Source organism: Bacillus sp. CPT56D-587-MTF (genome assembly GCF_058792335.1).
The window spans coordinates 1-99,643 of sequence record NZ_JBYTEF010000003.1 but is presented as its reverse complement, the minus strand read 5'-3'; the positions used below and the strand labels follow the sequence as shown (position 1 = coordinate 99,643).

Here is a 99,643-nt window from a genome sequence, read left to right as displayed (position 1 = left end):
CAAATTGAATGCCATTTTCTTTTACATCAAATCGATATAAGAAAATTATATACACATAGTACACCCTTTTCATATGATGTGGGAAGATATAAGAGAGAATAAGAACCGTATACTGTTGTATCATCCGCTCATTCCCTCAACTGAATAAAAGAATGGTCTATATTCATTATATATCAGGAGAAGTCACTATTCAATTTGTTATTTCATTTTAGCTGGATATTTCCAATCTGGCTTATCTTTTTTATCAGATTTTATGTTTGTTTTTTGTTTTGGTTTCTTTTGCTCTACTTTGTTCTTCACTTGATTTTGTTGTTCGAATATATCTAATTTTGTTTGCATTTGTCCCACTTGTTCTTTTACTTCCTTAAGTTCCAACTTAATTTCTGATAGCAATCTTAAAATGGCATCGCCTTTATTCATAACAACCACCTTACTTCAGAAGATGCGTATTTTCTCAATGTATAATAGAATGAATTTTCTGTTTAATTTGGTATAATAAAGAAGAATAATTGCCATTATTCCCTTTTCAAAGGATGGACTATACCAATAGTCTGTTCTTTTTTTGATGCTTGTATCCTTTTAACATATGTTTAGAAAATCGATTCGGATATAATGCATTCAACATATCATACGGACTGCTTCCCCAAAACTTATCACAAGGATACTTCAATCCTTGCTGTTTGATCCATTTTCCCGTATATATTTGTAACAATGTTTCCTCCGTTAATTTTACCTTTTCTTCAATCGTCCATCGTAAAGCTTCTAACGCATTCTTTTCTGTCCAAAAATTATAAGGAGATACCGAGAATTCCCATCTTTTAAAACGACCTGGATACAAAGAATTTAACATAATAAATGGGTTACTACTCCAAAATTTATGTACTGGCACAGATAATTTCTGATTTTTAATCCATCTACCACTATATATTCGTTTCAACTCCTCATCCGACAATTGCTCCTTCTCTTCAATTGTCCACTTTAATGCTTCTAATGCTTTTTCTTCGGTCCAAAATCCATTCGGAGTTACCGGTAATTCCCATTCTTTAAACCGATTGGGATATAAATCATTTAAAAATTGATACGGACTATCTTTAAAAAATTGGTTTACTGGTGTGCGTAAACCATGTTGAATTAACCACTTCATGCTATACTTGCATTTTAGCTCTTTGTCTGATAATTTTTCTTTTTCCTCAATTGTCCATTTTAGTGCTTCTAATGCTTTTTCTTTTGTCCAAAACCCTTTTGGCGTTACTAGTAATTCCCACTCTTTAAATCGATTCGGATATAAATCATTTAAAAATGCATAGGGACTACCCTTCCAGAAAATGAAGCAAGGTGAATATAAATTTTGCTCTTTTATCCAACGCAGACTATATGTTTGCAAGAGTTCTCCCGCATTTAATTGCTCTTTTTTTTCAATGGTCCATAGTAGTGCTTCGATTGCTATTTTTTTTGTCCAAAAATATTTAGGAACACATTGAAATTGCCACTCTTTAAACCTTCCAGGATATAATGAATTAATCATCATATAAGGACTGTCTTTAAAAAAAATTCGACAAGGAGTCGTAAGTTTATGCTTTGCAAGCCATTTTGTACTATATACTTTCAAAATTTCTTTTTCATCTAATTGCTCCTTCTCTTCGATAGTCCATTTCAAAGCGTTCAATCCATTTTCCTTCGTCCAAAAATGTAGAGGGGCCATTTTTAATTCCCATTCTTTTACGTGTCCTGGGTACGCATCATTTAACATCCCATAAGGACTGTTATTATATTTTGCAAGCACTGTTGTTAATTTCATTTTTTGAATTAACTTTTGATTCCAGCCTTCACGAAGATTTTGTATATTCCATATTAACACTTGTTCAATTAAATATTTTGTAACACGCCTAGCTATATAAGTCCACTATAAAATATCATCATGTATAAACCACTTCGAGATACCCGATAATGTTTGTAAAAAACATAAGGGGAGAAAATACGCTATGTCATATAAAATACAAAAATCACAACCTTTCACAATATCAGATTTACGAAAATTAGAGAAAAAAGAAAAACAAGCTTCTCGTCAACGACGTATTACAGCTGTCCGAATGGTAATGGAAGGATATACAATGGTAGACGTAGCGGCCATACTTGGTATGCATCGTCAAAGCGTTGCTAGTTATGTAAAAAAGTTCAAAGAACATGAACTGGAAGGATTACTTACTCGTAAACAAATCCCAGGTAAAAAGCCGTATTTAACTAAGCAACAACAGGAAGAATTGAAGCAACTCATTTTAAATACAACTCCAGTGGAGTTGCAATTCGGTCAAGAATCTTTCTGGAATACACGCAATATCCAATACATCATCAAAGAGAAATTTACGATTTGTATGTCACGTGAAGGCATCCGTAAAATGTTACATCGGATGAATTTTTCCTATACAAATGCTACTTATGTATTAAAAAAAGCGAATAAAGAAAAACAAATACAGTTTCAAAAACAATTAGATATGATAAAAAAAACTTAATTGATGAAAATACTGTACTCTTGTATCAAGATGAATGTCACTTTAGAGATAGTCAAACCGTTCATGCTACATGGTTTGCAAAGGGGAAGCAAAAGAAAATTGCAGTATTAGGAAAGCGTATTTCAACATCTTTATTCGGTACAATTGATGCAATCACTGGTAAATTTCTCTGTACAACAGCAGAACGCTGTAATGCTGAAACGTTTCAGCACTTTTTAACATATGTGTTAAAAGAATATAAAAATAAGCACGTCGTGCTTGTATTAGATAATGCAAGGTATCATCATGCTAAATTACTGAAATCCTTTTTACGAGAAAATAACCGCCGTCTAACTTTGCTGTTTTTACCTCCATATTCCCCGAACTTAGAATCTGGTGCAAAAAAATTAGGTTAATTGCAAGTAATCTTCTAATTTTGGACATACTGATACGATTACTCTGCAAAAGGGATGTGATCAGTATGAAAAAGGACAATTTGTTTAAATGGAAGCATTACCAACCAGATATAATTTTATTAACTGTACGTTGGTACCTACGGTACAATCTAAGTTTTCGAGATTTGGTGGAAATGATGGAAGAAAGAGGATTATCCTTAGCACATACAACGATTATGCGCTGGGTCCATCAATACGGACCGGAACTGGATAAACGGATCCGATGTCATCTTAAACAAACAAATGATTCATGGCGAGTGGATGAAACGTATATAAAAGTAAAAGGGCAATGGATGTATTTATACCGTGCGGTTGATTCTGAGGGAAATACGATTGACTTCAATCTTAGTAAAACTAGAAATCATAAGGCTGCAAAGCGATTCTTTAAGAAAGCTTTGCAATCTTTTCATGCCTCAAAACCTCGTACAATTACAATTGATAAAAATCCTGCTTATCCAGTTGCTATCACCAAATTAAAGAACGAGAAAAAAGTGCCGTTAGGCACTCAAATTCGGCAGATAAAATATCTAAATAACGTAGTGGAGCAAGACCATCGATTCATTAAAAAACGTGTACGCTCTATGTTAGGATTTAAATCTTTTGGCACCGCTACATGTATACTTGCAGGAGTAGAAGCCATGCATATGATAAAAAAAGAACAGGTTGATTTACGGGATCAGTCTGTTCAAAATCAAAAAGAATTTATTCATCAATTATTTGGATTAACAGCGTAAAGAATAATTCCAATAGGAATCCTCATTATTTCTTGGGAACGTATCCTTTCTTTGCACCAGAACCGTTAATTTTATAATAATAACTAGCATAGTATTTTTCAACCTGTTCATAAAGGTGTACTTTTTCAGATACATAGAAACATAGGGAAAGACACGTCCATAAAAGTTAGTTTTTTATTTTACAGACATCTTTAATTTTTATATACCTTTACAGATATAAATGAGCTATAATTATGGTTGAGGTGAAAATGTTGCAAGATAAAAAGTTTGGATATGTCAGAGTTTCCAGTAAAGACCAAAATGAAGAACGTCAGATTGAAAATATGAAATATCTTGGAATAGAAGATCGGGATATTTTTATTGATAAGCAATCTGGTAAAAATATGAAGAGAGAAAATTATCAAATGTTAAAACGATTAGCTCGTTCAGGCGATACAATTGTTTTTGATTCTTTGACAAGGTTAGGTCGTAGTATGAATGATGTGTTAGAAGAATTTCGTTATTTTGAACAACAGCGTATTAATTTGCAATTTATTAAAGAGCCCTTTATTAATGTGAATTATAATGGCGAAAGTACAAACGATGTGATTCAGCAAGCTGTACAAAAAGCAACCCTGACCATTTTATCCGCTTTTGCAGAAAAGGAAAGAAATGATATTAAACAACGACAAGCGGAAGGGATTGCATTAGCAAAGAAAAAAGGAAAACATTTAGGAAGACCACCGGTACAAATTACAGATCAATTTATTGAGGCATACCGGGAATGGCAGTCTGGAGAGATTACAGCAGTCGGGGCAATGAGAAAATATAATATAAAGCGTTCTTCTTTTTATAAATTAGTCAAAGAATATGAGGGGCGAGCAACGAGGATATATATGGATAAAAATGATTGACACTTTGAAAGAAAAAATCAAGTTTCTTCCTAATTATATAAGGAGTGTGTAACTGTCCCCTTAGTAGATATTTATTATACTTAATCATATCTTGCAAAATTTGGCGAAGACGTGATACACGTGAAGAGAATCCCCTTGATAGGTTTTGATTGCTGTTGCACGCATAAATTGTATAAGTAAAACTATTGCTTTTAAACAAATGTTTGATTCGTCATGATTCATACAAATTCCGAGGAGATTCGCTATTTATATCGAATCCCTCTAAAAGAACATGGTGTTGCCGTTCAGCCCACAACATAGCGCCGTGTTCAGGAAAAAAGGGATTCGTCCTAAACATCGATCTTCATTCTCCGTTGGTTTATGTTTTTAAACTTTGTACCAAAATTGCATATTTTTATAAAAAAGAGGATACAACGAAAATAAAAATAATTTTTGATTTTTCATAAGAAGAGAGATTTATAAATTAGGAGGGGAACGAATACCATGCATATTTCTAATTTTGAGGACTACATAGACGATATGATTCTGCAACGAGGTTATACATACTTTCAACAAGGGAAGATTGGTACCACCCAAAATACTGCGCAATCGGCTTATAGAATGACAGTAGTTGGTTCGAAACGTTATCAGGTTGCAGTGGATTTAGACTCAGATAATTTCATTACACATACAACTTGTAATTGTCCTTATACGCATGGAATATATTGTAAGCATCAAGTTGCTGTACTTTATGCTATAAGAGACTATAAAACAAATAAGGATTCCCGCATACAACCATATGATATCCGGCATGCCCTGTTACAGAAGAGCAACGAAGAATTGGTAACGATTATTTGTGATATGGTGAATCAATATCCTGAAATGGAAACGAAACTCTTGTTTCAACACGCCCCTGCTCATGACGATGTAAACAGTTGCTCACAAATTATAAATGAATATATTCATGCTGTACAAGATAGGGGGTTTATAGAGTACAGGGATGTGAGCTATGCAGTACAAGGTGCCGAATTAGTCTTAGAGAAAGTCGACCAAACAGCAACAGATGGAGACACAGTGAAAGCTGTTCATATGTGTATCATCGTACTATCCATGATGATCGACATGTTGCAAGGATGTGATGATTCAGATGGTATAGTTGGTGGTATCATTGACGAAAGTATAGCAAGCATAGACCATATCGTAAGTACCTATATGGATACAATGAGTGAATCAACACAACAGCAGATTTTCCAGATACTTTTACAAGAGGCATCCCATGAGCGTCATGCCGACTGGAATGAATGGGAATTTGCTCTGTTGAACATATGTATTTATTTTTGTACGAATCCAGAATGGCGGAGGCAATTGGATAATACATTAGAACAAATGATATCCTCCAATTCAAAAGAAGGGTGGAGTGGTACCTATCGTACTTCTCAATGTAAAAAAATACAGTTACAGTTAATTCAATTATATGATGGAAGTAGCAAAGAAGAAGCATTTATACAAACCAATCTGCAATATAGTGAATTTCGAGAAAAGGCGATTCAACATGCTTTTCACCTATGTGAGTATGAAAAAGTTATAAAACTGTGCTTAGACGGGGAACAGCAGGATAAAAATGCTCTAGGGCTTTTGAAGAAATGGAAAACATATCGGTATAAAGCCTATGAAAATCTGGGAGATATAGAAAACCAACGTCAATTAGGGTTAGCATTTGTTCTTAAAGATGACTTTACATATTATGAAAAACTGAAAATACTGTATGACCCATCATCTTGGTTAGAAATACGGGAACACATTCTTTCTACATTCGAATCAACAGCATACCGATCGCATATGTATGAATCCATTCTAATATTGGAACGCTTACCAAACAAATTATTAGCCTATTGTCACAAACATCCTGCGACCATTCTACATCTATATGAATCTTTGTTGCCGGATTACCCATCTGAAACACATCAGATTTTTATCACACATATGCAAGATTTGGCTCAAGTGGCTCGGGACAGAAAGATGTATAAAAATATTTGTCAGATCATACAAACCTATCAACGTGTAGGAGATGAAAAATTAGTACGAGAATTCATTGAGAAATTAAAACAAACGTATCACAATCGACCAGCCTTTTTAGATGAATTAGGGAAAATTAACAACTAATGCAATCGTATTTGGGTGTTTTTTGCCCCTCCCCTCGAAAAGAGGGAATAAGAAAAGCATAGCGTGAAAAATCCGGATAACTAAAGGTTTTGAGTTACTTTTAGGCTTAATCACAGGGTTCTTGTTGTAGAACGCAAAATAGCAAAAATTCAAGGATTATTATAGGCAATTAGACAAACATCATATGCTCCTATTTTTGGATTATCTTTAGCTCATACAACGATTATGCGCTGGGTCCATCAATAAACGTATCCGATGTCATCTTAAACAAACAAATGATTCATGGCGAGTGGATGAAACGTATATAAAAGTAAAAGGGCAATGGATGTATTTATACCGTGCGGTTGATTCTGAGGGAAATACGATTGACTTCAATCTTAGTAAAACTAGAAATCATAAGGCTGCAAAGCGATTCTTTAAGAAAGCTTTGCAATCTTTTCATGCCTCAAAACCTCGTACAATTACAATTGATAAAAATCCTGCTTATCCAGTTGCTATCACCAAATTAAAGAACGAGAAAAAAGTGCCGTTAGGCACTCAAATTCGGCAGATAAAATATCTAAATAACGTAGTGGAGCAAGACCACCGGTTCATTAAAAAACGTGTACACTCTATGTTAGGATTTAAATCTTTTGGCACAGCTACATGTATGCTTGCAGGAGTAGAAGCCATGCACATGATAAAAAAAGAACAGGTGGATTTACAGAATCAGTCTGTTCGCAATCAAAAAGAATTTATTCATCAATTATTTGGATTAACAGCGTAAAGAATGATTCCAGTAGGAATCCTCATTATTTTTTGGGAATGTATCCTTTATTTGCACCAGAACCCGAATACGTATATAGCTGAAGTCATAAAAATTTCAAACGGTAAGGCTGAAAAGGTTCCTATTATGCAATATGAACAAGAAAAGAGGGAATCTAATAATAAACAAAAATTAGCAGCACTACAAAATAACAATACAGGCTTTATTGCAGCAATGGCGAATAGAAAAGAATATAAGGCAGAGAGAGAGTATAATTTTTATATGCCCTCTCAAAGAGCGAGTGCAACAATGAACTGTCCGACTAATGGAAATGGTTGCTCTATAGCGAAGACATATGCCATTACACAAACAGAGACCTGGGATGCTGGAGGCGGATTAGATATAAAATTTGTAAAACTAAATGGAGGATATCATTGGGCTGAGGCTTTAACCAACTCTAGTACGTATAGTTTTAATTTAAAACCAGGACAAAGGGGGGTCATTGGTTTTGAAGCTAAAAGATTCTATACTACTGGAGTGGTAAATACATATAGTGACGTCTGGGGGAACCTTATTTCTTCAAATCGGATTTCAGCTAGTACGCCGGTAGCAGTACCTGGTACTTCAGAATTAGATGGTGTAATCACACTAAGATTAGAAAGATAAAAAAGGTTAGCGAACTAAAACATTTAGTATAACAATATTATTTATCTAGTGAAAATGAGATATTAGAAGAGAAATCCATATTTCCCCTCATCTCATTACGTTTATGTAATAAATAGTATAATTGGGAGAGAGCATAACCTTCAAGAATACCCCTTTTTACTATTATTAGAAAAAGACCTACGGACTAGAGCAGCTACCCTGTCACTACAAAATAAAATAACAAATTGAACAGTGCCTTCCCACGATATATAATGATTATATACCATTCTTTTATTTGGTTATGGGGATGAGGGAATGATACAACTGTATATGACTCTTATTCCCCTCCTATAATTTCCACACAGGATATGTAAAAGGAGGCTTGTGTATATGATTTTCTTATATCGATTTGATGTACAGAAGAATCGCGTTCATTTTGTTTTAAATGAACAAATCGTTGCGGATATGCTCCCGCCATATGATGTCTTGTTGAGACCATTAGTAACATCTTTGGCTGAAACATTACAATTGTATTGCTCTTTAAGTAAGCAACCTACTTTGCTAACAAGTAACATACAAGACAGCGGTGAAATAGAAGTGATGTTAAATCAAGAATTGGGACAATGTATAGATGGATATACAAAAGACCGCATGATTTTGAAAAACGGCAAACGAATTGCGGATATTTTACTGGAAATTAGGAATGCTCATACTGTATATCACTAAGTCTATAGGACTAGTAAGATATATACTCCTTTTCAATCGAAGGATCCCATTTGAAAATAGATAATTGACGTTTTTCAAACCTCCGTAGGGGAAATGGACAGATGTCTGTTTCTCCTACTCCGTCAAAATGACATAGAAATATGAGTATGTTAAGCGTAAATGCTGAAGACAGGGGATGGATGAGAGTGGACAAATCATGGCCTAGTGATTCTACGCAGGTATTACAAGAAATAGATCAAAAGATGAGCCTCATCGAGTCTATCCTTCAACAAATTTTTGGGGATTGGCAGACAGAAGAAGTAGATGAGATCCATCAAATGATGATAGAAGTATCCCAATTGTTGCTCATCTTACAACAAGACCCCAAGGTGACATCCCTCGCAAAAGGATTAAGCCTACAACTCCAAAGTATACAGGAACAGTACAATCAATTGTTTAGTAGGAGAGAAATACAATTAAAAATTTCTAAATAATCAGACAATAACAAGTGGACATCCCTACACGAGATGCCTCTCTGTTATTGTCCCAAAATATGGCGTATATCCGACAGTTCCATATTCGTAAACTTCGCAATATCTTCGATATCCATGCCATTTTTATGCATGCTACGGATCAGTTGGATTTTTCCTTCTTGAATGCCTACTTCTTTTCCTTTTTCAATACCTTCTTCTATACCGACCTCACGAGCATGTGCTAATTTCGCTTGCTCGTCAAATAACACTTTTTCCCTTGCTTCATATGCGAGACGGAACGAACTGCTCTGACTCATATTTTCCCATTTGTGGATTGCCTTCTGTAACATTGGATCTTGCTTCATGGCGATATCCTCCAGCGTGTGGGTCAAATGTTCATCTTCATGCGCTGGTAGTAAAAGTAACCAACGAGCAAATTTATTTTCCCACGGATTAATTTTTTCTTCTCTCCATTGTCTTACTAGCTTTGGAATCTCAATGAAATGTATTTCTAGGTCCTCAAGTAACACTTCCTTATGTTGCCTGCTCCAAAATTGTCCGACGGTATGCATATCATCATAATGAGGAAAGAGCTGAAAGTCTAATAGATTGATGGCAATCGTTTTTCGCAAAGAGCGATAAGGCATCCCTTGTTCTAATTGAGATGTATATAATTTACTCCAATAATATAAGGAACGTTTCACAATTTCTTGTGTATTTCGTAACTGAATTTCAATATTGACTTTTGTCTCATCTTGAAGTGTCGCTAATATATCTAGTATGGATAATTTATCTTCTTCATATTCTTTATGGAGGTGTGGGTCTTCAATTTTTAAGGATACAATCGGTGTAGATAATGACTCCTGCAAGATTGCATTTAAGAAAGAAATCAGTAATTCCTCTTGTCCTTGTACACCAAATAATTGCTTAAAAGCAAAATCGACTCGTAAATTGACTAAAGGTTGATTCATAGCGTGAGTCACCTTTCTTCTTCTGTATGTCTTTTGTTATTCCCCTTTTTCGGGGAGATGGGCAAAGAATGTATATATCCATTGTAGCGGAGAAAAGGGGAAAGAAGCAACCCTTGTGAGTTTTTTATTGGTTTTTATTTTTAAAAACACTATGATACGTGAAATTTTAAACCATTCCCTAAAATTTTCACTATCCTTTATACGCCCCCTCGCGTTGTATATGTCGTTTTTTTCTTCGGGTATGTAAAATGTATTAACTCCTTCCTTCTGTGTTGTTAAAAAAGAATCTGAGTGTCCGTTTTTTTACCCTCCGTTAAAAACTGGATATTATGTCCATTTTTTAAACAAGAAGAACAATCAGATGAAATATATGGTGTACCACCTTTTTCAAAATTATATTATGTACAAAACTTATAAAAGTAGAGCCATATTTATATACGTATAAATAGTAGCCCTACTTTTCACACACACAGGTGCAACGGGAGGAACAGGAACCTCCCATATTATTATATATATGTTTCATAATGAAATGTAAGACTAAAATTTTCTTATTTTATATATTTTTCCTTATTTTTGTTCTCTTTCTCAAAAGCGCTAATGTTTCGTCTTCTTAACGTATAAAGAATTGGTTATTTTTGTTCAAATCGTGTCTAAACGTACAATTTTCCCAAAATGGTATGGTGAGATCTTATAGATAAACAATAGAATCACCCCATTTTTATTGCATGAACTTTGTTTGATACTAGTCATATTTTTTCTTTTTTACATAATTATGATTCAAACAACACACGCTACTATACATACCAATTCTTAACATAAGGAGTAGATATGAACGCTATTCTGAAACTCATTTTTATTGGGTCTCTTTTTTGTCTATTGTGTGCTTGTGCGGAACGAAGAGAAATCGAAGAATTAGGATTTGTTGTTGGCGCTGCCTATGATCAAGTACCGCAGTCAGCCATTAAAGGAACCTATCAAATGGTATTACCCAACACACTTAATAGCTCAGAGCGTGGAACAGCTACACAAAAAAATTTCATAAATTTAAGTTCTACAGGTGAAAGTATTTTTGCACATTTCCGCATGATTGCCAAAAGAATTAGTCGTCCTTTATTTTTTCCACATATACAAGTGATTATCTTTTCTGAAAAGGTATTACGAACACCCTATATGCTGCAAAATATTTTAGATGTATATACACGTGATGAGGCGATGCGAAGAAACATTCGGTTATTTGTATCAAAGGGGCGTGCAGAACCAATTTTAGCACAAAACGCAGGCCCTGAATATTTACCTGCTAAGTACGTTTGGATGTTATCGGAACATACGAAAAAAAACGCACAAATGGTGGAGAAAAAGCGAATTGGCGATATTCACAGTAAAATCATTGCAAAGAAAAGCTTTTTCCTTCCGGTTGTATTTCGAACAAAACAAGGAGTAGAATTAAGTGGTTCTGCCCTATTTAGGGGCAAGGATAATCGTTTAGTTTCCATGTTAAATGAAACGGATACAGCGGCTTTACAATATATAACTGACCCAAAAGTAAGGGGAATAATTTCCATTTGTTACTGTTCCTATGAACAAACAACGCATCACCTATGAATTTCACCGTGTACACCAGCGTACGGAACTCAATATTTCAAATCCCAGGTACCCTAAGTTCGATATATATGTAACAGTAGATGGAAAGGTTGCAGAGCTTCATCCATCCCTAAATCACCACTTTTCCATGGAACAGCTCAATCAGGTATTGGCAAAAAGCATGAAAAAACAACTACAAACTACGACGAAGCGTCTACAAAAACAATATAAATTAGATGTCATGGGAATTGGAGATAAGTATCAACGACAACACTTCAAAAAATGGAAAGAGATAGAGGATGATTGGGAGAATGGCAAACAATATTTCTCTACTTGTCAAATTCGTATTCACGTACAACCCCAGATTACACGATCTGAATCGACATTGCCCAAATAGCGCCGCCTCTATATAACACATCTATCAGGAAAGCATTTGTCGTTTATTTTTTATTTGGATAATATACCATATAGCGGGAGTTAAAAACAATGAAGATTAATCAGGCATATCAAGTATCTCCAATTTATATCTTCTTTTTGATACATAGTGCGCAATTTGGAGCTGGTGTACCGGGGTATTCTAGAATTATCGCAAAAAAAGCAGGATATGATGGCTGGATTGGAGTCGTACTGGCAGGGGTTTTTTTACATATTTTAATGTGGATGATGTATCGTATGCTCTCTTGGGTTAAAGGAAGCATTTTAAAACTTCAAACGTATATGTTTGGCGGATTTATCGGAACGTGTTTAAATTTCCTATTTCTCGTTTATTTCTTTATTGTAAGTACCTCTATCTTACGAACTTATATTGAAATCGTACAAGTATGGATGTTTCCTACTGCTTCTACTCTTATACTTGCGATTATTTTGTCTATTTTAGTATATTACATTATTTCATCAGGATTTCGGGTAATGACTGCAATCTGTATTGCCTCTATATTTGTATCCATATTTTATGCCGCTCTCTGTGTGTACTGTTTAGGATTATATGGGCATTGGGCGGATTTTACACCTATTTTGAATCATTCTTATTTGGATATTGCGGATGCGATGCACAAATCCGTTTATACGATGGCAGGTTCCGAAATCATTCTTATGATTTTTCCTTTTCTTCACACTCCTAAAGAATCTCATAAATTCGCACAATATGGTTTGCTGTTTTCGAATCTGTTATATGTCTTAACTTTTGTTTCTGCATTGGCATGTTTTAATGAAAAACAACTTTCGCATCTCATTTGGTCCCAACTGTCACTTTCTCAAGTGATTACATTTCCTTTCCTACAAAGGTTTGAAACCCTTATGGTATCAACATACGCTTGGCAGATGGTGACAAGTATCATTTTACCCCTTTGGGCTTGTACACGGGGTATGCGAGAAATAGCGGGGATTCGTCAAAGATATACGTTACTGATCTTGTTGGGTTTGAATATTATCATCGCCTGTTTGCTCCAAGATCGGCATAGTATTAATACATTTATTACACAAACTTTACATTTTACTTAATTTATATCTATATTCCTATACTCTTTTTGTTGTTTTGTTTGAAGACACAATATCAAAAGAAAGAGAATACACTATAAGGATTCAATCTATATAGGGTGTTCTCAAGGAGTGGCTATGTACACTTCCCCACATTCAAATGGAAATTATTACATACTATCAAAATCTTTGTGCAAATATGAACGCAAGTGTGATGCACAAAACAACGAATGTTTCCTTTTTAACGTTTCTTCTTTTAATGGGAGACAAAAGGAGAACACAGTGTATGTACCGTATCTGCAAAAAAGCTTTATGGTCTATAAAAAAGAGAAAATAAACAATGGTACATTCCTTTAAACATCTATTCGGCCATCTCTTGTTTGAATACGTCCATTATTAACTCCACCTGAATGACATTCCTTTTCTCTTACTGTTGTTTTAGCATTTCTAATTCCAATAATTTTTCTTCATACATAAATGTTCAAGTCCACCATTAGATATCAAAAAATAACTCGGAACTTTTGTGCCGAGTTATTTTTTGATTGTATTTTAGGTATAAAAACTATTAGGGACTTTTTATTGTAATATATCGAACAAAATCATACGGCTATTTCTTATATGGACTGGATAAATAAACGGCTTTATTTGTCATCTTATAGGGGAACTGTATATTGGTGATACGCAGTTCCTTGATACTGTCTAAATTGATTATAAAAATCTAATTTTCTTTCTTGTACCCATCTTCCTGGCAAAACTTCCTTTTGCTTCATATAGGTTTGAATTACCCATCCTTGCAAAGAATCTGGGCGTATCAGATACTTCTCTCCAATATGAGGCGGTAATGCAACTGGGGCTGGTGCATCCATTGCACCTGGTGGTGCTAATCGATAATATACGTTTCCATTTTGTTGAAACATGTCTTGTAACTGTAAAAAGGTCGTTCCCATATATAGATATTCATCTTGTGTGCTATAGGTATGTTGTACATGTCGCTCATCAGCTTGTGCAGACATACCTGGTATAGAATGTATGGCTAACAGGATGAATAAACTACTACACCATTTTTTTCTTTTACTCATAAGAACCCTCCTATATTTTTCATTATGTAACAATTCAGAATAGAATGTAGTACATATAGTTTATTAGCTTACCTGTTTTACTTTCTGCAAAATAGGTAAGTGAACGAATAATGGGGTAATTCCAAGGTTTCCACAACAAAACTCTATGTGAATCATATAAAACGAGTAAAAAAGATGCAATCCTTTGAAGTTGAGAAATAAATTTATAAAAAAGAGGAGAAAACTAAAAAACAGTATGGATATACACTCCATACTGTACAAGAATAGCGATTCAAACCTTTTCTATTCTATTGTAACAAGCCCCTGATACCCACCTGATTGATTATCATAACTATATACATACAAATAATATTTCCCCGGTTGTGCCGTATACGTTTCAAATAATCGTTGTCCTTGAAACTTGGCATACGCTACTGGATTTTTTAAATCCTTTTCATGATATAGAATCCAATTCATTTGAATCTGATTTTGATTGGTAACCTCAATAGCCAATTTGGCTGGTGATTGCACATCTAATTGATAAATATCTAAGGAATTATTTGCATCAAAGTGACCTCTAAAATTTGTTCGAAAAGGTAGTGGCGTTGCCTCTTGAATGGATTCATTTGGTTCTTTGGATTCTACTATATTATTTGCAATGCCTTGAAAAACAATCTCACATTCTATTTGATTATTGGTATTGACTCGGTAGTTTGTAAAATAGGCTGTCACTGTTTTGTAGCCATTCCAAGATTTCGTAGATAACTGTTCCAGTATGGTATCTAATACCGTATTTAGATTTCTCCAATCGGACTCAACACCTGCTGTTTTCTTTCCTGTGTACGTACCTCGTAAGGTAAACGTATGAAAGAAGTCAGATTGTTGCTCTGTCATATTGGTGCTTTGAAGTGGTATGATTTGGGTGATTTCCTTTTGCACTTCCGTCAAAGACTTTGCTGTTGGTTGTTGTAAATACTCATCTGAAACAGTTGGAGCGGTATATTCATTTTGATGATCAATTAGCATCTGTATATAGTTTTGATACGCTGTATTGAGTGTCAGATTCTTACTTACTGTTTCACGATATTGATCATATTGTATCACTTGATTATTTTTTATGATATGGTGCAATTGAGAAAATAAATCCCACCGATTTTGATACAGATAGGACTGCAAGGCAAATGCATAATTATAGAACTCCCAACTTCCATATGTGGCGTATAACGTCTGCTGTAAAGTGTATCGATTCCAAGGATTCACCGCTAACTGTTGAACGATTGTTTTTCTTGGTACAACTTGATGGGTACGGGTAGATCCAGCAAAAAATTCTGCACCACCTTCTTCGAACCAAGTTAAACGCTCATTTTCATAGAGCTTCCCTTCACCAAATAACCCTGGAACGAGATAACGTCCTTGAAGATAGTGTGTATACTCATGACGAAATAACTCTTCTAAACTAAAGATACTATCCTGTGGCGTTCGCTCATACGTAAAGAAGGTTCCATCTTGTTCAATATACATCCCACCATTATTCGTGTCATACCCATATAATAAACGATTCAACCGATATTCTTCTGGATTATTATAAATCACCATCGTCAAAATATCATCGCGATGTCCTTGCTCTAATGGCGTATCTGCCCCCACCACACGATAAAATTGTGCTTGTACTTCTTTAGACGCCCAATAGAGTATTTTCACTTTCTCTTCCTTTACTTGTTGCCCAGTTTTGATAATCATGGATCCATTATCAAATGTGTAGGTTTTCGGTATATATTTTTTCTTACCTTCTTCTTGTATTTGTTTGTACTGAATGGGGATTCCCTTGAAGTCCTTTCCATTATATCTTTCATTGATTTGTTGAGCGGCAGTTAGATACGCTTCGCTTAAATAGGGATATACCTGTAATGCATTCGTAATCATTTGTAACCCCTTTTGTTGCGTAGTATGAAAGACACCGACTCTACTTGTGTAATAAATCCCATTATTAATCATCCATGCTGTATCGGCATTGACTTGACCATATAATGCTATCTTTCCAATTTCATCGATAAAAGCGTTTATTTCCCCATACCAAGGCGATTGGTTAGGTGATGTACCAGTTTGATACAAATACGTTTGAAGATCATGATCAATCCCACTTAAGAGACTGTATATGGCTGTTCCTTTTGAATATTCTTTCGCATACGCCTGTAAATTTTGATTAAATTGATTTAAAATCGGAACCGCTAACGACACGATTTCTGGATTACTTGAAGCGTTTCCAATTAAATTCCCATAAGCTGCCACGACTCGATCCTGTTCCATTGTTCCAAGTCGAAAAGCTGGATTACTTGCGATGGCTTTTAAAGCCGGTAAGCACGTATCATGAAACTTACGCTCATTGAGATAGGCAAGTTCTTTATAGTAATAACCTAAATAAAATCCTGAACGCAATACTTCTACTAACGTCTCTATCCCATTTGAATTTGTTGCAGTATACGTATTTCCTCTTTTTTCTAATACTTGAATTAAGAATTGGACACGATTTTGATCTTGATAGAATGCCAGAGAGTCTGTATTAAATTGAAATAAATCCGTAATGTCACTCCATCGGATTGTTGACAGTACTTGTTCAAGATTTGCATAGCTAAGTGCTTGTAATTGTGCCATCGTATATGTTTGTTGAGTGGCTGATGTAGCAGTGAGCGTTGCAAAGTTTAGTTTCTCATCAGGTGGTTGAATCGATTGGTCGATTTGAAATGGTGTAGGGAACAAATTTGAAGTATATAGATATGGCTTGTGAAAAGGTTTTTGGGACATATATTGTCGTTTTATTTTCGATGAATGTAAATGTAAATCATATGGGCTCGGATTAGATGGTGGTACCCATGCATTCCCAAGCATACCTTGCGCTACGCTACTAACCGGCCTAGATACAATTAATTTGCTAGAAACTTGTATAGAACTTGCCTGTACAACATGTACGGAACCTAACATCGTACAACACAACAACATGATCATAATCTTACCTATACGTTTCATCCAATTCCTCCATTTCAAAAATCAAAAATTCTAGTTGACTGTCACATGATGGTTTAGATTTTCTCATAGAGTATGGAAACCAAATGGTTTGACTATGGCAAGGATTCATGAAAAACACAAATAGTTTTCATAACTATTCCTCCATTCTTCTTTTTTGTCTTGTTGGGATTGTACCAATATAAAGGTATCTAACTTGTATGAGCTTTTGGCCTATCGTTTATTGGTTTAAAATCATCCCAACAGTACTTATATATATGGCAAATCATTTTTTTAACCTTTGCCAGTGTATTGAGAAATATATTCTATTTAAATGGCTAGATACTGTGTGTAATGAAAACATTCCTCTTATCATTTTCTCAACAAAAACACGAAACATCTATGATAGAATGGATATAGGATGGGCTAAGTCCGTATGTACATCTACAAAATCATATGTTATTAAAATTGAAGTGGTTATCAAGTCAAGGGGAAACACTCGTAAGAGTGTTTTTTCTTTGACCATTTTTGATTGTCATATATATTCGAATACGATAAAATACGTATAAATTCTTCTTCAGTTATGGAATACCAGGCATCTTTATAAAAAGATGCCTACGAAATAACCATAGTGGGCTACAATTTTTTCAAGTGTAGGATTTTAGGTTTTGCTGCAAAGTGTGAAAAAACATAAACTCATTTGCAAAATATGGTTAACGTTTAAGGGAGTCTGAATAATTACTGTGCATGCAATTAAAAAAAATTCTTACGAAATGCTATTTGTAATAGTTTAGCTTATACAATTTTAGGGGATTAATATCATTTTGTGCCATTATTATTAACCTAATTTCCAAGAAATAGAGGTGAATGTAGGATGACTAAACCTTTTAAAAAAAGTAGTCGTTATATGGCTGGGTTGGACAGTCTAAGGGGCCTAGCTATACTAGGTGTTATGTTGTATCATATTAATTTTAATTGGATGCCTGGAGGATTTTTAGGAGTTACTGTATTTTTTGTGCTTTCAGGTTATTTAATTACAGATATTCTAGCGATGGAGTGGAAAAGAAATAAGAGAATTGATTTTAAAAAATTCTGGCTTAGTAGGGCAAGGAGATTACTTCCAGGAATGCTTGTTATGCTCGTTATAACGTTGGCATGGATTACGATTTTTCATAGCTCTTTACTTGAAAAAATGCGCGGAGATTCATTAGCGGCATTATTTTATGTAAGTAACTGGTGGTATATTTATCATAAAGTATCGTACTTTGATAATTTTAACCAGCTTTATCCCTTGAATCATTTTTGGTCGTTAGCAGTTGAGGAACAATTCTATGTTGTTTGGCCGTTTATCATTAGTTTAGGGCTTTACTACACAAAAAAACAATCCCGTATGATTTTATTAATTTGTCTAGGAGCCCTTGCTTCAGCTGTAGCGATGGCAACTTTGTATGAACCTGGAACTGATCCGAGCAGAATATATTATGGGACAGATACGAGGGCCTTTTCCTTACTTATCGGAGCGGTACTTGCCCTAGTTTGGCCAAGCAAGAGGCTTGCAAATAAAATTATTCCAAAGGCACGTTTTATTCTTGACGTCGTGGGAGGAATTGCACTTATTATTATTTTGGTTATGTTTTGGAAGACCAATCAATATGATCCATTTCTATACAAGGGAGGAATGGTCCTCTTATCCATTGCAACAGCATTGTTAGTGGCAAATCTAGCTCATCCAGCTAGCCGTATTGCTCAATTTTTACGATTTAGACCTTTACGTTGGATCGGGATAAGATCGTATGGCATATACCTCTGGCATTATCCAATTCTTACATTAACGACTCCAAAGGCAAATGCCGGGGATTTTTCACTAATACGAGCACTCCTTCAATTTCTTCTCATTATATTGATTGCGCAAATTTCATGGAAGTTTATTGAAAAACCAATCCGACAAGGTGCGCTCCAGAATATTCAGTTTAGGAACTTAAGATTTCAACATTTCACTTTAGGTGTTAAGTTAGCTTTAATTTGTACATTATCCGTTTCGTCGATAGCCGTCGTAGGGTTATCCAAAGCTAGTAAGGCTAAGGAACATTCTCAACACGATAAGGGGGCGGCAGCACAAACACAATCGGCGCCACATCCAGTTGCAGTTTGGGAAAATCCAAATCAAGAGACGTCTCAAAAACAAGGGGAATCCAGAGAAGTACATTCTGCGCAATCTAAAAATTCACTCACGGTTACTGCGATAGGCGATTCCGTTATGATTGATATTACTCCGTATTTAAAAAATACTTTTCCTGATATTAGGATTGATGCGCAAATTGGTCGCCAGCTGTCAAAAGCGATTCCGGTAGTTGAACAGTTAAAATATGAAGGGAATTTAGGAAACTATGTCATTATTGGATTAGGTACAAATGGAGCCTTTACTACTGAGCAACTTGTCTCATTAATAAAAGTAATTGGAAACGAACGTAAAATCATATTTATTAATACGAGAGTACCACGTCCATGGGAATCAATCGTGAATGAGAGACTGAAAGTTACGGCATCTGAATACCCGAATGTAACTCTAGTTGATTGGTATGCAGCAAGTGCTGGAAAGAAAGACTACTTTGCACCTGACGGTGTGCATTTAACCAAAATAGGTGCAGAAGCATACGCAGCACTTGTAGCCAAAGCAGTGAAGTAATAATGAAATATGTTTTAATAATTTTTGGTTCCACCACATCGCTATTAAGCTAACAAGTTCTGTTGCAAAGTTCGAAAAAGTATACGATAATTCACAAAATCTGGTTAGATTTTAAGTAACTACTCAGCTTCTTCAAATAAAAAAACAGGCCAAATACATGTTTCCGATTCGAAAACATGAAAAGAAAATACTCCAATCAGAGAAAGAATCTATGCCAAATAGAGAAATTCTCTTATGAAGTCGTGTTATTCCAAGGAACCGTTCTAGTTTCTATGACTTGGTTTATCGCTTGTAAGACCGATTGTTTTTGTTTTTTCATGGTACTCATAAAGCTTCGTATCTGACAAAAAGATTCTGCGCCTTTCTTACTTCGGAAAGTCCCAGACACTTTCTGTTTTACTTTCGTCATCCGAATATCCCGTTCTGCTTGATTGTTATCAAATGGAATGGCTGGATGTTCTAAAAACGCTAGAATTCTGTCAGAATACTTGACGAAGCGATTCCATAAATTTTGAGAAGGCGTCTGCTTTCCTTTCTTCTTTTGTTTCGTGGAAAGAATCTGTTGTTCTTTCAATATGGATTGATACATAATAAACAGATTCTTTTGCGTCGCTTTTGGCATGGTACCTTCGGATTGCTTTTTCATCGTCAACGCTTGCGTTAGAAATTTCTGCATCTGTTGTGCCCATTGTTCTCCAGTACTATCTATAATTCCTTGTAAATCTCGTAAGAGATGGGCATTACATAAAACGTGACGACAATCTGTATACGCATCATACGATTTCCAACCATCATGCATCGCAATTCCAGAAAAAGATGGCAAGATTTCTCCAGCATCCATTGCTTCTTTTCCACGTTTTTGATGAATATGTTGCAATGTCACCTCCGGTGTACTGGCAGTATGTAACCATTGTGTTTTGTTTTCTACACGCATACCAGTTTCATCAAAATGGACAACAGGAGACTGCAGAATCTTTTCCTTTACTTCTTTTATGAATGGCTGCAATTGAGAAGCGAAAGCCTGTGTATGATTTACCAGGGTTCCTTCGCTTATAGAATGTCCAAAACAATCCTGAAAGAATTCTTTTGTTCGCTTCAAAGAAATGCATTGATAATGCGTTAAATAGGGAATCAGTCTTTTTATATTTGGACCATATTGAACAGGACGAGATACTGTCGAAGGAAATTGGGCTTCTTGGATAGAATGGCAATGTGGGCATTCTTTCTGTTCTACTTTATGTTCTGTCACTTCGATCTGAATAGGTGGTAAGTCATACACTTGGCGAATGCGATACCCTTTTACAGGCTCGTGGTTCAAGGAAGTATGACAACAAGTACAATATGTAGGAGAATGTGTAATCGTATGATCTGGAGTCGCTGTCAAACCAAGAGTATGTCCCTTGTGGCCCAACTGGCCACCCGTTTGACGATGAGACGGTTTGCGCAAACTTTTTGTAACGGGCTTACCCAAACCATCTGTAGAAGGTGGCTTATGACTATTTTTGGAGTTTTTTTTTGAAGCATTTTCTAGTTCTTGTATACGTTTTTCTAACTTAGAAAATGTTTCTTCAAATAAAGAAATAACAGCTTCAGGTCCTTTTTTATATGTATCTAAAATAATTTTTCGATCGACCATAAGATTCACCTCCCCTGTTTGATATACTCAGTATTTACAAATGGGAGGCATATGAAACTAGTAAAATTTAAAAAAGACACCGAAAGGTGGCTGAGTAGTTACGATTTTAAGTACCCTGAATAACTCCTGTAATTCCTTGCACGCCACAAAAGAGAAATCAAGAATGTGACTTCTCTTTTGCTTATATAGCATGAATCGTTTCGATTCCTTTCAATGTACGTGAAGCATGGCGAAGATTTTGAAAGGAATCAAAATCCACTTATTGATTACCCTGAATGGGTTCCGCAAATTTGGAACTCATACTAAAATATTTACATAATCGCTAGTACGTTAAACCCCTTTGAAAAACGATTTCAGTTTTTCAAAGGGGTTTAACGTACTAGGGTTTCTTTGCCCATCCCCCGAAAATTTAGGGAATCGATTAGGAACCCTGATTTTCCTAGTTTAGAGCACTCCCTATTTATCCTCCCTAAATTTAAGTAACACGAGAAACAGAGGACTGTAACAAAATCATCGTTATATCATGAAATCGAAAAACGTGAGCTACTGAGGAAAGTTTAACTTTTCTGTATTTATCTTTGTAAATAGCAATACTCAAATATCCCCGAATTGAGTAAGATAGACGGATTCAGAGACATTCCTCTGTATAGAATTAATCATTAATGTACCCTTTGGGGGATGGGCAAAGATCCCCAAATTGAAACATAACGGCTTTTATGTGCATACGAAACATTGCACCGTTAAGCATCTAAATAACCTTATCGAACAAGATCATAGACATATCAAGCGATGTTTTGTTAAATCCGCAGGATTTCAAAGTCTTCGCCATGCTTCACGTACATTGAAAGGAATCGAAACGATTCATGCTATATATAAACAAAAGAGAAGTCACATTCCAGACTTCTCTTTTTCGACGTACAATGAATTACAAAAATTATTCAGAACTGCTTAAACTACAGCCGTATTTTGTAAGCCGGTTTATATTTTTTCAAATTTTGCAACAGAACCCTTGAGAAGTAGAAATTTTTTTGTTAGTCATTCGGTTCATTTTTCACCCTTCTTTTTTTTAAGTTGATACGCTTACGATTTTGAGTTTTAAAAATAGAATTTCGAAATATATTCTTTTGTATTGGGAGACGGATGAAAGTATCTTTCCAGTCTTGAGATTGATAATGAACAAAATACCCTAAATAATTCACTCCAAAATTTTGCAATTTTACAAGATGGGCACATAAGAAAAGAAATGCAAAGATAATGCCATATAGCCCGAAAATGGCAGCACTTATAATGAATAAAAAACGTAATAGTCGAATAGAAAGACCTAATCCATATTGTGGAATAGCAAAAGAACATAATGCGGTTAAAGCAACTACCACGACCGTTACAGGACTGACTAGCCCGGCTTCTACCGCAGATTGTCCAATAACAAGCCCTCCAACAATGCCCACTGCTTGTCCTCCCGCTTTGGGTAACCTGATTCCAGCCTCCCTTAGACATTCAATGGTACAGGCCATTACAAATGTTTCTATAAATGTTGAGAAAGGAACGCCGCCTCTACTAGATTGAATAAAGATAATCAATTGCCATGGAATAAGACCTGGATGAAAAGAAATAAAAGTGATGTATAAGCCTGGTAATAGTAGTGCCAATAAAAAACAAAATAAGCGTAATAAGCGGAATGCCGTTCCAATCCACCATCTTTCCGTATCATCTTCAGGAGTATGTAATAATAATGCCAAGGTAATGGGAGTGAGTAAAACAAATGGTGAACCATCTAAAATAATAGCAACTTGTCCTTTTAGTAGACCTTGTATAACCCGATCAGGTCTTTCAGTCTGTATCATCTGAGGGAATGGTGAATATGAGTTATTACTAAGAAGTTGTTCTAAACAGCTAGTGTCTAAAATATCATCTATGTCGATAGCACAAATTCCTTCAGTTATTGCGGTTACGAATTTTTTGTTTGTAAGATGATCTAAATAAACTACTGCCACATCACGTTGTGTTTGCACACCTATTGATGATTTTTGTATAGATAAATGGGAAGATTTAAAGTTTCGTCTTAACATAGATACATTAATAGACAGTATTTCTACAAAGCTTTCTTTTGAGCCATGTATGTTACTTTCAGTTGTTGGCTCAGAAATCGCTCGATTCATTATTTTAGAAGTACCTAAGATAAAAGCGATGTCCATATTTTCTAATAATAATACACAGGAACCAGCGAAAAGATGAGAAATGATAGTATCTAATTCAGAAACAATTTGGATATCGCATAATTCAATACGGTTTGTAACGGTAGATACAGTGATATTTTCGTTTTTAGATTGGGGTTTGATTGAATGTTGTAATAATGGGCGCAAGACATAATCTTGCAGCATTTGTACATCTGTGATTGTTTTTAAATAAATCAAAACAGCTTGCCGTGAAAAATCTGGAATATCAAATTCTCGGTATGTGGTATCAAAATTAGATGATAATCGATATTGTAAGTTTTGCAAATTGAGACTTAAATTACAAGATAATGTGGGTGGATGTTGCATAAAATCATGCTTCCTTTTTTGTATATTCATTTATGATATGTTTAGATATAAATTAGTATGTGACTTACTTGGTGTTTTATACCATTCTGGGTTCTGGTGCAAATAAAGGATACATTCCCAAAAAATAATGAGGATTCCTACTGGAATCATTCTTTACGCTGTTAATCCAAATAATTGATGAATAAATTCTTTTTGATTGCGAACAGACTGATTCTGTAAATCCACCTGTTCTTTTTTTATCATGTGCATGGCTTCTACTCCCGCAAGCATACATGTAGCTGTGCCAAAAGATTTAAAACCTAACATAGAGCGTACACGTTTTTTAATGAAGCGATGGTCTTGCTCCACTACGTTATTTAGATATTTTATCTGCCGAATTTGAGTGCCTAACGGCACTTTTTTCTCGTTCTTTAATTTGGTGATAGCAACTGGATAAGCAGGATTTTTATCAATTGTAATTGTACGAGGTTTTGAGGCATGAAAAGATTGCAAAGCTTTCTTAAAGAATCGCTTTGCAGCCTTATGATTTCTAGTTTTACTAAGATTGAAGTCAATCGTATTTCCTTCAGAATCAACCGCACGGTATAAATACATCCATTGCCCTTTTACTTTTATATACGTTTCATCCACTCGCCATGAATCATTTGTTTGTTTCAGATGACATCGGATACGTTTATCCAGTTCCGGTCCGTATTGATGGACCCAGCGCATAATCGTTGTATGTGCTAAGGATAATCCTCTTTCTTCCATCATTTCCACCAAATCTCGAAAACTTAGATTGTACCGTAGGTACCAACGTACAGTTAATAAAATTATATCTGGTTGGTAATGCTTCCATTTAAACAAATTGTCCTTTTTCATACTGATCACATCCCTTTTGTAGAGTAATCGTATCCGTATGTCCCAAATTAGAAGATTACTTGCAATTAACCTAACTTTTTTGCACCAGAACCGGAATGTTTATGTAGGAGGTCAAAAGGTTTTGTTTGCACGCCTCGCTTTGTATCGTCTAACCGAAAAGCAATTATGGGAACGACAGAAAAAACAAATGGAGAATGAAAAGAAAAAAGGAAAAGCGTATTCTAAGAAAAGCAAAATATTATCTGGAATGAATGTATATGTAACAAACACTCCGTGGGAGTGGGTTTCGACGAAGCAAGTCCATGAGCTACATTCTTTACGCTGGCAGATAGAAATTGTTTTTAAAACATGGAAATCATTGTTTGATATAGATCATTGTCGCACTGTCAAACAGGAACGAATAGAGTGCCATTTATATGGGAAACTAATTGCTATTTTTTTATGTTCTTCTACTATATTTAAAATGCGCCAACTTTTGTTACAGAAGGAACAAAAAGAATTAAGTGAATATAAAGCGATGGGAATGATACAAGATTATCTATTGCTGCTATATCAAGCTGTACAGAAAAACACCCAAGAGATAACAAAGCTTCTAATTCGTCTGTTCCACCTTCTACAACAAAACGGACAAAAATCTCATCGATATGAGAAGAAAACGGTCTTTGATATCATGGGTGTTCATTATGAGTATAGTATAGCTAGGGAACAACAGAAAGCTGCATAGTTTTAAAAATAAAACTCGTTAGAGTTTATTTAGCATGCGTACTTTTAAGAATAATCAATCTGTTGAACAGTTTGTAGCTCTTTTCAAGGTAATTTCATTTTATTTGTTCTCTTAAGTTGATGGGCATGGCGTAAACTCAGCATCTTCGAGCGAATCAATATTTTTGTAATTTACAGGTATTTTTCATGTTTTTGGATCTTGAAATTGGGTTTCTTTGCCCATCCCCCGAAAAAGGGGAATAAGACAAAATATACCAATTGTGTATTAACCGGTGTATTGTATAAGTTAATTTAGTTATGTACTATTAAAAAATGAATCCAAACATGTTTGGGATTCATTTTTATTTTTTTACAGCAAATATTTAAAATTTCACTTGTCACAAAAATGGACGTTTATGTGACAAAATCGATTAGTAAGGTTAATCCTTCAGTTGGATTAAGAAAACTCATGGTTGTCATACATATAGTTGTTTTACCAGCATCAAATGGTCCAGGTAATCCAAAACGTTAACTGCTATTAATTTGGAATATTTTGTATCCCCTCCTTTTCGGAGGATGGGCAAGAAACCCCAGATTAGATTCATTTTGTATAAACATATCGTTTTGCCTCGTGGATAAGTGGAATCCATATGATTTATTTGTATATAAAAGTATTATTTTACAGTAAACTACGTTTAATAAAGGTTATTTTCTTTTATTTCGTTCTTCCCTGTTCTTGTTATAATTGGACTGAAAATGAAGACGGATGTTATCTACATGTTCTCTTCATTTACATGTCGAACAGAAGGGAGAGTAAAAGATGAAGATAAAAAATATATACAAAGTGTTGGCGACCACCATGCTAGTAAGCCAACTCATGGGTCCCGCGATTTCATATGCAGCTACACAGGATCCTAGTGAACAAACCAAAGACCCAAAAGAAGTGAAACATGGTTTGTTAGCAAATTATTATACAGATGATGCATTTCACAATTTGACTATGTTTACAGTTCAATCTACAGGGAAAACGCAACTCAATACAGAAACGCTACAGGAGGCCTTATCGAAAGATAAGCAACAGTTCCAATCTGTACGTTGGATGGGCTACATTCAACCGAGTGAAAGTGGCGAATATGAATTTTCTACATCAGATGATTCACATGCAACCATTCAAATCGATGGGAAGGTAATTGTACAAGATGCTCCCATGAAAGAAAAGATGACCCTAGAGAAAGGGAAAACATATGCCATTACGGTAGAATATCACACAGATAAAAATGTAGCTTCACAATTTGAGATGTTGTGGTCTGTGAATGGAAAAGAAAAAGAAGTTGTGCCAGAAAATAATTTAGTCTTACCTAATTTTTCTAAGGATAAAGTTAAACAATTTACAATATCATCCAAAAACAATGTCATGGCAGATGATGATGGGGACGTTACAATCGATTCTGATGATGATAACATTCCAGATGATTGGGAAATAAATGGATATACGGTGAAAAACGGTCTCATTGTAAAATGGGATGACGCGCTGAAAGCACAAGGGTATACCAAATACAAATCGGATCCACTGAATAAACATACTACGGGAGACCCTTATACAGATACTGATAAAGTGTTAGATCATGTGGATGGTGGTATTTTATCAGAAGCAAAAAATCCTATTGTGGCTGCTTTTCCAAAAGTAGGGGTCAATATGGAAAAAATGATACTAACAAAGAATCAAAACGTGTCTCATGATCAAGGGGGGACGGAAACAAATGAATCAAGTCATACCGTTGGAATCTCCACTACAAATAGTACGTCGGAGTCAAATACAATAGGGGCCTCTGTATCTGCTGGCTATCCGTGGTCTGTTTCTGTATCAGCAACTTATTCTCATGATTATACGACGAGTGTATCTGTAGATCAGTCGAATTCTAATACAAGTGGGCATAGTGATGGAAAATCATGGAGCGAAACATTAGGAATTAATACAGCTGAAGCCGCCTTTTTAAATGGAAATGTGCGATATGTAAATATTGGAACTGCGCCCATTTACAATGTAAAACCTACGCTTAATTTTGTTGTAGGAGAAGGCTCTTCTGCACCGACTATCGCAACCGTTATGGCAAAATCCAATACAGTAGCAAACGTGTTAAACCCTGGTACATTTTATCCGTCCACAACACAAGGTCCAATTGCTTGGAATACGATGGATGATTTCAATGCACAGCCTATTAAGTTGAGTTATAACCAGGTACAACAAATAGAACAGGGTGATCCTTTACAAATTCAAACGACACAAACATCTGGAAACTACAAAACATACAATTCAGATGGAGATGCAATTGTGGATGATTCGCAAAAATGGGAAAATGTTATGAACGATATTGAAAATAAAACAGCAGCTATTACGATAAGTACGATCAATGATACGAAAGAAAGGTACATTTCAGCTCGAAAGGCAGCAAACTATGACCAGCAAAGCCAACCAGAAATAACTTTAGGAGAAGCCGTAGAAACTGCGTTTCCAGGAGCAAAAATCGATGGGGATAAGATTATATATCAAAACGTCAATCCAGAAGTTATGAGGATTGGGATGGATCGTCAAACATATGATGAGATACACAATCAAATGAGCCAGACAGGGGATGAAAATATCTATCATGCCAAATTAAAGCAAGGTATGAATATTTTATTCTATCAACTACTGGGTATTCAAAAAGATATAGATGGAAAAACTTATTATTTCAATAATGATGGGTCCAAAAAAACTGGCTGGTTTACAGATAGTAAGGGGAAACAATATTACTTTGATGAAAAAAATGGTGGTGCGGCAGCGAGTGGCTGGTTTAGAGCTAAAGATCAAAATACCTATCCATCAGTTCAATTTAATCATAATTATTATTTTCTTGAAGATGGTACATTAGCTAAAGGAGTACAATCCATTGATGGGATGATTTGTCAATTTCAATCCACTGGTCTATTAAGTGGTCTATTAAAATATGTAGGCCTACAGATGCCATTGAGTGAATTAAGAAATAAAAAAATTACACTCCTACCAGCTGATGAATCTGCTCATCAGATTCTAATCCAGGTGGCAAGTCGTTCAAGCGGGGTATTACAACATGTATATGATTCTCCTGGTGAGAATGCCCTAGGTGAAGTATCACTAGCTGACTGGCTCCCTAAAGATCTGCCAGATGAAAATTATGAGGTAGCAATTGTTTATAATAATACTATCGCTCCCTAAAGATCTGCCGGATGACCTGTATTCGGGAACCATGCTTTATAGATAGTCATAGCAATCCGATGTAGGAAGGTAGTAAGACGAAAGGAGTTATATAAATAATGAAACAAGGAACGATATATAAGGTTTTAGCAACAACCGCGATAGCTGGACAAGTACTGTTGGCGCCGCTTTCAGCCTATGCCGAACAGGTGTTACCTGAAACGAAGCCAACCACAGTGCAACAACAGTCGCTTCCTATGAACCTTGAATCCGCAGGCGGGAATACGGTGCGTGTAACGGCGGATGAAATAGATTTAGATCAAAAACCAGAAAAAGATGTAAAAAGTTGGGAAGACACCGAATACAAAAAAGTAGAAAGTTCACTCTCATCAACAGAAAAAACGAAACTCCGTGACTATATGAAAAACATAGAGGAAATGAACCGCTATGTAAAAGATCATATTTATACGTATGAGTATGACCAAGATACGACGTTAAATAAGTCCATTGAGGATGTAGAGAAAATATTCACAAAGTCTTCTTTGTCTCGTCCGATGGCTGTATATAAGGAGGAAACACCTGAAACATTTGGTTTTTCAGAAAATTTGTACAAAAATGACAGCCCATCTGAAATTTCGTTAGAAAATATAAACAAATTTAAAGAGCAAATTGTAAATCAAACATATAGATTAGATGGGTATACTAAGACAGATCTTACTAGTGGGAAAAATGCAAAGAATCCGATTATCCTTTGTTTACATTTACCAGCCGGTACGCATGCGATGTTGTATAAACCCGAAGAACTTGCTGATATGAATATGTTATTGAAAGATGGTTATGGTATAAAACCTGAAAATGTAAAAGTGATAACGAAACAGGGGAAACAATATGTAAAAGTGGATGCTACAGTAATAGAACCTTTAGATTTTAAAGATGATGCATCAAAAGCGAAAGAATGGGGAGAGAAGCAGTATAAAGCATGGGGAGAGAATTTAACAGAAGACCAAAAAACCAACTTGAATGGGTATATGCTGGGGCAAGAGTATAAAGAGATTAATAAATATCTGTGGGAGCAAGGGCCGGAAAAAAACCCTAATCCAGATTTAGATAAAAAAATTACAAGTATAGAAGGGGCGCTAAAAACGGAACCGATTCCGGAGGATATCACAGTGTATCGTAGAATGGGTGCGGCTGAATTTGATATGTCTTTAACAGACCCAGCTTATAATTTTAATAATCCTGAAAATGTGAAAGCATTCCAAAAAAAATGGGAAGGACAAATAAAAGAAAATTTAGGGTTTCTGAGTACGTCTTTATCCAGTGAAAAAGTAGGAGCTTTTGCAACAAGAAAATTCATATTACGTTTACATGTATTAAAGGGAACGCAAGGTGCTTATGTATCGGGATTAGAAGGTTATCAAAATGAACTCGAAGTCTTATTAAATCCTGGATATAGCTATAAAATCAATAAGATTACTTCTATTATAGATAAAGGGGTTACAAAATTAGTGATAGATGCAAATATTATTCCAAAGTAAAACTGGTAGTAAGTTTGTACCACTCTCTTTTAGGGGGTTCTAAAAGAGATTGGTTGCATATAGATAATAATGGCCTATAAGAGTATCTATCATATTACCAAATATGGGAGTGTGAATGGACCAATAGGGGTCACACGACCGAAAAAAGAAAATTGTACGTTAAGGAATATTTTTACATATTATTAAGGGGTAAAAACACAGAGAAAATAATTTTCCCTGTGTTTTTATTTTTGTTTTATTCTATTTTTCCGTAGTGGCCGTAAGTTTTCAAAATTCAATTCTTGATTTAAATTCCAAATATAATCTCCTGTAAGTGCGATATGTTCCCAACCTAATGGAGAGATGTGCTGAATATATTCCTCTGGAATATGAATACCATTATTCCGTAACGTTTCAATTGCACGAGAGATATAGATAGAATTCCAAGTTACAATCGCAGAAATAATGAGTTGAAGTCCACTTGCACGATGCAATTGATCTTCATAGGATCGGTCACGAATTTCTCCTAATTGATTAAAAAATACAGCTCTAGCCAAAGAATTTTTACTTTCGCCTTTATTTAATTCAACCTGAACTTTTCTTCTGTGTTCAGGATCTTGTATCCACTTTAACATATATAAACTTCTTTCTATTCGGCCGATTTCACGAAGTGCGATAGATAAACTATTCTGTCTAGGGTAAGATGATAATTTTTTTAAAATCAGGGAAGCTGTAACGGTTCCTTGTCGTATAGAGCTAACTAAACGTAATATTTCATCCCAATTTTCACGTATTTTCTTTACCTGAATTGTTCCGCCAACCATGAAGTTAATATGGTCATATATTGTTGGAACAGATAATGTATATATTTTATGATTATCAATCGTTTTAATTCGTGGTGAAAAGCGAAACCCTAACATATGGCACATTCCAAATATATGATCAACAAAACCCGCGGCATCTGTATAATGTTCTTCAATTTGCAAATCTGTTTCATGATACAGTAGCCCATCAATAATATGTGGTGCCTCTTCTGAGGAACTAATAACTTGGACATAAAATGGATGATATTGATCTGATATATGTGTATAAAAACTTAATCCTGGGTCATGACCATACTTACCATTTACTTGTGCTAGGGGACTGGAAGTCCCACCGGCACGAAAAAATTGTCCATCTGAAGATGAAGTAGTGCCCTCTCCCCAATAGGAAGAAAAGGGTTGTTTATGATGAAAATTTGCAATATCTCCAAGTGCTTTCGTATAGCTTTCATCTCTTATATACCAATCTGCTATCCAAGCTAGCTGAGAATATGAGATATTTGGACAAGCATCAGCCATTTTACTTAATCCTAAATTAATTCCATCTGATAAGATAGCCGCAAATAAAATTGATTTTTCTTTTGGAGCCTTTTGAGTGTGAAGATGAACAAAGTGTTTGCTAAACTGTGTCCAAGTATCTACTTCTACTAATAAATCTGTTAATTTAATACGCGGCAATAAGTCATACACAAGCCGAGTAATTTCTTCTACATCTTCTGGAACCATCTTTTTTAGAGAAGCGACTTGTATTTTACCTCCATATATCGTTACACCGTGCAAATCTTGATTTGCAAGTAAACAATTGACTTTTGAAAGCTCTATATCTAATTGTTCAAAGCGTTTGTTTAAATATTTCTCTACATCCTCTGTAAATTCCAGGGGGATTTGTTGTGTTTGCTTCATGTGCTGCCAAGTATGGGGTGGTAAAAGATACTCTTCAAAATCTTTATATTGCTTGCTGCCTTTTACCCACATATCACCAGAACGAAGGGTATTCAATAACTCTGAAAACACACTAAATTCATAGTAATGTCGATTTATTTTATCGTCTTGGTACACATATTTCATCCATTTAGACTTTATAAAATCGGTCGGTACATTATCAGGTATTTTTCGTTTTCCAGATTGATTGGCTTCTTTTAATATTTCTAATGCTTGTAATACAGTTTGGCTGGTTGAAGAAGCTTTAAACACATATCTATTGAGTAAACGCGGAGCCATTTTACGAAAATGTCCATAATGATTATCGAGCAAATCTAGATAATCAAATTCTATTGGTCTAGCTAAGCTTTCAGCCTCATGTACAGAGTGGATAAATTTCTCCCAAGATATAATAGATTGTACAGCTTCGAAAGGATCTGTTTCTAATTCTTTTGCTTCAATTAATGCTTTTCCTATTTCGACATAAAGTCTAACTTTTTCATTTATTGATTTCCCATCCTTTTGAAATAGTTTATTATGTTTATTTTCTCCACGGTTAAACATTCGTCCCATTAGTTTTGCAAACATATCTAAACCTTGATCAGTTAAAAAAGCATAGATATGGATAAGGAATGCCATGATCGTTGCATATCGTTTCCTCTCATTAAACCTAGATAAATGTTGTATAGAATAACGAGAGCCCTCACGGACCATTTGTAATAATCTATTCTGATGAATTTCTTTCCCATTATCTAAATGGTAAATCTAAACTTTGAATAAACTCTAATCGATCCAAAATTTCATGGGAATTTTTAAGCGCTATAACCCCCGGTGGTTGACGTAACCAGGATAAAAGTGAACTTTTGTTCTCTTCATGAGTATAAAGTAATGTATCTAGTTGTTCGTATTGATAAGAAGAAAGTCCTTTCGTTAAATAAGGTGGTACAGTAAAACTGGAACACAGTATAGGGATAAATTATTCTATATAAGAGGTGTTTCAGATGAAAAAACAGTATGATGAAATGTTTAAAAAACAATGTGTAGAATTGGTGGTTAAAGAAGGGCGTACAATTTCGAGTATTCAAAGAGAATTTGACCTAGGAAACGGGACCTTAAATGCATGGATAAAGAAATATTCTTCCCCATTTTTGGATAATGAGAAATCTGATATGGAAGAACTACGTTCTTTGCGGAGAGAAATCCAGGCTTTAAAAAAGGAAAATGAATTTTTAAAAAAGGCGGCAACCTTCTTTGCCAGCAACCAAAACTAACACGCTTTCAATTTATCAGGCAATATCATCACATATTTGGAGTGCGCTGGCTTTGCCATCGATTACAAGTTTCTGTTAGTGGTTTTTACGATTATACTCATCGTAAGCCCACTGAAAATCAGAAAAAACGTAAAAAGACAGCGGCTTATGTTGTCATGCAATTTAAATGTTTAAAAGGTAGAATGGGCTATCGAAAACTGTACCGTTACCTTGTAAATAAAAACGTAATGGTGAGCTTATTTCAAGTGAGACAAGCTTTATGTGAAGCTGGATTAAAGTCAAAAGTTGTCACCTATTATAAGAAAAGAAAGCACGAACATCATACATTTCCAAATGTATTAGAGCGATCCTTTAAACCTGGCAAGAAAGACGTTCCGACTGTTGTATGTGATATCACAGAATTTCGTTTAATGAATGGGATGAAAGTATATTTTTGTGCCGCATTAGATATTAGCACCCGTCGGGTGCTTGGTTATTCGTTGGATACTCACCAGGATGCTCAATTAGTAAAAGACACAATTCAGCAAGTTAAACAAGCTTATGAAAGTCAAAAAAGAATCCTATTTCATAGTGATCAAGGATCTCAGTTTGCCAGTTATAAGGTTACTGATTTTTGTAATCAGGGGTACCGCCACATGCCCATCAACTTAAGAGAACAAATAAAATGAAATTCCCTTCAAAAGGGTTATAAACTGTTCAACAGATTGATTGTTCTTAAAAATCCGCATGCGAAATAAACTCTAACGAGTTTTGTTTTTTAAATTATGCAGCTTTCTTTTGTGCTCTAGCTATACTATACTCATAATGGACACCCATGATATCAAAGACAGTTTTCTTCTCATATCTGTGAGATTTCCGCCCGTTTTTCTCTAGAAGGTGGAACAGGTGAACCAGAAACTTTGTTATCTCTTGGGTGTTTTGTATGGCTTGATAGAGGAGAAATAGATGATCTTGAATCATTCCAATCGCTTTATATTCACTTAATTCTTTTTGCTTCTTCTGTAACAAAAGTTGGCGCATTTTAAACATGGTAGAAGAACATAAGAAAATAGCAATCAGTTTCCCGTATAAATGGCACTCTATTCGTTCTTGTTTAACAGTGCGACAATGATCTATATGAAACAATGATTTCCACGTTTTAAAAACTATTTCTATCTGCCAACGTAAAGAGTATAGTTCATGGACTTGCTTCATCGAAACCCACTCCCACGGAGTGTTAGTTACATATACATTCAACCCAGATAATATTTTACTTTTTTTCGAATATGGTTTTCCTTTTTTCTTTTCACTTTCCATTTGTTTTTTTCGTCGTTCTCGTAATTGTTTTTCTGTTAGACGATACAGAACGAGTCGGGCAAACAAAACTTTTTGATCTCCTACATAAACATTACCTACTTCATAAGTTTCACCAGGTAACAAGCGCTCCATCATCATTTGCAAGTTGATTTTTACATATTCTGTCTGTTTTTTGAGTGCACCATTATGAAAAAATGTAGGATTAGGATTTTTGATATATACATTTGAATTTAACTTTAAGCGTGAAATAAAATATGTTCCCCGTTGATCCATTTGATCTAAATCCTCTAATGAAAAATACCCTAAATCACGAATACATAAATCGCCTGGTCGTAACGTATCTAAACATTCTGTGCCGAATGTTTTATCATTATTTTTTCCAGGCCCCACTTGAAAATTAAGAAATTGTCCACTATGTAAATCATATTCTAATTGAATTTTGATTCCAGCTGTTTGCGCACATCCACCTGAACCAGGGTATATATGCTCCAACGTATTAGGTACCTGAAACATGGTGGCATCCATGATGCGAATGCGTTGAAAATGAGCAAGAAGTTGATTAGAAATGTGAGTCTGTTCACAGATTTTTTGTTGTAATAACAAAGAAAAGATATGTTGTAACTACTCAGCTTCTTCAAATAAAAAAACAGGCCAAATACATGTTTCCGATTCGAAAACATGAAAAGAAAATACTCCAATCAGAGAAAGAATCTATGCCAAATAGAGAAATTCTCTTATGAAGTCGTGTTATTCCAAGGAACCGTTCTAGTTTCTATGACTTGGTTTATCGCTTGTAAGACCGATTGTTTTTGTTTTTTCATGGTACTCATAAAGCTTCGTATCTGACAAAAAGATTCTGCGCCTTTCTTACTTCGGAAAGTCCCAGACACTTTCTGTTTTACTTTCGTCATCCGAATATCCCGTTCTGCTTGATTGTTATCAAATGGAATGGCTGGATGTTCTAAAAACGCTAGAATTCTGTCAGAATACTTGACGAAGCGATTCCATAAATTTTGAGAAGGCGTCTGCTTTCCTTTCTTCTTTTGTTTCGTGGAAAGAATCTGTTGTTCTTTCAATATGGATTGATACATAATAAACAGATTCTTTTGCGTCGCTTTTGGCATGGTACCTTCGGATTGCTTTTTCATCGTCAACGCTTGCGTTAGAAATTTCTGCATCTGTTGTGCCCATTGTTCTCCAGTACTATCTATAATTCCTTGTAAATCTCGTAAGAGATGGGCATTACATAAAACGTGACGACAATCTGTATACGCATCATACGATTTCCAACCATCATGCATCGCAATTCCAGAAAAAGATGGCAAGATTTCTCCAGCATCCATTGCTTCTTTTCCACGTTTTTGATGAATATGTTGCAATGTCACCTCCGGTGTACTGGCAGTATGTAACCATTGTGTTTTGTTTTCTACACGCATACCAGTTTCATCAAAATGGACAACAGGAGACTGCAGAATCTTTTCCTTTACTTCTTTTATGAATGGCTGCAATTGAGAAGCGAAAGCCTGTGTATGATTTACCAGGGTTCCTTCGCTTATAGAATGTCCAAAACAATCCTGAAAGAATTCTTTTGTTCGCTTCAAAGAAATGCATTGATAATGCGTTAAATAGGGAATCAGTCTTTTTATATTTGGACCATATTGAACAGGACGAGATACTGTCGAAGGAAATTGGGCTTCTTGGATAGAATGGCAATGTGGGCATTCTTTCTGTTCTACTTTATGTTCTGTCACTTCGATCTGAATAGGTGGTAAGTCATACACTTGGCGAATGCGATACCCTTTTACAGGCTCGTGGTTCAAGGAAGTATGACAACAAGTACAATATGTAGGAGAATGTGTAATCGTATGATCTGGAGTCGCTGTCAAACCAAGAGTATGTCCCTTGTGGCCCAACTGGCCACCCGTTTGACGATGAGACGGTTTGCGCAAACTTTTTGTAACGGGCTTACCCAAACCATCTGTAGAAGGTGGCTTATGACTATTTTTGGAGTTTTTTTTTGAAGCATTTTCTAGTTCTTGTATACGTTTTTCTAACTTAGAAAATGTTTCTTCAAATAAAGAAATAACAGCTTCAGGTCCTTTTTTATATGTATCTAAAATAATTTTTCGATCGACCATAAGATTCACCTCCCCTGTTTGATATACTCAGTATTTACAAATGGGAGGCATATGAAACTAGTAAAATTTAAAAAAGACACCGAAAGGTGGCTGAGTAGTTACAAACTTTTGTTGAAAAATTTGCCACAGAAGCTTTTTTATTTTGGGCCTTTTATCAATAGCCTTACAAATATGTAAGGCTACTGTAAGGGGAGTCGATATTTTACTGTATGTTGTATAGGCTATAATTACAATGCATATTCACATCATAATGGCGAAAGGAAGATAGCGATATGTTAAAAGTGTTAAGTGTCCTTGGAATAATGGGAATTCTTTTCAAATGCAGACTTCGCATTGGAGAAGAATCCCTACAAGAAGGGGTGAGGGAAATAACATGAAAACCATACTAGAAGGAACACAGATAAAAAAAGTATACAGTACAGGTGGAACTACATTTAAAGCGTTAAAGGGAGTCGATTTACAGATTCAAGAGGGCGAATTCGTTGGTATTATGGGACCTTCTGGATCCGGTAAAACGACTCTTTTAAATGTTCTTTCTACTATTGATCAGGCAACAAGTGGCGAAATCTTAATTAATGGAAAAAATATTGTAAAAATGAATGATGATACACTAGCATTGTTCCGGCGGAACCATTTAGGATTCATTTTTCAAGACTATAACTTATTAGATACACTTACGGTGAAAGAGAATATTGCATTACCTCTAGCATTATCTAAAGTAAAGGCGACTAAAATTAATCGACGTATACTTGAAATAGCGAAAAAGTTTGGTATTGATCATATTTTACATCAGTTCCCCTATCAAGTGTCTGGTAGGCAAAAACAACGCTGTGCTGCATCTCGTGACCCAAGTATGATTTTTGCAAATGAGCCAACAGGGGCACTAGACTCGAAATCAGCCACAGATTTATTAGAAAGTATACAAGCATTGAATGAACAAGACAGTGCCACCATTTTATTGGTCACTCATGATGCATTTGCGGCTAGTTATTGTAAACGCGTCATCTTCATTAAAGATGGCGAAATATATAAAGAATTGTTCCGTGAATCCCTCAGTCATCAACCATTTTTTCAACAAGTCGTCAACATCATGTCGGAGGTCTCTGGAGGTATGGTAGATGACATTATTTAGTATGGCTATTCGGAATCTACAGCGGAATTTCAAAGGACACTTTGTATACGTTGCGTCCATGATTTTTAGTATTATGATTTATTTCGTATTCAAAACATTGCAATATAGCTCACAAGTTGAACAAGCAACCAGTGCCGGAATACGAATCGGTCAAGGAATAGGAGAACTTTTCAAAATTTCCAGCGTTGTGCTCATCATTTTTGTAGCTATATTCATGATTTATTCAAATGAATTTTTCATCAGAAAGCGAAAAAAGGAAGTGGGCTTATACTCTTTGTTAGGCATTCGTAAAAAACAAATTGCGCGCATGTTATTTGTTGAGAACATGCTGATGAGTTTGTTTGCTTTACTCATCGGTATCGGTATTGGGGGCTTACTGTCAAAGGGATTTCTCCAATTACTAGCACACGTAACAGGACTTGAATTGAATATGCATATGGAGATGCCATTAGCAGCGATTATGGATACAGCCATTATTTTCTTGTTGATTATGAGTTATACTTCATTACAAGGTTATCGTGTCATATATCGTTTTCCCTTAATTGAATTGTTTTCTGCAGAACGTCAGGGTGAGGCTATGCCAAATGGTTCTATACCTAAAGCGATATGTTCCATCTTCTTAATCAGTTCAGGCTATTTTTTTGCATTAATGTTTATGAAAACGGTACAACATACAGGACTGGGTGCTACAGCTGCTCTCCCCATTGCGCTATACATCTTACTGGCCACTGTGCTGGGTACATTTTTACTGTTTCAGTTCTTTACTGTATTTGTTTTACAAAAAGTGAGAAATAAGAAGTCTTCTTTTTATAATGGCATACATATCATTACTACTTCCCAGCTATTGTATCGGATGAAAGGGAATGCGAAATCACTCGCGGCTATTACAATACTTAGTGCGGTTACACTCACAGCCGTGAATAATGCTTGTATCATGTATTATAATACTTTTAAAAACGCGAAAGATAATGCCCCGTACAGTTATTCTTATGAAAAACAGGGTGAGGCGTTAGATGCGAAAGTGAATACAATTTTAGAGGAAGAAAAACAAATCCATCCAGTCATGAAACAATTTGAACTCGAAATGATTCCTTGGAAGGGAGACTCAAAAGAACCATATCACTTGATGTCTGTATCCTCGTTTAACAAGATTGCGAAATTAGAAAAGAAGTCTTTGCTTACATTAGCTAAGGATGAAGCATTTGTAATTGAGGGAAATACAAGTGTGGATCCATCGCGTACAGAGCATTATTTTACCAATAGAAAAGATACACTCACGTTCCATCAAGAAAAACACGAAGTAACGATTAAAGGCGCAACGGTACAGCGTATCACAAATTTAGGGGAATTAGTACTTGTGATACCGGATCAATTATATAACCAAGCAAAGCAGGTAGGCGAATTACGCATTGTAAAAAATATGAGTGTAAAAGATGAGAATGATAGTGCTGTGTTGACAGAGAAATTACAGAAAATCATACCAATGCCAGTAACAGATCCTATCTCATCGGGCCCTGAACTTCTGAATTTTGAAAGTTTTTACATGCAATATCACATGGGACTTATGATGAATGGCTTATTCATCTTTTGTGGTTTCTTCTTAGGACTTGTTTTTTTACTGGCCACAGGTTCTATTATTTACTTTAAACAAGTAGCAGAAGCTCATGCAGATCGTGAACGATATACGATACTTCAAAAGATCGGGGTTACAAAAATAGAAGTGAAAAGAACGATTGCAAAACAAATGGGTTTTATCTTCAGCATGCCCTTGTTTGTAGGGATTTGTCATAGCATAGTAGCTACTTTAGGAGTAAAAGAAGTATTAGGATCTTCTCTACTAGGCGGAAATCCTATGTTTTTCACACCATTAATCATTAGTACAGGGGTGTATAGTTTGATCTATGTTATCTATTATTTTTTAACTGTTCATTCTTATTATAAGATTGTGAGCGTAAAGGAATAGGGATACAATAACTATCCTAACCATACAATTTTAAATATTTGGAGGCATTTCATGAAAAAATATATAACAGTTCTCGGTTTTGTACTCATGTTAAGTGTATTTTCGGTTGGATGTCACAGTATTAAAAAATGGGGAACAGATTCTTATTACGTACAAATTACAACAGATGGACAATTACAAGATAATCACCGTTACGAGTATAGGTTACAGGGATTTAATGAGAAAGGTACAGAAAAAGAAATGGTATTTGATGCAGAGAGAAAACTTAAAAAAGATGCTTTTTTAAAAGTGTATTACGATAAAGATAAGGGCGTAAAAACGTGGGAAGAAGTAAAAAAAGATAACATTCCAGAAAAAGCAAAAATAAACTTAGGTGTACAATAATACTCTCTAAGATCTACAAGGAACACTCATGATGTAAGAAATACCATACGCTTCTTTCTTTATGGAAGGAGCGTATTTTTTGCGCAGTTGAATATATGTAAGGGAGGATGTTCTTTATCAATTGAAATACGTCTCATCCAATTTCAAAAATACATGTGTATATTTTTCCCTCCAAAATATACAAGAAATAGATACTAACACCCATTACCGATTCCCTACGTAAATACGGAATCGGTAAAATGTGTCCAAATTGTGTCCAAACGTACAATTTTCCCGAAATGGTATGGTGAGGCCATGCCCATCAACTTAAGGCTTTTTACTACCCCAAAGTACAAAAAAACGTTATTCTTTCTTAATAATCTATGAGAAAGGGTGACGTTTTTTATGAATCTCTTGCTTCAAGAGGAGTTACAACCATTTGCAGAAGAATTACAGCGCTATATCACACCTGATTTTTTGGAAGAACTAGCAAGAGAGATGAAATTTGTAAAAAGAAAACGCAAATTTTCAGGGGCAGATTTAGCTACCATTTGTATTTGGATTAGCCAAAGGGTGGCCAGTGATTCTTTAGTCCGATTATGTAGTAGGCTTCATGCAGTTACAGGTACTGTACTTAGACCGGAGGGCTTAAATAAACGATTTAATGAAAAATCAGTGTTATTTTTAAAACATATCGTAACTACTCAGCCACCTTTCGGTGTCTTTTTTAAATTTTACTAGTTTCATATGCCTCCCATTTGTAAATACTGAGTATATCAAACAGGGGAGGTGAATCTTATGGTCGATCGAAAAATTATTTTAGATACATATAAAAAAGGACCTGAAGCTGTTATTTCTTTATTTGAAGAAACATTTTCTAAGTTAGAAAAACGTATACAAGAACTAGAAAATGCTTCAAAAAAAAACTCCAAAAATAGTCATAAGCCACCTTCTACAGATGGTTTGGGTAAGCCCGTTACAAAAAGTTTGCGCAAACCGTCTCATCGTCAAACGGGTGGCCAGTTGGGCCACAAGGGACATACTCTTGGTTTGACAGCGACTCCAGATCATACGATTACACATTCTCCTACATATTGTACTTGTTGTCATACTTCCTTGAACCACGAGCCTGTAAAAGGGTATCGCATTCGCCAAGTGTATGACTTACCACCTATTCAGATCGAAGTGACAGAACATAAAGTAGAACAGAAAGAATGCCCACATTGCCATTCTATCCAAGAAGCCCAATTTCCTTCGACAGTATCTCGTCCTGTTCAATATGGTCCAAATATAAAAAGACTGATTCCCTATTTAACGCATTATCAATGCATTTCTTTGAAGCGAACAAAAGAATTCTTTCAGGATTGTTTTGGACATTCTATAAGCGAAGGAACCCTGGTAAATCATACACAGGCTTTCGCTTCTCAATTGCAGCCATTCATAAAAGAAGTAAAGGAAAAGATTCTGCAGTCTCCTGTTGTCCATTTTGATGAAACTGGTATGCGTGTAGAAAACAAAACACAATGGTTACATACTGCCAGTACACCGGAGGTGACATTGCAACATATTCATCAAAAACGTGGAAAAGAAGCAATGGATGCTGGAGAAATCTTGCCATCTTTTTCTGGAATTGCGATGCATGATGGTTGGAAATCGTATGATGCGTATACAGATTGTCGTCACGTTTTATGTAATGCCCATCTCTTACGAGATTTACAAGGAATTATAGATAGTACTGGAGAACAATGGGCACAACAGATGCAGAAATTTCTAACGCAAGCGTTGACGATGAAAAAGCAATCCGAAGGTACCATGCCAAAAGCGACGCAAAAGAATCTGTTTATTATGTATCAATCCATATTGAAAGAACAACAGATTCTTTCCACGAAACAAAAGAAGAAAGGAAAGCAGACGCCTTCTCAAAATTTATGGAATCGCTTCGTCAAGTATTCTGACAGAATTCTAGCGTTTTTAGAACATCCAGCCATTCCATTTGATAACAATCAAGCAGAACGGGATATTCGGATGACGAAAGTAAAACAGAAAGTGTCTGGGACTTTCCGAAGTAAGAAAGGCGCAGAATCTTTTTGTCAGATACGAAGCTTTATGAGTACCATGAAAAAACAAAAACAATCGGTCTTACAAGCGATAAACCAAGTCATAGAAACTAGAACGGTTCCTTGGAATAACACGACTTCATAAGAGAATTTCTCTATTTGGCATAGATTCTTTCTCTGATTGGAGTATTTTCTTTTCATGTTTTCGAATCGGAAACATGTATTTGGCCTGTTTTTTTATTTGAAGAAGCTGAGTAGTTACAAAAGTTTTTTTATCTTCATTTCATTGGAAATGTGAAATTTTATATTCTAAAATAAGGGTCATTCCAACTAAAAAGATGATGCCTATGTAGTGAATCGATGGAATAAGGATACAACATAGAATGACTTCTAAGCATAGGGTACTTCTTTTTAAAACTTCGTAATTTAATTTTTTTTTGTCATATAAAGAACAAAGAAATTGTAGATTCGGATACACCATATAAAAATTCCATAATAAGAGCGCGGGTAAACCAAACAAACACAATTCAATTATAAATATATTTGTCATCATTGTATCTAAAGCATGGTTGCCACTAATAAAGATACCTGGAAGAGCTAAGCCAAGTATGAGTACAGTAATAGGAATAATAAAAATATAATAATCGATAAGGAATGTGAAGGGCTGAATGTAAAGATGTTGTTGTTTTCTCCATCGAGATGATTTGAAATAAATAAGAACATTTACGATAAAAAATAGCAAGATAAAGAGTAGTGGCAATATAATTCCTCCTGATGAATGATATCTTCTCAATTTTTTCTTTGCTCTATAAGTATACAAGCATGTTTCAAATAACAGAAAGTTACTTCTTTTGTGTACAGAAAATTGTCGTTTTTGTGACATACAGAACGAAAAAGACTAAGATTTAAATACATCCACAACTAATATGGAATCCTTTATACCAATACTTTTTTTCAAGGAGTGGAAAAAACATTTGTGAATTGCAACATTTTTAATGGCCTTTGCGAACCCATAACTTGTTTTGTTTTTTTAATTTTGTATTGCTATAATTCAAAATGTAGCAACGAATGTTCTACTACAAATACCCAAACATCTGGAAAGGACAACAGAAATTTGCATACTAAAAATAATATTTCTACTCGTATTATATCTCTTGATATTCTTCGTGGCTTTGCTTTGATTGGAATGTTAATTATACACGCCGCTGGTTTGTCAAAAAAACAAGAAATCCCGATGTATTCTATGGATTTTTACTTGGATATTTTTAATAACATGTTTATTCATTTTAAGTTCGTTTCTATTTTTTCATTTTTATTTGGCGTTGGATCTTATTTCTTTTTTTTACGCGCGCAACAACGTGGATTGCATAGTTATCATCTTTTTTCAAGGCGATTAATTACGCTGCTTCCTATAGGGATTATATCGATACTGATTTGCCCTCAGATAACTCCTATTTTAATCATCTATAGTTTATTCGGATTTAGCTTACTTCTTTTCTTTAGACTAATGTCTAGAATGATTCTACGCATTGCGGGATTAATCATAACATGTAATATACTATTAGTAATGGGAGCTATGGTATTGGGAGGCCCCTCCTCCAAAAGTTTTAATATTTCTGTTCAAATAATTTGTTACGCTGTCACTTATCTATCTGTAATTTTTAGTATGATGCTATTAGGACTATATGTAGGGAAAATTAATCTTTTTCAGCAATTATCACAACAAACGGTCATGATCAAAAAAATTCAGAAGATGTCATGTTTTCTCAGCTTACCTCTAATTTTAGGAGGTCTATGGACTATTTATATAAACCCAGATATAGAGCATAATATTTCTTTTCAAGGACTATGTTATATAACGGCTTACCCCTTATCAATATTTTATTTGTCTTCCATCATTCTTTTATATAATAAAGACCATTCTTTGTATATTTATAAACCGCTCAGTTATGTAGGACGGATTTCATTAACGACTTATATTGGGCATGCATTGCTTCTTAAACTTCTTCCTTTATTGTTAGGTTGGACATCTGGCTACACACTAGTACAAAGCTTGATACTCTCCTGCATTATATTTACTATGCTAATTATTTTTAGTTTTATTTGGTTGCAGAAATTTAAACAAGGTCCTATCGAGAAAATTTGGCATCTATTAACATTTGGAAACAAAGCAAGAGCATAACATGAGGGGATTTCACAATTTATCCATTTTTATATTTAAAAATGGATATACAAGATCAAATTCAATAGTTTTACCTAATGAAAATTTAACAAAAAGGGATGTAGAGACGTTTTTATTTTCCACATCCCTTTTTAATTGGAAAATATTCGTATATGGCCCCATATTTTCCTTTTGGTTGTCATACCCCACATTGCATTGCAAATTGTAAATGGGGGAAAGAAGTATACCAGTTAGGAAAGCATTTGTCTGGGGAGGAAAATGTGAGAGCAAAGAATGCAGAATGGAAATGGGATCAATTGTGTGAGGATACATGCTAATATGTATGGAAGGAAGTAAATTTGTTTCAATACGATGAACATAAGCCGTATGCTAGCCAAACGAAGCCAAAACCTGAGCTTAGGTTTTGGCTTCGCAACATATGATGCATGCAAACTTAGGTGTTATTTTTTTATATTAATTTTTCCAATGGTATTAAATTCATCATCAGATTGTAAGGAACGAGTTAGTTCATTACAACGTAAAATTTTCCCATCTTTTAATTCCAAAATCGCTATGATTTCTACGACACCACGATTCCCATTTTTCTTCTTTACATGAATCTCATATCTTAGCGTTGCTGTCTGCTTCTCTTCATCAAATAAAAAATCGTAAAAAGGTGACAATGCCAGTGTGTCTACTATACTTTTTAAAGTTTCCATATGAGTATGAAACCCTTGTATATTCACCTCTGTACCATCCGTAACTTGCATATAGGGTTTCTTTACCCATCCCCTCGAAAAGGGGGAATAGCAAAAAAATAGTGGCAAAACCCTTATAAATAAAGGATTTCAATTTCTTTTTAAAATAAATATGTCAAAACATATACAGTTTAATTGACGTGTTTCAAATATTATTAAGTTGTATTTTTGAAATGGGAAATACAAGATTTTTAGCCATATCATAAAGTGTAACTTTTTGACATGATGTATAAATTTCTAATGAGTTAAGCTAGGTCACCCATTTCGGGGATTTGGGCAAAAACACCCAGATTCCACGTTCTTTTAAAACTTCAGAAACATCACGATAGCTGAAAAAAAAACAACAGTAGTAGCCGATGGTTATCAAAAGAATATCTTTTTCGAATGGTTTTCTTTTAAAATATTTCATGTGTGATCCTTCTTGCTTCTTTTTTCTAGAGTGTAGCCTCATTTAAAAAACTTTGCAACAGAACCAAACCATCTATGCTATATACAAACAAAAGAGAAGATATTTCAGATTTCTCTTTTTTGACATACAAAAAATTACAGAAGTTATGCAGAACCAAACTTTGCAACAGAATCCTGTATCCTATATATGTAAGTCGAATCCTTGTAAAAATGAAAGCGTTTAAACAAACTTTCTCAAAGGTTATTTTCGTATTCTTCGCCGTCCCCTTACCTTGTTATAATCAAGGTAGATTCAGAAAAAACATTTCACAAAGGGGGCTTATATGTATGAAGAAAAAATATTATAAAGTATTGGCTATCTTTCCATTAGCATGTATGTTAAGTACACCCATGCTAGCAGCACCCGTTTCTACCTTTGCGGCAGAAACACAAAACGAACAAGGAACAAAAGCTATTGATAGGGCAACATTTGAACAGGATTTGAAGTATGCAATGACAAGTATACCCGCGATTATTCAACCTAATGGTACTGGAAAAATATACAATCCATTTCACACCACCAATCCAGCTATAATTAATATGGTATTTTCTTTAGAAAACTTTAAAGATGTCACTGCTACAGAAACAAAAGATATAACAACAGCGGACGATATGCAAGAAGCAACGTATGAAAATGTCACAGATTTAAACCAAACACATATCACACCGTCTAAAACGATTACCAATACAGATTCCTTTACGTATTCCAATTCAGAAGGAGCAAAATTAGGTGTAGAATTAGATCATACATTCAATGCAAACGTAAGTATCCCAGGTGTAGGAGGGGCCGGTGGCTCTACAACGGAAAAAGTGTCTACTGAATTCTCTTATAATCATACAAGCTCGAATACAACCAGCCATACAGAACAAATTACAATACCTTCTCAGACTATCGTAGCGGCACCACATGGAACGACACACTATATAGGGAAAGTACAACGGGTTGAATTTTCTGGAACAACGGAGAATACAGGCTATATTACAGGTACTATAGAAGCTGAGACAAATTTCCGTAAAGCTACCGAATATGGTCCAGGGACCGGTCCTTATGATTATACGCAAAATGGAAAAGAAAAAGTAGATATCTATGATGTATTTAAACAAGCGCTTACAAATCCAGCTTATAGGGGCTTACCAAATTATATAGAATTAGATAATGTAAATAAAAGAGTCATTTTAAAGCAACCAATTACTTCTACCTTCACAGGAAAATTAGGGTTTAAATCTGATGCGAAAATTGAATTTATACCAAGTGATCCAAATAAACCAAAAGTTCAAATGTCTTTAACCGACTATCAAAACCCTGAGAAACGTGCTCAATTATTAAAATAACGAAAAAAAGATTTTATTATGCATGAGAATGGTTCTGTTGCAAAGTTAAAAAAGTATAACTAGGTCGATATAGTAAAGATAGAATTTAAGCAATCATCATTAATTGTTGTACTTCTTGGTATGACGAAAAGGCGAAGTCTTGTGAAAGACTTCGTCTTCGTTTGTAAAGGGCATGAAGAGCCTCAATCCCTTTTATTGTACGTGAGGCATGACGAATACTTTGAAACCCTGCGGATTCAGCAAAACGTCGCTTTACATGCCTATGGTCTTGTTCAATGATATTGTTTAAATATTTTTTCACACGAAGTGGCGTACTGTGTAATACACACTTTTCTTCTTTTAGTTCACGTATCGCAACAGGATGGGGGTATGGCAACATCGCCATCAAGCTAAGGAAAAAGAGATACCCCCAAGCCGAAAAAAATAGGGGTATCTTTTTTCATATATTTAATTCTATTTCTTTGTTCATGCAACAAAATTTATACTTTTTTCCGCTATTACAAGAGCAATTCTCATATATATTTTCTGGCTGTTTACAATCTTTGAGTGCTTTTTTTAAATCTGATACATGGGTGTTTTTGCCCAAATCCCCGAAATGGGTGACCTAGCTTAACTCATTAGAAATTTATACATCATGTCAAAAAGTTAGACTTTTTGACATAGCTAAAAACCTTGTATTTTTCATTTCAAAAATACAACTTAATAATATCTGAAATATGTCAATTAAACTGTATATGTTTTGACATATTTATTTTAAAAAGAAATTGAAATCCTTTATTTATAAGGGTTTTGCCACTATTTTTTTGCTATTCCCCCTTTTCGAGGGGATGGGCAAAAACACCCACCATGGTGGCATCCATGATACGAATACGTTTAAAATAATTGTAACTACTCAGCCACCTTTCGGTGTCTTTTTTAAATTTTACTAGTTTCATATGCCTCCCATTTGTAAATACTGAGTATATCAAACAGGGGAGGTGAATCTTATGGTCGATCGAAAAATTGTAACTACTCAGCTACCTTTTGGTGTTTTTTTAAATTTTACTAGTTTCATATGCCTCCTATTTGTAAATACTGAGTATATCAAACAGGGAGGTGAATAGGATGGTCGATCGAAAAATCATTTTAGATGCATATAAAAAAGGACCTGAAGCTGTTATTTCTTTATTTGAAGAAACATTTTCTAAGTTAGAAAAACGGATACTCGAACTAGAAAATGCTTCAAAAAAAAACTCTACAAATAGTCATAAACCACCTTCTACAGATGGTTTGCGTAAGCCTGTTACAAAAAGTTTACGCAAATCGTCTCATCGTCAAACTGGTGGCCAGTTGGGCCACAAAGGACATACTCTTGGTTTGACAGCGACTCCAGACCATACAATTACGTATTCTCCTACATATTGTACTTGTTGTAACACGTCCTTACACCAAGAACCTGTAAAAGGATACCGCATTCGCCAAGTGTATGATTTACCACCTATCCAGATAGAAGTGACGGAACATAAAGTGTCACAAAAAGAATGCCCACATTGCCATGCCATCCAAGGAGCCCTGTTTCCTTCTACCGTCTCTCGTCCTGTCCAATATGGTCCAAATATAAAAAGACTGGTTCCTTATTTAACACATTATCAGTGTCTTTCTTTGAAACGCACAAAAGAATTCTTTCAAGATTGTTTTGGACATTCGATTAGTGAAGGAACTTTGATAAATCATACAAACAGTTTTTCGGCTCAATTACAGCCCTTTCTCCAAGAAGTAAAAGACAAGATTCTTCAGTCTCCTGTTGTCCATTTTGATGAAACCGGTATGCGAGTAGAAAATAAAACACAATGGTTACATACTGCTAGTACACCGGAGGTGACATTGCAACATATTCATCAAAAACGCGGAAAGGAAGCAATGAATGCGGGAGAAATTTTACCGTCTTTTTCTGGAATTGCAATGCATGATGGTTGGAAATCGTATGATGCGTATACAGATTGTCGTCATGTATTATGTAATGCCCATCTCTTGCGAGATTTGCAAGGAATTATAGATAGTACCGGACAAAAATGGGCACAACAGATGCAGAAATTTCTAACGCAGGCTTTCACGCTGAAAAAGCAATACAAAGGAAGTCTGCCAAAATCGGAGCAACAGAATCTATTTATCGTTTATCAATCCATATTGAAAGAACAACCAGTCTTTTCTGCAGAATTAAAAAAGAAAAGAAAGCAGACGCCTGCTCAAAATTTATGGAATCGCTTCGTCAAATATGCTGACAGAATTTTAGCATTCTTAGAACATCCAGACATTCCATTTGATAACAATCAAGCGGAACGGGATATCCGAATGACGAAAGTAAAACAGAAAGTGTCTGGAACTTTCCGAAGTAAAAAAGGCGCAGAATCTTTTTGTCAGATACGAAGCTTTATGAGTACCATGAAAAAACAAAAACAATCTGTCTTACAAGCGATAGGCCAGGTTATAGAAACCGGAACGATTCCTTGGAATCGCATGACTTTATAAGAGAATTTCTCTATTTGATCTAGATTCTTTTTCTTATTGAAGTATTTTCTTTTTCATGTTTTCGAATGGAAAACATGTATTTGGTATGCCCTTTTTCCTAACTAAGCTGAGTAGTTACGAAAAATTATTTTAGATACATATAAAAAAGGACCTGAAGCTGTTATTTCTTTATTTGAAGAAACATTTTCTAAGTTAGAAAAACGTATACAAGAACTAGAAAATGCTTCAAAAAAAAACTCCAAAAATAGTCATAAGCCACCTTCTACAGATGGTTTGGGTAAGCCCGTTACAAAAAGTTTGCGCAAACCGTCTCATCGTCAAACGGGTGGCCAGTTGGGCCACAAGGGACATACTCTTGGTTTGACAGCGACTCCAGATCATACGATTACACATTCTCCTACATATTGTACTTGTTGTCATACTTCCTTGAACCACGAGCCTGTAAAAGGGTATCGCATTCGCCAAGTGTATGACTTACCACCTATTCAGATCGAAGTGACAGAACATAAAGTAGAACAGAAAGAATGCCCACATTGCCATTCTATCCAAGAAGCCCAATTTCCTTCGACAGTATCTCGTCCTGTTCAATATGGTCCAAATATAAAAAGACTGATTCCCTATTTAACGCATTATCAATGCATTTCTTTGAAGCGAACAAAAGAATTCTTTCAGGATTGTTTTGGACATTCTATAAGCGAAGGAACCCTGGTAAATCATACACAGGCTTTCGCTTCTCAATTGCAGCCATTCATAAAAGAAGTAAAGGAAAAGATTCTGCAGTCTCCTGTTGTCCATTTTGATGAAACTGGTATGCGTGTAGAAAACAAAACACAATGGTTACATACTGCCAGTACACCGGAGGTGACATTGCAACATATTCATCAAAAACGTGGAAAAGAAGCAATGGATGCTGGAGAAATCTTGCCATCTTTTTCTGGAATTGCGATGCATGATGGTTGGAAATCGTATGATGCGTATACAGATTGTCGTCACGTTTTATGTAATGCCCATCTCTTACGAGATTTACAAGGAATTATAGATAGTACTGGAGAACAATGGGCACAACAGATGCAGAAATTTCTAACGCAAGCGTTGACGATGAAAAAGCAATCCGAAGGTACCATGCCAAAAGCGACGCAAAAGAATCTGTTTATTATGTATCAATCCATATTGAAAGAACAACAGATTCTTTCCACGAAACAAAAGAAGAAAGGAAAGCAGACGCCTTCTCAAAATTTATGGAATCGCTTCGTCAAGTATTCTGACAGAATTCTAGGGTTTTTAGAACATCCAGCCATTCCATTTGATAACAATCAAGCAGAACGGGATATTCGGATGACGAAAGTAAAACAGAAAGTGTCTGGGACTTTCCGAAGTAAGAAAGGCGCAGAATCTTTTTGTCAGATACGAAGCTTTATGAGTACCATGAAAAAACAAAAACAATCGGTCTTACAAGCGATAAACCAAGTCATAGAAACTAGAACGGTTCCTTGGAATAACACGACTTCATAAGAGAATTTCTCTATTTGGCATAGATTCTTTCTCTGATTGGAGTATTTTCTTTTCATGTTTTCGAATCGGAAACATGTATTTGGCCTGTTTTTTTATTTGAAGAAGCTGAGTAGTTACAAGACAGCTCTTGTTTTTGATGCATATTCATAAAAAGCACGTCACCCTTTCTCATTAACATAAGAGAATAGTAACATGCTTTTAAGTTTAAGAATAGTCTAAATCCTTAAGTTGATGGATGTGTGGTTCTACCCCTAAATAACGTAGTGGAACAAGACCATCGTTTCATTAAAAAACGTGTACGTTCTATGTTAGGATTTAAATCTTTTGGCACAGCCACATGTATTCTTGCAGGAGTAGAAGCCATGCATATGATAAAAAAAGAACAGGTTGATTTACAGGATCAGTCTGTTCGCAATCAAAAGAAATTTATTCATCAATTATTTGGATTAACAGCGTAAAGAATGATTCCAGTAGGAATTGTCATTATTTCTTGGGAATGTATCCTTTATTTGCACCAGAACCAAACCATTCGTTCCATATAGATTGGTTGTATCAACATGATCAAAACTAAAATATATCATGATAATCAGATCATCGATCTGCTGTTGTTCATTTTCAACTGCATTCCTCCCCATTCAAATCCCCTTTAAAGTTAACCTTGCTACGTAAAAAACTTTGATATAACTTCAGTTAACCGAAGTTATATCAAATAAAAGAATATTTCAGGTAAAAACCAAAACAGAACAAATTCAATGAAGAAATTCAAGCTGTATATACATTTGGCTTTTTTTCAAATGAAAATAATTTTTATATCATAATATACAAATGTCTTGCATATTATTGTGTACGTACGGTAATTGGTATAGAATACAAAAAAAGCATCACTCTTTTTCATTCATTTTTCAGCTTGCGCATGAGGAAGTTATTGGGTAATCATCTTCTTCTCGCAGAATACAGTAAGGGAGAGTGTTTGTATGTTTAACCAATCGCTATTTGGGGATTCTAAACCATTACTACAAGAAATCGATCTAAAAATGAGTATAATGGAGTCTATACTTCTACTTCATTCTACTTCTGACTATGCGGATACAAAAGAAGTATATAAGGTTCATCAAATCCTTTTAGAAATGTTGAACTTGTTGCTGATTTTGGAACAAGAGCCTACGATGGCATCACTTGCAAAAGAGTTAAGTCTACAACTACAAACCATCCAAGAACAGTACAATAAAATCATTGGTACAAGTTAAAAACAGCACTTTTTGAAGAAGAAATGAAAATATCCTCATTCTGATACGAATGACACGTAACTATAAAAAAAGACTTGGATACAAATCCAAGTCTTTTTGTCAGCAAGTACATATTCGTCTAGAAGGCTTAGTGACAGGGTAGCTGCTGTAGTCCGCAAGGTGGTTTCCAGTTATAGTAAAAAATATGGGTTTATCATTAACATAATTGTTTGCTTTTTTACAAAAAGGTTCATAACTCTTAAAGTTTTGAACCTAAATTTTATATGCAGGAATTACAGGGTTTCGCTCGATGTCATAACTTATGTTTATAAACAGCAAAAAATTGAATGACTTTTGATAAAATACCGTATGCTTCAAAATATGCAATTTTATTTTACTTTTAATGGAAATTATTCTGCGGAGTAGAACAGCTAGCCCATATGGTGAATTTCATTTAGATATGGATAAAAGAATGGCTATTTAAAAGGATAACCAGCATCATTAATCAAAGAGTTATATTCATAAAATTCAAAAATATATTTCGCTCGAAGATGCTGTTTCTACCCCTCATAGATTTTAGACAGATACAAAGATTTAGCGTAAACGCAAAATCTCTTTTTGTAATATATTTCCGATTTCTTTTAGCATGAGTGCTGGGGGACTATTTTCTACAACATGTTCACTTAAATAAGTATCGAAATATAGTATGTACCCGTTTTCTTTTTGAAATACTATTTTCCCGATTTCTCCAAAGGTTTCATGGTCAAATATATAGTGAAAACTGGATTCTTCTAATTTTCTACGCACCGTTACTCCTTCAGGTAAACGTAATTTTTCACCATAAATGGCATTTGGATTTTCTATAGTGAATTTTTTTCCCAATATTTCTGAAATACGATGGTTGATTCCTACCAGGATCTCTTCCATAAGAAGAACATCCATCCCTTGCGAATGTGATTGGCAAAATAAAATAACTTCTTTTAAATTTTCATGTGCAGTTATAAGTTCTTCTTTTGTAATCATGTCAATTTCTTCTTCATAGTCTATCATCATTATGAAAAGCATTTGAACATCTTCATAAATACCGACTACAAGCGTATCTAGAACGTTTTGTGAGATAGATTTCATTGTCGTAACCACCTTTGTTTATAAATATAATTATAAAGATAATTTAATTCGAATCTTCAGCTTGTTCTTCACCGTGACCAAATAAATTTAAATATTCATCAAAAAAGTCGTAGATTACAAAAACTTGATAACCTTATAATTTCATCTGTATAAGTCGTCTTCATTCGTATCCATTCGCTCCATTCTATATTGTTAATGTGCGCTCAATGCATTGTTTATTTGATGTAAAAGCTCCAAACGCCCATTTCGTAAACGCATATATTCATTCTCCTTATTCAAGTGATAGCCACTTCTTTTGTCTAACTCATAATAGGGGACGATAACGTTTTACGCAAGACTGCATTCAAAAATCCCATTAATTGCTGTCTTCATTTCCTTGGGTTCCAAATAATTGCTTAAAAGCAAAATCAATACGTAAATTGATGCAATTATTCATTCCGAGGCCTCTCTTCTTAGCATTTCATACCTCTATCATATCAAATTTATTTCAAAAGAACGAACTGATGAAACACAACTCATCTATTCATAATGAAGGGAGACAAATAGTAGAATAATACACTAAAAATGATTATATCAGCTGTGTACGAACGATTCATACATCCAAAATCGACTATTATTTTAAATATGCAAAATTTGGTCGTTATCTAGCGAATCTCTCCAGACTTTGTACAAATCATGACGAATCAAACATTTGTTTAAAAAGAGGAGTTTCTATCAATGCCATTTATATATGTCATAGCAAGCTCATTCTGTCATACAAATATCCTTGACAATCATCGCGTCTTCGTCAAATTTTGCAAAAGATGATTGGGAATACTAGGTATGAGCTAAAGTTCCAATTACAATCCTTATATAATACGAAGAAACTCGATTGTCTTTTTTCCATATAAATCTCGATTGCTACTTTAACAAAAGGGTCGAGATGGAAAATGATTATATTTGGTTCTGGTGCAAAATTTAAAAAAATAAAGAACGGATTATAAAGTGGCGTTTGAGTTTAAGCAACCGCTACTAATTTTTGTAGTGCATCGTACGCCGAAAAAACGGAGTCTAATTCAAGACTTCGTCTCTGTTTATATATAGCCTGAATCGTTTCAATCCCCTTTATAGTACGAGAAGCATGACGGATACTTTGGAATCCAGAAGATTTGGCAAAGCGTCGTTTTACATGTCGATGATCTTGTTCAATAAGATTATTATGATATTTGATGGTACAGTGTTTGGTATGTGTATAATAATCGTCTTTCTTCAATTTTTTGAATGCACAAAGTAAAGCCGGAGCCTTGTCTGTCGTAAGAACCGATGGTTCTCCAAAAGCTTTGACGAGTCGCTGCATAAACATATAAACCGCTTGATGATCACGAGTTCTACGAAGTTGAATATCCAAAGTATGCCCATCTCCATCAATTGCACGATACAGATAGCGCCACTCCCCTTTAACTTTGATGTAAGTCTCATCTAAATGCCAAACAAGGTGTGTCGTTTTGTTTTTCTTTTTCCAGATTTGATAAATCAAATTGCCATATTCATGAACCCAACGCATGATCGTCGTAGGGTGAACGGATATGCCACGTTCTTTCAAGATTTCAGGAACATCACGATAGCTTAAAGAAAAACGACAATAATAGCCGACGGCTATCAAGATAATGTCTCTCTCGAATTGTTTTCCTTTAAAATATCCCATATGTTATGCTCCTCATCTCATTTTTTCTACAGTCTAGCTCAGCTCCAAAAACTGTGCAACAGAATCGTCTCAATTCACTTAATACTTTTTCGTCCAATTCATTTCTGCATTGACAGCAAGTATATAACATTTACGTTAATGTAAATACACTACAGAAAGCCAAAGTCCAGTAATTAAACTTAATCACTGGACTTTGGCTTTCTCAATTCTTTTCAGTACTAGCCCCTTCTCCGCCAAAAAACAACTCACTTTTATTGGTTCTGGTGCAAATAAAGGATACATTTCAAAGAGCAATGGGGGTTCCTATCGGAATCGTTCTTTACGCTGTTAATCCAAATAATTGATGAATGAATTGTTTTTGATTTTGAACAGACTGATCCCGTAAATCAATCTGTTCTTTTTTTATCATATGCATGGCTTCTACTCCCGCAAGAATACATGTAGCTATACGAAAAGTTAAGTCCTAACATGGATCGTATACGTTTTTATGAAACGATGGTCCTGCTCTACGATGTTATTTAGATATTCTATCTGCCTGATTTAAATGCCTAACGGCAGATGTTTCTCTTTCTTCAACGTTGTGACAGCAATTGGATAAGCAGGGTTTTTATCAACTGTGATTGCACGAGGTTTTGAAGCATGAAAAGACTGCAAAGCTTTTTTGAAGAATTGGATTTCGCCTTTTCCGTATACAATGAACTACAAAAATTAATAGCTACTGCATAATTATTCCCTCTTATTTCTCCACCCGTTTATGCTTTTTTCACACTTTGCAACGGAACCGTATAATTTTTAAAATTTCTCAACGTATGAAAGCTAGTCACTACTAATCCATTATTGTATGGTGGTATATGTCACACACAATCATTTATTGGAGGGATTTTCAAAGATGAAATTGAGAAAAAAGAAACCCATCGTGATTTCTAGTATTCTCGCTTGTTGTAGTTTTATGATAGCAACGCCCCATTCTACTGCAGAGGCAAGACATCAAAAAGTAGGAACGGAACAAGTGCAAATGGAAGGACATGTGATACAAAACACAATGACAGTAAATCTGCCGTACACGTTAAGTAGTGAAGTAATCACAATTATTCAGGGTAATCCCCAATATATCCAGTTAAACCGAAAACAAATCCATTTCACACAACCGGGAACATATATCATTCAAACCAAGGGATGCCTAGGAACGGTCGATAGGTATGTATTTGAAATTACAAAATAAAAGAACGTGATCCATGTATCAAAAATTTTAAACATATTTATTTTCCTTTTACCTGGTATTTCAATGGATGATACGACAATCGGAAACCGAACGGGAACACATCAATACAAACCAATATATTGCCCTCGTCGATTCTTAGAATCGGATAAAAACATTCTAACTTCAAAAATAATGAAAGAATCTTAAAAAAACTGGGAGGTAATCACTTTATGATAAAGAGAGTGAAAAAAATAATTACAATGGCTTTATTATGTATGGTAGTAACTGGAACAATTTTTTCATTCTGTACGGGAGCATTGGCTGAAGAAATGAAGACGAAGTCGCCCTCCTATCAAACTATTACAGAAATAAAGGATTGGGGCGCAGTGATAACAAAGGTGATTGTCAATGTAGGTAAAATGGTTCCTGCTAAATCTGTTACAACAGATACGTTTAAAGTACATGTGACTAGAAGTGACAATCGCTTAGCAGATCCTCTGTTGGAGAAAGGGTACCGGAAAGTGACAAGCGCTTATGTCGCGGACAAGAAAGGGAATCCTGCTGATAAAAGAGGAAGCCATGTCGTGTTAGAAATGGAAATTGGTCCGTCTCTATCTTTAGGATCACCAATGCATTTTGATGAGCAATCATTTTCAAAGGACTGGATTCATAGTAAGTATAGAATTACGCAACAAAAAGATATTGTGACACCAGGTGGGAAAATATCAGGACTACTTATTGATACCTATGCAGGTGGATCCATAGATTTAGTAGATAAATTTTCAACAGGGAAAGCTACTTATGATGATGTTACGTTAACATATGCAGATTTTAAACCCGCTACAGATTATAAGAAAAATCCTTTAATTATTTGGTTACATGGTGGAGGGGAAGGGGGAACAGATCCCACAGTTCCACTTGCTGCAAATAAAGCGGCCAACTTTGCATCCAGTCATATACAATCTTATTTCGATAGTGCGTATGTTTTAGTCCCGCAAACCCCAACCTACTGGATGGATGGGGTTACAAGGGGCGGTGATGGGACTTCCAAATATGAAAAACCTCTTATGAATTTGATTCAAGATTATCTTGCTCTACATAAAGATATTGATCCTAACCGAATTTATATTGGTGGGAATTCTGCCGGCGGTTACATGACAATGAATATAATCCGAAAGTTCCCTAAATCTTTTGCAGCTGCCTTTCCAACATGTGAAGCGTTAAGTGATCGACTGATTTCTAATGGAGATATCCAGCGCATGAAAGATATTCCGATTTGGTTTGTTGCCGCTAAAACAGATACAGCTATACCGGTTCAGGATTTTGTCATTCCGACATATAATCGTCTGATAAATGCTGGCGCAAAAAATGTGCACTTGTCCTTATTTGACAACGTTGTTGACACGTCAGGTTTGTACAAAAAAGAAGATGGCACACCATACGAATATGATGGACATTGGTCATGGATTTACGTATATAACAATGAAGTATTTGATGGTAAAATGACTCTAATGGAATGGTTAAATAATCAATCATTAAATCATAAATAAAGAAGGAATATCCCCGAAAAATACTGAAGTAGAAATCATCTATCAAAAAAGAATCGTATACGTTATCCAGACCTAAATCACGAAAGATTATATTACATCGTAGGTATCAACCATATAGTTAACAACGTGATAGCTGGTCGATAATGTTTCTACTTAAACGTCTTTTTTTCTCTATACGAATCACACATCTTTTATAGGGGGCCCAGTTAGATATTTTAACACACTGCATGAATAGCTTAGTGATGGACCATTATTAAAGTAAGATCATACAAGTGTTGTAACCGCCTGTTAAAACATCCATTTTGACTTATCTAGCATGTTTAAAATTCGGAAATTTCCGTCATAAACATTAGTTTTTTGAACCAGAACAGTAATTAATGATAGCAAGCTTAAATAGACTAATAATGTTTTTATATAAAGGAGGAATAGACAATTGAAAACAGTTAAAATGATTTGTTTAGTTGTATGGAGTATATTACCATTCATTGCGTTATTTACTTTTTCATTGCCGTCTTATGCTCAATCTGTACCAACATGTGATGGTAAAACCGCTACGATTATTGGAACAGCAGGTGATGATGTAATTCAAGGAACAAGTGGAACTGATGTGATTGTAGGATTAGATGGGAACGATCGTATCTCTGGGTTAGAAGGAGATGATATTATCTGTGGTGGAAACGGAAATGATACAATTTATGGGGAATTTGAAAATGCTACTGGTATCTTTCTAGGTGGAAACGATCGTATTTTTGGTGAAAGTGGGAATGACATATTGATGGGGGATTTTTATAATTTTAATACGCTTCTTGCTGTAGGCGCTGCGGCTGGTAATGATTATATAGATGGCGGTTCCGGTGATGATATTATTAGTGGGGGTGTGATGAATTTTAATGTTACTACAGCTGTTACGGACCTAGGATCTAGTAATGATATTCTAAATGGCGGGGAAGGAAATGATACCATGTATGGCTGGACGAAGACATTTACTACTACTCTTATAGGTACCGTATTAGTGAATGATGGTCAAAATACGTTAGATGGGGGTCCTGGTGAAGACATTATGTATGGTGATTTTGAAACTTTGAATGGAAATCTAACTACTATTAATGCTTTGCGTGATACAATTAATGGTGGAAGTGGAGATGATAGGATTTATGGTGATGTTAAGAATGGTAATGTAAATATAACACCTACGCTAAATGGAAATAATGATACGGTTGATGGTGGGAATGGTTTTGATCAAGGGGATGCTGGACCTGGTACAGATACTTGTACGAATACCGAAGGAATTTTGAATTGTGAATAGTAAGATAGAATTCGTTTTGGGCTATGACAACATCGTCATCCTCCCTTGTACGTCGAAAAAGAGAAGTCTGGAATATGACTTCTCTTTTGTTTATAAATAGCATGAATCATTTGGTTCTGGTGCAAAAAAATTAGGTTAATTGCAAGTAATCTCAAAACCTTGGACATACTGATAGTATTACTCTATAAAGGTGTGTGATCAGTATGAGGGGTAGAACCAGCATCGCCTAACAGGCCTCACGATACATGCCCATCAACTTAAGGCTTTTTACTACCCCCCAAGTACAAAAAAACGTTATTCTTTCTTACATAATATAAATGAGAAAGGGTGACGTTTTTTATGAATTTCTCGATTCAAGAGGAGTTACAACCATTTGCGGAAGAATTACAGCGCTATACCACACCTGAATTTTTGGAAGAACTCACAAGAGAGATGAAGTTTATAGAGCGAAAGCGCAAGTTTTCAGGATCAGATTTAGCTACCATTTGTATTTGGATCAGCCAAAAAGTGGCCAGTGATCCTTTAGTCAGATTATGTAGCAGGCTTCACGCAGTTACAGGTACTGTACTTAGCCCTGAGTGTTTTGTGCAAGCGGAAAATACAGAGAGTTGCAGCGAAAAGTGCAGAGGCTAGCAGCTCGATTTTTTAAATGGTAATTTTAGTATTTCCAGAAGACAACGCATTGCGTAAACGATAGCTTTCTCCTGTAAATGCAATAATGTGGGCATGATGGACCAAACGGTCCACCAATGCCGAAGTCAATCGATTATCACCAAACACTCGATTCCATTGACCAAATTCTAAATTAGAAGTAACTATCACACTTTTTTGTTCATAACAGTCGGCAATAATATGGAATAGGAGCTCCGCTCCTGGTTTTTGAAACGGTACATAACCTAGTTCATCTAAAATTAATAGATCACATGATTCAATTTGTTTTTTTATACGAGTTAAATTCCCCTGTTTTAAAGCTTCTTCTAATATACCTACTAAATCCGCTACTCGGAAAAACTTCACTTGATATCCTTGTTCACAGGCCTTTAAACCTAACGCTCTTGCTAAATGTGTTTTACCAGTTCCAGGAGATCCAAGTAATAAAAGGTTCTGTTTTCCTTCACAAAATCGCAACTCACTAATATGTTCTTTGCTTGTCGTAGAAGGTAAATGAATTTGTTCACCCCATTCATAATCTTTTAACCACTTTAGCTCTCTAAACTTTGCTTTTTTTATTAAAGTTGATACTTTCTTACTTTGTCGAGCTTCAATTTCTAAGTTTAAAATATCCTTTAAGAATTGTTCTTTATTTTCAAATACAACATCATCATAATGCTCTAAAATAGAACTCAAATGGAATACTTTACAAGCTTCTTGTAGATTTCTATGTATCATAGTGAGAATGAGCTCCTCTCTAATGTTGGATAGAGTTTGCGGTCATATTGTTCTAAATCCGTTTCATAATCTACTAAAACGGATGGTGTGTGTTTCTCTTGGTTCTGGTGCAAAAAATCGAAATGATTTGAAAGTATTCTTTCAAACTAGACTATACTGGTACTACTACTTAAAAAAGGTGTGTGACCAGTATGGAAAAAGAAAATATATTCAAATGGAAGCATTACCAGCCCGATATTATTTTGCTAACAGTACGTTGGTACCTACGGTACAACTTAAGTCTTCGTGATTTAGTGGAAATGATGGAAGAACGAGGATTCTCCTTAGCCCATACAACCATTATGCGCTGGGTTCATCAATATGGACCAGAATTAAATGAACGGATTCGAACACATTTGAAATCAACCAATGATTCTTGGCGAGTGGATGAAACATACATCAAAATCAAAGGAGAAAAAATGTACTTATATCGTGCGATCAATTCTGAAGGAAACACGATTGATTTTTATTTAAGTTGTAAACGAGATACGAAGGCTGCCAAGCGTTTTCTAAAGAAAGCCTTGGCTTCTTGTCATGCCACAAAGCCTCGTTCGATAACTGCTGATGGAGATAAGGCCTATCCTGTTGCGATACGTGAACTAAAGGAAGAGAAATGTATACCACAGGGTATACCACTTCGTGTGAAAAAATATTTAAACAATATCATTGAGCAAGATCATCGATTTATCAAAAAACGGATTCGGAATATGCTTGGATTGAAATCCTTGCAAACAGCTACAAAAATGATCGCTGGAATAGAAGCTATGCATATGATCAAAAAAGGACAAACCCTCCAGGGGGAGAAGTCTGTCCAAAAGCAAATGTATCTTATCAATGAAATCTTTGGTTTAACAGCATAAAGTTCCATTCCGCTAGGAATCTTTCGTTCTTTTTTATATCCTTATTATTTTTGCACCAGAACCAAAATATAAAATTAAACGTTCTTCTTTCTATAAATTAGTAAAAGAATATGAAACTCAACTAGCAAAATAACCAATAGATGGGAAGAAACATCATGTTTGTACTTGGCATAGATATTCTATTGGGTTATCTCATTATGGGGATAATCGTTGCATGTATTGTTTGTTATCTCGAATTTAGAGAATAACTTTCTCAATACCAATATATATAATTTCCTGTAAAATACAAGATACTAATACTTTTACTAAATTCAGATGATCTTCTCCTTAAACACCACGGATGTGGTGTTTATTTTTTTATATAAAAAAGCCCCAAAGGGGCAAATGAATGAAAACAAATAACAGACAATCATATTCTATCACGTTTTCAACATGTTAGAAACGATAAACTACATAAATGCTTTTAACAATTGTGTAACTAATGGAGCAACTCCTCCAATGAATGTTAAGACTGCGATTGCAATTGACATCTCAATTCCTCCCCTTTGAAACTTTTTCTTTTTGCCATATTTGCTTTATCTTATACGATTGATGGAGCGTTTGTCATATGTAACTTTGCATATCTCCATTCCACACTTTTCGAACTATATGAGAAACAAGCAAGTAGTTCTTGGATAAAACCCACCTTTTTGTTATGAAATAATATAAAAGAAATTAATACCGTTTATTCTACATATAAACCAATTGCAGCAACAATCGCTTCCGAAGCATATTCCCATTTTCCATCTGTTAAAGCTCCTAATTGTTGGCCAATTTGTGATAGGAGATCTGGTGTAATCGGAACGCCAAAATATTGAGCAATGATTGCACCAATAGGTGCTGTAATTTTTGTCCATCCACCACGATCGATTTTAATTTCTAAATTTTTGATTACCCCATCTTCTTTTACAAAGCGATAATAGACTTGATCATCTAAACGAAAACTTAAATGATGTGAAATTTGACCATTTACGATAGTTTGATTGCCTAGTTTCGAAATGTAAGCTGGTTTCACATTAAATTCATGGTCAAATACTTTTAATTTTTTTATTTCAGGTCCTAACAAAGCAGCTTGAACCGCTTTATCGAGATTATTCATAGGAATAGCATCTAGATTTTTCGTTTGTTCAATAAAATGGGGTGAGAATACATGAAATGCTTCTACGACTTGTTGCGTGGTCGTTTCTTTTTCTGCAGCAAATACGAATGTAGATGAACCTGTTACTAACATCGCTGCTAAAGCTGTAGCACTGATTACCTTATATCGTTTCATACTTATATTCCTCCTCTTTTCCCTTTTTATTTGCGAAACATATCAAATCATGTCATACGAAAGGGTTGGAAACATCATATCACAGCAGGAAATAAATTAAAAGTAAATATTCTGAAATTTCACAATATATTTCGTGCGCTATAAGAAAAGATTTTTAATTTTCGACTCACCCATTCTTTTCCAAAGGAGATTTTGTTCTCATATAGAATTTGTACACCATATCAATTTTTAAGAGGAGTGATTTTCATTGACAGAAATCGTAAAAATTGAGGAACTCAACACATTCTTGCCATTGGCTTCTTTAGAAGCACTACCTGTGGAAGAACAAAAGATGCGACTACAATATTGGAAAGAGCACTTTTCAATCAAAGAAATCTTAGAAGGATTAGGAACCTATAAAAATAAACTCTATGATTTGTATAAAAAACATGAAATTACAACCCAAGGGCACATGCAGGCAAAACGAAAAGGAAAAGGGAAAGAAGAGACTACTCCCAAAGAAGATACACCTAGCAATCTACAATATACTCATTCCACCGAACTAGCTCAAACGCAAATACTTCCACCAACCATTCCCATACAAGAAGTACCCGTAATACCAGAAACTGAACCGACAACAATTCCGTCAGCACCGATAGAGTCTTCTATTCCAGAATCCTTTCATATCCACTATACAGGTCGTAAATCAAAACAGAAAGTCATTCACCAATTACAAGCCCTTGCTACTCTGTTAGAAGAAGAATCACACGAGCAATATCAATTTTCCATTCAAATCGAAACAGCATGTTTAAAATAAAACAGACAAAGGATGCACACACCTATAATTTTCTTAACCTTTTGTATAAAGTACAACTTATATGAGAACACTGTTAATCATCCATAATATGTATTCCATTTTGAGTAGCCATTATTAGCTACTCTTTTTTATTACGTACTGTTCACTTACAACACTTTTTCAAATGAGATATCGCTTTATATTAGGATACAGAATATTTTTGTATCGTTTCTAGGACAGCTGACACAATGCTTTGCATATGCTGATGCAATTCCGTTACTTGTACCAACAACTTCTCTCTTTTATAGGTTGTCATGTCTCGCATCAATTCTACAGAAAGTCTTTGTATTTCTTGATATGCTTCTGAGCTTTCAAATGCTACTGTCTCTATATACGCTAATTTGGGAAATGAATTGCACTGTTCCTGTTTCTTGCTCTCCCATTGCTGAAATACATATTGAATCCATAGCTTGATTTCTTCTTGCATGAGCATAATTTTCTGTATTTGCTCTTCTTTTTTATTTCCCCTCATTACAGCCACCCCATTCTATTTCCACTTCAAAAAATCCTTCAAATTCATTTTTGAACTCTTTTATTTTAAGATTCCCCTTGTATCTAAAACATATAGCTCATTCACCATGGAATCATATTCTCTTCGTGTGATTTGCTTGCTATACAACTGAATCAATAACTCCTTATGCGCTTTTGAAAATGCCATTTTGTCAATCCATTTTGGATACATACAATACCTCTCTCCCTATCTGTTTAAACATGCTGTCACATTGTATGATTGTATCCTGCTATTCAGATTCTAGCAATCTATAAACAACGAACTCTTACACAATCTCCCGAATCATCTTTCATTTTCTTTTCTACGGTGCTGGTGTTTAGATTGCTCTTGTTTCTTTTCTTCTATCTCTTGTTCCTTCCCTATACTTCCATACAATACATTTCGATTTTCTGTCATGCGTGACAACTTATCCTGTAATTCAGATTCATTTGTTATACCATAATTCTTTTTGAGATAATTCATATCACGTTTTGCAACATCATACTCTTTAAATTCATGATAACGTTCTTGTTTAAATGCCTTTTTATTTTCAGCTTTTTTATAAGCAATAATCAAAGGATGACTCTTTTTATAAATATGGAAACACCCCTTCATTTTATTTAATCTAAAAATCTCATGATCTATACCTAAAAGTTGCTTTTCAAAACTGTCCATTAACGCTTCTTTCGTTGCTTCCAGTTCATCTAGTTCCGAAAGGGACACATTTAGCTGATACATCTTAGAACTTAACTCATGTAGATAATGAATATTTTGTTTCGTAGCCCACTTTTGAAGTCCCTTATTCTCTTTAAATTTCTCATGTGATTTGTCTATCCAATGTCTGTTCATGATACTTGTTTGAATGGGTGAATAATCTTTGTTTTCTATTCTAAACTGTATAGAGGATGCAAGGTAATGAAAACCCAATGTTTTTGTCCGCATAAACTTTCCTGACTTTGGATTCAAAAATGATAAATATTTCCCCTGCTTATGCTCATATCCTTCTTGTTGCATAAACCTTAAAAATTCATGGAATGAATTTGATTTTGATATGTTTTTATCAATCATTTCTTCTAAACTTCCTTTGAAAGATTTCTTCTTTGCTCTAGCTACATACTCGTTAAAATCTACATACTTGTTCCTTCCCTTTCTCCCTTCTTCAATGATGGACAAACCATACTTTTCCGAGATTTTATCATTTTCTTCTCGTAATCGGTCTAACGTATTCACACGCTTAGAATCAAACATTTTTAATGTAGTAAAATCGATATCATTAAAAATAATATGGTTGTGTAAATTCTCTGTTTCTATATGTGTAATCACTGCATATTGATGATTGCCTTTTAAATAATTATCAGCAAATTCTACACCATATTGATGCACTTGTTCTGGTGTCAGATTATCGTCGCTATCAAACGATTGAATAATCATTCTGGCACGCACATCTTTACTACAATGATTCTTTTCATTATAGTCAACGAAAACACTTTTAAAATCCCTATCTATCGTTTCTATCGAACACTCATACGAGGTAACCAATTCCTCATTCGTTTTATGTTCTTGCATACCGTAACGAATGAGCGCTTGTAAATTCATGACCTTTTGTATTTTAACAATTGACATTGATATCAATCCCTACCTAATAAATTTCATATTCATCTAGTATATCTTTTAATTCATACCAATCTTTATCTTCAAAAATTTGATCCAGTTTAGCTAACTTGAATTTTAACTTTTGTGAAAACATAAAAATCTTATCTGCAAATTCTATGAGTCGATTATCCTCTAATGTATACAGCGTATCTCCATATACATATTGCCACACATATTCTGCCACTCCTTTACTTTGTGCTGGCGAGTTTTCTATACTTGCTATGATATACATAAAATCTTCTTTTATCTTTTCATATACTTCTTCTAATACTAATTTTTTTGGGAGTGGAATTTGATTTTCTGATAAGGATTCTATTAATTGTTTCTTCTGTTTTTTAGTCAAACTATCGCTAGTAAACTTGGTTTTCAAATCCAATAATCGATCATATTCTTTCTGAATGATTTTGATAATTTTTTTCTGATTCACTTTAAGAAAATCCATATCCTGATCCGTGTAAATGCCATCTGTATGAATCCTTCTAATTAAGCTATTTATATTCTTACCAATGTAATTTATTTCTTTCGTCAAATCCCTATATACTTTCATATCGACTTCCAGTCTGAAATGTGTTTTTGCGCTGTCAATAAGAAACGCAGATACCGTTTTATAACCTAATTCTTCTGCTTTATTTTTTATCATTTCTTTATCTTGTTCATCTAAAGTTATTTGTAGATATGTTTTATGAATAAATGTCATAATTTCACCACCAGTTTTATAATTAATCGAGCGAAGCGACAACCGTTTTGAAAGCCTCAAAATTACATTTTTCGTCTTTCAAAACGGTAAAGGTTCTAGGAAACTTCCTAGCAAGTCAAAAACAACATTTTTGGGGATTACCATGGTAATCCCCTAGCTTGCCTTTTCCTAAAACCTCAGTAATTCTTTCTGAAAATTATATCATCTTTGACCGAAAAATGGTATGATTTATAGAAGAACTGACGAAAGGCAGGGAATCGATATGGTGACTGTAGACGAGAATACACGGATTGCGATGGAAATCGTTGCACAATCCTTAACAAAATTACTCGAGAACAACGAGAATCAGCCTCAAGATTACATCCTAGATAACAATACAAAAGTCGGGAAACAAAAAATTAGCGACCTGATAAAAAAACATGCACAAAGTGGGGGCGTCATTGCTTTAGATGAAAATTTGACAAAGCAACAATTGCAAGATTATCAAAAAGAGCTAAAAAATTAGGCGTAGATTTTTCTGTAGTGAGAAACGGTAAAGAGGATTATTCCTTTTTCTTTTCCGCAACACAGGCAAATGTCATTGAAAAAGCATTAAAAAATATAGTAGAACGAAAAATAGTTGTCTTAAACAAAGAAGAAGTCAAACAAGCAGAACAAGATTTGAAAGAAGTTCGTCAACAGGTAACACCAGACCAAGCCAAAAAAGTAAAAGAAGTCTATGATAACCTATCGACAGCTGACCAAAACAAACCAAAAGAAACAAACATATCGTACAATCGTTTATCCAAACAAGAAAAACAACTGTACAAAAAATTAGAAGAGCTAGATGCCGTCAAAAAAGGGTTATAGTAACTACTCAGCTTCTTCAAATAAAAAAACAGGCCAAATACATGTTTCCGATTCGAAAACATGAAAAGAAAATACTCCAATCAGAGAAAGAATCTATGCCAAATAGAGAAATTCTCTTATGAAGTCGTGTTATTCCAAGGAACCGTTCTAGTTTCTATGACTTGGTTTATCGCTTGTAAGACCGATTGTTTTTGTTTTTTCATGGTACTCATAAAGCTTCGTATCTGACAAAAAGATTCTGCGCCTTTCTTACTTCGGAAAGTCCCAGACACTTTCTGTTTTACTTTCGTCATCCGAATATCCCGTTCTGCTTGATTGTTATCAAATGGAATGGCTGGATGTTCTAAAAACCCTAGAATTCTGTCAGAATACTTGACGAAGCGATTCCATAAATTTTGAGAAGGCGTCTGCTTTCCTTTCTTCTTTTGTTTCGTGGAAAGAATCTGTTGTTCTTTCAATATGGATTGATACATAATAAACAGATTCTTTTGCGTCGCTTTTGGCATGGTACCTTCGGATTGCTTTTTCATCGTCAACGCTTGCGTTAGAAATTTCTGCATCTGTTGTGCCCATTGTTCTCCAGTACTATCTATAATTCCTTGTAAATCTCGTAAGAGATGGGCATTACATAAAACGTGACGACAATCTGTATACGCATCATACGATTTCCAACCATCATGCATCGCAATTCCAGAAAAAGATGGCAAGATTTCTCCAGCATCCATTGCTTCTTTTCCACGTTTTTGATGAATATGTTGCAATGTCACCTCCGGTGTACTGGCAGTATGTAACCATTGTGTTTTGTTTTCTACACGCATACCAGTTTCATCAAAATGGACAACAGGAGACTGCAGAATCTTTTCCTTTACTTCTTTTATGAATGGCTGCAATTGAGAAGCGAAAGCCTGTGTATGATTTACCAGGGTTCCTTCGCTTATAGAATGTCCAAAACAATCCTGAAAGAATTCTTTTGTTCGCTTCAAAGAAATGCATTGATAATGCGTTAAATAGGGAATCAGTCTTTTTATATTTGGACCATATTGAACAGGACGAGATACTGTCGAAGGAAATTGGGCTTCTTGGATAGAATGGCAATGTGGGCATTCTTTCTGTTCTACTTTATGTTCTGTCACTTCGATCTGAATAGGTGGTAAGTCATACACTTGGCGAATGCGATACCCTTTTACAGGCTCGTGGTTCAAGGAAGTATGACAACAAGTACAATATGTAGGAGAATGTGTAATCGTATGATCTGGAGTCGCTGTCAAACCAAGAGTATGTCCCTTGTGGCCCAACTGGCCACCCGTTTGACGATGAGACGGTTTGCGCAAACTTTTTGTAACGGGCTTACCCAAACCATCTGTAGAAGGTGGCTTATGACTATTTTTGGAGTTTTTTTTTGAAGCATTTTCTAGTTCTTGTATACGTTTTTCTAACTTAGAAAATGTTTCTTCAAATAAAGAAATAACAGCTTCAGGTCCTTTTTTATATGTATCTAAAATAATTTTTCGATCGACCATAAGATTCACCTCCCCTGTTTGATATACTCAGTATTTACAAATGGGAGGCATATGAAACTAGTAAAATTTAAAAAAGACACCGAAAGGTGGCTGAGTAGTTACCTGTTAGATAACAAGTTGCTCCATTTTTCAAGAGAAGACGTTGGTCTGTCAATTCCTTTCCTTCAAACAATCGCTCCTGTCCGTTTTCATCAAATACTTGAAACAAAACATCGACACTCATAGAGCTCACGTCTTCTCCTTTATTCACAATTGGTTCGTTTGGTATGAATACATAGTCATACCCTAATCGATATTTCACCACTATACTTCATCCTTTCTTTGAATGATTGTAGTTACTTTGGCTGTACAGGTGTTGGAAGATTACCATCGTACTAGCCCCTTAATATATATGTTTAGTTTCCAAAAACCAGTAATTCCATTTGAAATGTTAGTTTTTTTTACTATAATGAATAAAGAATAATAAATATGATACTATTATTAATTTGTTTTCTATTGCTTTTTCACTTTATAATAAGTAGGAATAAAAAAATGTTCTACTGGCTTATTAAAAGCTTCTGAAATTGCCTTAGCACGAATTGCATTGACGCCCACAGTTCCTTTTTCAATAGCATACAATACTTGGGGTTTTATATTTAATTGTCTACCTAATTGTAATAAAGACAGTTTTTTGGCGTTACGTTCTTGTATTAACATTAACTTCAAAAACCTCCTTTATTTGTAATTATTGCTAAGTATACATCACTTTTCAAGTGGTGTATACTATAAAATACCAAATTTTTATTACAAATTACTAAAAATCTGAAAATAACAACAGAACGCTAAGTTTAACTCTGTTTTTTACTACGACAAAATATCAACTTAATATATGAAAGGATGTTTTAACTTGCCTATTTTCAATGACCGCTTAAAAAAACTTCGACAACAACAACGTTGGACAATGAAGGAATTAGCTGAAGAAATAAATAAATTTGTAGATTCACCCTTTAGTGTTTCTTCTGTTTCCAATTGGGAAAATAAAGGTTCAGAACCTCCTTATAATATTCTATGTGCTATTGCTAAAGCGTTTAATGTTAGTTCTGATTATTTAATAGGGCTTAGTGATCAAGAAACTAATACTAATATCCCTTCTTTACAATTAAATGAAAATGCAAAAAAGGAAATTCAATCAACAATCAAAACAGATCAAATACAACAAGATATACAGGTAAAAGTCCAACACATCCAGGAGCAACTTGGCGTTTTATCGCCAGAAAAAAAAGAACTGTTAGATAAAGAATTAATTGAATACCTAAATTTTTTCGATTATAAATACAATATGCTATACAAGGAATTTTTAAGCTTCACTAATTATATACAACGAGAAATACACGCTCCTTAAAAATCAGGGCGTGTATTTCTCCACATTATAATAACATGTAACAATAAGCTTCTGAGTAAAAAATACTATTTTATAGATTGCTATTCCATAATAATAGAGATAAAATAGAGACGTGCTATTTTTATTTCAAATAAAATTCACCAAATAAAAAACCCTACTTCTCAGACCCTTTTAATTGATATCTCAGTTTGGCGGCTGAATCAATTAAAAAATCACACTGGGAAAGCAGGGGGTTTATCGCAACATATTTAATTACAATGAAATTATATCATATGTTAAATATGTTGTGAATAAAAAAACCTCTGTTTTCCAACATTTTCTGTTTGATGAGTGGGAATACTATAGGAGGTTTTTTCTATGGAAACTGGTTTTGAAAACATAACCGCTATGGATCTAACTAGCGATATTGATTTGGACAAACGAACTTTCAAGACAAACATGAAATTTAGCAAAAAAAATAAAACTTCAAAATACCTCATGCATGGGCCAAAGTTTTTTGATGAGCTTCGTATATATTTAATTAAAAATAACGAGCTTGGAGAATTTGCTTTGTCTTCATCCGCATTAGCCACTTACATTTTACTTCATTTTAAGGTAAATGATTTAGGGCGACTTCCTCGCGATTTCAAACTATCTACTATCGCGAACGAATCTGATATTCCCTATACAACTATTCATACAGGTTTCCAAGCTTTACTTCATTCTGGACTTGTTAAAGAAATTTTTATTAACGGAAAAATTCCAGTGTATGAAATTTGCAACTATGCAAGATTCAATCGTACAGCAAAAGAAACAAAAGATAATGATGGAAAACTTTCATATTTTCGAATCCCTAACTTATTGTTAGAAACTTCTATTTTAAAAGAGTTAGTTTCCCATCGTGACAGCAAAGGTATCATTGAACTTTTAAATCTATGTAATAATTTCACTCGTGAACTTGAACTTAAGAGTAAAGATTCCATTGAAAAATACACGTTACCTCGCAACATGGACGGCTTAAAGAAACGTTTAGGACGAAATGCAAAAAAAGTTCGTAACTACATAGAGATTATTTCACCAATCTTTAAATTTGATGCTGCTGCAAAAAAGATTAGAAACCCACGTAAAGGGCGGATAGCACGCATACGTGAAAAGATCCAACAAATTGTTATCACTCAATTTACAGTTAACATCAATTCTGCATGCGTGATTGAAAATGATCGAGCTGAAATTAGACAAACAGAAGCTAAAATGCGTAAAGAAGCAACAGCCCGTCTTGAATCCATTGGCATAGCATTAACCAATAAAGATCGTAAAGACATTGTTGTTTCTTATAAAGGAGAAGTATCACGAATCGCTACATATATTAAAAACAAACAACTTCGTGATGATTTTATGACTTATACCATGAGTTATGCAATGGATCAATGTGAAAATTTCTTATCACTTGGAGAAAAAATAAAATCAATCGGTGGCATGATACGAGCAAAACTGCGTGAATCGTTTGTGCCATGGGCGGAACGATATTTAGACGATGATACACGTCATACACTTGTACTGGAACTTATTTCTCATGATATAGATGTACCTAATGCATTCCGACTTACTTAAATTTTAAAAATGAATAGATTATAAGCCTTGTTCAAAAAAATTACTAAGGACAGGGCTATTTGTCATGTTGAAATAAAATAGACAATCTTTCTATTACCCTATAATTCTAAAAATCAGTAAGGCCATTTTTCCTCCCTAACTGTTTTTTTATATTCTTGTATACTAGATTACGCTTAAATACTTGTGGAATTGTTAATAAATCTATAATTCAATTGTGTAAACCTTAGTATATTGTTATAAAGTTTGTGTGAATCTGAATAGTTTGTAGTTGTAGTTATGGATAAGTTAGTATTCCGATTCAATTTTTTAGACAATTCATCTAACCTTAGAGCCACAAGAGTTTCCAATCTTTTCTTTTCATCTATATAGTATTTGTATTTTTTATATTATTATTGAAGCTTTTATATAGTAATTGATATTATTACTTAATAAATAAATATATACATAAACAAATGAAAAATTAATAAAAAGCATATTTTTCATACATTTAAGAGTTTATAGGGAACTTTGACAAAACTCGTAAATAAAATTAAAACTTTTAGGGAAATTCAACTAGTTTTAGCGAAGCACAAGGGTGTACATACTTCCCCCAGAATTGCTACAGCAACTGACTTAATCTCTAAAACCTTAATTAGGAGTTGATTGTATGAGTCAAGTAATCTCATTACAACGTCCACAACAAAATTGTAAACATTTAAAACAATAGTGAGAACACAATGAACAACGTGGACAAACAATGTAAACAAGTTAAGCAACCTTAGAACGCCTCTTCATCAATTGACATAGCAAATGAGATAGTAAAGATCCAGGAGGAAATGGAAGCATTAGAAACAACAGAAGCAAAAAAAGAAAAGATGGCGGCAATGCTGGAAGTAAATCAACCAAGCCCCCTTCCAAGATTGGAAGGGACTCGCTCGGCGTTTGCCTAGCAAACAGGTTCTAGCTTTTGGGATAGACGCATCTGTTCATTCCTTATTTTTGTTCGATTAATATGGGGAATGACTACAATTTATTAGGAACAACCTTCATGAAATTATACATTTACATACTCCCTGCATTCAAAAAACTTGCACGAAATAAAACGTGTAAAAACGGAATAAAATTTATACTCATTTCATGGAAAATAAAAATAGAATCTTTAATAAGATTTATTCCTTTTTCACAAAAAAATAAAACATAAGTAGAATAAAATTTATTGCATTTGTGTTTTAAATGGAATAAAATTGATGTATAATAAGGATATAAGAAGATGATGAAATAAAATTTATTTTTTATAGTTGTTATTTAGAATAAAAATGGTAGGAGGAACTGAAATGACGAATGAAAATATTAGTGTGGTAGAAAAAAATAAAGTGAATGTGGAAGCTGATCTCGGAAATAGTAATTTAAAAATTTTTATTAATGATGAATACGTAACTGTACCGAATGTCTTTCAACGTATTCATGGGGGAATGGATGCCTATGAATCTGATGAAAATAAGAATGTATTAAATTTATTGGAGAATTTATATGTTCATGTATCTAGTAGTGCAATTAAAAGGAATGGAAGTTTTTTAATCGGGAAACGTGCCATGCAAAACTCTGAAAAAATGAAAGCGATGAATATTAAGATTGCCAATAAACATGAAGAAGATCTTCCGATTATTAATACATTGAGTGTTATTGGAGCAAAAATGATTCAAAAAGTATATAAAGAGACAAAAGCGATTCCTGATGTATTGAATATAGATATAGATTTAATAACTGCTATTCCTGCAAGTCAGCATACCCCTAAGACAGCTCAATTCCTTGTGAACAGATTTACAGAGAATAAACATGTAGTAATCATCTATGTCGGTGACAGACCTATCACAGTACAAATTGAATGCTCTAGAGTACGGGTTACAAAAGAAGCAATGGCAGCATTATATGCGATTACGGAAGCTCCAGATGAAATGTTCAAAGAGTTTCAAGAACTATATAAGGATCGTTTAGATAACAAAGAGATTAAAGGAGATTTCTTTAAAGATAAAAAAATTTTACATACAGATATTGGCGAAGGAACAAGTGAGTATATTTTTACCGATGGTTTAAGTCCAGTCTTAGACAGTTGTTCTGGTGAAAGAAGAGGAATTGGCCATGCAATTGAAGAAGCATGTGCCTTATTAAATAAGGAAAGAACAACTAATTTTAAGAGACAGCAATTTACTGAAATTCTTTTAAATAAAAATGATAAATACTATGAGGATGCATCCGAATTTATATACAATACAAGATTCGAACAAGCGGAACTAATCCAAGAGGATGTAGAAAACAAATTCACGAATGATACAGGCGGTCAGGCTGAGGTGTTAGCTGTGTACGGAGGTGGTAGTATCTCGTTGAAAGAAGAATTATATGATGAATTATTAAGGTTGTGTAAAAGAACGGGTATGATGTTATTATATGTTCCAGAAAAATATGCAATAGAATTAAATCCAAAAGGTATGAATGTTTTGAGAAAAATCATTGATTAAAAAAACAAATATCAAAGTAGAAAAATACGTCATATATGTAAAAAGGTGAGTTGAAATGAAACAAGAACAATATAATTGGAAATTTAAAAAGATGACAGGTGATCCAAGTTTTAAAGAGTGGCATAGTAACCAAGATAATATCTCACACTCATTGAATACATTGGTTAGCTTTATCATTCGTTTAATTGGAACAGGTGATTTAGGAAGTTTCGATAATCAAACAAAACTGCAACAAGTTTTATTACTACAAGATGAATCATTTATTAATGCCGTTGCGAAGAGAGTTAATACTCGTTCATCAAGTAGCTTTGTTGATACAGGTCAGGAAAGAATAGATGAAAAAACAGTATTAAAAGAAATGAGTACAGAAGCTTCGAACCAGCAAATTCAAACAATAGAACAAGAAGCTCAAAAGATGATAAAAGAAGAACATTCAACAGAAAACAATAATCTAGAAACATATGAAGAAGTAAAGAAAAATGCAAAAAACTTTTTTTAAAAAATAGAATTGTCATGTATTATAAATTAGACTTTTTACTACAATACCTAGAATATAAAGAAATGTCTTGTACTTTTGTTTTACGAGGTTGAAAAGTGGAGATTAAAAGCAATTCAATCCATCAGGCATAAGTGGAATACTGAAAAAAGAAAAAATGGTAGATAATTAATAGTAGATGTATATAAATTATGTGAAAAGTATGAAGAGTTAACAAAAGAATTGGATGATATAAAAAAATGACTTTATTATGTTTTAAACGACTTTTTTGTCATCCTACACTAATTAAAGAGAGCACAGAAAATCCACTCCTTTAGGGGGGGAAGGTGTTTTTTTATGTCAAATTGTGAAAGCCCACGGGTTTAGTCGTGGGCTTTCACAATTTTCATTTGGTTGCCGAAAAGATTTTTAATATCATTAATAGTGATATCAGTTCTAATTTTTTTATTGGAATAGAATGTTATTATCTATTGAAGATTCGATTTGGGATAATGACACTAAGCATTGTAATAGGTGGTATAGGTATAGCAGGAGCCTTAGTATATAATATTTTGGAAATTGTATTATAAAGAGTATTTATATGACATAGGAGAATAATTAACCTCCTATGTCTCCGTGTGAATATTGAATTAAAACCTTATCTGTATATTTATCAGTATTCTTTGTTTGTTTAGTTTGAACTCCAATACCTAATGTTAGCGATAAAGCTATTAAAATCCCCAGAGCTTTTGACTTTTTATTCATATTAATCCTCCCTTTTTTTGAATTTCATTTCTTGTTTTACTTGCGGCTTGAAAAAACTCACATGCTTTTAAATGATTCAATTCATCTAGGTATTTATGAGCTAATAGTTCTTGATATTCTAAAGTATAATTTAAAAGGTTATTTGAAGTAAAATAATTAAGAGCCTTTTGAATCAAAGGTTCGAGTGCCAGGGCAGGAATCTTATCATTAATCCCTTTTAATATTTCAAAATGTAGAGGATATTCTTTATTCTTTAAGTAAATACAAATGTTTAAACCACGCTCAATACGTTCAGAAGCGTCTTGATGACGTTTAAGTTTCATAAGCTCTCTTGCTTCAATAAATAATGCTCTGAAATTATTTAAACTTTTTTGATTAACTTCAGCAAGACATTGAATAGCTAAACTTGGTTTGTTTTGTTCACTATACATTAAACCTAAATTATGTTTTACCATTAAAATATGCCCATCCTCTTTGAGATCATAAAACGTATTTAATGCGCGTTTGTAATATTTTTCTGCCTGTTCATATTTTTTTAAATGAGTCCAAGATAGCCCAAGTATATTATTACAAAAAGCAATATTTAATTCGCAATGCTCAGACCCTAAGAATGTTTCTTGAGCTTTTTGTATATGCTGAATTGATGATATTAGTTGAAAATCTCTATGCAACATAGAACCAAATGTGTAATGGAATTCAGCAATATCTAACTTGTCGGTACAGTAAATCAGCTTAGATTCTGTTATAATCAAGTGTTCTTCAGCTTTATTATAGTTTCCAATTGTCGTGTAATACATTGATTTGAATAAATGGTAGTAGTAAGACATAATTCCATTATCAGGAGTAGGAAAAGAGTCGATATCTTTAAAACTTTCCTGAGTCACTTCAAAACGATTGATGAAGACATTATAACGAAATTGAATAAGGGCATAATATAGCGATAAATCATTAGAATAATGAAAATCCCTTACTTTAGGTTTAATACTTTCGTTAAATTGTACGGCTTTATTAAGATTTCTAGAACGGATTGCTAAGTACCATTCATTTAATAGTTCATTTAGTTGTTCATCTCCCTTTAATTGAACGTTCATATAATCCTCCTACATAAATATTCCAATCTAGTGTGTGAAAATAACATCAGTTGTGAAATGTTTTTCGAATTTTCTTCCGATTAATATTGGTATATTAAATGATAGCAAAAAAAGAATCGGATTTGCATCTGTAAAAATATTTCTCAGCAAAATTTCTTTATAATTTAAAATTTTCAGATTTTTAATACATTCATATTCCTCCAATCCATTCAAAAATGATAATGTTTTCCCTGCATATTAAACTAGTCTTGCGCATTAGAGAAATGATAAATGAATGATAAATTTTCCTGTTTTTGAACTTTGTACAAGTATAATAAAAGATATCCAGATATATTATGTATATATGCATATCCATTATTTACTAGGTTTTGTTTGTATTTGCTGTTTTTTAGGCTGAATATTTATATGTATCCATAGAGATAAGATTAGACATTGTATATATGGTGGCGTATATTCGAAAGTTCAATAACATGTATTGTGAATTAGAAATCACTATATGCCTGCTTTATTTACGCCTACTCAACCAATGAAGAAAATAGAATTTGATTTTGAAGATCACCTAAAGAAAAAGAATAGCTTTTTTGCTGTTTTTAGTGGTACAAATTCAAAATATAAAATTTTACTCATATATATCTAGAGAACCTAGAAATTTATATGGATGGTGAGGATGTATGAGTCAATATCAAATGTTGTACAGCACACCGTATCTCTATTCTTCTCGTACCTTGCAACAAATGTACAAAAGTACAAGAAAAGAAGAGGATATAACAGCGATACAGGAGCACATGCTACGTCATGACGTGTATCTGGACCGACAGTACCGAGGTTATTATTATTTAAGTCAAAAAATTGAAGGAGATTTATATGATGATGAACATCCTGTATCTTGGAATGAGTTATTAGAAGATTATCAGTTATTTAAGGATTCCCAAGGTAATTTATCTATTCAGCCGAAAGGATGGAGATAACATGACCATTGTGGGCGAATTAGGGATTGTATATGGCGTAACAGGGGTAACAGTTATGGGTATTAAATTGCTGAAAAGAAAAGGGCTTCACCTTCCCGATTGGGTGCTACGTGATATGCTCGATGTATTTCTACGCTAGTATTCTATCGGGTAGTTGATGGGAACTGTCGTAGTACATTTGAACAACCTTTTTATGATATTCCTGATAGCCCCAACTACCTCTAAGGAGGTAAGGAGTTTATGTTTTCACTTTTGGTGATTCCAGTTACTTTTTTAACAGTAGCGTATTTTTACAAGGGAAAAGAAATGAGTGATAAGAAGAAAATCAAAGCATTTTTTGAAATTACGAAAGTGTGTGTACAGCATAAAGGAGAAATGCAGTACCCTGTATTTTTGAAACAAACAGAGGATAATAGTAGTACCACGTTTGTCTATTGGCTGCCATTAGGTGTGCCGAGTCAGCTCATACAGAAGTTAGCGCAAGTATTAGAGGAAGGTTTGCATAAACCCGTTATGATTTCCTTTCAACGACGGGAGCTGTTTATACGGGTATTCCAGCAATGTATTCCTGAAAAATGGCATTGGTCCAATGAATTGTTACGAGAGAAGACATGGAACGTCATCATGGGAAGAGCGTTAGATCGAATGATTTATCATGATTTTGAAAAAACACCGCATATGTGCGTGAGCGGGATGACTCGTTTTGGCAAAACGGTTTTTCTCAAGAATGTGATGACGAGCTTAATTTTACAGCAGCCAGATTACGTGAAGTTCTATGTGATTGACTTAAAAGAAGGATTGGAATTCAGCCCTTACAAGGACTTGGCACAAGTCGAAGAAGTGGCGGAGAATCCCATGCAAGCCTTTGACATGTTGACACGAATTCGTGAAAAGATGGTGGAACAGGTTGTTCATATGAAAGACTCGTATTTCACGAATATTGTAGATACGCCCATCAAGGAGCGTTATTTTATCATCGTCGACGAGTCAGCGAATCTTTGTCCGACACAGGGATTACCCAAAAAAAGGAGGGATATGCTCTATATGTGTCAAGAAATGTTATCGGAAATAGCGAGGATTGGCGGAGCATTGGGGTTTCGCTTGATTTTTTGTACCCAGTACCCGACTTCTGATACCTTACCAAGGCAGATTAAACAAAATAGTGATGCGAAGATTGGATTCCGTTTACCGACCGTAGTGGCTTCACAAGTGGCGATAGATGAAAGTGGATTAGAAGAACTTCCATCCATACCAGGGCGAGCGCTTTTTAAAACGGATCGTGTAGAAGAAATCCAAGTGCCTTATTTACCTAGCAAGGAAATGTGGAATGTATTAAAACAGTTTAAGGTGGTGAAGAAAACTGAAACACCAAAAAATGAAACAAAAAGCGAGACAAATCAAGATTTTATCGAGTTTAAGTAAGTTAGAATTTGCTTCTAGAAGGCAACTCCAAGCCATTCATTGTCTCGGTAGTATCAGAAATGCAAATCGTATCCTGAAGGATTTAAGACCGTATTGTCATGTGACTTCGCACAACCGAGAGCACGTGTATTATCTAAATAAGAAAGGGCTTGCTCTTCTAGGAATAGATGCAAAAGAACGAAAAAAGAAACATCAACTGGAACATATCTTATTACGCAATGAAGCATGGATGTGGCTAGATTTTCCTGATTGGAAAATAGAGCAAGTCATCACTCTGCGCTATCAAGGAGAAGAAAAAACAATTGTCCCAGACGCATTTTTCACAAAAGATAATATTCCTTATTTTGTAGAAATAGATCGGCTACAGCATATGAAGGTAAATGAGAAGAAAATACAGTATTATGCGTATCTCACTCACATATATCAGAAGCAACAGCAGGTAAAACCGATCATCGTCTTTTGTACGATATCGGATTGTAGGGAGAAACAATTACTGAACTATGCTGTGAAACATAATGTATATGTGCAGACATATTTGCTACAAGATGTGGTATAAAGGGAAAATCTATAGCCAAAAGTCACTATAATCTACATTTTTATTTGTTAATTTCTTTAAAGCTTTAATAATTTTATTACTATTCTTTAAGGATGGATGAAAAGCGTTGCCCTTACACAAACGGCTAATAGTACCTCTACTTACACCACTCTGGTCAGCAACTTCTTGTTGAGTAAGTTGGTGTTTATCTAAAAACTTTCCAAATTTACTACGGGGTTTCCCAAAATCAAACCAATTCATTGTCATCACCTCAATTAATCTAATAAATTATTACTAGCTTGTCCTAAAGTTTAATATTTAAAACATGTCAACCAATTAGCATGTTTTTAAATGAGAATGCATATAATTAAGCAACAGGTAAAAAATTATGTAATTATTTTGTGGAATATAGCATACATATTAATAGCAACAAGTTGCGAATATACATGAAGCATAAATTGCAACTTGTTGTAAAGGGTATGCTAGTAAAATAAAAAGCGAAAATTCTTACTCTCGCAAGGGGTTTCGCTTTTTGTATGAAGTGAGGAATTGGAAGTAGATAAGAAGAAAACTAATACTTTCACGTGCTATAATGTGAAAACATGTAAAATAAAAGGGAAACATCTGAAACAAGGGGTTTCTTCTGTCGTATTGTCGATATTTGCTGTATAATAGGGAAGATCAATTAATATGACTTCCAATATGCGGAGTTTAACATGTTTCACTTTTTTCATAAGTAGCTTCAATAATAATCAAAATCCCTATGGATAGCAGGCACACAATACTGACGTTGTATGGTATGCCTGCTCTTTTTTTAGTATAGGTAAGGCGTAGCAAAGCACACAGTCTTGGCAACGGAATGGCTATAGAATAAGAGAGTAGTGGCGAGGTATGTAAAGGGAATCCCCTTGAACGTCACATGCATGTTTCATGCGATTCCAAGGGGGTTTTGTGTAGGAATACATGATGGATTTTCCAGTATTCCTCTATATGAGTATATGATACAATCAAGGTGTTCCGTATATTCCATTATATTGAACACCCATAGCAAATGCCTACAAGCAGGAGGCATTTTTTCTTATTTTTCCCTTCAGGTAAGCTAACGACCTGAAGGGTTTTTATCGTTAGAAAAGGGACAGTTGGATGGGTTCGTGTTCTTCTTTTTCTTGATTTGTACAAGAGATATGTCGATGGTAGCCCGCCCCTAATCTTCGCTGAATTTCGTCATCTAGTAATTGAATCGCACGTTCTTGTGAAGCTGTATACATGACCACTTCTTGCGTCGGGTACATTTCTCCGCTAGGTGCTACGATGGTATAAGAAAGTGGATAGGCACTAATTTTCAAACAAACGCCTCCTATATCGTAGAATCATCTCTCATACTACAATTATACCTAATGGGCTCCTTACTTCACCTGTCACTAAGCCTAATTGAATACAAAAAATCTGAAAATAAGAGTAGCTAAGAATGGCTACTCAAAATGGAATACATATTATGTATAAGAAACAGTTTGAACCATCATATGGTATCAAAATTTATGCATCTTTGAAGCAAAAGCCCCAAGTGAAAAGATGACTAGTATTACAAAGAACACAAGTTTAATGATCGCAAATGAAATGATAACGGCGAATATCAATAGTTTTAATATGGTTCGTAGTGACCATTTTACAATATTTAAAGATACACGCATGATTAAATCCCCCTATCGTGACGATTTTTCTTTGTTTTCTCCCCTGTCCATTTTTCATTTTCCTCTTGTATTTCTTTACTGGTTGCGTTTTTGATGTTGTCCAAGTCTCCACCAGTTTGAACAGCATTTTTTGTATCGTCTATATCTATGCGGTCAGGTGTTCCATCATTATCTACATCCCGTTCTTTTGTGATTTCTTCATACTGCATTTGAATGATTGCATTTTTCGCTATCATCGTCTCCAATGTACCAGTGCCTAATGTGTGACGTAGCTCTTTCTCGTCTAACGATGCGATACTTGTCAAAAATGCATCTTTATATTGTTCTTCAAACAAATTTTTATAAGAAGTATATGTGAGGGATTGCGTAGGAAACTGTCGGTTTGTATCTTCCAAATCAAAAGAAAAAAATGTAATCTTTCCATCTTCCTGTTCTTTGAAATGTTCCAAGAAACTTTTTTCAAATACACATACGATTTGATAGCAGATCTCCGTCACTTTTGCATCCATCATACTCCATCCCTTTCCGAAAGATAGAAAAGAAAAACGATAGATCATGAACATATCCATCGTTTTTCTTTTCTATCGACTCATGGATTGCTTTTTGTGCTTTTCTTTTGCTATATCTTTTTGTTCTTGCTTTATTTTGTTGTTTAGCTCTTTTACACCGTTCATTGAAAATTCAATTTTCTTGTCTTTCGCAGTCTCGTTTTCTTTTCCCTTTTCTTGTAGAGTTGTCTGTTTTTTGTTTCCTTCTGTTTGCTGTTCCGTCGTTTCTTTCGTTGTTTCATTTTTTAGTTTTTTTAATATATCAGAAAATACATGCGGATTCCATTTTTCCTCTACATTTTTTTCAGCTGAAGAAACATATTCAGAAACGATTTTTTCAATTTTTTCGATTTGTTCTGGTGAAAAATTTTGGTTCATTTTCTTGAAGTCATTATCGCTCTCTTTACCAGCGACTACGTTAACCTTTTGTTGCAAAAGCGCTTGTTCTTTTTCACTCAATGCGGAAAAAATAGCTTTCACTTTCTCTAATGGTTTTTGAGACGGGATGTCTGCTTGTTTCGCCACTGTGTTCTCTTTTTCGATTCCCTTTCCTTCTTTGTTTGTTTCCGCATCTCTCTGTTGTTTATAACGGTTTGCAAACATAGTTTCTACTCGTGTTACTTCCTGTGAATATAACCCGTAACTACTCAGCCACCTTTCGGTGTCTTTTTTAAATTTTACTAGTTTCATATGCCTCCCATTTGTAAATACTGAGTATATCAAACAGGGGAGGTGAATCTTATGGTCGATCGAAAAATTATTTTAGATACATATAAAAAAGGACCTGAAGCTGTTATTTCTTTATTTGAAGAAACATTTTCTAAGTTAGAAAAACGTATACAAGAACTAGAAAATGCTTCAAAAAAAAACTCCAAAAATAGTCATAAGCCACCTTCTACAGATGGTTTGGGTAAGCCCGTTACAAAAAGTTTGCGCAAACCGTCTCATCGTCAAACGGGTGGCCAGTTGGGCCACAAGGGACATACTCTTGGTTTGACAGCGACTCCAGATCATACGATTACACATTCTCCTACATATTGTACTTGTTGTCATACTTCCTTGAACCACGAGCCTGTAAAAGGGTATCGCATTCGCCAAGTGTATGACTTACCACCTATTCAGATCGAAGTGACAGAACATAAAGTAGAACAGAAAGAATGCCCACATTGCCATTCTATCCAAGAAGCCCAATTTCCTTCGACAGTATCTCGTCCTGTTCAATATGGTCCAAATATAAAAAGACTGATTCCCTATTTAACGCATTATCAATGCATTTCTTTGAAGCGAACAAAAGAATTCTTTCAGGATTGTTTTGGACATTCTATAAGCGAAGGAACCCTGGTAAATCATACACAGGCTTTCGCTTCTCAATTGCAGCCATTCATAAAAGAAGTAAAGGAAAAGATTCTGCAGTCTCCTGTTGTCCATTTTGATGAAACTGGTATGCGTGTAGAAAACAAAACACAATGGTTACATACTGCCAGTACACCGGAGGTGACATTGCAACATATTCATCAAAAACGTGGAAAAGAAGCAATGGATGCTGGAGAAATCTTGCCATCTTTTTCTGGAATTGCGATGCATGATGGTTGGAAATCGTATGATGCGTATACAGATTGTCGTCACGTTTTATGTAATGCCCATCTCTTACGAGATTTACAAGGAATTATAGATAGTACTGGAGAACAATGGGCACAACAGATGCAGAAATTTCTAACGCAAGCGTTGACGATGAAAAAGCAATCCGAAGGTACCATGCCAAAAGCGACGCAAAAGAATCTGTTTATTATGTATCAATCCATATTGAAAGAACAACAGATTCTTTCCACGAAACAAAAGAAGAAAGGAAAGCAGACGCCTTCTCAAAATTTATGGAATCGCTTCGTCAAGTATTCTGACAGAATTCTAGCGTTTTTAGAACATCCAGCCATTCCATTTGATAACAATCAAGCAGAACGGGATATTCGGATGACGAAAGTAAAACAGAAAGTGTCTGGGACTTTCCGAAGTAAGAAAGGCGCAGAATCTTTTTGTCAGATACGAAGCTTTATGAGTACCATGAAAAAACAAAAACAATCGGTCTTACAAGCGATAAACCAAGTCATAGAAACTAGAACGGTTCCTTGGAATAACACGACTTCATAAGAGAATTTCTCTATTTGGCATAGATTCTTTCTCTGATTGGAGTATTTTCTTTTCATGTTTTCGAATCGGAAACATGTATTTGGCCTGTTTTTTTATTTGAAGAAGCTGAGTAGTTACAATTATTTTAGATACATATAAAAAAGGACCTGAAGCGGTTCTGGTGCAAAGAAAGGATACGTTCCCAAGAAATAATGAGGATTCCTATTGGAATCATTCTTTACGCTGTTAATCCAAATAATTGATGAATAAATTCTTTTTGATTTTGAACAGACTGATCCCGTAAATCAACCTGTTCTTTTTTTATCATATGCATGGCTTCTACTCCTGCAAGTATACATGTAGCGGTGCCAAAAGATTTAAATCCTAACATAGAGCGTACACGTTTTTTAATGAATCGATGGTCTTGCTCCACTACGTTATTTAGATATTTTATCTGCCGAATTTGAGTGCCTAACGGCACTTTTTTCTCGCTCTTTAATTTAGTGATGGCAACTGGATAAGCAGGATTTTTATCAATTGTGATTGTACGAGGTTTTGAGACATGAAAAGACTGCAAAGCCTTTTTAAAGAATCGCTTTGCAGCCTTATGATTTCTAGTTTTACTGAGATAGAAGTCAATCGTATTTCCTTCAGAATCAACCGCACGGTATAAATACATCCATTGCCCTTTTACTTTTATATACGTTTCATCCACTCGCCATGAATCATTTGTTTGTTTAAGATGACGTCGGATCCGTTGATCCAGTTCCGGTCCGTATTGATGGACCCAGCGCATAATCGTTGTATGAGCTAAAGATAATCCTCTTTCTTCCATCATTTCCACCAAATCTCGAAAACTTAGATTGTACCGTAGGTACCAACGTACAGTTAATAAAATTATATCTGGTTGGTAATGCTTCCATTTAAACAAATTGTCCTTTTTCATACTGATCACATCCCTTTTGTAGAGTAATCGTATCAGTATGTCCAAAATTAGAAGATTACTTGCAATTAACCTAATTTTTTGCACCAGAACCTCTTTATCAACTGCCATGTAGTACACCTCCTTTTTTCTAGTATAAGTTATATAACTATTTTAGGAGGAACGACTATGAAAATATCAGTTTCAGAATGGATGTCACTCAGTCCGCATATTAAATTGAAGTTAATTCGCTTAGCTATTTTAGAAAATAACCAGGCGAGATAAAGAATCATGTAAGGAAAATCGAAGCGTTTGAATGATTAGTAACACATTCTCTTTTATAAAAAGAAAGGTAGCGTGGTAATCGTGAACTGTCCATACTGTGCAACTCCGATACAGGTTGATAAAGAGGGTATCGTACAAGAAATTTGTGAATTCTGCGGTGGTCGTATTCGAGAACAACAAACAGGGGTCTTACAGCTGTGTCAGAATGGAGAGCGGTTTGAATTTCGAAAGCTACAACAACATATCTTCTTAGAGTGCATTCATCAGTCTGTAGAAGAGTTAAAGCAGTATCATACGTATGACTTGTATGTGTTGCTAAAGGAAGTTAGAGAAGCACGAAGTCAAACGTATTATGGTTTACAATTGCTGAATAAAGCATCTCAAACAGAAAGAACATTGCAGGTAACTGCGAATGAAACAGGCGGAGAATATGAGTATTACACGAGAAAAGCGTGGGTGATAGAAAATATTTTGTTAGAACGCCAGGGATTCTTTCCAGAAAAGGTTACCGCGCGTGTTTTGGAATATATGGGCGAACAAATTCGAAAATCGAAGAAAAAGACGATGAGGATATCCAAAGAACGACGTCCACAAAAGAAAGAAATTTGTGGATAAGGAGGCGAGAAATTTGGAAAAAGCAATACGATATGGTGAAACGACTCCGGCCGTATGGAGTATGTACAATGGTACAACAGGATGTGTATATGCCCAAGTAGGTATTCCGCAAGTTGGTGATATAGAAATACAGGTGTATCATCATGAAGGGAACGGGAGATTTTTACTTACAATTCCTGAATTCAATTGGTGTAGTTATGTAGGGGATTTTGAAATATTCCATACCAGTCCGCCAGGGAATGAAAATGACGTATTCAAGGGATATCGTGGGTATTATTTGACAATGGGGGATGTCGAAATAGTAATACCTGAATTGCAGCCGTATGTGAGAGAGATGAAATTCATTTTCTCTTTACTCCTTTCGTTGCTGTATAAGGAAACAACAAATGAGTTATATAGTAACACGGGTACAAGATGTACGATAGAGGAGCATATCCGCTACTGTAAAAGAACATTAGAATCATGGCATGTCTATCTAGCTGAAGAATGAAGTGGAGCAACTGAATCCATACCGAGAAGGTTTTCCTTTCTTTTTTGGCAGAAGCTAGCTGGGGGTATGGGGGCGAGTCCCCCATGGTTTCCGTATCCATATAGAGAATAAGTGGAATCAATGGGCGATCGTACAGGCGGTTCGGCACGTACAATATGACGTGTAAGCTGAAGGACCTAAAGATTTCCTTTTTTGTCGTCAGCTTAGCAACGATACGTTGACGTGCCGAAAAAGGTTGGACAAGGGTTTGAATGATTATGTGACAAAGTCATGTAATCCATTCAAAAAGGTGGAGATTTTCTGGAGAGAAACGGAAGAAAATACGACCTGTCCCTGGCGGAACTTTTAGCTTTTTGCGTATAGGTTCTTTTATTTCCTCTTTTACCGCATATATGTAATAGGGAGCGGTGATGGAATAAGCGGAAAGGCTTGCAATATATGTTATAATGATTGTATCTATCTATTTGAGAAGAGTGGGGGGAAGAACTGTGGAACATCATATTATCGAGGAACATCAAATTCTCCAAACCAATAAGAAGTGGTCACATCTCACACAAAATCAGAAGAATTTGATAGCAGAATGGTTACGAGAAGAATATCGAAGTTTTATTATGATGTATTTACGAAAACCGAAACGTTATGAAGAAGAATATATAGTAGATAGCGTGATGGAACGGATACACGCACGTGGTATTTGGATACCATATGGAGAAGTAAAAGCGTACTTTGCCTGTAAAAAAGGCAAATGGTATCGGAAATTAGAAAATGAGTTTGAAGATAGAAGGAAAGAAGAAGAACAAAAAATGATGTTACAGAAGGAAGAAAGGGGAATCTTGTTTGTATAGTCGGAATATTCGTTTCTTTTTTTCTATGGGTAGTAAAAATGTGGTACGATAGAAGTGACATGATAGATGTATAGTATGATTCCAGTTCATTCCTATAGGAGTGAACTGGAATTCTTTTTCATTGGATCATTCCGGATTGGCAAATATACAAGGAAAAGTGGAGAGGGGGAGAAAAATGGAAGTACAACGTGTACTGCAAGAAGAAATTCGGGAAAAAAAGCGAACTGCTTCGGGCGTTCATCATAAAACAGGAAAACGAGGATATGTCGGAAAGATGTTATTTCCAACTGACATGCTGAAAGGAAAAGAGAAACGTAGCTACCAAAAAGCATCGAAGGTGGAGATTTCAAATATGTATGAAACAATGATGAGTTGGGCAGAATTTGAAGCGTTGCCTGTAGAACAACAAAAACAAATGTTACAGGGCTACCGGATGCATTTTCATATGAAGGATATCGTAAAGCATTGGAAAATGAGCACAGCTAAGCTGTATACCTTAATTAAGGAGCTAGAATTGCCCGCTCTTCCTAAGGAAAATGTAATAGCAAAACGAAAAGAATCACGTCAGAAAAATCGGAAAACAGGGAAACAAACGAAACCAAAACAAAGAGAAGTGTTGCCACCAATAGAACAAATTTCTCTTTTTGATACAGATTCTGAAGTGGTGCACCGTATACCAGCAGCTGTACCGATACAAGGATATCGCACGACCTTATCAGGTGTATACAGTTCAGAAGAACTAATCAGTCGTTTATTGAAAATGGGTGCCTTATTAGAAGGAGAAGAAAACATGTTTCGAGTACAATTAGTGATAGAAGAACAAGAAAGATAAAAATAAGGTTGGAATGTTATACATAGAAAATGGAGGAGGAAATGACAGTTGAAATCAACAGGAATTTTACGCAAAATAGACCATTTAGGAAGAATTGTCATACCGAGAGAAACAAGAAGAGTACTGGAAATAGCAGAAAAAGACTGGGTAGAAATATTTGTAGAGGGAGAAGAGATTATTCTGAAGAAATATAAGGGATATGACGTTTGTCCCATTACAGGAGAAGCATCTTCCCAGCATATGAAACTAGGAGATGGAAAGTTGACGTTGAGTCCAGAAGGGGCGAAACAATTGAGGAAAGAATTAGAACAATATTTTGTAAGAGCCTGAGAAGAAGGGGGAAGGAAACATTGGAAAGAAAACCAAACGTACCTCAAAAGGAAAGAACAAACGATATGCTATCCTTTCAGGAACAAGTACTACAAGAAGCAGTGCAAAGAAAAAAGAGCATGATAATGATTTTAGTCAATGGATTTCATATCAAAGGAATCATAAAAGGGTATGATTTATATTCGATTTTGATAGAAGTGGACGGGAAACAACAGCTTGTGTATAAACATGCAATTTCTACACTTCGTTTCTAAAAGAAACGAAGTAGAGGAGGGGATTATATGGAATTTATTGTTATCATACTACTATTTGTTGTAATCGGAACAATCTTAACAGCTATCCCATTAAACAAAAAGAAAGTAAGCTTGACGAAACAAAATAACACACATAATTCATCACCATTATTTTCTTATTCAGGTTCAAATCATGATAGCGTGTATGATGGTAGTTCATATGATTGCGGTGGGTCTTTTGGTGGAGATAGTGGAGGTAGCTGCGGTGGTGGTGATTAAAGAAATAAGAAAGAATGAGGCGAAAGAAGATGACAAATGTTTTTTATATGGAGCTCAATGATCTTAATTATGAACTCGAACGAAGTGCGGAAATACTGAGAGTATTAGCACATCCTGTCCGTCTACAAATTGTACATCAATTATTAGGGAAAAAGACTTTAAATGTTACCGAATTACAACAGATTTTAACATTACCGCAATCTACGGTTTCACAACATCTTCATAAAATGAGAAGTCATAAAGTGTTAGCACATGAACGCAAAGGAACAGAAGTATTTTATCGAGTGGATGATGAAAAAGTGAAACAAACGGTTTACATACTGATAAGATAAATAGATAGCTGCCTAGTTATGTATAGATACAAAAATAGAATGAGAAGGGAATTTTTCTATGGGTGTAAATTCATATTACGTGTATATCACAATAAAGGAACTTATTTTTATTCATACCTATGTGACAGGGAAAGAAATTCCCTCTTCGCAAGCATTACAAATTCTAGAACAATTTGATTCTGAAGAAATCCCAGGTACAATTAGAGGAACACGTCGGTATCGCATACGGCAAAATGGGGAAGAATTGTTCCAATACTATAGACAGAAACATCCGAAATTATTTAAGAAACAAAGGTTATACACGTACGAAGAGTTGAAACACCGAGCGGTGTATTACTGTTCGTCTCATTTGACGCTTCACATGTAATGCAGGATGCACAGGAGAACGCTCTTTGGATTGGTTATTATATCCAATTTATTAGTTAAGGGATGAAAAACGACCTTCCAGATTCTTTTCTAACGAAAGATAAGGAGATTCCGAATACGTTTGAGTATCGAAAGTCCAAGAGTGCACATTCGAGGAGATAAGAGGGTGAAAAGATGGGTAGAGAAGATTTTAGGTAGCAAGGGACATAAATCAGTAAGAATAGGTGCCTACAAGTAAAGTATGTAAAATTTCACGTACCATAATTTAAAATGTATCCTTCACAAAAAAAAGAATAAGGGTTGCTTCTTCTCTCCTTTTTCCGATACAATAGCTATATACTTTCTTTACCCATTCCCCTGAAAAAGGGGACTAACAAACAAGATAGAATATGAAATAAGAAAGGTAACTCCTATTATGAATCAACCTTTAGTGAATTTACGAGTGGATTTTGCTTTTAAGCAATTATTTGGAACAAGAGGAAATGAACAGATTTTAATGCAATTTTTGAACGTGACATTAGCCTCTTCGCTCTCTTCACCGATTCAATCGCTGACAATAGAAGACCCACATATGCACAGAGAATACGAAAAGGACAAATTGTCCATTCTAGATGTATTAGCAACTTTAGACGATAAGACCCAAATTGCAATTGAAATACAATTGAATGACCACAATGATTTTCTGAAACGTAGTTTGTATTACTGGAGTCGTTTATATGCCTCTCAAATGAAAAAAGGTAGTTCGTATGATACGTTACGGAAGACGATTACCATCAATATTTTGAACTTTCCAGTCTTTCCAGAATACGAAACGTTCCATACAACAGGGAAACTGTGGGATATCAATTTACAAAAGTTACTCTTAGATGATCTCGAATTGCACATCATTGAAATCCCAAAATTAATGACGCAATGGAAAGAAGAACAAGTCAATCCGTGGGAAGACGATTTTGTACGATGGTTACTCTTATTATCTGCCAATGAAGATACACAATTAACGCATACGCTGGAGGAGATCGCCATGAACCGAGACCCGATTTTAAAAGATGCGATGCAAAAATGGGAAAAGATGAGTCAAGATCCTGGATTCCGTATGCTATATGAAGCAAGACAAAAGGCTCTGATTGATGAGACTTCTAAGTTCAAGTATGCAGAGAAAAAAGGCATAGAAAAGGGACGTAAAGAAGGAAAAGAAGAAGGCCTTCAAGAGGGTATGGAAAAAGGAAAAGAAGTAGGTATTCAAGAAGGGAAATTGGCAGAAAGAGAACAATTAGTCCGTGGCATGCATAAAAATGGCATGAATATCGAAGATATTGCAAAGTTTACGAATATGGATATGTCAGAAATACGCCATATTTTAGAAAATTAAAGTGTACCGTACACTTTTTCAAACGGTTAGATGATTCTTCGGGGCCACCTGAACTTGAAGAACTAACACCGGAAAATAGATTGAATATTCGAAAAAATAGACCGAATAAATCCCGTTATGTTATAATTAGCGTAACCGATATACTGTACTACCTTTTGCTCCCTGATTTGTATAACAAGTCAGGGAGCTTTTCGTATGTTCCACGGTCTTTGTATCAGTAAATTCCTGTACAAGAAATGATTTCCTAAAAATAAAGTTACTTTCTAGAACAAGAAGGGAGTAAGTAGATACCATTTTGTTTTTATACAGAAATATAAGCAAACCTTTTCAAGAGATAGGTTTATTTTCTATTATTCTATTTCATCAATGCGTTCTTTTCAATGTTTTACTCGTATGAGAGGGTCCTTGTGGACATCCATCCCAATATATATTAGTAACTACTCAGCTTCTTCAAATAAAAAAACAGGCCAAATACATGTTTCCGATTCGAAAACATGAAAAGAAAATACTCCAATCAGAGAAAGAATCTATGCCAAATAGAGAAATTCTCTTATGAAGTCGTGTTATTCCAAGGAACCGTTCTAGTTTCTATGACTTGGTTTATCGCTTGTAAGACCGATTGTTTTTGTTTTTTCATGGTACTCATAAAGCTTCGTATCTGACAAAAAGATTCTGCGCCTTTCTTACTTCGGAAAGTCCCAGACACTTTCTGTTTTACTTTCGTCATCCGAATATCCCGTTCTGCTTGATTGTTATCAAATGGAATGGCTGGATGTTCTAAAAACGCTAGAATTCTGTCAGAATACTTGACGAAGCGATTCCATAAATTTTGAGAAGGCGTCTGCTTTCCTTTCTTCTTTTGTTTCGTGGAAAGAATCTGTTGTTCTTTCAATATGGATTGATACATAATAAACAGATTCTTTTGCGTCGCTTTTGGCATGGTACCTTCGGATTGCTTTTTCATCGTCAACGCTTGCGTTAGAAATTTCTGCATCTGTTGTGCCCATTGTTCTCCAGTACTATCTATAATTCCTTGTAAATCTCGTAAGAGATGGGCATTACATAAAACGTGACGACAATCTGTATACGCATCATACGATTTCCAACCATCATGCATCGCAATTCCAGAAAAAGATGGCAAGATTTCTCCAGCATCCATTGCTTCTTTTCCACGTTTTTGATGAATATGTTGCAATGTCACCTCCGGTGTACTGGCAGTATGTAACCATTGTGTTTTGTTTTCTACACGCATACCAGTTTCATCAAAATGGACAACAGGAGACTGCAGAATCTTTTCCTTTACTTCTTTTATGAATGGCTGCAATTGAGAAGCGAAAGCCTGTGTATGATTTACCAGGGTTCCTTCGCTTATAGAATGTCCAAAACAATCCTGAAAGAATTCTTTTGTTCGCTTCAAAGAAATGCATTGATAATGCGTTAAATAGGGAATCAGTCTTTTTATATTTGGACCATATTGAACAGGACGAGATACTGTCGAAGGAAATTGGGCTTCTTGGATAGAATGGCAATGTGGGCATTCTTTCTGTTCTACTTTATGTTCTGTCACTTCGATCTGAATAGGTGGTAAGTCATACACTTGGCGAATGCGATACCCTTTTACAGGCTCGTGGTTCAAGGAAGTATGACAACAAGTACAATATGTAGGAGAATGTGTAATCGTATGATCTGGAGTCGCTGTCAAACCAAGAGTATGTCCCTTGTGGCCCAACTGGCCACCCGTTTGACGATGAGACGGTTTGCGCAAACTTTTTGTAACGGGCTTACCCAAACCATCTGTAGAAGGTGGCTTATGACTATTTTTGGAGTTTTTTTTTGAAGCATTTTCTAGTTCTTGTATACGTTTTTCTAACTTAGAAAATGTTTCTTCAAATAAAGAAATAACAGCTTCAGGTCCTTTTTTATATGTATCTAAAATAATTTTTCGATCGACCATAAGATTCACCTCCCCTGTTTGATATACTCAGTATTTACAAATGGGAGGCATATGAAACTAGTAAAATTTAAAAAAGACACCGAAAGGTGGCTGAGTAGTTACCGAAATTCTTTAAAATTTGATAATTTCTTCATAAATTCTCCTCCATTTTTCTTTACATTTTATACAATAGAGATAAAAAGGTTCTGGTGCAAAAAAATTAGGTTAATTGTAAGTAATCTTCTAATGTAACTACTCAGCCACCTTTCGGTGTCTTTTTTAAATTTTACTAGTTTCATATGCCTCCCATTTGTAAATACTGAGTATATCAAACAGGGGAGGTGAATCTTATGGTCGATCGAAAAATTATTTTAGATACATATAAAAAAGGACCTGAAGCTGTTATTTCTTTATTTGAAGAAACATTTTCTAAGTTAGAAAAACGTATACAAGAACTAGAAAATGCTTCAAAAAAAAACTCCAAAAATAGTCATAAGCCACCTTCTACAGATGGTTTGGGTAAGCCCGTTACAAAAAGTTTGCGCAAACCGTCTCATCGTCAAACGGGTGGCCAGTTGGGCCACAAGGGACATACTCTTGGTTTGACAGCGACTCCAGATCATACGATTACACATTCTCCTACATATTGTACTTGTTGTCATACTTCCTTGAACCACGAGCCTGTAAAAGGGTATCGCATTCGCCAAGTGTATGACTTACCACCTATTCAGATCGAAGTGACAGAACATAAAGTAGAACAGAAAGAATGCCCACATTGCCATTCTATCCAAGAAGCCCAATTTCCTTCGACAGTATCTCGTCCTGTTCAATATGGTCCAAATATAAAAAGACTGATTCCCTATTTAACGCATTATCAATGCATTTCTTTGAAGCGAACAAAAGAATTCTTTCAGGATTGTTTTGGACATTCTATAAGCGAAGGAACCCTGGTAAATCATACACAGGCTTTCGCTTCTCAATTGCAGCCATTCATAAAAGAAGTAAAGGAAAAGATTCTGCAGTCTCCTGTTGTCCATTTTGATGAAACTGGTATGCGTGTAGAAAACAAAACACAATGGTTACATACTGCCAGTACACCGGAGGTGACATTGCAACATATTCATCAAAAACGTGGAAAAGAAGCAATGGATGCTGGAGAAATCTTGCCATCTTTTTCTGGAATTGCGATGCATGATGGTTGGAAATCGTATGATGCGTATACAGATTGTCGTCACGTTTTATGTAATGCCCATCTCTTACGAGATTTACAAGGAATTATAGATAGTACTGGAGAACAATGGGCACAACAGATGCAGAAATTTCTAACGCAAGCGTTGACGATGAAAAAGCAATCCGAAGGTACCATGCCAAAAGCGACGCAAAAGAATCTGTTTATTATGTATCAATCCATATTGAAAGAACAACAGATTCTTTCCACGAAACAAAAGAAGAAAGGAAAGCAGACGCCTTCTCAAAATTTATGGAATCGCTTCGTCAAGTATTCTGACAGAATTCTAGGGTTTTTAGAACATCCAGCCATTCCATTTGATAACAATCAAGCAGAACGGGATATTCGGATGACGAAAGTAAAACAGAAAGTGTCTGGGACTTTCCGAAGTAAGAAAGGCGCAGAATCTTTTTGTCAGATACGAAGCTTTATGAGTACCATGAAAAAACAAAAACAATCGGTCTTACAAGCGATAAACCAAGTCATAGAAACTAGAACGGTTCCTTGGAATAACACGACTTCATAAGAGAATTTCTCTATTTGGCATAGATTCTTTCTCTGATTGGAGTATTTTCTTTTCATGTTTTCGAATCGGAAACATGTATTTGGCCTGTTTTTTTATTTGAAGAAGCTGAGTAGTTACCTTCTAATTTTGGACATACTGATACGATTACTCTGCAAAAGGGATGTGATCAGTATGAAAAAGGACAATTTGTTTAAATGGAAGCATTACCAACCAGATATAATTTTGTAACTACTCAGCCACCTTTCGGTGTCTTTTTTAAATTTTACTAGTTTCATATGCCTCCCATTTGTAAATACTGAGTATATCAAACAGGGGAGGTGAATCTTATGGTCGATCGAAAAATTATTTTAGATACATATAAAAAAGGACCTGAAGCTGTTATTTCTTTATTTGAAGAAACATTTTCTAAGTTAGAAAAACGTATACAAGAACTAGAAAATGCTTCAAAAAAAAACTCCAAAAATAGTCATAAGCCACCTTCTACAGATGGTTTGGGTAAGCCCGTTACAAAAAGTTTGCGCAAACCGTCTCATCGTCAAACGGGTGGCCAGTTGGGCCACAAGGGACATACTCTTGGTTTGACAGCGACTCCAGATCATACGATTACACATTCTCCTACATATTGTACTTGTTGTCATACTTCCTTGAACCACGAGCCTGTAAAAGGGTATCGCATTCGCCAAGTGTATGACTTACCACCTATTCAGATCGAAGTGACAGAACATAAAGTAGAACAGAAAGAATGCCCACATTGCCATTCTATCCAAGAAGCCCAATTTCCTTCGACAGTATCTCGTCCTGTTCAATATGGTCCAAATATAAAAAGACTGATTCCCTATTTAACGCATTATCAATGCATTTCTTTGAAGCGAACAAAAGAATTCTTTCAGGATTGTTTTGGACATTCTATAAGCGAAGGAACCCTGGTAAATCATACACAGGCTTTCGCTTCTCAATTGCAGCCATTCATAAAAGAAGTAAAGGAAAAGATTCTGCAGTCTCCTGTTGTCCATTTTGATGAAACTGGTATGCGTGTAGAAAACAAAACACAATGGTTACATACTGCCAGTACACCGGAGGTGACATTGCAACATATTCATCAAAAACGTGGAAAAGAAGCAATGGATGCTGGAGAAATCTTGCCATCTTTTTCTGGAATTGCGATGCATGATGGTTGGAAATCGTATGATGCGTATACAGATTGTCGTCACGTTTTATGTAATGCCCATCTCTTACGAGATTTACAAGGAATTATAGATAGTACTGGAGAACAATGGGCACAACAGATGCAGAAATTTCTAACGCAAGCGTTGACGATGAAAAAGCAATCCGAAGGTACCATGCCAAAAGCGACGCAAAAGAATCTGTTTATTATGTATCAATCCATATTGAAAGAACAACAGATTCTTTCCACGAAACAAAAGAAGAAAGGAAAGCAGACGCCTTCTCAAAATTTATGGAATCGCTTCGTCAAGTATTCTGACAGAATTCTAGCGTTTTTAGAACATCCAGCCATTCCATTTGATAACAATCAAGCAGAACGGGATATTCGGATGACGAAAGTAAAACAGAAAGTGTCTGGGACTTTCCGAAGTAAGAAAGGCGCAGAATCTTTTTGTCAGATACGAAGCTTTATGAGTACCATGAAAAAACAAAAACAATCGGTCTTACAAGCGATAAACCAAGTCATAGAAACTAGAACGGTTCCTTGGAATAACACGACTTCATAAGAGAATTTCTCTATTTGGCATAGATTCTTTCTCTGATTGGAGTATTTTCTTTTCATGTTTTCGAATCGGAAACATGTATTTGGCCTGTTTTTTTATTTGAAGAAGCTGAGTAGTTACATAATTTTATTAACTGTACGTTGGTACCTACGGTACAATCTAAGTTTTCGAGATTTGGTGGAAATGATGGAAGAAAGAGGATTATCCTTAGCACATACAACGATTATGCGCTGGGTCCATCAATACGGACCGGAACTGGATAAACGGATCCGATGTCATCTTAAACAAACAAATGATTCATGGCGAGTGGATGAAACGTATATAAAAGTAAAAGGGCAATGGATGTATTTATACCGTGCGGTTGATTCTGAGGGAAATACGATTGACTTCAATCTTAGTAAAACTAGAAATCATAAGGCTGCAAAGCGATTCTTTAAGAAAGCTTTGCAATCTTTTCATGCCTCAAAACCTCGTACAATTACAATTGATAAAAATCCTGCTTATCCAGTTGCTATCACCAAATTAAAGAACGAGAAAAAAGTGCCGTTAGGCACTCAAATTCGGCAGATAAAATATCTAAATAACGTAGTGGAGCAAGACCATCGATTCATTAAAAAACGTGTACGCTCTATGTTAGGATTTAAATCTTTTGGCACCGCTACATGTATACTTGCAGGAGTAGAAGCCATGCATATGATAAAAAAAGAACAGGTTGATTTACGGGATCAGTCTGTTCAAAATCAAAAAGAATTTATTCATCAATTATTTGGATTAACAGCGTAAAGAATGATTCCAATAGGAATCCTCATTATTTCTTGGGAACGTATCCTTTCTTTGCACCAGAACCCATGCCTATGTGACAGGGAAAGAAATTCCCTCTTCACAAGCATTACAAATTCTAGGACAATTTGATCCGGAAGAAATCCCAGGCACAATGAGAGAAACACGTCGGTATCGTATACGGAATAATGGAGAAGAATTGTTCCAATACTATAGACAGAAACATCCGAAATTATTTGAGAAACAAAGATTATGCACGTACGAAGAGTTGAAGCAACGAGCGGTGTATTACTGTTCGGCCCATTTGACGATTCGCATGTAATTCAGGATGTACAGGATAATGTTCTGTTCACTTGAATAATACCTAATAAATGGAAATTAGGTCCAATTTATTAGCCGAGGTGATAAAAAAACGAACGCTCAGATTCCTCTATAACGAAAGAGAAAAAAGCGCCGAATACATTTAGGTCTTGAAAGATAAAAGGCGTCCATACGAATAGATAAGGTTATGAAAAGATGGATAGTAAATATTTCAGGTAGAAAGGGATATAAATCAGTGAGAATAAGTGCATATACAAGTGGTTTATAAAATTTCACGTACCACAATGAAAAAAATAAAACACATCCTCAAAAAAAACAAGGGTTGCTTCTTCTCTCCTTTTGCAGCTACAATAGATATATAACTTCTTTGCCCATCCCCCCGAAAAAGGGGACCAACAAAAAAGATAGAATATAAAATAAGAAAGGTAACTCACTTTATGAATCAACCTTTAGTGAATTTACGAGTGGATTTTGCTTTTAAACAATTATTTGGTGTACAAGGACAAGAGGAATTATTGATTTCTTTTTTAAATGCAATCTTGCATGAATCCTTATCTATACCGATAGTATCGCTAAAAATTGAAGACCCACACCTCCATAAAGAATATGAAGAGGATAAATTATCCATACTAGATATATTAGCGACACTTCAAGATGAGACAAAAGTCAATATTGAAATTCAGTTGCGAAATACACAAGAAATTGTGAAACGTTCCTTATATTATTGGAGTAAATTATATACATCTCAATTAGAACAAGGGATGCCTTATCGCTCTTTGCGAAAAACCATTGCCATCAATCTATTAGACTTTCAGCTCTTTCCTCATTATGATGATATGCATACGGTCGGACAATTTTGGAGTAGGCAACATAAGGAAGTGTTACTTGAGGACCTAGAAATACATTTCATTGAGATTCCAAAGCTAGTAAGACAATGGAGAGAAGAAAAAATTAATCCGTGGGAAAATGAATTTGCTCGTTGGTTACTGTTACTGCCAGCGCATGAAGATGAACATTTGACCCACACGTTGGAGGATATCGCCATGAAGCAGGATCCAATGTTACAAAAGGCAATCCACAAATGGGAAAATATGAGTCAGAGTAGCTCTTTCCGTCTCGCATATGAAGCAAGGGAAAAAGTGTTATTTGACGAGCAAGCGAAATTAGCACATGCTCGTGAGGTTGGTATAGAAGAAGGAATGGAAAAAGGGAAGCAAGTTGGAAAAGAAGAAGGGCTTCAAGAGGGTATAGCAAAAGGAATGGAAAAAGGAAAAGAAGTTGGCATTCAAGAAGGGAAAATCCAACTAATTCAGGGTATGCATAAAAACGGAATGGATATAGAAGATATTGCGAAGTTTACGAGTATGGACCTGTCGGATATACGTCATATTTTGGGACAATAACAAGTAGGCATCCCTACATGAGATGCCTACTTGTTATTGTCTGATTATTCAGAAAGTTTTGTTTGTATTTCTCTCCTGCTAAACAAGCGATTGTACTGTTCCTGTATACTTTGGAGTTGTAAACTTAGTCCTTTTGCCAATGGTGCCATCTTGAGGTCTTGTTGTAAGATGAGCAATAACTGGGACACTTTTATAAGCATCTCGTGAATCTCATATGCTTCTTCTATCAAACCGTCTATATAAACCTGATGAAGAATAGACTCAATTCTGCCCATTTTTCCATCAATTTCTTGTAACAATTGTGCAGAATTACCAGACCATGACTTGTCCACGTATAATCCCTCTCCTGTCTTCGATATCTATTTGCATCCAATTTACTGATAGTTTTCATGTTACTATGGAAAAATAGAAAAGGAAATCTGGAAATTCAAACGATACACTTCTTCTGTTACATTCTTTTCAATTGTTTTTATAATTGAAATTTATATATGTATTACTATTCCTGTAAGTTTAGTGGTATATGGTATAAGCATTCCGAATTTCTATTAAAATATCAGCAATTCGTTTGCCATTTTTCAAAATCACGTGATTTTTTGTATACTCATCTATACATTGTCCTAATTTTTGATTTAACATGACTTCTATTTCACCGTTTTCTCGCATGTTACTCGTTAATAAGGTCGGCTCTTTACTTAACAAGCAATACAATTGTAAGGTTTCAGCCAATACTGTCACTAATGGTCTCAATAGAATATCATGGTGTGGAAGCATATCAGCAGCAATTTGTTTATTTAAAA

At 34.9% G+C, this 99,643-nt stretch carries 89 protein-coding genes and 14 pseudogenes; 62 read left to right on the top strand and 41 right to left on the bottom strand.

From position 1 onward, the window contains the following. Positions 1-198 precede the first annotated feature (198 nt). Together AC3WVZ_RS32075 and AC3WVZ_RS32070 are read right to left on the bottom strand one after the other, a co-directional pair. Positions 199-420, bottom strand: a complete 222-nt coding sequence (locus AC3WVZ_RS32075; protein WP_233936933.1) for a hypothetical protein — start codon at positions 418-420, stop codon at positions 199-201. 118 nt (positions 421-538) lie between these two features. Then, positions 539-1,858: a DUF4046 domain-containing protein gene (locus tag AC3WVZ_RS32070; protein ID WP_492310916.1), complete on the bottom strand. Its 1,320-nt coding sequence runs from the start codon at positions 1,856-1,858 to the stop codon at positions 539-541. A 124-nt stretch (positions 1,859-1,982) separates the two neighbouring features. On the opposite strand from AC3WVZ_RS32070, the gene AC3WVZ_RS32065 reads away from it, so the two are divergent. From AC3WVZ_RS32065 to AC3WVZ_RS32025, 9 genes and pseudogenes are all read left to right on the top strand, one after another. Beyond that, on the top strand, positions 1,983-2,510 hold the full coding sequence (locus AC3WVZ_RS32065; protein WP_078188213.1) for a helix-turn-helix domain-containing protein: 528 nt from the start codon (positions 1,983-1,985) through the stop codon (positions 2,508-2,510). A 20-nt stretch (positions 2,511-2,530) separates the two neighbouring features. After that, positions 2,531-2,905 carry an IS630 family transposase gene (locus AC3WVZ_RS32060; RefSeq protein WP_233936929.1) on the top strand — a complete coding sequence of 125 codons (375 nt, stop codon included), beginning with the start codon at positions 2,531-2,533 and terminating at the stop codon, positions 2,903-2,905. A 65-nt stretch (positions 2,906-2,970) separates the two neighbouring features. Beyond that, the gene (locus AC3WVZ_RS32055; protein WP_233936150.1) at positions 2,971-3,678 is read left to right on the top strand and encodes an IS6 family transposase; all 708 of its coding nucleotides are present in this window, start codon (positions 2,971-2,973) and stop codon (positions 3,676-3,678) included. Positions 3,679-3,911: 233 nt separating this feature from the next. Continuing rightward, the gene (locus tag AC3WVZ_RS32050) at positions 3,912-4,571 is read left to right on the top strand and encodes a recombinase family protein (RefSeq protein WP_100910708.1); all 660 of its coding nucleotides are present in this window, start codon (positions 3,912-3,914) and stop codon (positions 4,569-4,571) included. A 483-nt stretch (positions 4,572-5,054) separates the two neighbouring features. Next, entirely contained in the window at positions 5,055-6,713 is a 1,659-nt protein-coding gene (locus AC3WVZ_RS32045) for an SWIM zinc finger family protein (RefSeq protein ID WP_233936927.1), read from the top strand. 198 nt (positions 6,714-6,911) lie between these two features. Next, a pseudogene (locus AC3WVZ_RS32040) lies at positions 6,912-7,479 on the top strand (IS6 family transposase); the annotation flags it as partial. 126 nt (positions 7,480-7,605) lie between these two features. Then, entirely contained in the window at positions 7,606-8,124 is a 519-nt protein-coding gene (locus AC3WVZ_RS32035) for a DUF6060 domain-containing protein (protein ID WP_139362511.1), read from the top strand. A gap of 369 nt (positions 8,125-8,493) precedes the next feature. Then, entirely contained in the window at positions 8,494-8,829 is a 336-nt protein-coding gene (locus AC3WVZ_RS32030) for a hypothetical protein (RefSeq protein ID WP_176116654.1), read from the top strand. Between the two features lie 179 nt (positions 8,830-9,008). Next, positions 9,009-9,302, top strand: a complete 294-nt coding sequence (locus AC3WVZ_RS32025) for a hypothetical protein (RefSeq protein ID WP_078187503.1) — start codon at positions 9,009-9,011, stop codon at positions 9,300-9,302. A 44-nt stretch (positions 9,303-9,346) separates the two neighbouring features. Here the strand turns inward: AC3WVZ_RS32025 and AC3WVZ_RS32020 are convergent, their stop codons facing one another. Next, on the bottom strand, positions 9,347-10,252 hold the full coding sequence (locus AC3WVZ_RS32020; protein ID WP_233936926.1) for an Rpn family recombination-promoting nuclease/putative transposase: 906 nt from the start codon (positions 10,250-10,252) through the stop codon (positions 9,347-9,349). A gap of 828 nt (positions 10,253-11,080) precedes the next feature. Here AC3WVZ_RS32020 and AC3WVZ_RS32015 point away from each other — a divergent pair. The 3 genes and pseudogenes from AC3WVZ_RS32015 to AC3WVZ_RS32005 all read left to right on the top strand — a co-directional run bounded on the left by AC3WVZ_RS32015 (position 11,081) and on the right by AC3WVZ_RS32005 (position 13,410). Next, positions 11,081-11,854: a Ger(x)C family spore germination protein gene (locus AC3WVZ_RS32015; protein ID WP_340882238.1), complete on the top strand. Its 774-nt coding sequence runs from the start codon at positions 11,081-11,083 to the stop codon at positions 11,852-11,854. After that, positions 11,829-12,230 carry a Ger(x)C family spore germination C-terminal domain-containing protein gene (locus AC3WVZ_RS32010; RefSeq protein ID WP_345743032.1) on the top strand — a complete coding sequence of 134 codons (402 nt, stop codon included), beginning with the start codon at positions 11,829-11,831 and terminating at the stop codon, positions 12,228-12,230. The genes AC3WVZ_RS32015 and AC3WVZ_RS32010 overlap by 26 nt, the downstream gene beginning before the upstream one ends. Positions 12,231-12,319: 89 nt before the next feature. Next, a pseudogene (locus AC3WVZ_RS32005) lies at positions 12,320-13,410 on the top strand (GerAB/ArcD/ProY family transporter). 552 nt (positions 13,411-13,962) lie between these two features. On the opposite strand, the gene AC3WVZ_RS32000 reads toward AC3WVZ_RS32005, so the two are convergent. Then, positions 13,963-14,388 carry a hypothetical protein gene (locus tag AC3WVZ_RS32000; RefSeq protein WP_078187506.1) on the bottom strand — a complete coding sequence of 142 codons (426 nt, stop codon included), beginning with the start codon at positions 14,386-14,388 and terminating at the stop codon, positions 13,963-13,965. 282 nt (positions 14,389-14,670) lie between these two features. Next, positions 14,671-17,391 carry a collagenase gene (locus AC3WVZ_RS31995; protein WP_078187507.1) on the bottom strand — a complete coding sequence of 907 codons (2,721 nt, stop codon included), beginning with the start codon at positions 17,389-17,391 and terminating at the stop codon, positions 14,671-14,673. An 850-nt stretch (positions 17,392-18,241) separates the two neighbouring features. Here AC3WVZ_RS31995 and AC3WVZ_RS31990 point away from each other — a divergent pair. Next, a complete protein-coding gene (locus AC3WVZ_RS31990) occupies positions 18,242-20,053 on the top strand; it encodes an acyltransferase family protein (RefSeq protein ID WP_078187508.1) in 1,812 nt (603 codons plus the stop codon). Positions 20,054-20,285: 232 nt separating this feature from the next. On the opposite strand, the gene tnpC (AC3WVZ_RS31985) is transcribed toward AC3WVZ_RS31990, so the two are convergent. Together tnpC (AC3WVZ_RS31985) and AC3WVZ_RS31980 are read right to left on the bottom strand one after the other, a co-directional pair. Beyond that, positions 20,286-21,689 (bottom strand): IS66 family transposase, encoded by a 1,404-nt coding sequence (tnpC, locus tag AC3WVZ_RS31985; protein WP_100910632.1) that lies wholly within the window; start codon positions 21,687-21,689, stop codon positions 20,286-20,288. A gap of 57 nt (positions 21,690-21,746) precedes the next feature. After that, a pseudogene (locus tag AC3WVZ_RS31980) lies at positions 21,747-21,933 on the bottom strand (hypothetical protein); the annotation flags it as partial. Positions 21,934-22,383: 450 nt separating this feature from the next. Here AC3WVZ_RS31980 and AC3WVZ_RS31975 point away from each other — a divergent pair. Then, positions 22,384-22,641, top strand: a pseudogene (locus AC3WVZ_RS31975) (DDE-type integrase/transposase/recombinase); the annotation flags it as partial. A gap of 79 nt (positions 22,642-22,720) precedes the next feature. On the opposite strand, the gene AC3WVZ_RS31970 reads toward AC3WVZ_RS31975, so the two are convergent. After that, positions 22,721-24,232 (bottom strand): spore germination protein, encoded by a 1,512-nt coding sequence (locus AC3WVZ_RS31970; RefSeq protein ID WP_176116733.1) that lies wholly within the window; start codon positions 24,230-24,232, stop codon positions 22,721-22,723. 153 nt (positions 24,233-24,385) lie between these two features. Then, complete coding sequence (locus AC3WVZ_RS31965; protein WP_233936862.1) at positions 24,386-25,093, bottom strand: IS6 family transposase; 708 nt, start codon at positions 25,091-25,093, stop codon at positions 24,386-24,388. A 94-nt stretch (positions 25,094-25,187) separates the two neighbouring features. On the opposite strand from AC3WVZ_RS31965, the pseudogene AC3WVZ_RS31960 reads away from it, so the two are divergent. From AC3WVZ_RS31960 to AC3WVZ_RS31950, 3 genes and pseudogenes are all read left to right on the top strand, one after another. Next, positions 25,188-25,817, top strand: a pseudogene (locus tag AC3WVZ_RS31960) (transposase); the annotation flags it as partial. A gap of 798 nt (positions 25,818-26,615) precedes the next feature. Next, a complete protein-coding gene (locus AC3WVZ_RS31955) occupies positions 26,616-29,030 on the top strand; it encodes a binary toxin-like calcium binding domain-containing protein (RefSeq protein ID WP_233936863.1) in 2,415 nt (804 codons plus the stop codon). 98 nt (positions 29,031-29,128) lie between these two features. Next, positions 29,129-30,547: an ADP-ribosyltransferase gene (locus AC3WVZ_RS31950; protein WP_078187774.1), complete on the top strand. Its 1,419-nt coding sequence runs from the start codon at positions 29,129-29,131 to the stop codon at positions 30,545-30,547. A gap of 224 nt (positions 30,548-30,771) precedes the next feature. Here AC3WVZ_RS31950 and AC3WVZ_RS31945 read toward each other — a convergent pair whose 3' ends face one another. Then, positions 30,772-32,982, bottom strand: a complete 2,211-nt coding sequence (locus AC3WVZ_RS31945; RefSeq protein WP_425594324.1) for a Tn3 family transposase — start codon at positions 32,980-32,982, stop codon at positions 30,772-30,774. Positions 32,983-33,269: 287 nt separating this feature from the next. Here AC3WVZ_RS31945 and AC3WVZ_RS31940 point away from each other — a divergent pair, with 287 nt between their 5' ends. Then, complete coding sequence (locus AC3WVZ_RS31940; protein WP_098139883.1) at positions 33,270-33,539, top strand: transposase; 270 nt, start codon at positions 33,270-33,272, stop codon at positions 33,537-33,539. 245 nt (positions 33,540-33,784) lie between these two features. After that, on the top strand, positions 33,785-34,207 hold the full coding sequence (locus tag AC3WVZ_RS31935; RefSeq protein WP_233936925.1) for a DDE-type integrase/transposase/recombinase: 423 nt from the start codon (positions 33,785-33,787) through the stop codon (positions 34,205-34,207). Between the two features lie 94 nt (positions 34,208-34,301). Here the strand turns inward: AC3WVZ_RS31935 and AC3WVZ_RS31930 are convergent. Continuing rightward, positions 34,302-35,456 (bottom strand): annotated as a pseudogene (locus AC3WVZ_RS31930) (IS4 family transposase); the annotation flags it as partial. Between the two features lie 113 nt (positions 35,457-35,569). Next, entirely contained in the window at positions 35,570-36,973 is a 1,404-nt protein-coding gene (gene tnpC, locus AC3WVZ_RS31925) for an IS66 family transposase (RefSeq protein ID WP_100910632.1), read from the bottom strand. A gap of 373 nt (positions 36,974-37,346) precedes the next feature. On the opposite strand from tnpC (AC3WVZ_RS31925), the gene AC3WVZ_RS31920 reads away from it, so the two are divergent. From AC3WVZ_RS31920 to AC3WVZ_RS31895, 6 genes and pseudogenes are all read left to right on the top strand, one after another. Continuing rightward, complete coding sequence (locus tag AC3WVZ_RS31920) at positions 37,347-38,105, top strand: ABC transporter ATP-binding protein (RefSeq protein ID WP_078188053.1); 759 nt, start codon at positions 37,347-37,349, stop codon at positions 38,103-38,105. Next, entirely contained in the window at positions 38,092-40,068 is a 1,977-nt protein-coding gene (locus tag AC3WVZ_RS31915) for an FtsX-like permease family protein (protein ID WP_233936924.1), read from the top strand. The genes AC3WVZ_RS31920 and AC3WVZ_RS31915 overlap by 14 nt, the downstream gene beginning before the upstream one ends. 51 nt (positions 40,069-40,119) lie before the next feature. Continuing rightward, positions 40,120-40,452 (top strand): YxeA family protein, encoded by a 333-nt coding sequence (locus AC3WVZ_RS31910; protein WP_078188051.1) that lies wholly within the window; start codon positions 40,120-40,122, stop codon positions 40,450-40,452. Positions 40,453-40,836: 384 nt separating this feature from the next. Beyond that, positions 40,837-41,127: pseudogene (locus AC3WVZ_RS31905) on the top strand (IS4 family transposase); the annotation flags it as partial. Between the two features lie 102 nt (positions 41,128-41,229). After that, positions 41,230-42,633: an IS66 family transposase gene (gene tnpC / locus AC3WVZ_RS31900; RefSeq protein ID WP_100910632.1), complete on the top strand. Its 1,404-nt coding sequence runs from the start codon at positions 41,230-41,232 to the stop codon at positions 42,631-42,633. A 969-nt stretch (positions 42,634-43,602) separates the two neighbouring features. Continuing rightward, positions 43,603-44,670: a DUF418 domain-containing protein gene (locus AC3WVZ_RS31895; RefSeq protein ID WP_078187961.1), complete on the top strand. Its 1,068-nt coding sequence runs from the start codon at positions 43,603-43,605 to the stop codon at positions 44,668-44,670. A 440-nt stretch (positions 44,671-45,110) separates the two neighbouring features. On the opposite strand, the gene AC3WVZ_RS31890 is transcribed toward AC3WVZ_RS31895, so the two are convergent. Together AC3WVZ_RS31890 and AC3WVZ_RS31885 are read right to left on the bottom strand one after the other, a co-directional pair. Beyond that, entirely contained in the window at positions 45,111-45,419 is a 309-nt protein-coding gene (locus AC3WVZ_RS31890; RefSeq protein ID WP_233936923.1) for a nuclear transport factor 2 family protein, read from the bottom strand. Positions 45,420-45,663: 244 nt separating this feature from the next. Continuing rightward, positions 45,664-45,816, bottom strand: a pseudogene (locus tag AC3WVZ_RS31885) (IS6 family transposase); the annotation flags it as partial. Positions 45,817-46,142: 326 nt separating this feature from the next. Here AC3WVZ_RS31885 and AC3WVZ_RS31880 point away from each other — a divergent pair. Further along, positions 46,143-47,186, top strand: coding sequence for an ETX/MTX2 family pore-forming toxin (locus tag AC3WVZ_RS31880; protein WP_176116697.1), 1,044 nt, complete (start codon positions 46,143-46,145; stop codon positions 47,184-47,186). Between the two features lie 85 nt (positions 47,187-47,271). On the opposite strand, the pseudogene AC3WVZ_RS31875 reads toward AC3WVZ_RS31880, so the two are convergent. From AC3WVZ_RS31875 to AC3WVZ_RS31865, 3 genes and pseudogenes are all read right to left on the bottom strand, one after another. After that, positions 47,272-47,487, bottom strand: a pseudogene (locus tag AC3WVZ_RS31875) (DDE-type integrase/transposase/recombinase); the annotation flags it as partial. Between the two features lie 138 nt (positions 47,488-47,625). Next, entirely contained in the window at positions 47,626-47,772 is a 147-nt protein-coding gene (locus tag AC3WVZ_RS31870) for an SEC-C metal-binding domain-containing protein (protein ID WP_139362551.1), read from the bottom strand. 220 nt (positions 47,773-47,992) lie between these two features. Next, positions 47,993-48,121: a hypothetical protein gene (locus AC3WVZ_RS31865; protein ID WP_282082077.1), complete on the bottom strand. Its 129-nt coding sequence runs from the start codon at positions 48,119-48,121 to the stop codon at positions 47,993-47,995. A 169-nt stretch (positions 48,122-48,290) separates the two neighbouring features. Here AC3WVZ_RS31865 and tnpC (AC3WVZ_RS31860) point away from each other — a divergent pair, with 169 nt between their 5' ends. The 4 genes and pseudogenes from tnpC (AC3WVZ_RS31860) to AC3WVZ_RS31845 all read left to right on the top strand — a co-directional run bounded on the left by tnpC (AC3WVZ_RS31860) (position 48,291) and on the right by AC3WVZ_RS31845 (position 52,453). After that, positions 48,291-49,694: an IS66 family transposase gene (tnpC, locus tag AC3WVZ_RS31860; RefSeq protein ID WP_233935410.1), complete on the top strand. Its 1,404-nt coding sequence runs from the start codon at positions 48,291-48,293 to the stop codon at positions 49,692-49,694. Between the two features lie 123 nt (positions 49,695-49,817). Further along, on the top strand, positions 49,818-51,206 hold the full coding sequence (gene tnpC / locus AC3WVZ_RS31855; RefSeq protein ID WP_233936965.1) for an IS66 family transposase: 1,389 nt from the start codon (positions 49,818-49,820) through the stop codon (positions 51,204-51,206). A 251-nt stretch (positions 51,207-51,457) separates the two neighbouring features. Then, a pseudogene (locus AC3WVZ_RS31850) lies at positions 51,458-51,664 on the top strand (DDE-type integrase/transposase/recombinase); the annotation flags it as partial. Between the two features lie 516 nt (positions 51,665-52,180). Then, the gene (locus AC3WVZ_RS31845) at positions 52,181-52,453 is read left to right on the top strand and encodes a hypothetical protein (protein WP_078188157.1); all 273 of its coding nucleotides are present in this window, start codon (positions 52,181-52,183) and stop codon (positions 52,451-52,453) included. A gap of 573 nt (positions 52,454-53,026) precedes the next feature. Here AC3WVZ_RS31845 and AC3WVZ_RS31840 read toward each other — a convergent pair. The 4 genes and pseudogenes from AC3WVZ_RS31840 to AC3WVZ_RS31825 form a co-directional block, all read right to left on the bottom strand. Beyond that, positions 53,027-53,560 (bottom strand): hypothetical protein, encoded by a 534-nt coding sequence (locus AC3WVZ_RS31840; RefSeq protein ID WP_100910608.1) that lies wholly within the window; start codon positions 53,558-53,560, stop codon positions 53,027-53,029. A gap of 302 nt (positions 53,561-53,862) precedes the next feature. After that, positions 53,863-53,996, bottom strand: a pseudogene (locus tag AC3WVZ_RS31835) (PD-(D/E)XK nuclease family transposase); the annotation flags it as partial. Positions 53,997-54,557: 561 nt separating this feature from the next. Next, positions 54,558-55,244, bottom strand: a complete 687-nt coding sequence (locus tag AC3WVZ_RS31830; protein WP_233936962.1) for an IS6 family transposase — start codon at positions 55,242-55,244, stop codon at positions 54,558-54,560. A gap of 319 nt (positions 55,245-55,563) precedes the next feature. Then, positions 55,564-55,913: pseudogene (locus AC3WVZ_RS31825) on the bottom strand (DDE-type integrase/transposase/recombinase); the annotation flags it as partial. A gap of 220 nt (positions 55,914-56,133) precedes the next feature. On the opposite strand from AC3WVZ_RS31825, the gene AC3WVZ_RS31820 reads away from it, so the two are divergent. The 3 genes from AC3WVZ_RS31820 (at position 56,134) to AC3WVZ_RS31810 (ending at position 59,301) form a co-directional block, all read left to right on the top strand. Then, positions 56,134-56,466 (top strand): hypothetical protein, encoded by a 333-nt coding sequence (locus tag AC3WVZ_RS31820; RefSeq protein WP_078187749.1) that lies wholly within the window; start codon positions 56,134-56,136, stop codon positions 56,464-56,466. Positions 56,467-56,675: 209 nt separating this feature from the next. After that, positions 56,676-57,995 carry a prolyl oligopeptidase family serine peptidase gene (locus AC3WVZ_RS31815; RefSeq protein WP_233936960.1) on the top strand — a complete coding sequence of 440 codons (1,320 nt, stop codon included), beginning with the start codon at positions 56,676-56,678 and terminating at the stop codon, positions 57,993-57,995. 433 nt (positions 57,996-58,428) lie between these two features. Continuing rightward, positions 58,429-59,301, top strand: coding sequence for a calcium-binding protein (locus tag AC3WVZ_RS31810; protein ID WP_078187746.1), 873 nt, complete (start codon positions 58,429-58,431; stop codon positions 59,299-59,301). Between the two features lie 35 nt (positions 59,302-59,336). Here AC3WVZ_RS31810 and AC3WVZ_RS31805 read toward each other — a convergent pair. Then, a pseudogene (locus AC3WVZ_RS31805) lies at positions 59,337-59,414 on the bottom strand (IS6 family transposase); the annotation flags it as partial. Between the two features lie 226 nt (positions 59,415-59,640). Between AC3WVZ_RS31805 and AC3WVZ_RS31800 the strand changes: the two are divergent. Further along, positions 59,641-59,910, top strand: a pseudogene (locus AC3WVZ_RS31800) (IS4 family transposase); the annotation flags it as partial. A 36-nt stretch (positions 59,911-59,946) separates the two neighbouring features. Here AC3WVZ_RS31800 and istB read toward each other — a convergent pair. Next, complete coding sequence (gene istB / locus AC3WVZ_RS31795; protein ID WP_176116684.1) at positions 59,947-60,690, bottom strand: IS21-like element helper ATPase IstB; 744 nt, start codon at positions 60,688-60,690, stop codon at positions 59,947-59,949. Between the two features lie 191 nt (positions 60,691-60,881). Between istB and AC3WVZ_RS31790 the strand changes: the two genes are divergently transcribed. Next, the gene (locus AC3WVZ_RS31790; protein WP_078187744.1) at positions 60,882-61,589 is read left to right on the top strand and encodes an IS6 family transposase; all 708 of its coding nucleotides are present in this window, start codon (positions 60,882-60,884) and stop codon (positions 61,587-61,589) included. Positions 61,590-62,313: 724 nt separating this feature from the next. Here the strand turns inward: AC3WVZ_RS31790 and AC3WVZ_RS31785 are convergent. Continuing rightward, positions 62,314-62,907: a methyltransferase gene (locus AC3WVZ_RS31785; protein WP_176116744.1), complete on the bottom strand. Its 594-nt coding sequence runs from the start codon at positions 62,905-62,907 to the stop codon at positions 62,314-62,316. 241 nt (positions 62,908-63,148) lie between these two features. On the opposite strand from AC3WVZ_RS31785, the gene AC3WVZ_RS31780 reads away from it, so the two are divergent. Then, on the top strand, positions 63,149-63,697 hold the full coding sequence (locus AC3WVZ_RS31780; RefSeq protein ID WP_233936958.1) for a hypothetical protein: 549 nt from the start codon (positions 63,149-63,151) through the stop codon (positions 63,695-63,697). Positions 63,698-63,878: 181 nt separating this feature from the next. On the opposite strand, the gene AC3WVZ_RS31775 is transcribed toward AC3WVZ_RS31780, so the two are convergent. The 3 genes from AC3WVZ_RS31775 to AC3WVZ_RS31765 all read right to left on the bottom strand — a co-directional run bounded on the left by AC3WVZ_RS31775 (position 63,879) and on the right by AC3WVZ_RS31765 (position 66,576). Continuing rightward, positions 63,879-64,208, bottom strand: coding sequence for a hypothetical protein (locus tag AC3WVZ_RS31775; protein ID WP_043935167.1), 330 nt, complete (start codon positions 64,206-64,208; stop codon positions 63,879-63,881). A gap of 321 nt (positions 64,209-64,529) precedes the next feature. Further along, complete coding sequence (locus tag AC3WVZ_RS31770) at positions 64,530-65,849, bottom strand: relaxase/mobilization nuclease domain-containing protein (RefSeq protein WP_233936956.1); 1,320 nt, start codon at positions 65,847-65,849, stop codon at positions 64,530-64,532. 16 nt (positions 65,850-65,865) lie between these two features. Next, positions 65,866-66,576 (bottom strand): hypothetical protein, encoded by a 711-nt coding sequence (locus tag AC3WVZ_RS31765; RefSeq protein WP_233936955.1) that lies wholly within the window; start codon positions 66,574-66,576, stop codon positions 65,866-65,868. A 262-nt stretch (positions 66,577-66,838) separates the two neighbouring features. On the opposite strand from AC3WVZ_RS31765, the gene AC3WVZ_RS31760 reads away from it, so the two are divergent. Next, complete coding sequence (locus AC3WVZ_RS31760; protein WP_233936953.1) at positions 66,839-67,081, top strand: hypothetical protein; 243 nt, start codon at positions 66,839-66,841, stop codon at positions 67,079-67,081. Continuing rightward, positions 67,048-67,425: a DUF3801 domain-containing protein gene (locus tag AC3WVZ_RS31755; RefSeq protein WP_233936963.1), complete on the top strand. Its 378-nt coding sequence runs from the start codon at positions 67,048-67,050 to the stop codon at positions 67,423-67,425. Before AC3WVZ_RS31760 ends, AC3WVZ_RS31755 begins: the two co-directional genes overlap by 34 nt. A gap of 116 nt (positions 67,426-67,541) precedes the next feature. Here the strand turns inward: AC3WVZ_RS31755 and tnpC (AC3WVZ_RS31750) are convergent, their stop codons facing one another. The 3 genes from tnpC (AC3WVZ_RS31750) to AC3WVZ_RS31740 all read right to left on the bottom strand — a co-directional run bounded on the left by tnpC (AC3WVZ_RS31750) (position 67,542) and on the right by AC3WVZ_RS31740 (position 69,641). Further along, on the bottom strand, positions 67,542-68,945 hold the full coding sequence (tnpC, locus tag AC3WVZ_RS31750) for an IS66 family transposase (RefSeq protein ID WP_233935200.1): 1,404 nt from the start codon (positions 68,943-68,945) through the stop codon (positions 67,542-67,544). Between the two features lie 67 nt (positions 68,946-69,012). After that, positions 69,013-69,246 carry a hypothetical protein gene (locus AC3WVZ_RS31745; RefSeq protein ID WP_233936951.1) on the bottom strand — a complete coding sequence of 78 codons (234 nt, stop codon included), beginning with the start codon at positions 69,244-69,246 and terminating at the stop codon, positions 69,013-69,015. Positions 69,247-69,437: 191 nt separating this feature from the next. Next, complete coding sequence (locus AC3WVZ_RS31740; protein ID WP_016112096.1) at positions 69,438-69,641, bottom strand: helix-turn-helix domain-containing protein; 204 nt, start codon at positions 69,639-69,641, stop codon at positions 69,438-69,440. Between the two features lie 190 nt (positions 69,642-69,831). On the opposite strand from AC3WVZ_RS31740, the gene AC3WVZ_RS31735 reads away from it, so the two are divergent. The 4 genes from AC3WVZ_RS31735 to AC3WVZ_RS31720 all read left to right on the top strand — a co-directional run bounded on the left by AC3WVZ_RS31735 (position 69,832) and on the right by AC3WVZ_RS31720 (position 74,910). Beyond that, a complete protein-coding gene (locus AC3WVZ_RS31735; protein ID WP_078187536.1) occupies positions 69,832-70,326 on the top strand; it encodes a helix-turn-helix domain-containing protein in 495 nt (164 codons plus the stop codon). A 357-nt stretch (positions 70,327-70,683) separates the two neighbouring features. Continuing rightward, complete coding sequence (locus AC3WVZ_RS31730; protein ID WP_078187537.1) at positions 70,684-71,916, top strand: hypothetical protein; 1,233 nt, start codon at positions 70,684-70,686, stop codon at positions 71,914-71,916. A 1,313-nt stretch (positions 71,917-73,229) separates the two neighbouring features. Further along, the gene (locus AC3WVZ_RS31725; RefSeq protein WP_078187539.1) at positions 73,230-74,411 is read left to right on the top strand and encodes a ParM/StbA family protein; all 1,182 of its coding nucleotides are present in this window, start codon (positions 73,230-73,232) and stop codon (positions 74,409-74,411) included. Between the two features lie 55 nt (positions 74,412-74,466). Next, positions 74,467-74,910 (top strand): hypothetical protein, encoded by a 444-nt coding sequence (locus AC3WVZ_RS31720; RefSeq protein WP_078187540.1) that lies wholly within the window; start codon positions 74,467-74,469, stop codon positions 74,908-74,910. Positions 74,911-75,504: 594 nt separating this feature from the next. On the opposite strand, the gene AC3WVZ_RS31715 is transcribed toward AC3WVZ_RS31720, so the two are convergent. Both AC3WVZ_RS31715 and AC3WVZ_RS31710 read right to left on the bottom strand, forming a co-directional pair. After that, positions 75,505-75,651, bottom strand: a complete 147-nt coding sequence (locus AC3WVZ_RS31715) for a hypothetical protein (protein ID WP_176116656.1) — start codon at positions 75,649-75,651, stop codon at positions 75,505-75,507. Next, the gene (locus AC3WVZ_RS31710) at positions 75,648-76,742 is read right to left on the bottom strand and encodes a response regulator aspartate phosphatase (protein ID WP_233936949.1); all 1,095 of its coding nucleotides are present in this window, start codon (positions 76,740-76,742) and stop codon (positions 75,648-75,650) included. Before AC3WVZ_RS31710 ends, AC3WVZ_RS31715 begins: the two co-directional genes overlap by 4 nt. A gap of 671 nt (positions 76,743-77,413) precedes the next feature. Here AC3WVZ_RS31710 and AC3WVZ_RS31705 point away from each other — a divergent pair. The 4 genes from AC3WVZ_RS31705 to AC3WVZ_RS31690 all read left to right on the top strand — a co-directional run bounded on the left by AC3WVZ_RS31705 (position 77,414) and on the right by AC3WVZ_RS31690 (position 79,688). Continuing rightward, a complete protein-coding gene (locus AC3WVZ_RS31705; RefSeq protein ID WP_078187542.1) occupies positions 77,414-77,710 on the top strand; it encodes a hypothetical protein in 297 nt (98 codons plus the stop codon). A 1-nt stretch (position 77,711) separates the two neighbouring features. Beyond that, positions 77,712-77,849 carry a hypothetical protein gene (locus tag AC3WVZ_RS31700; protein ID WP_176116658.1) on the top strand — a complete coding sequence of 46 codons (138 nt, stop codon included), beginning with the start codon at positions 77,712-77,714 and terminating at the stop codon, positions 77,847-77,849. 101 nt (positions 77,850-77,950) lie between these two features. Further along, positions 77,951-79,132 (top strand): FtsK/SpoIIIE domain-containing protein, encoded by a 1,182-nt coding sequence (locus AC3WVZ_RS31695; RefSeq protein ID WP_078187543.1) that lies wholly within the window; start codon positions 77,951-77,953, stop codon positions 79,130-79,132. Further along, entirely contained in the window at positions 79,071-79,688 is a 618-nt protein-coding gene (locus AC3WVZ_RS31690) for a replication-relaxation family protein (RefSeq protein WP_078187544.1), read from the top strand. Before AC3WVZ_RS31695 ends, AC3WVZ_RS31690 begins: the two co-directional genes overlap by 62 nt. A gap of 9 nt (positions 79,689-79,697) precedes the next feature. Here the strand turns inward: AC3WVZ_RS31690 and AC3WVZ_RS31685 are convergent, their stop codons facing one another. The 5 genes from AC3WVZ_RS31685 to AC3WVZ_RS31665 form a co-directional block, all read right to left on the bottom strand. Further along, positions 79,698-79,928 (bottom strand): helix-turn-helix transcriptional regulator, encoded by a 231-nt coding sequence (locus AC3WVZ_RS31685; RefSeq protein WP_078187545.1) that lies wholly within the window; start codon positions 79,926-79,928, stop codon positions 79,698-79,700. Positions 79,929-80,791: 863 nt separating this feature from the next. Beyond that, on the bottom strand, positions 80,792-81,013 hold the full coding sequence (locus AC3WVZ_RS31680) for a hypothetical protein (protein ID WP_233936948.1): 222 nt from the start codon (positions 81,011-81,013) through the stop codon (positions 80,792-80,794). 183 nt (positions 81,014-81,196) lie between these two features. Then, positions 81,197-81,358: a hypothetical protein gene (locus AC3WVZ_RS31675; protein WP_176116758.1), complete on the bottom strand. Its 162-nt coding sequence runs from the start codon at positions 81,356-81,358 to the stop codon at positions 81,197-81,199. A 2-nt stretch (positions 81,359-81,360) separates the two neighbouring features. Further along, positions 81,361-81,870 carry a hypothetical protein gene (locus AC3WVZ_RS31670; RefSeq protein WP_233936946.1) on the bottom strand — a complete coding sequence of 170 codons (510 nt, stop codon included), beginning with the start codon at positions 81,868-81,870 and terminating at the stop codon, positions 81,361-81,363. 69 nt (positions 81,871-81,939) lie between these two features. Next, positions 81,940-82,596, bottom strand: a complete 657-nt coding sequence (locus AC3WVZ_RS31665) for a hypothetical protein (protein ID WP_233936944.1) — start codon at positions 82,594-82,596, stop codon at positions 81,940-81,942. Positions 82,597-82,647: 51 nt separating this feature from the next. On the opposite strand from AC3WVZ_RS31665, the gene tnpC (AC3WVZ_RS31660) reads away from it, so the two are divergent. Then, entirely contained in the window at positions 82,648-84,051 is a 1,404-nt protein-coding gene (gene tnpC, locus AC3WVZ_RS31660) for an IS66 family transposase (protein WP_100910632.1), read from the top strand. Positions 84,052-84,268: 217 nt separating this feature from the next. Here tnpC (AC3WVZ_RS31660) and AC3WVZ_RS31655 read toward each other — a convergent pair whose 3' ends face one another. After that, positions 84,269-84,976: an IS6 family transposase gene (locus AC3WVZ_RS31655; protein WP_233935413.1), complete on the bottom strand. Its 708-nt coding sequence runs from the start codon at positions 84,974-84,976 to the stop codon at positions 84,269-84,271. A gap of 342 nt (positions 84,977-85,318) precedes the next feature. On the opposite strand from AC3WVZ_RS31655, the gene AC3WVZ_RS31650 reads away from it, so the two are divergent. From AC3WVZ_RS31650 to AC3WVZ_RS31605, 10 genes are all read left to right on the top strand, one after another. Further along, the gene (locus tag AC3WVZ_RS31650) at positions 85,319-85,852 is read left to right on the top strand and encodes a hypothetical protein (protein ID WP_233936943.1); all 534 of its coding nucleotides are present in this window, start codon (positions 85,319-85,321) and stop codon (positions 85,850-85,852) included. A gap of 13 nt (positions 85,853-85,865) precedes the next feature. Further along, a complete protein-coding gene (locus tag AC3WVZ_RS31645) occupies positions 85,866-86,342 on the top strand; it encodes a hypothetical protein (protein WP_233936941.1) in 477 nt (158 codons plus the stop codon). 488 nt (positions 86,343-86,830) lie between these two features. Continuing rightward, positions 86,831-87,187, top strand: coding sequence for a transposase (locus AC3WVZ_RS31640; RefSeq protein WP_233936940.1), 357 nt, complete (start codon positions 86,831-86,833; stop codon positions 87,185-87,187). 175 nt (positions 87,188-87,362) lie between these two features. Continuing rightward, complete coding sequence (locus AC3WVZ_RS31635) at positions 87,363-88,019, top strand: hypothetical protein (RefSeq protein ID WP_065486323.1); 657 nt, start codon at positions 87,363-87,365, stop codon at positions 88,017-88,019. Between the two features lie 48 nt (positions 88,020-88,067). Beyond that, positions 88,068-88,349 carry an AbrB/MazE/SpoVT family DNA-binding domain-containing protein gene (locus tag AC3WVZ_RS31630; RefSeq protein WP_065486325.1) on the top strand — a complete coding sequence of 94 codons (282 nt, stop codon included), beginning with the start codon at positions 88,068-88,070 and terminating at the stop codon, positions 88,347-88,349. Positions 88,350-88,369: 20 nt separating this feature from the next. Beyond that, positions 88,370-88,603: an RNA chaperone Hfq gene (hfq, locus tag AC3WVZ_RS31625; protein WP_416232118.1), complete on the top strand. Its 234-nt coding sequence runs from the start codon at positions 88,370-88,372 to the stop codon at positions 88,601-88,603. 27 nt (positions 88,604-88,630) lie between these two features. After that, complete coding sequence (locus AC3WVZ_RS31620) at positions 88,631-88,861, top strand: hypothetical protein (protein ID WP_065486327.1); 231 nt, start codon at positions 88,631-88,633, stop codon at positions 88,859-88,861. Positions 88,862-88,890: 29 nt separating this feature from the next. Next, positions 88,891-89,193, top strand: coding sequence for an ArsR/SmtB family transcription factor (locus tag AC3WVZ_RS31615; RefSeq protein WP_065486329.1), 303 nt, complete (start codon positions 88,891-88,893; stop codon positions 89,191-89,193). Positions 89,194-89,251: 58 nt separating this feature from the next. Further along, positions 89,252-89,560 carry a 50S ribosomal protein L7ae gene (locus AC3WVZ_RS31610; RefSeq protein WP_065486330.1) on the top strand — a complete coding sequence of 103 codons (309 nt, stop codon included), beginning with the start codon at positions 89,252-89,254 and terminating at the stop codon, positions 89,558-89,560. 414 nt (positions 89,561-89,974) lie between these two features. After that, a complete protein-coding gene (locus tag AC3WVZ_RS31605; RefSeq protein WP_233936939.1) occupies positions 89,975-90,928 on the top strand; it encodes an Rpn family recombination-promoting nuclease/putative transposase in 954 nt (317 codons plus the stop codon). 550 nt (positions 90,929-91,478) lie between these two features. Here the strand turns inward: AC3WVZ_RS31605 and tnpC (AC3WVZ_RS31600) are convergent. Further along, positions 91,479-92,882, bottom strand: coding sequence for an IS66 family transposase (gene tnpC, locus AC3WVZ_RS31600; protein ID WP_100910632.1), 1,404 nt, complete (start codon positions 92,880-92,882; stop codon positions 91,479-91,481). Between the two features lie 329 nt (positions 92,883-93,211). Here tnpC (AC3WVZ_RS31600) and tnpC (AC3WVZ_RS31595) point away from each other — a divergent pair, with 329 nt between their 5' ends. From tnpC (AC3WVZ_RS31595) to AC3WVZ_RS31575, 5 genes are all read left to right on the top strand, one after another. After that, positions 93,212-94,615, top strand: coding sequence for an IS66 family transposase (gene tnpC, locus AC3WVZ_RS31595; RefSeq protein ID WP_233935200.1), 1,404 nt, complete (start codon positions 93,212-93,214; stop codon positions 94,613-94,615). 326 nt (positions 94,616-94,941) lie between these two features. Beyond that, the gene (tnpC, locus tag AC3WVZ_RS31590) at positions 94,942-96,345 is read left to right on the top strand and encodes an IS66 family transposase (protein ID WP_100910632.1); all 1,404 of its coding nucleotides are present in this window, start codon (positions 94,942-94,944) and stop codon (positions 96,343-96,345) included. 54 nt (positions 96,346-96,399) lie between these two features. Next, positions 96,400-97,125, top strand: coding sequence for an IS6 family transposase (locus tag AC3WVZ_RS31585; protein ID WP_233936938.1), 726 nt, complete (start codon positions 96,400-96,402; stop codon positions 97,123-97,125). Between the two features lie 73 nt (positions 97,126-97,198). Continuing rightward, complete coding sequence (locus AC3WVZ_RS31580) at positions 97,199-97,444, top strand: hypothetical protein (protein WP_233936937.1); 246 nt, start codon at positions 97,199-97,201, stop codon at positions 97,442-97,444. A 436-nt stretch (positions 97,445-97,880) separates the two neighbouring features. Then, entirely contained in the window at positions 97,881-98,846 is a 966-nt protein-coding gene (locus tag AC3WVZ_RS31575) for an Rpn family recombination-promoting nuclease/putative transposase (RefSeq protein ID WP_233936936.1), read from the top strand. 44 nt (positions 98,847-98,890) lie between these two features. Here AC3WVZ_RS31575 and AC3WVZ_RS31570 read toward each other — a convergent pair whose 3' ends face one another. Beyond that, a complete protein-coding gene (locus AC3WVZ_RS31570) occupies positions 98,891-99,178 on the bottom strand; it encodes a hypothetical protein (protein ID WP_233936935.1) in 288 nt (95 codons plus the stop codon). 178 nt (positions 99,179-99,356) lie between these two features. Further along, positions 99,357-99,643 (bottom strand): hypothetical protein (locus tag AC3WVZ_RS31565; RefSeq protein WP_492310915.1); only part of this gene is annotated, 287 nt, incomplete at its 5' end.

What these genes read in the sequence shown, in the direction of transcription:
- AC3WVZ_RS31920 (WP_078188053.1), top strand. Translation starts at nt 37,347, where the DNA reads ATGAAAACCATACTAGAAGGAACACAGATAAAAAAAGTATACAGTACA.
- AC3WVZ_RS31880 (WP_176116697.1), top strand. Translation starts at nt 46,143, where the DNA reads ATGAAGAAAAAATATTATAAAGTATTGGCTATCTTTCCATTAGCATGT.
- AC3WVZ_RS31675 (WP_176116758.1), bottom strand. Translation starts at nt 81,358, where the DNA reads ATGCGTGTATCTTTAAATATTGTAAAATGGTCACTACGAACCATATTA.
- AC3WVZ_RS31715 (WP_176116656.1), bottom strand. Translation starts at nt 75,651, where the DNA reads ATGAATAAAAAGTCAAAAGCTCTGGGGATTTTAATAGCTTTATCGCTA.
- AC3WVZ_RS31915 (WP_233936924.1), top strand. Translation starts at nt 38,092, where the DNA reads ATGACATTATTTAGTATGGCTATTCGGAATCTACAGCGGAATTTCAAA.
- AC3WVZ_RS32055 (WP_233936150.1), top strand. Translation starts at nt 2,971, where the DNA reads ATGAAAAAGGACAATTTGTTTAAATGGAAGCATTACCAACCAGATATA.
- AC3WVZ_RS31575 (WP_233936936.1), top strand. Translation starts at nt 97,881, where the DNA reads ATGAATCAACCTTTAGTGAATTTACGAGTGGATTTTGCTTTTAAACAA.
- AC3WVZ_RS32010 (WP_345743032.1), top strand. Translation starts at nt 11,829, where the DNA reads ATGAACAAACAACGCATCACCTATGAATTTCACCGTGTACACCAGCGT.
- AC3WVZ_RS31615 (WP_065486329.1), top strand. Translation starts at nt 88,891, where the DNA reads ATGACAAATGTTTTTTATATGGAGCTCAATGATCTTAATTATGAACTC.
- AC3WVZ_RS31725 (WP_078187539.1), top strand. Translation starts at nt 73,230, where the DNA reads ATGACGAATGAAAATATTAGTGTGGTAGAAAAAAATAAAGTGAATGTG.
- AC3WVZ_RS31965 (WP_233936862.1), bottom strand. Translation starts at nt 25,093, where the DNA reads ATGAAAAAGGACAATTTGTTTAAATGGAAGCATTACCAACCAGATATA.
- AC3WVZ_RS31990 (WP_078187508.1), top strand. Translation starts at nt 18,242, where the DNA reads ATGACTAAACCTTTTAAAAAAAGTAGTCGTTATATGGCTGGGTTGGAC.
- AC3WVZ_RS31655 (WP_233935413.1), bottom strand. Translation starts at nt 84,976, where the DNA reads ATGAAAAAGGACAATTTGTTTAAATGGAAGCATTACCAACCAGATATA.
- AC3WVZ_RS31840 (WP_100910608.1), bottom strand. Translation starts at nt 53,560, where the DNA reads ATGAAATCTATCTCACAAAACGTTCTAGATACGCTTGTAGTCGGTATT.
- tnpC (WP_100910632.1), bottom strand. Translation starts at nt 36,973, where the DNA reads ATGGTCGATCGAAAAATTATTTTAGATACATATAAAAAAGGACCTGAA.
- AC3WVZ_RS31665 (WP_233936944.1), bottom strand. Translation starts at nt 82,596, where the DNA reads ATGAAACTAGTAAAATTTAAAAAAGACACCGAAAGGTGGCTGAGTAGT.
- AC3WVZ_RS32050 (WP_100910708.1), top strand. Translation starts at nt 3,912, where the DNA reads ATGGTTGAGGTGAAAATGTTGCAAGATAAAAAGTTTGGATATGTCAGA.
- AC3WVZ_RS31605 (WP_233936939.1), top strand. Translation starts at nt 89,975, where the DNA reads ATGAATCAACCTTTAGTGAATTTACGAGTGGATTTTGCTTTTAAGCAA.
- AC3WVZ_RS31705 (WP_078187542.1), top strand. Translation starts at nt 77,414, where the DNA reads ATGAGTCAATATCAAATGTTGTACAGCACACCGTATCTCTATTCTTCT.
- AC3WVZ_RS32020 (WP_233936926.1), bottom strand. Translation starts at nt 10,252, where the DNA reads ATGAATCAACCTTTAGTCAATTTACGAGTCGATTTTGCTTTTAAGCAA.
- AC3WVZ_RS32000 (WP_078187506.1), bottom strand. Translation starts at nt 14,388, where the DNA reads ATGAGTAAAAGAAAAAAATGGTGTAGTAGTTTATTCATCCTGTTAGCC.
- AC3WVZ_RS31700 (WP_176116658.1), top strand. Translation starts at nt 77,712, where the DNA reads ATGACCATTGTGGGCGAATTAGGGATTGTATATGGCGTAACAGGGGTA.
- tnpC (WP_233935200.1), bottom strand. Translation starts at nt 68,945, where the DNA reads ATGGTCGATCGAAAAATTATTTTAGATACATATAAAAAAGGACCTGAA.
- AC3WVZ_RS31865 (WP_282082077.1), bottom strand. Translation starts at nt 48,121, where the DNA reads ATGAAACTAGTAAAATTTAAAAAAGACACCGAAAGGTGGCTGAGTAGT.
- AC3WVZ_RS31670 (WP_233936946.1), bottom strand. Translation starts at nt 81,870, where the DNA reads ATGATGGATGCAAAAGTGACGGAGATCTGCTATCAAATCGTATGTGTA.
- AC3WVZ_RS31845 (WP_078188157.1), top strand. Translation starts at nt 52,181, where the DNA reads ATGTTTAACCAATCGCTATTTGGGGATTCTAAACCATTACTACAAGAA.
- AC3WVZ_RS31620 (WP_065486327.1), top strand. Translation starts at nt 88,631, where the DNA reads ATGGAATTTATTGTTATCATACTACTATTTGTTGTAATCGGAACAATC.
- AC3WVZ_RS31710 (WP_233936949.1), bottom strand. Translation starts at nt 76,742, where the DNA reads ATGAACGTTCAATTAAAGGGAGATGAACAACTAAATGAACTATTAAAT.
- AC3WVZ_RS31685 (WP_078187545.1), bottom strand. Translation starts at nt 79,928, where the DNA reads ATGAATTGGTTTGATTTTGGGAAACCCCGTAGTAAATTTGGAAAGTTT.
- AC3WVZ_RS31585 (WP_233936938.1), top strand. Translation starts at nt 96,400, where the DNA reads ATGTTTTCGAATCGGAAACATGTATTTGGCCTGTTTTTTTATTTGAAG.
- AC3WVZ_RS31730 (WP_078187537.1), top strand. Translation starts at nt 70,684, where the DNA reads ATGGAAACTGGTTTTGAAAACATAACCGCTATGGATCTAACTAGCGAT.
- AC3WVZ_RS32025 (WP_078187503.1), top strand. Translation starts at nt 9,009, where the DNA reads ATGAGAGTGGACAAATCATGGCCTAGTGATTCTACGCAGGTATTACAA.
- AC3WVZ_RS31770 (WP_233936956.1), bottom strand. Translation starts at nt 65,849, where the DNA reads ATGTCAATTGTTAAAATACAAAAGGTCATGAATTTACAAGCGCTCATT.
- AC3WVZ_RS31720 (WP_078187540.1), top strand. Translation starts at nt 74,467, where the DNA reads ATGAAACAAGAACAATATAATTGGAAATTTAAAAAGATGACAGGTGAT.
- AC3WVZ_RS31790 (WP_078187744.1), top strand. Translation starts at nt 60,882, where the DNA reads ATGGAAAAAGAAAATATATTCAAATGGAAGCATTACCAGCCCGATATT.
- AC3WVZ_RS31610 (WP_065486330.1), top strand. Translation starts at nt 89,252, where the DNA reads ATGGGTGTAAATTCATATTACGTGTATATCACAATAAAGGAACTTATT.
- AC3WVZ_RS31830 (WP_233936962.1), bottom strand. Translation starts at nt 55,244, where the DNA reads ATGGGATATTTTAAAGGAAAACAATTCGAGAGAGACATTATCTTGATA.
- AC3WVZ_RS31890 (WP_233936923.1), bottom strand. Translation starts at nt 45,419, where the DNA reads ATGCAAGTTACGGATGGTACAGAGGTGAATATACAAGGGTTTCATACT.
- AC3WVZ_RS31635 (WP_065486323.1), top strand. Translation starts at nt 87,363, where the DNA reads ATGGAAGTACAACGTGTACTGCAAGAAGAAATTCGGGAAAAAAAGCGA.
- AC3WVZ_RS32035 (WP_139362511.1), top strand. Translation starts at nt 7,606, where the DNA reads ATGCAATATGAACAAGAAAAGAGGGAATCTAATAATAAACAAAAATTA.
- AC3WVZ_RS32030 (WP_176116654.1), top strand. Translation starts at nt 8,494, where the DNA reads ATGATTTTCTTATATCGATTTGATGTACAGAAGAATCGCGTTCATTTT.
- AC3WVZ_RS31765 (WP_233936955.1), bottom strand. Translation starts at nt 66,576, where the DNA reads ATGACATTTATTCATAAAACATATCTACAAATAACTTTAGATGAACAA.
- tnpC (WP_100910632.1), bottom strand. Translation starts at nt 21,689, where the DNA reads ATGGTCGATCGAAAAATTATTTTAGATACATATAAAAAAGGACCTGAA.
- AC3WVZ_RS31695 (WP_078187543.1), top strand. Translation starts at nt 77,951, where the DNA reads ATGTTTTCACTTTTGGTGATTCCAGTTACTTTTTTAACAGTAGCGTAT.
- istB (WP_176116684.1), bottom strand. Translation starts at nt 60,690, where the DNA reads ATGATACATAGAAATCTACAAGAAGCTTGTAAAGTATTCCATTTGAGT.
- AC3WVZ_RS32075 (WP_233936933.1), bottom strand. Translation starts at nt 420, where the DNA reads ATGAATAAAGGCGATGCCATTTTAAGATTGCTATCAGAAATTAAGTTG.
- AC3WVZ_RS31820 (WP_078187749.1), top strand. Translation starts at nt 56,134, where the DNA reads ATGAAATTGAGAAAAAAGAAACCCATCGTGATTTCTAGTATTCTCGCT.
- AC3WVZ_RS31940 (WP_098139883.1), top strand. Translation starts at nt 33,270, where the DNA reads ATGAAAAAACAGTATGATGAAATGTTTAAAAAACAATGTGTAGAATTG.
- AC3WVZ_RS31970 (WP_176116733.1), bottom strand. Translation starts at nt 24,232, where the DNA reads ATGCAACATCCACCCACATTATCTTGTAATTTAAGTCTCAATTTGCAA.
- tnpC (WP_233935200.1), top strand. Translation starts at nt 93,212, where the DNA reads ATGGTCGATCGAAAAATTATTTTAGATACATATAAAAAAGGACCTGAA.
- AC3WVZ_RS32065 (WP_078188213.1), top strand. Translation starts at nt 1,983, where the DNA reads ATGTCATATAAAATACAAAAATCACAACCTTTCACAATATCAGATTTA.
- AC3WVZ_RS31740 (WP_016112096.1), bottom strand. Translation starts at nt 69,641, where the DNA reads ATGTTAATACAAGAACGTAACGCCAAAAAACTGTCTTTATTACAATTA.
- AC3WVZ_RS31995 (WP_078187507.1), bottom strand. Translation starts at nt 17,391, where the DNA reads ATGAAACGTATAGGTAAGATTATGATCATGTTGTTGTGTTGTACGATG.
- tnpC (WP_100910632.1), bottom strand. Translation starts at nt 92,882, where the DNA reads ATGGTCGATCGAAAAATTATTTTAGATACATATAAAAAAGGACCTGAA.
- AC3WVZ_RS31910 (WP_078188051.1), top strand. Translation starts at nt 40,120, where the DNA reads ATGAAAAAATATATAACAGTTCTCGGTTTTGTACTCATGTTAAGTGTA.
- AC3WVZ_RS32015 (WP_340882238.1), top strand. Translation starts at nt 11,081, where the DNA reads ATGAACGCTATTCTGAAACTCATTTTTATTGGGTCTCTTTTTTGTCTA.
- AC3WVZ_RS31775 (WP_043935167.1), bottom strand. Translation starts at nt 64,208, where the DNA reads ATGAGGGGAAATAAAAAAGAAGAGCAAATACAGAAAATTATGCTCATG.
- AC3WVZ_RS31760 (WP_233936953.1), top strand. Translation starts at nt 66,839, where the DNA reads ATGGTGACTGTAGACGAGAATACACGGATTGCGATGGAAATCGTTGCA.
- AC3WVZ_RS32045 (WP_233936927.1), top strand. Translation starts at nt 5,055, where the DNA reads ATGCATATTTCTAATTTTGAGGACTACATAGACGATATGATTCTGCAA.
- tnpC (WP_233935410.1), top strand. Translation starts at nt 48,291, where the DNA reads ATGGTCGATCGAAAAATCATTTTAGATGCATATAAAAAAGGACCTGAA.
- AC3WVZ_RS31945 (WP_425594324.1), bottom strand. Translation starts at nt 32,982, where the DNA reads ATGGTCCGTGAGGGCTCTCGTTATTCTATACAACATTTATCTAGGTTT.
- AC3WVZ_RS31955 (WP_233936863.1), top strand. Translation starts at nt 26,616, where the DNA reads ATGAAGATAAAAAATATATACAAAGTGTTGGCGACCACCATGCTAGTA.
- AC3WVZ_RS31950 (WP_078187774.1), top strand. Translation starts at nt 29,129, where the DNA reads ATGAAACAAGGAACGATATATAAGGTTTTAGCAACAACCGCGATAGCT.
- tnpC (WP_100910632.1), top strand. Translation starts at nt 41,230, where the DNA reads ATGGTCGATCGAAAAATTATTTTAGATACATATAAAAAAGGACCTGAA.
- tnpC (WP_100910632.1), top strand. Translation starts at nt 94,942, where the DNA reads ATGGTCGATCGAAAAATTATTTTAGATACATATAAAAAAGGACCTGAA.
- tnpC (WP_100910632.1), top strand. Translation starts at nt 82,648, where the DNA reads ATGGTCGATCGAAAAATTATTTTAGATACATATAAAAAAGGACCTGAA.
- AC3WVZ_RS31815 (WP_233936960.1), top strand. Translation starts at nt 56,676, where the DNA reads ATGATAAAGAGAGTGAAAAAAATAATTACAATGGCTTTATTATGTATG.